The 113,530-nt window shown below is 73.4% G+C and carries 102 protein-coding genes, 1 pseudogene and 1 riboswitch (2 of these 104 running past the window's edge); of the genes and pseudogenes, 36 read left to right on the top strand and 67 right to left on the bottom strand.

Features of this window, described 5'->3' with window-relative positions:
- Positions 1-301, bottom strand: partial view of a GNAT family N-acetyltransferase gene (locus ACY0MR_RS27015; protein ID WP_388802393.1) — the 5' portion only. Its footprint begins 221 nt before the window's first position; only the first 301 of its 522 coding nucleotides appear in the window; its start codon is at positions 299-301; its stop codon lies off the left edge, out of view.
- Between the two features lie 158 nt (positions 302-459).
- Here ACY0MR_RS27015 and ACY0MR_RS27010 point away from each other — a divergent pair, with 158 nt between their 5' ends.
- Positions 460-1,962: an ankyrin repeat domain-containing protein gene (locus ACY0MR_RS27010; RefSeq protein ID WP_473555853.1), complete on the top strand. Its 1,503-nt coding sequence runs from the start codon at positions 460-462 to the stop codon at positions 1,960-1,962.
- A 16-nt stretch (positions 1,963-1,978) separates the two neighbouring features.
- Here ACY0MR_RS27010 and ACY0MR_RS27005 read toward each other — a convergent pair whose 3' ends face one another.
- From ACY0MR_RS27005 to ACY0MR_RS26975, 7 genes and pseudogenes are all read right to left on the bottom strand, one after another.
- Positions 1,979-2,407 carry a guanyl-specific ribonuclease gene (locus ACY0MR_RS27005; RefSeq protein ID WP_473555851.1) on the bottom strand — a complete coding sequence of 143 codons (429 nt, stop codon included), beginning with the start codon at positions 2,405-2,407 and terminating at the stop codon, positions 1,979-1,981.
- A 326-nt stretch (positions 2,408-2,733) separates the two neighbouring features.
- The gene (locus ACY0MR_RS27000; RefSeq protein ID WP_392863007.1) at positions 2,734-4,437 is read right to left on the bottom strand and encodes a DEAD/DEAH box helicase; all 1,704 of its coding nucleotides are present in this window, start codon (positions 4,435-4,437) and stop codon (positions 2,734-2,736) included.
- Positions 4,438-4,735: 298 nt separating this feature from the next.
- Positions 4,736-5,365, bottom strand: coding sequence for a TetR/AcrR family transcriptional regulator (locus ACY0MR_RS26995; RefSeq protein WP_361863374.1), 630 nt, complete (start codon positions 5,363-5,365; stop codon positions 4,736-4,738).
- 79 nt (positions 5,366-5,444) lie between these two features.
- A pseudogene (locus ACY0MR_RS26990) lies at positions 5,445-5,861 on the bottom strand (VOC family protein); the annotation flags it as partial.
- Positions 5,862-6,137: 276 nt separating this feature from the next.
- On the bottom strand, positions 6,138-7,598 hold the full coding sequence (locus ACY0MR_RS26985) for a glutamate synthase subunit beta (protein WP_361859516.1): 1,461 nt from the start codon (positions 7,596-7,598) through the stop codon (positions 6,138-6,140).
- Positions 7,591-12,156 carry a glutamate synthase large subunit gene (gene gltB, locus ACY0MR_RS26980; RefSeq protein ID WP_404079911.1) on the bottom strand — a complete coding sequence of 1,522 codons (4,566 nt, stop codon included), beginning with the start codon at positions 12,154-12,156 and terminating at the stop codon, positions 7,591-7,593. The genes ACY0MR_RS26985 and gltB overlap by 8 nt, the downstream gene beginning before the upstream one ends.
- A 631-nt stretch (positions 12,157-12,787) precedes the next feature.
- Entirely contained in the window at positions 12,788-13,516 is a 729-nt protein-coding gene (locus tag ACY0MR_RS26975; RefSeq protein ID WP_361859522.1) for a VIT1/CCC1 transporter family protein, read from the bottom strand.
- 254 nt (positions 13,517-13,770) lie between these two features.
- On the opposite strand from ACY0MR_RS26975, the gene ACY0MR_RS26970 reads away from it, so the two are divergent.
- The 7 genes from ACY0MR_RS26970 to ACY0MR_RS26940 are packed head-to-tail and all read left to right on the top strand — an operon-like array spanning position 13,771 to position 21,950.
- Positions 13,771-14,766: an ADP-ribosylglycohydrolase family protein gene (locus tag ACY0MR_RS26970; RefSeq protein WP_361859525.1), complete on the top strand. Its 996-nt coding sequence runs from the start codon at positions 13,771-13,773 to the stop codon at positions 14,764-14,766.
- Complete coding sequence (locus tag ACY0MR_RS26965) at positions 14,766-16,256, top strand: ADP-ribosylglycohydrolase family protein (protein ID WP_404079913.1); 1,491 nt, start codon at positions 14,766-14,768, stop codon at positions 16,254-16,256. The genes ACY0MR_RS26970 and ACY0MR_RS26965 overlap by 1 nt, the downstream gene beginning before the upstream one ends.
- Complete coding sequence (locus ACY0MR_RS26960) at positions 16,213-17,391, top strand: ADP-ribosylglycohydrolase family protein (RefSeq protein WP_361863442.1); 1,179 nt, start codon at positions 16,213-16,215, stop codon at positions 17,389-17,391. Before ACY0MR_RS26965 ends, ACY0MR_RS26960 begins: the two co-directional genes overlap by 44 nt.
- On the top strand, positions 17,388-18,926 hold the full coding sequence (locus tag ACY0MR_RS26955) for an ADP-ribosylglycohydrolase family protein (protein ID WP_473555845.1): 1,539 nt from the start codon (positions 17,388-17,390) through the stop codon (positions 18,924-18,926). The genes ACY0MR_RS26960 and ACY0MR_RS26955 overlap by 4 nt, the downstream gene beginning before the upstream one ends.
- Entirely contained in the window at positions 18,923-19,861 is a 939-nt protein-coding gene (gene rbsK / locus ACY0MR_RS26950) for a ribokinase (protein WP_361862721.1), read from the top strand. The genes ACY0MR_RS26955 and rbsK overlap by 4 nt, the downstream gene beginning before the upstream one ends.
- Complete coding sequence (locus ACY0MR_RS26945; RefSeq protein ID WP_473555842.1) at positions 19,858-21,099, top strand: CaiB/BaiF CoA transferase family protein; 1,242 nt, start codon at positions 19,858-19,860, stop codon at positions 21,097-21,099. The genes rbsK and ACY0MR_RS26945 overlap by 4 nt, the downstream gene beginning before the upstream one ends.
- Positions 21,096-21,950 (top strand): HpcH/HpaI aldolase/citrate lyase family protein, encoded by an 855-nt coding sequence (locus ACY0MR_RS26940; protein WP_388802365.1) that lies wholly within the window; start codon positions 21,096-21,098, stop codon positions 21,948-21,950. Before ACY0MR_RS26945 ends, ACY0MR_RS26940 begins: the two co-directional genes overlap by 4 nt.
- Positions 21,951-22,023: 73 nt before the next feature.
- On the opposite strand, the gene lgt is transcribed toward ACY0MR_RS26940, so the two are convergent.
- The 11 genes from lgt to hisI form a co-directional block, all read right to left on the bottom strand.
- Positions 22,024-23,019 carry a prolipoprotein diacylglyceryl transferase gene (gene lgt, locus ACY0MR_RS26935; protein ID WP_473555840.1) on the bottom strand — a complete coding sequence of 332 codons (996 nt, stop codon included), beginning with the start codon at positions 23,017-23,019 and terminating at the stop codon, positions 22,024-22,026.
- 88 nt (positions 23,020-23,107) lie between these two features.
- Entirely contained in the window at positions 23,108-23,965 is an 858-nt protein-coding gene (locus ACY0MR_RS26930; protein WP_473555838.1) for a DsbA family protein, read from the bottom strand.
- A gap of 63 nt (positions 23,966-24,028) precedes the next feature.
- The gene (gene trpA, locus ACY0MR_RS26925) at positions 24,029-24,859 is read right to left on the bottom strand and encodes a tryptophan synthase subunit alpha (RefSeq protein ID WP_388802355.1); all 831 of its coding nucleotides are present in this window, start codon (positions 24,857-24,859) and stop codon (positions 24,029-24,031) included.
- On the bottom strand, positions 24,856-26,145 hold the full coding sequence (trpB, locus tag ACY0MR_RS26920) for a tryptophan synthase subunit beta (protein ID WP_388802352.1): 1,290 nt from the start codon (positions 26,143-26,145) through the stop codon (positions 24,856-24,858). Before trpB ends, trpA begins: the two co-directional genes overlap by 4 nt.
- Positions 26,146-26,695: 550 nt before the next feature.
- Positions 26,696-26,971 carry a tryptophan biosynthesis modulator TrpM gene (gene trpM / locus ACY0MR_RS26915; RefSeq protein WP_398472095.1) on the bottom strand — a complete coding sequence of 92 codons (276 nt, stop codon included), beginning with the start codon at positions 26,969-26,971 and terminating at the stop codon, positions 26,696-26,698.
- 7 nt (positions 26,972-26,978) lie between these two features.
- Positions 26,979-27,788, bottom strand: a complete 810-nt coding sequence (gene trpC / locus ACY0MR_RS26910; RefSeq protein ID WP_361863584.1) for an indole-3-glycerol phosphate synthase TrpC — start codon at positions 27,786-27,788, stop codon at positions 26,979-26,981.
- A 155-nt stretch (positions 27,789-27,943) separates the two neighbouring features.
- The gene (locus ACY0MR_RS26905) at positions 27,944-28,585 is read right to left on the bottom strand and encodes a DUF2752 domain-containing protein (protein WP_392863022.1); all 642 of its coding nucleotides are present in this window, start codon (positions 28,583-28,585) and stop codon (positions 27,944-27,946) included.
- 77 nt (positions 28,586-28,662) lie between these two features.
- The gene (locus tag ACY0MR_RS26900) at positions 28,663-28,917 is read right to left on the bottom strand and encodes an HGxxPAAW family protein (protein WP_388802346.1); all 255 of its coding nucleotides are present in this window, start codon (positions 28,915-28,917) and stop codon (positions 28,663-28,665) included.
- A 276-nt stretch (positions 28,918-29,193) separates the two neighbouring features.
- The gene (locus ACY0MR_RS26895) at positions 29,194-29,844 is read right to left on the bottom strand and encodes a TIGR02234 family membrane protein (protein WP_404079926.1); all 651 of its coding nucleotides are present in this window, start codon (positions 29,842-29,844) and stop codon (positions 29,194-29,196) included.
- A gap of 14 nt (positions 29,845-29,858) precedes the next feature.
- A complete protein-coding gene (locus ACY0MR_RS26890) occupies positions 29,859-31,349 on the bottom strand; it encodes an anthranilate synthase component I (protein ID WP_361852765.1) in 1,491 nt (496 codons plus the stop codon).
- Between the two features lie 11 nt (positions 31,350-31,360).
- Entirely contained in the window at positions 31,361-31,735 is a 375-nt protein-coding gene (gene hisI / locus ACY0MR_RS26885; protein ID WP_388802340.1) for a phosphoribosyl-AMP cyclohydrolase, read from the bottom strand.
- A gap of 84 nt (positions 31,736-31,819) precedes the next feature.
- On the opposite strand from hisI, the gene ACY0MR_RS26880 reads away from it, so the two are divergent.
- Positions 31,820-32,455, top strand: coding sequence for a TIGR03085 family metal-binding protein (locus tag ACY0MR_RS26880; RefSeq protein ID WP_361852770.1), 636 nt, complete (start codon positions 31,820-31,822; stop codon positions 32,453-32,455).
- Between the two features lie 4 nt (positions 32,456-32,459).
- Here the strand turns inward: ACY0MR_RS26880 and ACY0MR_RS26875 are convergent, their stop codons facing one another.
- The 10 genes from ACY0MR_RS26875 to hisD all read right to left on the bottom strand — a co-directional run bounded on the left by ACY0MR_RS26875 (position 32,460) and on the right by hisD (position 40,197).
- Positions 32,460-33,719, bottom strand: a complete 1,260-nt coding sequence (locus ACY0MR_RS26875) for an MFS transporter (RefSeq protein WP_473555832.1) — start codon at positions 33,717-33,719, stop codon at positions 32,460-32,462.
- Positions 33,716-34,303 carry an ArsR/SmtB family transcription factor gene (locus ACY0MR_RS26870; protein WP_388802333.1) on the bottom strand — a complete coding sequence of 196 codons (588 nt, stop codon included), beginning with the start codon at positions 34,301-34,303 and terminating at the stop codon, positions 33,716-33,718. Before ACY0MR_RS26870 ends, ACY0MR_RS26875 begins: the two co-directional genes overlap by 4 nt.
- Before the next feature lie 144 nt (positions 34,304-34,447).
- A complete protein-coding gene (hisF, locus tag ACY0MR_RS26865) occupies positions 34,448-35,203 on the bottom strand; it encodes an imidazole glycerol phosphate synthase subunit HisF (protein WP_473555830.1) in 756 nt (251 codons plus the stop codon).
- Positions 35,200-35,613 carry a RidA family protein gene (locus ACY0MR_RS26860; RefSeq protein WP_388802326.1) on the bottom strand — a complete coding sequence of 138 codons (414 nt, stop codon included), beginning with the start codon at positions 35,611-35,613 and terminating at the stop codon, positions 35,200-35,202. Before ACY0MR_RS26860 ends, hisF begins: the two co-directional genes overlap by 4 nt.
- A complete protein-coding gene (gene priA / locus ACY0MR_RS26855) occupies positions 35,610-36,341 on the bottom strand; it encodes a bifunctional 1-(5-phosphoribosyl)-5-((5-phosphoribosylamino)methylideneamino)imidazole-4-carboxamide isomerase/phosphoribosylanthranilate isomerase PriA (protein WP_361852779.1) in 732 nt (243 codons plus the stop codon). Before priA ends, ACY0MR_RS26860 begins: the two co-directional genes overlap by 4 nt.
- A 2-nt stretch (positions 36,342-36,343) precedes the next feature.
- Complete coding sequence (hisH, locus tag ACY0MR_RS26850; RefSeq protein ID WP_388802323.1) at positions 36,344-36,991, bottom strand: imidazole glycerol phosphate synthase subunit HisH; 648 nt, start codon at positions 36,989-36,991, stop codon at positions 36,344-36,346.
- Positions 36,988-37,152, bottom strand: a complete 165-nt coding sequence (locus ACY0MR_RS26845) for a hypothetical protein (RefSeq protein WP_187283980.1) — start codon at positions 37,150-37,152, stop codon at positions 36,988-36,990. The genes hisH and ACY0MR_RS26845 overlap by 4 nt, the downstream gene beginning before the upstream one ends.
- Before the next feature lie 2 nt (positions 37,153-37,154).
- Positions 37,155-37,748 carry an imidazoleglycerol-phosphate dehydratase HisB gene (hisB, locus tag ACY0MR_RS26840; RefSeq protein ID WP_015032911.1) on the bottom strand — a complete coding sequence of 198 codons (594 nt, stop codon included), beginning with the start codon at positions 37,746-37,748 and terminating at the stop codon, positions 37,155-37,157.
- Positions 37,745-38,857: a histidinol-phosphate transaminase gene (locus ACY0MR_RS26835; protein WP_388802319.1), complete on the bottom strand. Its 1,113-nt coding sequence runs from the start codon at positions 38,855-38,857 to the stop codon at positions 37,745-37,747. The genes hisB and ACY0MR_RS26835 overlap by 4 nt, the downstream gene beginning before the upstream one ends.
- Positions 38,854-40,197 carry a histidinol dehydrogenase gene (gene hisD / locus ACY0MR_RS26830; protein WP_388802316.1) on the bottom strand — a complete coding sequence of 448 codons (1,344 nt, stop codon included), beginning with the start codon at positions 40,195-40,197 and terminating at the stop codon, positions 38,854-38,856. Before hisD ends, ACY0MR_RS26835 begins: the two co-directional genes overlap by 4 nt.
- Before the next feature lie 214 nt (positions 40,198-40,411).
- On the opposite strand from hisD, the gene ACY0MR_RS26825 reads away from it, so the two are divergent.
- The 4 genes from ACY0MR_RS26825 to ybaK all read left to right on the top strand — a co-directional run bounded on the left by ACY0MR_RS26825 (position 40,412) and on the right by ybaK (position 44,544).
- Positions 40,412-42,016, top strand: coding sequence for an oxidoreductase (locus tag ACY0MR_RS26825; protein ID WP_388802313.1), 1,605 nt, complete (start codon positions 40,412-40,414; stop codon positions 42,014-42,016).
- A gap of 215 nt (positions 42,017-42,231) precedes the next feature.
- Positions 42,232-43,284 (top strand): hypothetical protein, encoded by a 1,053-nt coding sequence (locus ACY0MR_RS26820; protein WP_388802310.1) that lies wholly within the window; start codon positions 42,232-42,234, stop codon positions 43,282-43,284.
- A gap of 10 nt (positions 43,285-43,294) precedes the next feature.
- The gene (locus tag ACY0MR_RS26815) at positions 43,295-44,032 is read left to right on the top strand and encodes an LON peptidase substrate-binding domain-containing protein (RefSeq protein WP_473555824.1); all 738 of its coding nucleotides are present in this window, start codon (positions 43,295-43,297) and stop codon (positions 44,030-44,032) included.
- 14 nt (positions 44,033-44,046) lie between these two features.
- A complete protein-coding gene (gene ybaK, locus ACY0MR_RS26810) occupies positions 44,047-44,544 on the top strand; it encodes a Cys-tRNA(Pro) deacylase (RefSeq protein ID WP_361852801.1) in 498 nt (165 codons plus the stop codon).
- A gap of 72 nt (positions 44,545-44,616) precedes the next feature.
- On the opposite strand, the gene ACY0MR_RS26805 is transcribed toward ybaK, so the two are convergent.
- The 4 genes from ACY0MR_RS26805 to ACY0MR_RS26790 all read right to left on the bottom strand — a co-directional run bounded on the left by ACY0MR_RS26805 (position 44,617) and on the right by ACY0MR_RS26790 (position 48,559).
- Complete coding sequence (locus ACY0MR_RS26805; RefSeq protein ID WP_388802306.1) at positions 44,617-45,258, bottom strand: DUF2567 domain-containing protein; 642 nt, start codon at positions 45,256-45,258, stop codon at positions 44,617-44,619.
- Between the two features lie 34 nt (positions 45,259-45,292).
- Positions 45,293-46,126, bottom strand: coding sequence for an ABC transporter permease (locus ACY0MR_RS26800; protein ID WP_388802303.1), 834 nt, complete (start codon positions 46,124-46,126; stop codon positions 45,293-45,295).
- 103 nt (positions 46,127-46,229) lie between these two features.
- Positions 46,230-47,201, bottom strand: a complete 972-nt coding sequence (locus ACY0MR_RS26795) for an ABC transporter ATP-binding protein (protein WP_388802806.1) — start codon at positions 47,199-47,201, stop codon at positions 46,230-46,232.
- Between the two features lie 20 nt (positions 47,202-47,221).
- Positions 47,222-48,559: an NYN domain-containing protein gene (locus tag ACY0MR_RS26790; protein WP_388802299.1), complete on the bottom strand. Its 1,338-nt coding sequence runs from the start codon at positions 48,557-48,559 to the stop codon at positions 47,222-47,224.
- Positions 48,560-48,774: 215 nt separating this feature from the next.
- Between ACY0MR_RS26790 and ACY0MR_RS26785 the strand changes: the two genes are divergently transcribed.
- A complete protein-coding gene (locus tag ACY0MR_RS26785) occupies positions 48,775-48,948 on the top strand; it encodes a hypothetical protein (RefSeq protein ID WP_167346844.1) in 174 nt (57 codons plus the stop codon).
- Between the two features lie 78 nt (positions 48,949-49,026).
- Here the strand turns inward: ACY0MR_RS26785 and dnaE are convergent, their stop codons facing one another.
- A complete protein-coding gene (gene dnaE / locus ACY0MR_RS26780) occupies positions 49,027-52,566 on the bottom strand; it encodes a DNA polymerase III subunit alpha (protein WP_361852809.1) in 3,540 nt (1,179 codons plus the stop codon).
- A 190-nt stretch (positions 52,567-52,756) separates the two neighbouring features.
- Here dnaE and ACY0MR_RS26775 point away from each other — a divergent pair, with 190 nt between their 5' ends.
- The 5 genes from ACY0MR_RS26775 (at position 52,757) to ACY0MR_RS26755 (ending at position 58,859) form a co-directional block, all read left to right on the top strand.
- Positions 52,757-54,106 (top strand): DUF2252 domain-containing protein, encoded by a 1,350-nt coding sequence (locus tag ACY0MR_RS26775; RefSeq protein ID WP_473555819.1) that lies wholly within the window; start codon positions 52,757-52,759, stop codon positions 54,104-54,106.
- Between the two features lie 60 nt (positions 54,107-54,166).
- Positions 54,167-54,853: a hypothetical protein gene (locus ACY0MR_RS26770; RefSeq protein ID WP_473561894.1), complete on the top strand. Its 687-nt coding sequence runs from the start codon at positions 54,167-54,169 to the stop codon at positions 54,851-54,853.
- A 61-nt stretch (positions 54,854-54,914) separates the two neighbouring features.
- Positions 54,915-55,730, top strand: a complete 816-nt coding sequence (locus tag ACY0MR_RS26765; protein WP_361859918.1) for a DsbA family protein — start codon at positions 54,915-54,917, stop codon at positions 55,728-55,730.
- A 168-nt stretch (positions 55,731-55,898) separates the two neighbouring features.
- The gene (locus tag ACY0MR_RS26760; protein WP_473555817.1) at positions 55,899-57,548 is read left to right on the top strand and encodes an alkaline phosphatase D family protein; all 1,650 of its coding nucleotides are present in this window, start codon (positions 55,899-55,901) and stop codon (positions 57,546-57,548) included.
- A gap of 348 nt (positions 57,549-57,896) precedes the next feature.
- Positions 57,897-58,859, top strand: a complete 963-nt coding sequence (locus ACY0MR_RS26755; protein WP_473555814.1) for a zinc metalloprotease — start codon at positions 57,897-57,899, stop codon at positions 58,857-58,859.
- A 66-nt stretch (positions 58,860-58,925) separates the two neighbouring features.
- On the opposite strand, the gene ACY0MR_RS26750 is transcribed toward ACY0MR_RS26755, so the two are convergent.
- The 6 genes from ACY0MR_RS26750 to ACY0MR_RS26725 form a co-directional block, all read right to left on the bottom strand.
- Entirely contained in the window at positions 58,926-59,495 is a 570-nt protein-coding gene (locus tag ACY0MR_RS26750) for a dienelactone hydrolase family protein (protein ID WP_361859925.1), read from the bottom strand.
- 111 nt (positions 59,496-59,606) lie between these two features.
- Positions 59,607-61,193 carry a Na+/H+ antiporter gene (locus ACY0MR_RS26745; RefSeq protein WP_361859927.1) on the bottom strand — a complete coding sequence of 529 codons (1,587 nt, stop codon included), beginning with the start codon at positions 61,191-61,193 and terminating at the stop codon, positions 59,607-59,609.
- Positions 61,194-61,305: 112 nt separating this feature from the next.
- Complete coding sequence (locus ACY0MR_RS26740) at positions 61,306-61,773, bottom strand: GNAT family N-acetyltransferase (protein ID WP_388802277.1); 468 nt, start codon at positions 61,771-61,773, stop codon at positions 61,306-61,308.
- Positions 61,770-62,711, bottom strand: a complete 942-nt coding sequence (locus ACY0MR_RS26735) for an RluA family pseudouridine synthase (protein ID WP_361859937.1) — start codon at positions 62,709-62,711, stop codon at positions 61,770-61,772. The genes ACY0MR_RS26740 and ACY0MR_RS26735 overlap by 4 nt, the downstream gene beginning before the upstream one ends.
- 51 nt (positions 62,712-62,762) lie before the next feature.
- On the bottom strand, positions 62,763-63,380 hold the full coding sequence (gene lspA / locus ACY0MR_RS26730) for a signal peptidase II (RefSeq protein WP_473555811.1): 618 nt from the start codon (positions 63,378-63,380) through the stop codon (positions 62,763-62,765).
- A 291-nt stretch (positions 63,381-63,671) separates the two neighbouring features.
- Positions 63,672-64,463 (bottom strand): TraR/DksA family transcriptional regulator, encoded by a 792-nt coding sequence (locus tag ACY0MR_RS26725; RefSeq protein WP_473555808.1) that lies wholly within the window; start codon positions 64,461-64,463, stop codon positions 63,672-63,674.
- Positions 64,464-65,004: 541 nt separating this feature from the next.
- Here ACY0MR_RS26725 and ileS point away from each other — a divergent pair.
- Entirely contained in the window at positions 65,005-68,148 is a 3,144-nt protein-coding gene (gene ileS, locus ACY0MR_RS26720) for an isoleucine--tRNA ligase (RefSeq protein WP_388802268.1), read from the top strand.
- A gap of 271 nt (positions 68,149-68,419) precedes the next feature.
- Here the strand turns inward: ileS and ACY0MR_RS26715 are convergent, their stop codons facing one another.
- The 16 genes from ACY0MR_RS26715 to rsmH form a co-directional block, all read right to left on the bottom strand.
- Positions 68,420-69,529 carry a DivIVA domain-containing protein gene (locus tag ACY0MR_RS26715; RefSeq protein WP_361853925.1) on the bottom strand — a complete coding sequence of 370 codons (1,110 nt, stop codon included), beginning with the start codon at positions 69,527-69,529 and terminating at the stop codon, positions 68,420-68,422.
- Between the two features lie 55 nt (positions 69,530-69,584).
- Entirely contained in the window at positions 69,585-69,875 is a 291-nt protein-coding gene (locus ACY0MR_RS26710) for a YggT family protein (protein WP_148004504.1), read from the bottom strand.
- A gap of 81 nt (positions 69,876-69,956) precedes the next feature.
- Positions 69,957-70,580, bottom strand: coding sequence for a cell division protein SepF (locus ACY0MR_RS26705; protein WP_030314526.1), 624 nt, complete (start codon positions 70,578-70,580; stop codon positions 69,957-69,959).
- A 139-nt stretch (positions 70,581-70,719) separates the two neighbouring features.
- On the bottom strand, positions 70,720-71,439 hold the full coding sequence (locus ACY0MR_RS26700; protein ID WP_473555804.1) for a YggS family pyridoxal phosphate-dependent enzyme: 720 nt from the start codon (positions 71,437-71,439) through the stop codon (positions 70,720-70,722).
- Positions 71,440-71,447: 8 nt separating this feature from the next.
- Entirely contained in the window at positions 71,448-72,176 is a 729-nt protein-coding gene (gene pgeF / locus ACY0MR_RS26695) for a peptidoglycan editing factor PgeF (protein ID WP_361853932.1), read from the bottom strand.
- Positions 72,173-73,390, bottom strand: a complete 1,218-nt coding sequence (gene ftsZ, locus ACY0MR_RS26690; RefSeq protein ID WP_388802257.1) for a cell division protein FtsZ — start codon at positions 73,388-73,390, stop codon at positions 72,173-72,175. Before ftsZ ends, pgeF begins: the two co-directional genes overlap by 4 nt.
- Positions 73,391-73,668: 278 nt before the next feature.
- Complete coding sequence (locus ACY0MR_RS26685; protein ID WP_404079950.1) at positions 73,669-74,484, bottom strand: cell division protein FtsQ/DivIB; 816 nt, start codon at positions 74,482-74,484, stop codon at positions 73,669-73,671.
- A gap of 28 nt (positions 74,485-74,512) precedes the next feature.
- On the bottom strand, positions 74,513-75,607 hold the full coding sequence (murG, locus tag ACY0MR_RS26680; protein WP_030314515.1) for an undecaprenyldiphospho-muramoylpentapeptide beta-N-acetylglucosaminyltransferase: 1,095 nt from the start codon (positions 75,605-75,607) through the stop codon (positions 74,513-74,515).
- A gap of 6 nt (positions 75,608-75,613) precedes the next feature.
- A complete protein-coding gene (gene ftsW, locus ACY0MR_RS26675) occupies positions 75,614-76,954 on the bottom strand; it encodes a putative lipid II flippase FtsW (protein WP_361853940.1) in 1,341 nt (446 codons plus the stop codon).
- Between the two features lie 55 nt (positions 76,955-77,009).
- Complete coding sequence (gene murD, locus ACY0MR_RS26670; RefSeq protein ID WP_388802250.1) at positions 77,010-78,449, bottom strand: UDP-N-acetylmuramoyl-L-alanine--D-glutamate ligase; 1,440 nt, start codon at positions 78,447-78,449, stop codon at positions 77,010-77,012.
- On the bottom strand, positions 78,431-79,501 hold the full coding sequence (mraY, locus tag ACY0MR_RS26665; protein WP_361853946.1) for a phospho-N-acetylmuramoyl-pentapeptide-transferase: 1,071 nt from the start codon (positions 79,499-79,501) through the stop codon (positions 78,431-78,433). Before mraY ends, murD begins: the two co-directional genes overlap by 19 nt.
- Positions 79,498-80,922: a UDP-N-acetylmuramoyl-tripeptide--D-alanyl-D-alanine ligase gene (locus ACY0MR_RS26660; RefSeq protein ID WP_361853949.1), complete on the bottom strand. Its 1,425-nt coding sequence runs from the start codon at positions 80,920-80,922 to the stop codon at positions 79,498-79,500. Before ACY0MR_RS26660 ends, mraY begins: the two co-directional genes overlap by 4 nt.
- A gap of 4 nt (positions 80,923-80,926) precedes the next feature.
- Complete coding sequence (locus ACY0MR_RS26655) at positions 80,927-82,615, bottom strand: UDP-N-acetylmuramoyl-L-alanyl-D-glutamate--2,6-diaminopimelate ligase (protein ID WP_388802243.1); 1,689 nt, start codon at positions 82,613-82,615, stop codon at positions 80,927-80,929.
- A gap of 16 nt (positions 82,616-82,631) precedes the next feature.
- Entirely contained in the window at positions 82,632-84,614 is a 1,983-nt protein-coding gene (locus tag ACY0MR_RS26650) for a peptidoglycan D,D-transpeptidase FtsI family protein (RefSeq protein ID WP_388802803.1), read from the bottom strand.
- Between the two features lie 8 nt (positions 84,615-84,622).
- Positions 84,623-85,156 carry a cell division protein FtsL gene (ftsL, locus tag ACY0MR_RS26645; protein ID WP_388802240.1) on the bottom strand — a complete coding sequence of 178 codons (534 nt, stop codon included), beginning with the start codon at positions 85,154-85,156 and terminating at the stop codon, positions 84,623-84,625.
- Positions 85,153-86,109, bottom strand: a complete 957-nt coding sequence (gene rsmH, locus ACY0MR_RS26640) for a 16S rRNA (cytosine(1402)-N(4))-methyltransferase RsmH (RefSeq protein WP_361860821.1) — start codon at positions 86,107-86,109, stop codon at positions 85,153-85,155. Before rsmH ends, ftsL begins: the two co-directional genes overlap by 4 nt.
- A 327-nt stretch (positions 86,110-86,436) precedes the next feature.
- Between rsmH and ACY0MR_RS26635 the strand changes: the two genes are divergently transcribed.
- The 4 genes from ACY0MR_RS26635 to ACY0MR_RS26620 all read left to right on the top strand — a co-directional run bounded on the left by ACY0MR_RS26635 (position 86,437) and on the right by ACY0MR_RS26620 (position 91,931).
- A complete protein-coding gene (locus tag ACY0MR_RS26635) occupies positions 86,437-87,000 on the top strand; it encodes a beta-class carbonic anhydrase (RefSeq protein WP_361860819.1) in 564 nt (187 codons plus the stop codon).
- Positions 87,001-87,145: 145 nt separating this feature from the next.
- On the top strand, positions 87,146-88,162 hold the full coding sequence (locus ACY0MR_RS26630) for an AAA family ATPase (protein ID WP_404079955.1): 1,017 nt from the start codon (positions 87,146-87,148) through the stop codon (positions 88,160-88,162).
- Positions 88,162-89,514 carry a DUF58 domain-containing protein gene (locus ACY0MR_RS26625; RefSeq protein ID WP_392863067.1) on the top strand — a complete coding sequence of 451 codons (1,353 nt, stop codon included), beginning with the start codon at positions 88,162-88,164 and terminating at the stop codon, positions 89,512-89,514. Before ACY0MR_RS26630 ends, ACY0MR_RS26625 begins: the two co-directional genes overlap by 1 nt.
- Positions 89,511-91,931, top strand: coding sequence for a transglutaminase TgpA family protein (locus tag ACY0MR_RS26620; RefSeq protein WP_473555797.1), 2,421 nt, complete (start codon positions 89,511-89,513; stop codon positions 91,929-91,931). Before ACY0MR_RS26625 ends, ACY0MR_RS26620 begins: the two co-directional genes overlap by 4 nt.
- 163 nt (positions 91,932-92,094) lie before the next feature.
- Here ACY0MR_RS26620 and ACY0MR_RS26615 read toward each other — a convergent pair whose 3' ends face one another.
- The 3 genes from ACY0MR_RS26615 to ACY0MR_RS26605 form a co-directional block, all read right to left on the bottom strand.
- A complete protein-coding gene (locus tag ACY0MR_RS26615) occupies positions 92,095-92,505 on the bottom strand; it encodes a DUF3040 domain-containing protein (RefSeq protein ID WP_361852971.1) in 411 nt (136 codons plus the stop codon).
- A 272-nt stretch (positions 92,506-92,777) separates the two neighbouring features.
- Positions 92,778-93,566 (bottom strand): class I SAM-dependent methyltransferase, encoded by a 789-nt coding sequence (locus ACY0MR_RS26610; protein WP_473555794.1) that lies wholly within the window; start codon positions 93,564-93,566, stop codon positions 92,778-92,780.
- A 140-nt stretch (positions 93,567-93,706) separates the two neighbouring features.
- The gene (locus tag ACY0MR_RS26605) at positions 93,707-94,225 is read right to left on the bottom strand and encodes an SAV_6107 family HEPN domain-containing protein (RefSeq protein WP_388802224.1); all 519 of its coding nucleotides are present in this window, start codon (positions 94,223-94,225) and stop codon (positions 93,707-93,709) included.
- 163 nt (positions 94,226-94,388) lie between these two features.
- Here ACY0MR_RS26605 and ACY0MR_RS26600 point away from each other — a divergent pair, with 163 nt between their 5' ends.
- From ACY0MR_RS26600 to ACY0MR_RS26580, 5 genes are all read left to right on the top strand, one after another.
- Positions 94,389-95,450, top strand: coding sequence for an ATP-binding cassette domain-containing protein (locus tag ACY0MR_RS26600; protein ID WP_473555791.1), 1,062 nt, complete (start codon positions 94,389-94,391; stop codon positions 95,448-95,450).
- A complete protein-coding gene (locus tag ACY0MR_RS26595) occupies positions 95,422-97,518 on the top strand; it encodes a YhgE/Pip family protein (protein ID WP_388802218.1) in 2,097 nt (698 codons plus the stop codon). The genes ACY0MR_RS26600 and ACY0MR_RS26595 overlap by 29 nt, the downstream gene beginning before the upstream one ends.
- A gap of 43 nt (positions 97,519-97,561) precedes the next feature.
- A complete protein-coding gene (locus ACY0MR_RS26590; protein ID WP_209494331.1) occupies positions 97,562-98,170 on the top strand; it encodes a TetR/AcrR family transcriptional regulator in 609 nt (202 codons plus the stop codon).
- A gap of 353 nt (positions 98,171-98,523) precedes the next feature.
- Complete coding sequence (locus ACY0MR_RS26585) at positions 98,524-99,171, top strand: DUF4126 domain-containing protein (protein WP_361863671.1); 648 nt, start codon at positions 98,524-98,526, stop codon at positions 99,169-99,171.
- Positions 99,172-99,212: 41 nt separating this feature from the next.
- Positions 99,213-100,655 carry a phytoene desaturase family protein gene (locus ACY0MR_RS26580; RefSeq protein WP_403316255.1) on the top strand — a complete coding sequence of 481 codons (1,443 nt, stop codon included), beginning with the start codon at positions 99,213-99,215 and terminating at the stop codon, positions 100,653-100,655.
- Between the two features lie 42 nt (positions 100,656-100,697).
- On the opposite strand, the gene ACY0MR_RS26575 is transcribed toward ACY0MR_RS26580, so the two are convergent.
- From ACY0MR_RS26575 to ACY0MR_RS26555, 5 genes are all read right to left on the bottom strand, one after another.
- Positions 100,698-101,534, bottom strand: a complete 837-nt coding sequence (locus ACY0MR_RS26575) for a hypothetical protein (RefSeq protein ID WP_404079967.1) — start codon at positions 101,532-101,534, stop codon at positions 100,698-100,700.
- Positions 101,535-101,588: 54 nt separating this feature from the next.
- The gene (metF, locus tag ACY0MR_RS26570) at positions 101,589-102,503 is read right to left on the bottom strand and encodes a methylenetetrahydrofolate reductase [NAD(P)H] (RefSeq protein ID WP_361863146.1); all 915 of its coding nucleotides are present in this window, start codon (positions 102,501-102,503) and stop codon (positions 101,589-101,591) included.
- Between the two features lie 118 nt (positions 102,504-102,621).
- On the bottom strand, positions 102,622-103,275 hold the full coding sequence (gene thiE, locus ACY0MR_RS26565) for a thiamine phosphate synthase (protein WP_473555787.1): 654 nt from the start codon (positions 103,273-103,275) through the stop codon (positions 102,622-102,624).
- Between the two features lie 170 nt (positions 103,276-103,445).
- The gene (locus tag ACY0MR_RS26560) at positions 103,446-103,811 is read right to left on the bottom strand and encodes an Rv2175c family DNA-binding protein (RefSeq protein WP_015032969.1); all 366 of its coding nucleotides are present in this window, start codon (positions 103,809-103,811) and stop codon (positions 103,446-103,448) included.
- Between the two features lie 98 nt (positions 103,812-103,909).
- The gene (locus ACY0MR_RS26555) at positions 103,910-105,094 is read right to left on the bottom strand and encodes an NAD(P)/FAD-dependent oxidoreductase (protein ID WP_473561892.1); all 1,185 of its coding nucleotides are present in this window, start codon (positions 105,092-105,094) and stop codon (positions 103,910-103,912) included.
- A 133-nt stretch (positions 105,095-105,227) separates the two neighbouring features.
- Positions 105,228-105,341: riboswitch (TPP riboswitch) on the top strand.
- Between ACY0MR_RS26555 and thiO the strand changes: the two genes are divergently transcribed.
- The 6 genes from thiO (at position 105,339) to ACY0MR_RS26525 (ending at position 111,237) form a co-directional block, all read left to right on the top strand.
- A complete protein-coding gene (thiO, locus tag ACY0MR_RS26550; RefSeq protein ID WP_473555784.1) occupies positions 105,339-106,679 on the top strand; it encodes a glycine oxidase ThiO in 1,341 nt (446 codons plus the stop codon). Its footprint overlaps the riboswitch before it by 3 nt.
- Positions 106,676-106,876 carry a sulfur carrier protein ThiS gene (gene thiS, locus ACY0MR_RS26545; RefSeq protein ID WP_361847827.1) on the top strand — a complete coding sequence of 67 codons (201 nt, stop codon included), beginning with the start codon at positions 106,676-106,678 and terminating at the stop codon, positions 106,874-106,876. The genes thiO and thiS overlap by 4 nt, the downstream gene beginning before the upstream one ends.
- 5 nt (positions 106,877-106,881) lie before the next feature.
- Positions 106,882-107,676, top strand: a complete 795-nt coding sequence (locus ACY0MR_RS26540) for a thiazole synthase (protein WP_361847830.1) — start codon at positions 106,882-106,884, stop codon at positions 107,674-107,676.
- Positions 107,677-107,783: 107 nt separating this feature from the next.
- Positions 107,784-109,700: a Stk1 family PASTA domain-containing Ser/Thr kinase gene (gene pknB / locus ACY0MR_RS26535; protein WP_473555781.1), complete on the top strand. Its 1,917-nt coding sequence runs from the start codon at positions 107,784-107,786 to the stop codon at positions 109,698-109,700.
- A gap of 6 nt (positions 109,701-109,706) precedes the next feature.
- A complete protein-coding gene (locus tag ACY0MR_RS26530; protein WP_473555778.1) occupies positions 109,707-110,558 on the top strand; it encodes a deoxyribonuclease IV in 852 nt (283 codons plus the stop codon).
- Between the two features lie 82 nt (positions 110,559-110,640).
- Positions 110,641-111,237 carry a DUF4396 domain-containing protein gene (locus ACY0MR_RS26525; RefSeq protein WP_473555777.1) on the top strand — a complete coding sequence of 199 codons (597 nt, stop codon included), beginning with the start codon at positions 110,641-110,643 and terminating at the stop codon, positions 111,235-111,237.
- Between the two features lie 33 nt (positions 111,238-111,270).
- Here ACY0MR_RS26525 and ACY0MR_RS26520 read toward each other — a convergent pair whose 3' ends face one another.
- Positions 111,271-111,915, bottom strand: coding sequence for a sulfite oxidase-like oxidoreductase (locus tag ACY0MR_RS26520; protein ID WP_361847842.1), 645 nt, complete (start codon positions 111,913-111,915; stop codon positions 111,271-111,273).
- Positions 111,916-112,092: 177 nt separating this feature from the next.
- Here ACY0MR_RS26520 and bfr point away from each other — a divergent pair, with 177 nt between their 5' ends.
- Entirely contained in the window at positions 112,093-112,569 is a 477-nt protein-coding gene (gene bfr / locus ACY0MR_RS26515) for a bacterioferritin (protein WP_200426417.1), read from the top strand.
- 45 nt (positions 112,570-112,614) lie between these two features.
- Here bfr and ACY0MR_RS26510 read toward each other — a convergent pair whose 3' ends face one another.
- On the bottom strand, positions 112,615-112,854 hold the full coding sequence (locus ACY0MR_RS26510; protein WP_361847846.1) for a (2Fe-2S)-binding protein: 240 nt from the start codon (positions 112,852-112,854) through the stop codon (positions 112,615-112,617).
- Between the two features lie 132 nt (positions 112,855-112,986).
- Positions 112,987-113,530 carry the end of a class II 3-deoxy-7-phosphoheptulonate synthase gene (locus ACY0MR_RS26505; RefSeq protein WP_473555774.1) on the bottom strand. The gene runs 809 nt beyond the window's last position, so 544 of the gene's 1,353 nt are visible here — the last part of the coding sequence; the start codon falls outside the window, past its right edge — the gene reads right to left on this strand; its stop codon occupies positions 112,987-112,989.

Here is a 113,530-nt window from a genome sequence, read left to right as displayed (position 1 = left end):
CCTCCTCCTCGGCGGCGCGCAGGAGCCGGCTCCCCCACCCGTCCTTCCGGCTGTCCTCGCGGACCCACAGCATGTCGATCCCGAACAGGCCGCTCCAGGTCCAGCCCGTGAGTCCGCCGATGAGCGCGCCGTCCTCGTCGACGGCCTTCACGGAGAGCTCGCCCTGGTCCTCCGGCGTGGTGTTCGTGGCCGCGAAGTTGAAGGCGTCGAGGCCCTGTTCGAGGGCCTTGGCGAGTGCGGCGTCCCCGTCGCCGACGCTGAGCGTCGCGCGGTCCTGACCGTGATCGTGATCGTGCGTCATGCGGTCCGATTCTGGCACAGGCGTACGAGCACGGCGGCGCGGTCCTAAGCGGGCACGACGCGCGGAGGGGAGCCCCCGCGGGGCCGGGCGGGGGCACGGGCGGGCGGCGGGCCGGAAACGATTTGCGCCAGGAGTGGACGGCGGGTCAGGGTCGGGCCATGAGCACGCTGTTCGACGCCATCCGCCACGGGGACGAGGACGGGACCGTACGGGCCCTGCGGGACGGGGCCGACCCCGAGGGCAGGCAGGACGGGGAGTCCGCCCTGTACCGGGCGGCCCTCGGCAACGAGGCCGGAATCGTACGGGTGCTGCTGGCCGCGGGGGCGGATCCCGGGCGGGGCAGCGGCGAGGAGGACGGCGACCTGCCGCTGTGCGGGGCGGCCGTCGGCGGGCACACCGAGGTGGTGCGCGCCCTGCTCTCGGCTGGTGCCGCGCCCGACCAGGAGGAGGCGTACGGCTTCACCGCCCTCGCCTGGGCCCTGCGGCTCGGGCACGCCGACACCACCCGTGTGCTGCTGGAGTACGGGGCCGACCCCGACCGGCGCGGGCCCGACGGGGTCCTGCCGCTGGTGGCCGCCGCCCGGCGCGGCTCCACCGGCTGCGTACGGGCCCTCCTCGACCACGGGGCGGACGCCCGGGAGGCCGCGCTGCGCGAGGCCCGGCGCTGGATCGGCGTCGACATGGCGGCCGAGCTGCGGCGCGGACTCGTCGCGGGGAACGAGGGCGGCGAGACGTACGAGGCGGTCGTGCGCCGGGTCCGCGAGGACGGCGGGGTGACGGTGGTCGTCGAGCTGCTGCGCGAGGACGGGGCGCCCGGCAGCGGCAACGACCGGCAGACCGGGCACGCGGCGATCGCCACGCTCGTCGAGGCCTCCCTGGGGCTCCGCACCCCGCACGAGGAGCTCGCGGCGCGGGCGCTGCGCTGCGGCGATCCGGAGCTGGACGACTGGACGACCGCGGTGGCCGAACTCGGCGGCCGGGCCGACGAGGAGACGTTCGCGGCGGCGGCCGCGTGGTGCGCCTACCGCGACCCGCTGCGCCGGGCGCTCGGCGCGGCGGTGCTCGGTGCGCTGCCCGGCTTCGCGCCGAGCGCGGTCCCGGTGCTGCGCCGGCTCGCGGCGGAGCTGACGGGCGCGGCGGGTGCCGCGGGGCGCCCGCGGGTGCCGTCCCCGCGCGAGCCGGTCCTGTCGGTGGTGTCGGCCCTCGGGGTGTGCGCCGACCCGGCCGCCGTGCCCGAACTCCTCGCCGTGGCGGGCCATCCCGACGCTGCCGTCCGGCGGGCGGTCGCGGGGGCCCTCGCGGGGATCGTGCCCGCCGGGCACCCGGAGGCGCTCGGGGTGCTGCTGGGGCTGAGCCGGGACGGGGACCCGCGGGTGCGGGACTGGGCGACGCTCGCGCTGGCCGAGCTGCCCGACGACACCCCCCTCGTACGGGAGGGGCTCGCCGAGCGGCTCGGCGACACCGATCCGGAGACGGCGGCGGAGGCCGCGCGCGGGCTGGCGATCCGCCAGGACCCGCGCGCCGTGGACGCGCTGGCCTCCGCCCTGGCGGACGGCGACCCGGAGGGCGCGGCGCGGGAGACGGCGCTCGCCGCCCTGGAGCACGTCCACGACCCGCGGGTCAGGACCCGTCTGGAGTGGACGTCCCCGCGCCGCGGCTGACCCGCGCGGGCGTGCCTCAGCAGTCGTGGTCGACCAGGTCGAAGGACGCGTAGTGGTCGGACGTGTAGTAGTCCTCCCGGATCGCGTCGCCGGTGACGATCCGGCGGGCGCCGCGGGTGGGGGAACCCGGCGTCTCGACCGTGTACTCGTGGTAGTAGCCGGTCGTGCGGGACGGCAGGACGCCCTCCCGGTTCTGGAAGACGGAGCCGTCCTGGCTGTACGGGAACGGACCGCCCTCCTCGATCAGCCGGAGGGTCGTGTGCGCCTCGGCCGGGAGGGCGGAGGAGCAGATCTCCCCGACGGCCGCGGGAGCCGCGAACGAGGTCGCGACGAGGGCGGGCGCGGGGGCCGGGGCGACGGCGGTGGCCGGGGCGCCGAGGAGGAGGGAGGAGAGGAGGGCGGCGGCCGCGCCGCCGGCGAGGGTGAATCGAGGGGGGATTCGCATGGCTGAGATCTTGACGCGCGTAGAACCGGCCGGGAAGGCCGATTCCCTTCAATTCGCCGGATGTTGACGCCTCGGTCGCGAACGTGGGGATCCCGTGTGCGCGGGAGTGCGCGGGGGCCGGAGGGGGAACGGGCCCCGGCCCGGGGCGGCGGCTCGGGCGTGCCCCTCCGCGCCCGCTGCGACGCGCCGACGGGGCGGGAGGGCGACGGAGAAGGGCCGGGCTCCCGGAGGAGCCCGGCCCTGGACCGTGCCGCTCCGGGAGGTGCGGGCGGAGTTCCCGGCACCTCCCCGGAGCAGCTGTGCTCCCCGTACGGGAGCGGGTTCCGCTACGCGTCGGACGGCCTCGGCCGGGAGCTCCGCGAACCGCCGCCGGCGCCGCGCGCGCGGCCGGTGCCCGCGGCCTGGCGCCCGCCGCGCCCGGCTCCGGCGCCCGCGGCGGCACCGCGGCCGCCGCCCGTGCCGGAACCGGCGCCCCGGCCGCCGCCGGACGCGCGGCCCGAGGCGGCGGCGGAACCGGCGGTGCGGCCCGCGGAGCCCGACGTACGGCCCGCGGAGCCCGTGGCGCGGCCCGAGGCCGTGCCCGCGGCGGCCGTCCCGCCGGCCGGGGCGGGACGGCGCCGTCGGCCACCGGAGCGGCCCGTGCCGGTCCCGGAGCCGGCCGGCTTGCGCGGCGGGGTCGGCTGCGGGGTCTCGATGACGACGGGGACGCCCGAGGGCTCCCGCGCGCCGGTCAGCTCGGCGAGCTGCTCGTCGCTGGACTTGATCTGCGCCGTGCGGGGACTGATGCCCGCGTGCGACATCAGCCGTCCCATGTCGCGCTTCTGCTCGGGCAGCACCAGGGTGAAGACGCTGCCGGACTCGCCGGCGCGGGCGGTGCGGCCGCCGCGGTGCAGGTAGTCCTTGTGGTCCATCGGCGGATCGACGTTGACGACCATGTCGAGGTCGTCGACGTGGATGCCGCGCGCTGCCACGTTCGTGGCGACGAGGGTGGTGACCTGGCCGCTCTTGAACTGGTCCAGGGTCCGGTTGCGCTGCGGCTGCGAACGGCCGCCGTGCAGGCCGGAGGCCCGTACGCCGTTCGCGAGGAGCCGCTTGACCAGCCGGTCCACCGACCGCTTGGTGTCCAGGAAGAGGATCGTGCGGCCGTCGCGGGCCGCGATCTTCAGCGTGACGGCCTTCTTGTCGGTCTCGTCCATCACGTACAGGACGTGGTGCTCCATCGTCGTGACCGCGCCGGCCGACGGGTCGACGGAGTGGACGACCGGGTCGTCGAGGAACATCTTGACCAGCCGGTCGACGTTCCGGTCGAGGGTGGCCGAGAACAGCAGGCGCTGCCCGCCCGGCTCGACCTGCTTCAGCAGCTTGGTGACCTGGGGCAGGAAGCCCATGTCGGCCATCTGGTCGGCCTCGTCGAGGACGGTGACGGCAACCTGGTCGAGGCGGCAGTCCCCGCGGTCGATGAGGTCGTGGAGGCGGCCGGGGGTGGCGATGAGGATCTCGGCGCCGCGCCGCAGCGCGGACGACTGCCGGCTGATCGACATGCCGCCGACGACGGTGGTGATACGGAGCCGCAGCGCCCCGGCGTACGGGGTGAGCGCGTCGGTCACCTGCTGCGCGAGCTCGCGCGTGGGCACCAGGACGAGCGCGAGCGGCGCGCCCGGCTCGGCGCGGCGGCCGGCCGTACGGGCCAGGATCGCGAGTCCGAAGGCGAGGGTCTTGCCGGAGCCGGTGCGGCCCCGGCCGAGCACGTCGCGGCCGGCCAGCGAGTTCGGGAGGGTCGCGGCCTGGATCGGGAACGGCTCCGTGACGCCCTGCTCACCCAGGGTCCGCAGCAGGCCCTCGGGCATGTCGAGGTCGGCGAAGGCGGCCACCGCGGGCAGTGCGGGCGTCACCGTCTCCGGCGGCGTGAACTCGCTGGGCGGCGGGGGCGCGGACGGCCGGCGGCCTCCGCGGGAGCCCTTCGGCTGTGACGTGGACTTCGCCTGGGCGGTGCGGGGGCTGCGCTTGTGGGGGCGTTCGGAGCGGGTCATGCGTGCCTTTCTGGCCGGTGCTCGCGGCACAGCGGGGGCCCGCACCTGCGCGGTGCGGGCCCCGGCTGCTCTACCCGGAACACGCGATACGGGCCCCGGCTGTTTCTCCGGGAACGCGTGGAACGCACCCCGGACGTCTCTACCGGAACAATAGTGCGCTCCGGAACCTTCCCGCCCCTCCCGACCGATGCCCGGACGGATCAGACCTGCCCAGCGGGGTGCGACGTGGGCGACCTCACAGCGGGCGGGCGGCCGCGGCGGGCCTCCGGCGGGTGCCCGAGCCCGGCGGCGTGCGCCGTCAGCGGCGTACGGCGATGCCGTCCAGGACCATGGACAGGTACTGGCGGGCGATCTCCTCGGGGCTGTGCTGCCCGCCGGGCCGGTACCAGGACGCGGCGACCCAGACGGTGTCGCGGACGAACCGGTAGGTCAGGCGGACGTCCAGGTCGGCCCGGAACACGCCGTCGGCGACCCCGCGCTCCAGGGTGCCGAGCCAGGCCTTCTCGAAGCGGCGCTGCGAGTCGGTCAGGTAGTGGAAGCGGGGCTGGTCGGTGAGGTGCCGGGACTCCTTCTGGTAGATGGCGACGGCGGCGCGGTGCCGGTCGATCTCGCGGAAGGACTCGGTGACGAGGGCCTCGATGGTCTCGCGGGGGCCGAGCCGGGCGTCGAGGACGGCGTCGTAGCCCTGCCAGAGTTCGTCGAGGAAGGTGGAGAGGATCTCGTCGAGCATCGACTCCTTGGAGTCGAAGTGGTAGTAGAGGCTGCCGGCGAGCATGCCGGCGGCGTCCGCGATCTTGCGGACGGTGGTGGCGTTGTACCCCTGGGCGGCGAACACCTCGGCCGCCGTGTCGAGGAGTTCACGGCGCCGCTCGGGGCCGCCGCTCACCGTGGTCTTCTTCTTGCTGGGGCTCTGGGGAGTGTTCGGCACGCGTCCATTCTGGCGCCACGGACGCCGGCCGCGGACGGCGACCGCCCCCGCCGTCACGGCGCGGGGCGGGGCGCCCTCAGGCGGAGGCGACGGTCGAGGCCGTGGGGGTGACGGTCGAGGCGGAGGCGGCCCGCTCGGCCGCGCTGCGCTCGACGCAGAACTCGTTGCCCTCCGGGTCGCCCAGGGTCGCCCAGCCCGTGCCGTCCGGGTTCCGGCGGTCGTCGAGGAGGGTCGCGCCGAGACCGAGGAGCCGCTCGACCTCCTCGTCACGGGTGCGGTCCTGCGGCTGGAGGTCGAGGTGGATCCGGTTCTTGACGCCCTTGGCCTCGGGCACCTGGATGAAGAGCAGCCCGGCCCCGGGCGTCTCGACGAGCGCCTCCTCGTCGCCCGGACTGTCCTCGTCGGAGACCTTGGAGTCCAGGACCTTCGCCCAGAAGGTGGCGAGGGCGTAGGCGTCGGCGCAGTCGATGGTCACGTGGCGTACCAGGGAAGTCATGCGCGTCATGATGGCCCACGGCCCCGACGGCGGGCCATCGGATTCCCAGCCGCCCGACCCGGCGTGGCGGGTTCGCCCCGGCGGGACGACGCCCCGCCACCGTGGCGGCTCCCCCGCCTCCCGGAGGATCTGGCTGAAAGACGTCCCCGCCCGGCGCGGCCCGCGTCCGGACGCGCCACGGCGCCCGCCCAGTCGTCCGGTCGGGGACATTCGGGGGGCGCCGTGCTCAGTTCCGCACGTCGTTGTACGGGACGTTCTCGGGGTGATCCGGTCGGATCAGACCATCAGCGAACGGTCCGTCGGACGGATCGGGGCCGGCAGGGAGCTGGCTCCGGTCAGGTAGCGGTCCACGCCCCGGGCGGCCGAGCGGCCCTCGGCGATGGCCCAGACGATGAGCGACTGACCGCGGCCGGCGTCGCCGGCGACGTACACGCCATCGACGTTGGTGGCGAAGTCCGCGTCTCGGGCGATGTTACCCCGTGCGTCGAGGTCCAGACCGAACTGGGCGACCAGGCCGTTCTCCACGTCCGTGCCGGTGAAGCCCATCGCGAGCGTGACCAGCTGGGCGGGAATCGTGCGCTCCGTGCCCGGCTTCTGCGTCAGCTTGCCGTCGACGAACTCGACCTCGATGAGGTGGAGGGACTGGACGTTGCCGTCCTCGTCGCCCTCGAAGTGGGTGGTGGAGACGGAGTAGACCCGCTCGCCGCCCTCCTCGTGCGCGGAGGTGACCTTGTACAGCATGGGGAAGGTCGGCCAGGGCTGCCCGGCGTTCCGCTCCTCGCCCGGCCTGGGCATGATCTCCAGCTGCGTGACCGAGGCCGCGCCCTGGCGGTGGGCCGTGCCGACGCAGTCGGCACCGGTGTCGCCGCCGCCGATGACGACGACGTGCTTGCCCTCGGCGGTGATCGGCGGGGACACGAAGTCGCCCTCGACCACCTTGTTGGCCAGCGGCAGGTACTCCATGGCCTGGTGGATGCCGTTCAGCTCCCGGCCCGGGACGGGCAGGTCGCGGGCGGTGGTGGCGCCGGCGGCGATGACCACGGCGTCGAACCGCTTGCGCAGGTCCGTCGAGGTCAGGTCGCGCCCGATCTCGATGCCGGTGCGGAACTTGGTGCCCTCCGCGCGCATCTGCTCGATGCGGCGGTTGATGTGCCGCTTCTCCATCTTGAACTCGGGGATGCCGTAGCGCAGCAGGCCGCCGATGCGGTCGGCGCGCTCGTACACGACCACGGTGTGGCCGGCCCGGGTCAGCTGCTGGGCGGCGGCGAGACCCGCCGGGCCCGAGCCGATGACGGCGGCGGTCTTGCCGGACAGGCGCTCGGGCACCTGCGGCGTGACGTCGTTGGCGTCCCACGCCTTGTCGATGATGGAGACTTCGACGTTCTTGATGGTCACGGCCGGCTGGTTGATGCCGAGCACGCAGGCCGACTCGCACGGAGCCGGGCACAGGCGGCCGGTGAACTCCGGGAAGTTGTTGGTGGCGTGCAGCCGCTCCGACGCCGCCGCCCAGTCCTCGCGGTAGGCGTAGTCGTTCCACTCGGGGATCAGGTTCCCGAGGGGGCAGCCGTTGTGGCAGAACGGGATGCCGCAGTCCATGCAGCGGCCGGCCTGCTTGCTGATGATCGGCAGCAGGGAGCCGGGGACGTAGACCTCGTTCCAGTCCCTGACGCGCTCGCCCACGGGGCGGGTCTGCGCGACCTCGCGACCGGTGGTCAGGAAGCCCTTGGGGTCAGCCATGGGTCGCCGCCTCCATCATCTTCTCGGTGGTCTCGGCCTCGGAGAGACCGGCGAGCTCAGCGGCGTCCTTGGCGGCGAGCACTGCCTTGTACGTGGTGGGGATGATCTTGCTGAACCGGTCCGCGTTCACGGTCCAGTCGGCGAGGAGCTTCTCGGCGACGGTGGAGCCGGTCTCCTCGTGGTGACGGCGCACGACGTCGTGCAGCCACGCCTTGTCGGTGTCCGACAGGCTCTCGATCGCGCCCAGGTTGCCGGAGTTGACGTTGTCCCGGTCCAGGTCGACGACGTAGGCGACACCGCCCGACATGCCGGCCGCGAAGTTGCGTCCGGTCTCGCCGAGGACGACCGCCGTGCCACCGGTCATGTACTCGCAGCCGTGGTCGCCCACGCCCTCCGAGACGACCAGGGCGCCGGAGTTGCGGACGCAGAAGCGCTCGCCGGTGCGGCCGCGGAGGAACAGCTCGCCGCCGGTGGCGCCGTAGCCGATCGTGTTGCCCGCGATCGTGGAGTACTCCGCCAGGTGGTCGGCGCCCCGGTCGGGGCGGACGATCACGCGGCCGCCGGAGAGGCCCTTGCCGACGTAGTCGTTGGCGTCGCCCTCCAGGCGGAGGGTGACACCGCTCGGCAGGAACGCGCCGAACGACTGGCCCGCGGAGCCGGTGAAGGTGATGTCGACGGTGTCGGCCGGGAGGCCGGCGCCGCCGAAGCGCTTCGTGACCTGGTGGCCGAGCATGGTGCCGACCGTGCGGTTGATGTTGCGGATGGCGACCTGGGCGCGGACCGGCTGGGCCTCCTCGGCGGAGGCGGCGTTCAGGGCCTCGGCGGCGAGCTGGATCAGCTCGTTGTCGAGGGCCTTCTCCAGGCCGTGGTCCTGCTCGATCCGGGCGTGGCGGACCGCGCCCTCGGGCAGCTCCGGCACGTAGAAGAGCGGCTCCAGGTCCAGGCCCTGCGCCTTCCAGTGGGTGACGGCGCGGCTGGTGTCGAGCAGCTCGGCGTGGCCGACGGCCTCCTCGATGCTGCGGAAGCCCAGCTCGGCGAGGAGCTCGCGGACCTCCTCGGCGATGAACTCGAAGAAGTTGACGACGAACTCGGGCTTGCCGGAGAAGCGGTCGCGCAGGACCGGGTTCTGGGTGGCGATGCCGACCGGGCAGGTGTCCAGGTGGCAGACGCGCATCATGACGCAGCCGGAGACGACGAGCGGCGCGGTCGCGAAACCGAACTCCTCGGCGCCGAGCAGCGCGGCGATGACGACGTCGCGGCCGGTCTTGAGCTGGCCGTCGGTCTGGACGACGATCCGGTCGCGCAGGCCGTTGAGCAGCAGCGTCTGCTGGGTCTCGGCGAGGCCGAGCTCCCAGGGGCCGCCCGCGTGCTTGAGCGAGGTGAGCGGCGAGGCGCCCGTGCCGCCGTCGTGGCCGGAGATGAGGACGACGTCCGCGTGGGCCTTGGAGACACCGGCGGCGACCGTGCCGACGCCGACCTCGGAGACCAGCTTCACGTGGATGCGGGCGACCGGGTTGGCGTTCTTGAGGTCGTGGATCAGCTGGGCCAGATCCTCGATGGAGTAGATGTCGTGGTGCGGCGGCGGCGAGATGAGGCCGACGCCGGGCGTCGAGTGACGCGTCTTGGCGACCCACGGGTAGACCTTGTGGCCGGGCAGCTGGCCGCCCTCGCCGGGCTTGGCGCCCTGGGCCATCTTGATCTGGATGTCGTCGGCGTTGACCAGGTACTCGCTGGTGACGCCGAAGCGGCCGGAGGCGACCTGCTTGATCGCGGAGCGGCGCACCGGGTCGTACAGGCGGTCCGGGTCCTCGCCGCCCTCACCGGTGTTGGACTTGGCGCCCAGCCGGTTCATGGCGACGGCGAGGGTCTCGTGGGCCTCGCGGGAGATCGAGCCGTACGACATGGCGCCGGTGGAGAAGCGCTTGACGATCTCGGAGACGGGCTCGACCTCGTCCACCGGGACGGCGGGGCGGTCGGAGGAGAGGCCGAACAGGCCGCGGAGCGTCATGAGGCGCTCGGACTGCTCGTTCACCCGGTCCGTGTACTGCTTGAAGATGTCGTACCGCTTGGTGCGCGTGGCGTGCTGCAGGCGGAAGACGGTCTCCGGGTCGAACAGGTGCGGCTCGCCCTCGCGGCGCCACTGGTACTCACCGCCGATCTCCAGGGCACGGTGGGCCGAGGCGACGCCGGAGACGGGGTACGCCTTGGCGTGGCGGGCGGCGACCTCCTTGGCGACGACGTCGAGGCCGGCGCCGCCGATCTTGGTGGCCGTGCCGTTGAAGTACGTGGCGACGAAGGCCTCGTCGAGGCCGACGGCCTCGAAGACCTGGGCGCCGCGGTAGGAGGCGACGGTGGAGATGCCCATCTTGGACATGACCTTGAGGACGCCCTTGCCGAGGGCGTAGATCAGGTTCCGGATGGCCTGCTCGGCCTCCAGGCCCTCGATGAAGGTGCCGGCGCGGACGAGGTCCTCGACGGACTCCATGGCGAGGTACGGGTTGACCGCGGCGGCGCCGTAGCCGATGAGCAGGGCGACGTGGTGGACCTCGCGGACGTCGCCGGCCTCGACCAGCAGGCCCACCTTGGTGCGCTGCTTGGTGCGGATGAGGTGGTGGTGGACGGCCGCGGTGAGCAGCAGCGAGGGGATCGGCGCGTGCTCGGCGTCGGAGTGCCGGTCGGAGAGCACGATGAGGCGGGCGCCGCCCTCGATGGCGGTGTCGGCCTCGGCGCAGATGGCGTCGAGGCGGGCGGCGAGGGCGTCGCCGCCGCCGGAGACGCGGTAGAGGCCGGAGAGGGTCGCGGCCTTCATGCCGGGCATGTCGCCGTCGGCGTTGATGTGGATGAGCTTGGCCAGCTCGTCGTTGTCGATCACCGGGAAGGGCAGGGTGACGCTGCGACACGTGGAGGCGGTGGGCTCCAGCAGGTTGCTGCCGGGGCCGAGCGAGGAGCGGAGCGAGGTCACGAGCTCTTCGCGGATGGCGTCCAGCGGCGGGTTGGTGACCTGCGCGAACAGCTGGGTGAAGTAGTCGAAGAGCAGCCGCGGCCGGGCGGACAGGGCCGCGATCGGCGAGTCGGTGCCCATGGAGCCGAGGGGCTCGCCGGCGGTGCGGGCCATCGGGGCGAGGATGACGCGGAGTTCTTCCTCGGTGTAGCCGAAGGTCTGCTGGCGGCGGGTGACCGAGGCGTGGGTGTGCACGATGTGCTCGCGCTCGGGGAGGTCGGAGAGCTCGATCTCCCCGGTCTCCAGCCACTCCTCGTAGGGGTTCTCGGCGGCGAGGGCGGCCTTGATCTCGTCGTCCTCGACGATGCGGTGCTCGGCGGTGTCGACGAGGAACATCTTGCCGGGCTGGAGGCGGCCCTTGCGGACGACCCTGGCGGGGTCGATGTCGAGGACGCCGACCTCGGAGGAGAGGACGACGAGGCCCTCGTCGGTGACCCAGTAGCGGCCGGGGCGGAGACCGTTGCGGTCGAGGACCGCGCCGACCTGGACGCCGTCGGTGAAGGTGACGCAGGCCGGGCCGTCCCAGGGCTCCATCATCGTGGAGTGGTACTGGTAGAAGGCGCGGCGGGCCGGGTCCATCGTCTCGTGGTTCTCCCACGCCTCCGGGACCATCATCAGGACCGCGTGGGGCAGGGAGCGGCCGCCGAGGTGGAGCAGCTCCAGGACCTCGTCGAAGGAGGCGGAGTCGGAGGCGTCCGGGGTGCAGATCGGGAAGATCCGGTCCAGCGGGCCCTCACCGAAGGCGGTGGACTCCAGCTGGGCCTCGCGGGCGGTCATCCAGTTCCGGTTGCCCTTGACGGTGTTGATCTCACCGTTGTGGGCGACGAAGCGGTACGGGTGGGCCAGCGGCCAGCTCGGGAAGGTGTTGGTGGAGAACCGGGAGTGGACCAGGGCCACGGCGGTGGCGCAGCGGCGGTCCGAGAGGTCCGGGAAGAAGGGTTCCAGCTGGCCGGTGGTCAGCATGCCCTTGTAGACGAGGGTGCGGGCGGAGAGCGACGGGAAGTACGTCGCCGCCTCGCGCTCGGCGCGCTTGCGCAGGACGAAGGCCTTGCGGTCGAGCGCGATGCCGGTGGCCTCGGCGGCCGCGTCGGCGACGAAGAGCTGGCGGAAGACCGGCATGGTGGAGCGGGCGGAGGCGCCGAGCAGCTCGGGGGCGACGGGGACCTCGCGCCAGCCGAGGACGTTCAGGCCCTCTTCGGCGGCGATCGTCTCGATCTTCGCGGCGGTGTCCTCGGTGCCGTCCTCGGGGAGGAAGGCGATGCCGACGGCGTACGCGCCGGTCTCGGGGAGCGGGAAGCCGGCGACCTCGCGGAGGAAGGCGTCCGGGACCTGGAGCAGGATGCCGGCGCCGTCACCGGAGTCGGGCTCGGAGCCGGTGGCGCCGCGGTGCTCGAGGTTGCGCAGTACGGTCAGCGCCTGCTCGACCAGTGCGTGGCTGGCTACACCGGTGAGGGTGGCCACGAACCCGACACCGCAGGCGTCGTGTTCGTTACGGGGGTCGTACATCCCCTGCGGAGCAGGGCGACCGTCCATGGGCGACCAGGCGTCGGAACGCATCGGCTCTCCCGTCGTCGTCGTGGCTGGGGGCACCTCCCAGACCACGTCTGGGGGAGCTGCTGCCGAGGGACGACGTTGGCCCTCCGCGGAAATTTCGTGCAGGTTACATGATGGCTGGCTTCTCGCGAAGTGGATAGCGCATTCCAACATGCGGACACCACCGGTACGGAGCGGTGGTGTCGGATCACCTGTGGTCTGCGAGGTCAGAGGCCTGTCTCGCGGGGACGGACCGGGACGGTCCGGAGGATCTCCGGGTCGTCGGCGACCCGTCACTGTGTGGGCTTCGTTGCCCAGCGACGCTCATGCCTCATTCCCGTTGGTCACGGGTTCGAAACCGCCGAGTAACCGGCTACATATGTGGCGTCCTGCATAGTGTCTCATCGCCGTGGCGCATCGGGCCAGGGATATACGTCACAGCCGATTCGCCCGGCATCTCCCGCTTTGACGCACCGAAAAGGCCGAGAGGTCCCTTTCGGGCCCTCTCGGCCTGTTTCCGGAGTGCGGAATCCGTACCCCCGCACGGGGAGCGCGGACACCCCGTGCGGGGTGCGCGGCGCCGCTTCCCGGCGTCCGTTCCCGGCCACGCGGGCCGGAAGGCCGCGGTGCGACCCGCGGCCCTCCTCGGGGCCTCCTACAGGGCGGCCCCGAGGAGCATGCCGAGACCGTAGGTGACGGCCGCCGCCGCTCCACCGAGGAAGAGCTGGCGCAGTCCGCTGAAGAGCCAGCCGCGGGCGGTCACCCGGGCTACGAGCGCACCGCAGGCGAAGAGTCCGAGGAGCGCGAGCAGCACGGCCGGCCAGAGCGCGGTCGCCCCGAGCAGGTAGGGCAGCACGGGCAGCAGCGCGCCGAGCGCGAAGGAGCCGAAGGAGGAGACCGCGGCCACCGTCGGCGACGGCAGGTCGTCCGGGTCGATGCCGAGCTCCTCGCGGGCGTGGATCTCCAGCGCCTGCTCGGGGTCCTTCGACAGCTGCATCGCGACCTCGCGGGCGAGTGCCGGCTCGACGCCCCGGGAGACGTAGAGCGCGGCGAGCTCCTCCATCTCGTCGACGGGGTGCTTGCGCAACTGGCGACGTTCGACCTCCAGTTCCGCCTGGACGAGCTCGCGCTGCGAGGCGACGGAGGTGTACTCGCCGGCCGCCATGGAGAAGGCGCCGGCCGCGAGACCGGCGAGGCCGGTGATGACGACCGTCTGGGAGGAGACCGCGCCGCCCGCGACACCGGTCATGAGGGCGAGGTTCGAGACGAGTCCGTCCATCGCGCCGAACACCGCCGGACGCAGCCAACCGCCGTTCACGTCACGGTGCGTGTGGTTGTCGCGGTGGGCCTCGTGCAGTGGCGCCTGCGCTTCGATGATGGACATGACTCTCCCCTCGTTCCGGCGGGCCGGGCTGCTCCCGCCGCTCCCAACACCCTCGAAAATACGCGCGATGTAAGGGGCTCGCCAGCAAGGCAGGCCGTACTTACTAAGGGGTGCCTTGCTGCGTGAACCGGGTTCTGGCGTGGTGTCAGGCGGGTGACAGAGACGTTTCTTCGTCGCGTTCGCGGCCCTCCGTGGCACAGATCCAGGCATCGGGGCGCCCGTCGTGCGCCCCCATCGAGGAAGGGGCCACGGACATGGTGACCACCACGGCATGCGATACGCGCGAACGGGCGAGGGGGGCGCTCCTCGGCCTCGCCGTCGGCGACGCGCTCGGCGCGCCCGCCGAGAACATGCGCCCTTCCGAGATCCGCCGCCGCTGGGGCCGGATCGAGGGCTTCGTGACGGACCGTCCGGCGGGCACGGACGACACCGAGTACGCCATCTTCTCCGCGCTGCTGCTCGCCCGGCACGGCTCGGCCCTCACCGTCCAGCACGTCGAGCGGGCCTGGCACCACTGGATCGCCGACCTCGACGAGGGCCCGTTCCGCGGCGCGGGCTTCTCGGAGCGGGGCACCCTGGAGAACCTCCGCAGGGGCCTGGCCGCCCCGATCTCCGCACAGCACCGGCACGCCTGGAGCGACGGCCTCGCCATGCGGGCGGCACCCTTCGGGGTCTTCGCGGCGGGCAGGCCCGCCGAGGCGGCCCGGCTGGTCGCGATCGACGGCAGCGTCAGCCACGACGGCGAGGGCATCTACGGCGGCCAGGCGGTCGCGGCGGGGGTCGCGGCGGCGATGGCGGGAGCCGGAGTCACCTCGGTGATCGCGGCGGCCCTCTCGGCGGTGCCGATGGACTCGTGGACGGCGCGGTCGATGCGGCGCGCGGTGGTCGCCGCCCAGCGCGTCCAGCCGGATCCGCTCACCCGCGAGCGCCAGGTCCGCTCGGCGGTCGTCATCGGCGGCTACCCGTGGACGGACCTGGCGCCGGAGGCGGTGGGACTGGCGTTCGGCGCCTTCGCCGCGGCCCGCGGGGACTTCCGTACGGCGGTCCTGACGGCCGTCAACATGGGCCGCGACGCCGACACCACGGCGGCGGTCGCGGGCGCGCTGGCCGGAGCGGCCGGCGGACTGCGGTCGATCCCCGAGGAGTGGGCCTCGGCCATCACCCCCGTCACGGGCAGCTGCCTGCCCTCGATGCGCGGCTACCACGTCCTGGACGTGGCCGACCTTCTGACCCCGGAGGGGGAATCCTGATGAGCGACGACGCGACGACGACCACGGCCGCGGCGACCTCGGGCGGCACGCCCGCCGCCGTGGGCCTCGCCCCCACCGCCGCGGGCGACGCCCCCGCCGCCGCGGACCATCGTTCCGCGGGGCTGCGGGGGCACCCCCGGACGGAGCCCGGGAGAGGGTGGGCCCGGCGCCCGTCGCCGGACACCGGTCCCCCGCTCGGCGCCCACCAGGAGCTGACGGCGCCCCCGCTGCCCGACGCCGGGGCGCCGGACCCCGCCCCGCCCCACGGCACGGGTTCCCGGGGCGGCACTCTCGAGACCGGACGGCCCGAGACGCCCCCCAGGCCGCCGCGCGAGGCCGTGGAGGGCCTCCTCCTCGGCCTCGCGGCGGGCGACGCCGCCGGATGGCCCGCCGCCCGGCACCGGGCCGCCCGCATGCCGGAGTGGACCCGTCGCCTCACCCGCGAGCTCGACACCTTCGCCGAGCAGAACGCCACGACCACGCTTCCCGTCCCCATCGCCCTCAACCAGCCCCCCGAGCCCCTCCGGCTCGGCCCGTCCGACGACGCCGAATGGGCGGTCTTCACCGCGGAGGCCATCCTCGCCGCCGGAGGCCCGCCCTTCACCGCGCTCCCGGGGGAGCGCCGTCTGCGCGCCGCGGTCGACCTCGCCTGGAACGACCTGGCCGGCCAGGTCGCCGCCGCGGCGGCACGGGCCCCCGAGGTCGAGTCCGCGGTGCTCCCGCTCCGCGCCCGGATCTCCGTCCGCGCGGGCCTCGGCAACCTCGCGACGGGGCTCCGCCCGCCGGCCACCGGCCACGACAACCCGCACTTCTTCGACGACGCGGCCTGCGTCCGGGCCGCCGTCCTGGCCGTCGTCCACCCCGGCGACCCCCGCGCGGCGGCCGAACTCGCCGAGTTCGACGCCCGGTACACGCAGGACGGCGACGGCGTCCACGGCGCCCGCGCGACGGCGGCCGCCGTCGCGGCGGCCCTCGGCGGAGCGACGGTCGACGAAGCCGTCGAGGCGGCCCTCGACGAACTGCCGCCCGTCACCGAGATCGGCCGCAACGCCCGGTACGCGGTGCAGCTCGCCCGGACCGCCGGCTCGGCCTTCGAACTGGTCCCGCTCCTCGAGCACCAGATCGTGGACCACGTCTACAGCTACGGCATCGCCGCGGCCGAGACCGTCCCGGTGGCGCTCGCCCTCGCCACCGCCGCCCGGGGCGCGATGACGGCCGCGGTGCCGGCCGCCGCCTGCCTGTCCCGGGTGGCCGACTCCGCGCCGGCCCTGGCCGGAGCGCTCACCGGGGCGCTGGGCGGGGGCCGTTCGGTGCCGACGACCTGGCGCGAGGCGTGCCGGACCCTCGCGGGCTGCGCGCTGCCCCGGCTCGCGGGAACGGACCTGGTCGAACTCGCCGGACTGCTCGCAGCCACGGAACGACCCGTCCCGGGTGGACAATCCCGGCATGACACCCACAACGCCCCTCGTGCCGACGCCCGCACTGGATGACCGGATCACCGGCGGTCTCCTCGGAGCCGCCGTCGGCGACGCCCTCGGCGGCCCCGTCGAGGGCTACACCCCCGAGCAGATCACGGAGCGCCACGGCGGTCGTGTCGCCGGGATCGTCGGCCCGTGGAACGGCGAGGCGTGGCGCACCGCCCGCCCCATCGCCCCGTACCACAAGGGCGACGGACACGTCACCGACGACACCTTGATGACCCACGCCCTGATCCGCGTGTACGAGCGGGTCCGCGACCACCTGGACGCGTACGCCGTCGCGGACCACCTCGTCCCCGAACTGATGGGCGCCCCCGTCTGGATCCCGGAGCTGGAGGCGGAGGCCCTCCCCCTCCAGCGGATCTTCCTCGCCGAGAAGTGGCTGGTGGCCCGACTCCACTACGGGCACGTGGACCCGCGCGAGGCGGGCAGCGGCAACATCGTCAACTGCGGTGCCGCGATGTACATGGCGCCGGTCGGACTCGTCAACGCCGCCCACCCGGAGGCCGCCTACGCCGAGGCCCTCGACATCGCGGGCGCGCACCAGTCCTCGTACGGCCGCGAGGCGGCGGGGGTGTTCGCGGCCGCCGTGGCGGCGGCCTGCGTCCCGGGCGCGACGCCGGCGTCGGTGGTCGACACGGCCCTGTCGCTGGCGAAGGACGGGACGCGGGCGGCCATCGAGGCGGTGGCGGAAGTCGCCGAAGGCCACCGGGACTTCGAGTCGGCGCTCGTCCCGCTCCGCCGGGCGGTGGCCCCCTTCGACTCGGTGGGCCCCGACTACCGCGCCCCGTCCCTCGGCGCCCGCCGCCCCTCCCGCCTCCACGCGATCGAGGAACTCCCGATCGCCCTCGGCATGCTCCTGGTCGGGGAGGGCGACTTCCGCCGGACCGTCCTGGGCTCCGTCAACTACGGCCGCGACTGCGACTCGATCGCCACCATGGCGGGCGCGATCGTGGGCGCCCTGCACGGGGAGCAGGCGGTGCCGGCGGACTGGGCGAAGCGGGTGGCGGAGGCGAGCCGCCTGGACCTGCACGCCCCGGCGCGGGCGCTGACCGAGGTGGCCCGGGAGATCTTCGCCCGGGACGGGGAGCGGCGCCGCGCCCACGAGCGGGCGTTCGCGATGCTGACGGGCGCGGCCGAGCGGTGAACCTCCGCCTGACCTGGGTCCAGCCGGAGGACCTGCTGGGCCACGAACTCCGCCAGGCGGCGGAGGACGGCCGGGACGCGCGCGCCGTCGCCGCCCGCTGGACGGAGGCGGGCGGACCGCCCGCCCCGGAGTCGGCCGGCGCCTCCGGGACGTCCCGCCCCGGCCTCCGCGCCCTGGCGGAGGAGCTGATGGACGCGCTGGCCGCCCTCCCCTCCCCCCTGTCCGCCGCCGAGCCGACCTCCCTCCCCGGAATCCGCGCCCTGACCGCCCCCCGCAGCACCTCTTTCCCGGCCCACCCGACCGGCCGGACCCCCGCCCCCGCGGACGCGGACGAGGCCACCCCCCGCACCACCCCTCCCCGGGCCCACCCGACCGGCCGGACCCCCACCGCCGCGGACGCGGACGAGGCCACCCCCCGCACCACCCCTCCCCCGGCCCACCCGACCGGCCGGACCCCCACCGCCGCGGACGGGGACACCGCCCTCCGCGACCGCCTCCACGCCGCCTGGCTCGGCCGTGCCGCCGGCTGCCTCCTCGGCAAGCCCGTCGAGAAGCTCCCCCTCCACGCCGTCCGCGCCCTCGCCCGCGCCACCGGCAACTGGCCCCTCTCCACCTGGTACACCGCCCGCGGCGTCCCGCCCGACCTGCTCGCCGCCCACCCCTGGAACCGCCGCTCCGCCCCCACCTCGCTCGCCGAGAACATCGACGGGATGCCGGAGGACGACGACCTCAACTACCCGCTCCTCAACCTGCTGCTGCTCCGGCGCCACGGCCGCGGCTTCACCACCGCCGACGTCGCCCGCCTCTGGCTCGACGAACTCCCCGCCGGCCGCACCTTCACGGCCGAGCGGGTGGCCTACCGCAACCTCCTCGACGGGATCGAACCTCCGCTGACCGCCCTGCGCCGCAATCCGTTCCGCGAGTGGATCGGCGCCCAGATCCGGGCCGACGTCCACGGCTGGACCAGGCCCGGCGACCCGGCCGCCGCCGCCGAGCAGGCCTACCGGGACGCGGCCCTCACCCACACCGCCAACGGCGTCTACGGCGCCATGTTCGTCGCCGCCACCCTCGCCACCGCCGCCACCGGCACCGCCGACGTGCACCGCTCGCTCGCCGGGGGCCTCGCCGTGATCCCCCCGCGCTCCCGCCTCGCCCGCGCGGTCCGCCGCGGGATCGCCCTCGCCCGCGACACCCGCGACTTCGACGCCGTCGTCGACCGCCTGCACACCGAACTCGGCGGGTACCACTGGGTGCATGCCGTCCCGAACGCCGCTCTGCTCGCCGCGGCCCTCACCCACGCCGACGGCGACTTCACCCGCTCCATCGGCGCGGCGGTCTCCGGCGGCTGGGACACCGACTCCAACGGCGCCACCGCCGGTTCGGTCGCCGGGCTGCTCGCCGGCCACCCCGACCGGCTCCCCGAGCACTGGACCGCCCCCCTCAAGAACCGGCTCGCGACCTCCGTCCCGTCCTTCGACGGCATCGGTTTCGACACCCTGGCCGAACTGACCCACCTGGAGGCAGTACGCCCATGACCAGCATCGTCGTACTCGGCAGCACCAACATGGACCTCGTCGCCTACGTCCCGAGGGCCCCGGCCCTCGGCGAGACCGTCACCGGCCGCTCCTTCCGCACGATCCCCGGCGGCAAGGGCGCCAACCAGGCCGTCGCCGCCGCCCGCGCCGGAGCCGAGGTGTCGATGATCGGCGCGGTCGGCGCCGACGACTTCGGCCCCCGGCTGCGGGCCGCCCTCGAACACTGCTCGGTCGACACCGACCTCCTGCGCACCGCCGAGGGCGCCTCCGGCACCGCGCACATCGTCGTCGACGACGAGGGAGGCAACGCGATCGTCGTCATCCCCGGGGCGAACGGCACCGTCACCTCGCTCGACCACGGCGACGAGGCCCTCATCGGCACCGCCGACGCCCTGCTCCTCCAGCTCGAACTCCCCCTCTCCGTCGTCGTGGAGGGCGCCGCCACCGCCCGCCGCCTGGGCGTCCGCACCGTCCTCACCCCCGCCCCCGCCCAGCCCCTCCCGCCCGAACTGCTCGCCTCCGTCGACCTGCTGGTGCCCAACGAGCACGAGGCGGCGGCGCTCACCGGCCTCGACGACCCCCGCGAGGCCGCGCTCGCCCTGCTCCGCGACGTCCCCGAGGTCGTCGTCACCCTCGGAGCCGCCGGCAGCCTGTACGCCGTCCGCGGCGCCGACCCGGTCGCGGTGCCCGCGCCCCGCGTCCGGGCCGTGGACACCACCGCCGCCGGCGACACCTTCGTCGGCGCCCTGGTCGTCGCGCTCGCCGAGGGCCGCCCGGCCCCCGAGGCGCTCGCCTGGGCGGGGACCGCGGCCGCGCTCTCCGTCCAGCGCGAGGGCGCGTCGACGTCGATGCCCTACCGCACCGAGATCGACGCCGCCTTCGGCTCCTCCGCCGAGGAGACGGGCACGACCGGAAAGGAGTCCGACCCCGTATGAACCCCGCACCGCACGCCCCGGCCGCCCCGCACCCGCCCGACGCCACGGCACCCCGGCCGCCCCTCCACGGCCTGCGCGTCCTGGACCTCGCGACCCTCTTCGCCGGCCCGCTCGCCGCGACGATGCTCGGCGACTTCGGCGCCGACGTCGTCAAGGTCGAGCACCCCCGCAAGCCCGACCCGTCCCGCGGTCACGGCCCCGCCAAGGACGGCGTCGGCCTCTGGTGGAAGGTCCTCGGCCGCAACAAGCGGGCGATCACCCTCGATCTCGGCTCCCCCGGCGGCCGCGACACCCTCCTCGCGCTCGCCGCGGACGCCGACGTGATCGTGGAGAACTTCCGCCCCGGCACCCTGGAACGCTGGGGCCTCGGCTGGGAGGAGCTGTCCACCGTCAACCCGCGCCTGGTCCTCGCCCGGGTCACCGGCTTCGGCCAGTTCGGCCCGTACGCCCACCGCCCCGGCTTCGGCACCCTCGCCGAGGCGATGAGCGGCTTCGCCGCCCTCACCGGCGAGCCGGACGGCCCGCCGACCCTGCCCCCGTTCGGCCTGGCCGACTCGATCGCCGCCCTGGCCACGGCGCTCGCGGTGATGACCGCGCTCACCGCGAGGACCGCGACCGGGCGCGGCCAGGTCGTCGACATGGCGATCATCGAACCGATGCTCGCCGTCGTCGGTCCCCATCCCCTCTGGTACGACCAGCTCGGCTACGTCCAGCCCCGCACGGGCAACCGCTCCCGCAACAACGCCCCCCGCAACACCTACCGCACCGCCGACGGCTCCTGGGTCGCCGTCTCCACCTCCGCCCAGTCGATCGCCGAGCGCGTCATGACCCTGGTCGGCCGCCCGGAGCTGATCGACGAGCCGTGGTTCGCCGACGGCACCGGGCGCGCCGCGCACGCGGACGTCCTGGACGAGGCGGTGGGCTCGTGGATCGCCCGCCGGACCCGGGAGGAGGCGATGAACGCGTTCGAGAAGGCGGAGGCGGCGATCGCCCCGGTCTACGACGTCCGGGACGTCGTGGACGATCCCCAGTACCGGGCCCTCGGCACCGTCACCGAGGTGCCGGATCCCGAGCTCGGTCCGATCAGGATGCAGAACGTCCTCTTCCGGCTCTCCGAGACGCCCGGTGCCATCCGCTGGGCCGGCCGCCCCCACGGGGCCGACACCGCCGACGTCCTCTCCGAACTCGGCCTCAGCCCCGCCGAGATCGACAGCCTCCGCGAGCAGGGAGCGGTATGAACAGCACGAGCGAGACCCCGCCCCGACCGGGCGGCACGCCCCGCAACCGGCCCGGCACGCCCGCCCTCACCTGGCTGTACGCCCCCGGCGACCGCCCCGACGTGGTCCGCAAGGCCCTGGTCTCCGGCGCCGACGTGGTCATCGTCGACCTGGAGGACGCGGTCGCCCCGCACCGCAAGGCGTACGCCCTGGAGGCGACGGCCGAACTGCTCGCGGACCCGCTGCCCGTCCCGGTGCACGTCCGCGTGCACACCCCGCGGGACATCCCCACCCTCGCCCTCCTCCCCGGGCTGCACGGTCTCCGCGTCCCCAAGGTGACCCACGCCGCCGACATCCTCCGGCTGGTCGATCTCGCGCCGGGCCTCCCGCTGTACCCGCTCCTGGAGAACGCCCTGGCCGTGGAGCACGCGTACGCCATCGCCACCGCGCACCCCGCCGTCCGCGGCATCGCGCTCGGCGAGGCCGACCTCCGCGCCGACCTGGGCGTACGGGAGGACCGCGGCCTGGACTGGTCGCGCGGCCGGGTGGTGGTCGCGGCCCGCGCGGCCGCCCTGCCGCCGCCGGCCCAGTCCGTGCACCCCGACGTCGGCGACCTGGAGGCGCTGGCGGCGGGCTGCGCCCGGGGCCGGGCCATGGGCTTCTTCGGCCGGGCGGCCATCCATCCGCGCCAGCTCCCGGTCATCGAGCGCGCCTACCTCCCGACCCCCGAGGAGGTGGACGCGGCGCGGGAGGTGGTGGAGGCCGCCGGGCCCGAGCCGGGTGCCCTGGCCCTCCCGGACGGCCGCTTCGTGGACGCGGCGGTGGTGGCGGGCGCCCACCGGGTCCTCGCCCTCGCGGCCCGGACCGCCTGACGTCGGCCGGGCATGCGAAAGGGCCGCCGGGACCTCGGGGTCCCGGCGGCCCTTCGACCGGCTGAGGGGCTGGTCAGCCCTTGGCGGCCGACCCGGCGCCGTTGTCGGCGTCGTGCGCCGCGTCCCCGTCGGAGACGTCGGCGTCCTTCCTGTCGTCCGGGAGGCCGTCCGTGACGGCGTCCTCGGCGTCGGCCTCGGCGACGTCCGCGTCCTCGCCGTCGGCCTTCAGGGCGGCCTTGTCGGCGGCCTCCTTCGCGGCCTTGGGCTCCACGATCTCCTCACGGCCGGGGCGGACCCGGGCCGAGACCACCATGTAGACCACGGCGAGCAGGAAGACGCCGATGGCGGTCCAGACGTTCAGCCGGAGGCCGAGGATGTGGTGGGCCTCGTCGACGCGCATGTACTCGATCCAGGCACGGCCCACGCAGTACGCGGCGACGTACAGCGCGAAGGCACGGCCGTGGCCGAGCTTGAAGCGGCGGTCGGCCCAGATGACGAGGAAGGCGACGCCGACGCACCAGAGCGACTCGTACAGGAAGGTCGGGTGGTACAGCCCGGCCTCGCGGTTCGCGCTCTCGGTGATCTTCAGGGCCCAGGGCAGGTCGGTCGGCTTGCCGTACAGCTCCTGGTTGAACCAGTTGCCCCAGCGGCCGATGGCCTGGGCGAAGGCGATTCCGGGGGCGATGGCGTCGGCGTAGGCCGGGAGCGGGATGCCCCGGCGGCGGCAGCCGATCCAGGCGCCCACCGCGCCGAGCGCGATGGCGCCCCAGATGCCGAGGCCGCCCTCCCAGATCTTGAAGGCGTCGACCCAGTTCTCACCCTCGCTGAAGTACAGCTGGTAGTCGGTGATCACGTGGTACAGGCGTCCGCCGACGAGGCCGAAGGGCACCGCCCAGACGGCGATGTCGGCCACGGTGCCGGCGGTGCCGCCCCGGGCGATCCAGCGCTTGTTGCCGTACCAGACGGCGACGAAGACACCGATGATGATGCAGAAGGCATAGCCGCGCAGCGGGATCGGTCCGAGGTTGATCACGCCGGTCGACGGGCTGGGAATGTAGGCAAGGTCCATGGCAGGACCGACGCTACCCTGCCGGGCGGGCGGGACGGCAGCCCGCCCGGCAACGTATGGGTAACTAACCCGGTCCCGGGGCGGTGGCTCAGCCCGCCGAGGGGGAGCCCGGGGAGGGCGCCGGGGCACTCGTCGGGGCGGCCGTGCCGGGCTTCTTGCCCTTGTTGGCCTCGGCGACCCACTTCTTCAGGTTGTCCGGGGAGATCTGCTCGCTCCCCTTCTGCGGGAAGACCGATTCTCCGTTGAGCAGGACGGACGGCGTGCCGCCGAAGCCGCCGTTCCGGAAGGCCTCGTTCGACTTGGCCACCCAGGTGTCGTGCGTGCCGTCGTTCACACAGCTGCGGAAGGCGGGCGTGTCGAGGCCCGGCACCTTGGCCGCCAGCTCGATGAGCTTGGCGTTGTCCCCGAAGGCGTCGTCGGTCTCCTGCGGCTGGTTGATGTAGAGCGTGTCGTGGTACGCGGTGAACTTCCCCGCGTCCTGGGCGCACGCGGCGGCGTTCGCCGCGCGCAGGGAGCCGCTGCCGCCCATGTTCCCGTCGATCAGGGTGGCGAGGTGGTACTCGGTCCTGATCGCGCCGGCGGCCTCCAGCTCGTGGATGGTGTCCCGGAACGCGTTCTCGAACTGGGCGCACGCCGGGCAGCGGAAGTCCTCCCAGATCGCGAGCGTCGAGGGGGCGTCCGACTTTCCGGTGGGGACGGCGGGCTTGCCGTCCTCGTCGGTCGCCCCCGCCGGCACGACCACCCGGCCCGCGTTGTCGGACGCGCTGTCCTTGTCGCCGCCCGCGGCGATCACCCCGACGACCGCGGCGAGTCCGAGGACACCGACCACCGCCGCCGAGACGATCAGGACCCGCCGCTGCTTCTCGCGGGTCTTCTCGCGCTCGCGCTGCTGCTGCAGGCGCTCCCGCGCACTCCGATTACCGTCACCGCTGTTCTTCTGGCTCACGCCTCGGAAACGAACCGGGGAGGCACGTGCATGCCTCCCCGGTCGCAGATCCACCCGGACGGGTTACGGAACGCGCCGGACGCCCTCGGCGAGTTCGGCCGCCAGTTCCCTTACCGCGGCGAGTCCCGCCTGCTCGTCGCCGTCGGCGTCGAGGATCCGCTTCACGAACGCGGAGCCGACGATGACGCCGTCGGCGAAGGCCGCGACCTCCTTGGCCTGGACGGCGTTGGAGACGCCGAGGCCGACGCAGACCGGGAGCTCGCGGCCGGGCTCGGTGGTGGCGCGGGTGCGGCGGACCAGGTCGGCCGCCTGCTCGCCGACCGACTCGCGGGTGCCGGTGACGCCCATGAGGGAGGCCGCGTAGACGAAGCCGGAGCCGGCCGCCGTGATGGTGGCGAGGCGCTCGTCCCTGCTGCTGGGGGCGACGACGAAGACGGTGGCCAGACCGTGCTTCTCGGCGTTCGCACGCCACACCGCGGACTCCTGGACCGGCAGGTCGGGCAGGATGCAGCCGGCGCCGCCGGCCGCGGCGAGCTCCTCGGTGAAGCGCTCGACGCCGTACCGGTCGATCGGGTTCCAGTACGTCATGACGAGAACGGGCTTGCCGGTGGCCTCGTGGGCCTCGCGGACCGTCCGCATGACGTCGGCGATCTTGACCCCGCCGCGCAGGGCGATGTCGTCGGCGGTCTGGATGACCGGCCCGTCGAGCACCGGGTCGCTGTGCGGGAGGCCGACCTCGACCACGTCGGCGCCGCCGTCGAAGACGGCCCGGATCGCGGCGATGCCGCCGTCGACGGTCGGGAAGCCGGCCGGGAGGTACGCGATGAGCGCGGCCCGGTCCTCGGCCTTCGCCTTGGCGAGGGTGTCGCTCAGCAGCTGGATGTTCCCACTCACTTCGCGTCTCCCTCGATCTCCGCGGTGTCGTCGGCCCCGGCGTCGGCGGCGACCTCGGTGTCGGCCTCGTACAGGCCGAAGTAACGGGCGGCGGTGTCCATGTCCTTGTCGCCGCGTCCCGAGAGGTTGACCAGGATCAGGCCGTCCGGGCCCAGCTCCCTGCCGACCTCCAGGGCCCCGGCGAGGGCGTGCGCCGACTCGATCGCCGGGATGATGCCCTCGGTGCGGGAGAGCAGCCGCAGCGCCTGCATGGCGGCGTCGTCGGTGACGGCGCGGTACTCGCCGCGTCCGCTGTCCTTGAGGTAGGCGTGCTCCGGGCCGATGCCCGGGTAGTCGAGACCGGCCGAGATCGAGTAGGGCTCGGTGATCTGGCCCTCCTCGTCCTGGAGGACGTACGACCGCGAGCCGTGCAGGATGCCCGGCTCGCCGGCGGTGAGGGTGGCCGCGTGCTCGCCGGTCTCGACGCCGTGTCCGGCCGGCTCGCAGCCGATCAGGCGGACGCCCGCGTCGGGGACGAAGGCGTGGAAGAGGCCGATGGCGTTGGAGCCGCCGCCGACGCAGGCGACCGCCGCGTCGGGGAGGCGGCCGGTGCGCTCCTGGATCTGGCGGCGGGCCTCGACGCCGATGACCCGGTGGAAGTCGCGGACCATGGCGGGGAAGGGGTGCGGGCCGGCCACGGTGCCGAACAGGTAGTGCGTCCGGTCCACGTTGGCGACCCAGTCGCGGAACGCCTCGTTGATGGCGTCCTTGAGGGTGCGGCTGCCGGACTTCACGGCGACGACCTCGGCGCCGAGCATCCGCATCCGGGCCACGTTGAGGGCCTGGCGCTGGGTGTCGATCTCGCCCATGTAGATGGTGCAGTCGAGGCCGAAGAGGGCGCAGGCGGTGGCGGTGGCCACGCCGTGCTGGCCGGCGCCGGTCTCGGCGATGACGCGGGTCTTGCCCATGCGCTTGGTGAGCAGGGCCTGCCCGAGCACGTTGTTGATCTTGTGCGAGCCGGTGTGGTTCAGGTCCTCGCGCTTGAGGAAGATCCGGGCGCCGCCGGCGTGCTCGGCGAACCGGGGCACCTCGGTGAGGGCGCTCGGGCGGCCCGTGTAGTGGACCATCAGGTCGTTGAGCTCGCGGGCGAACTCCGGGTCGGACTTGGCCTTGTCGTACTCGACGGCGACCTCGTCGACGGCGGCCACGAGGGCCTCCGGAATGAACTTGCCGCCGTAGGCGCCGAAGTAGCCCTCGGGGCTGGGGACCTGGCCCTCCAGGTCCGGGATGAAGAACTCGCTGGACATGCGGATGCTCCTCGCGGGGCGGGTGCCCCGTGCTGTGTACGTGCGGTCGATGGTCACGGTATGCGCACACCCCACTCCCGTCCGCCGACGCCGGGCTCCCGCCCGCGCCGGTCCGCCACCTGGGCCACCGGCGGCCCGCCCGGGCCTGCGGCCGCCCGTCCCCCGTTGTGGGCATCTGTTCCGCTTGGGGGTCCCCCCTGGACGAAGTCCTTGGGGGAGGAACGGGTGGGCACAACGGAACGGCGCCCGTTGCCGGGCCTAGGCTTCCCGCGCCCTGACCCGCACCCCGTGCGCGCCGCACGACTGGGTGCGGGTTCAGGCGCGAGGGGCGGGGGCGCCGCCAAGGGCGCCGTCCCGTGTGCCCACCCGTTCTCCCCCAAGGACTTCGTCCAGGGGGGACCCCCAAGCGGGACGATTGCCCACACGGGGGGGGGATGGGGTGGGAGGGGAACGGCGACTGCCGGCAGCGGGTGCGGTGCCGGGCGACGGCGGGGCCACCCGGGTGGCGTCCCGGAGGGCGCCGACGGCCGAGGGCCTGGGGGCGGTTGCGTCAGTTCGTGGAAGTGCGCGCGAGGCGCGGGCGCCATCGCATGCCGTTGACCTGGCCCGGCTCGGAGCCGATGACATACCGGACGCGGCGGCCGTGGACACGGCGGGCGGGCGCGCGGCAGCCGCGCGGACGGCAGCCCCGGGCCAGCGGGGCGTGCTTGGAGACGGGCGCGGCGGCGGTACGGAGCCGGCCGCGGCGGCCCGAGGCGTCCGCGGGCACGCCGGGGCCGCCCGGGGCGGAGCCCAGGGCGGTCGGCGTGGCGCGGACGGGGGTCATGACCGGGTCAGCTCCGGCCGTGCCGGAGGGCCGGGTGGGCTCCGGCGGCGACCAGGTCGGCGACGGCGGCCTTGGGGTCGCGGCCGGTGACGAGGGACTCGCCGACCAGGACCGCGTCGGCGCCGGCGTTGGCGTAGGCGATCAGGTCGTGCGGACCCCGGACGCCGGACTCGGCGATCTTGACGATGTGCGCGGGGATCTCGGGGGCGACGCGCTCGAAGGTGGAGCGGTCGACCTTGAGGGTCTTCAGGTTGCGGGCGTTGACGCCGATGATCCGGGCGCCCGCCTCGACGGCGCGCTCGACCTCGTCCTCGTCGTGCACCTCGACCAGCGGGGTCAGCCCGATGGACTCGGCGCGCTCGATGAGGGAGACCAGCGCCTCCTGCTCCAGGGCGGCGACGATGAGGAGCGCGAGATCCGCTCCGTACGCGCGTGCTTCCCAGAGCTGGTACGCGGTGACGATGAAGTCCTTGCGCAGGACCGGGATGTCGACCCGGGCGCGGACGGCCTCCAGGTCCGCGAGCGAGCCGCCGAAGCGGCGCTGTTCGGTGAGGACCGAGATGACGGCCGCGCCGCCCGCCTCGTAGTCGGCGGCGAGTCCGGCCGGGTCGGCGATCGCGGCGAGCGCGCCCTTGGACGGGCTGGAGCGCTTGACCTCGCAGATCACCTTGACGCCGTCGCCGCGCAGTGCGGCGACGCCGTCCTTGGCCTGCGGCGCCTTGGCGGCGCGCTCCTTGAGCTCGTCGAGGGTGACCCGCGCCTGCCGCTCTGCGAGGTCGGCGCGTACGCCTTCGATGATCTCGTCGAGCACACTCACGCGAGGGGCCCCCTTCCGGGACGGTGATGGTGTTGAGGAACCAGGTTCAGCCACATCGATCCTATCCGCAGGACGGCCCCGGACTCGCATCGGCCGGAGCGGCGTCCCATCTGCTGGGACTCCCGGAGGGCTTCCCGTGGCGCCGCGGCAGGCCCTCAGGGGGCCAGCGCGGAGCCGAAGGGAAGGTTCCGGACCAGGGTGAAGAGGGCGAGGACGGCCCCGATCCCCCACCACAGGACGGGGGAGACCGAGAGGCGCATGGGCACCCCGCGGACGGCGCGAATCAGCCAGACGGCCATGAGGACGGCGAAGAGTCCGTAGCCGACGACGGCGAGGGCGTTGGCGCCGAGGGCGGCCGGGAGGTCGCCGTGGACGAAGGCGTGGGCGCTGCGCAGACCGCCGCAGCCGGGGCAGTAGACGCCGGTGAAGCGGAGCAGGGGGCAGACGGGGTAGTGGCCGGGTTCGTTGGGGTCGACGGTCCCGACGTACGCGAAGGCGGCGGCGACGCCGGCGAGCGCGGCGAGCGGCGGGAGCAGCCGCCGTACGGGCGAGCGGGGCGGCGGCGGGGGCACGGGCGGCCCCGGGGGCCACGCGGGCGCGTGCGGGGCCGTCACGGGCCCGGCGCCCGGCCACGCGGGCGTGTGCGGCGGGGCGGGGTGCCCCTCCGCCGGGGGTGGGGGCGGCGGCGCGGGCCGCGCGGCGGCCTCCTGCCCGGCCGGTGCGCCCGGGGGCGCAGGTTCACCCGGTCGGGTGCCGGATGCGTCGGTGACGGCGCCGGTCGTCGGCTGCGGGTCCATCCGGTGATTCTCGCCCCGGACGCGCGGGAGCGCAGCCCGGCACGGCCGGGCTGCGCTCTCGGGTGTGTCGCGGTGCGTCAGGCGCGGGCCCGCGCGGTCACGGTCGCGGCCTCACGGGCGGCGGCGACGTCCGCCGTCTCCTTCGGCATGCCGAGGCCCGCGGCCTTCATCGCGCCGCCGACGATGCCGCCGAGCACGACGACGCCCACGCCCGCCCAGAAACCGGGCTGGTTGGCGGCCACCATGAAGACGCCGGCGATGCAGAAGCCGATGAAGGAGATGATGACACCGGTCCAGGCGGCCGGGGTGTGTCCGTGGGCGCTGCCCGCCATGAGTTGCTCCTCGTTGCAGTTGCTCGATGGTGAGGTCTCGCGTGCGCGGACTCTCGGCCCTCATTGTCCCGCACGCGGGCCCGCGAGGGTGACTCGGGGGTGCCGGGACGATCACGCGTCGCGGCCGGCGGCCGCGGGAGGGCGGCGGCGGGCACCGCGGCCGGAGGGCCGGGGGCCGCGGACCGCCCCGTCCGGACCCGGGCCGCAGCGCCGCGGGATGCGGGTCCGGGCCTCGGGGAGCACGGGGGCCGCCCCGGGGTGTCGGGCCCGGTCGGGTCAGGACCCGTGCGTGGGGTCCTCGCCCCGGTCCAGGGCCTTCCACAGGTCCTCGGGCCGGTCCTGGTCTGCGGCGGGGGCCTTGCGGGCGGCCCGGGGGGCGCCCGCGCGCTCGTAGCGGCCGCCCATCGCGGGCCAGCTCTTGCCGAAGCGCAGCGCGAGGAGGCCGGCGATCAGGATGAGGACGGCGCCCGCGGCGGTCACGTACGGCCAGACGGTGTGGCTGAGCCCGGCCACGGCGGCGCCGGTGTCGCCGCTGAGGCGGGCGGCCTCGGCGTCCAGGGCGGCGCTGTCGGAGGCCCCGAGGACCGCGGCGAGCGCGGCGCCCGCGCCGCTGAGCGTGAGCAGCGCGGCGACCAGGGTCCGGCCGGTGCGGCGGACGGCGAAGACGGCGAAGAGAGCGGCGAGGCCGACGATCGCGAGGGCGGTCGGCACACCGGTGACGGTGCCGCCGTCGGCCTCGACGGCGACGTCGCCGCCGATGACGGAGGCGGTGCCCTCCGCCCAGATCTGGCCCGCGGAGAGCAGGACGACGGTGGCGCCCAGGGCACCGAGGAAGAGGGCCGCGGCCAGGCTGCGGCGGCCGCCGCCGGGGACGGCCGCTCGGGCGGCCCGGGGCTGGGGTACGGGTACGGCACTCACGTACCCCACTATCCCCTACGCGGTCAGGCGCCGTTCATCCGGTTGGCGGTGTGGACGGCGCGCAGGACGGCCGCGGCCTTGTTCCGGCACTCGTTGTCCTCGGCCACCGGGTCGGAGTCGGCCACCACACCCGCTCCGGCCTGCACATACGCGGTTCCGTCGCGGAGCAGGGCGGTGCGGATGGCGATGGCGGTGTCCGCGTCGCCGGCGAAATCGAGATAACCGACACACCCGCCGTACAGCCCGCGCCGGGAGGGCTCGAGCTCCTCGATGATCTGCATCGCCCGGGGCTTGGGCGCGCCGGAGAGCGTGCCGGCCGGGAAGCAGGCGGTGAGGACGTCGAACGCGGTCCTCCCCTCGGCGACCCGGCCGGTCACGGTGGAGACGATGTGCATGACGTGCGAGTAGCGCTCGACGGACATGAAGTCGACGACCTCGACGGAGCCGGGGGCGCAGACGCGGCCGAGGTCGTTGCGGCCGAGGTCGACCAGCATGAGGTGCTCGGCGCGCTCCTTGGGGTCGGCGAGGAGCTCCTCCGCGAGGTCGTGGTCCTCCTGCGGAGTGGCGCCGCGGTGCCGGGTGCCGGCGATGGGGTGGAGCAGCGCGTGCCCGTCCTCCACCTTGACGAGGGCCTCGGGGCTGGAGCCGACGACGTCGAAGCCGTTCTCGAAGCGGAAGAGGTACATGTACGGGGACGGGTTGGTGGCCCGCAGGACCCGGTAGACGTCGAGCGCGGAGGCCGAGCAGGGGGTCTCGAAGCGCTGCGAGGGCACGACCTGGAAGGCCTCGCCGGCCCGGATGCGCTCCTTGACGTCCTCGACGGCGTCCTGGTAGGCGGGGCCGCCCCAGAGCGCGGAGAACTCGGGGAGCGCGGAGGCGGGCAGCGCGGTGGGGGCGGTGGCGACCGGGCGGGCCAGGTCGGCTTCCATCGCGTCGAGGCGGGCGACGGCGTCGGCGTACGCCTCGTCGACGCCGGTCTCCAGGTCGTTGTGGTTGATCGCGTTGGCGATCAGCAGGACCGAGCCGTCCCAGTGGTCGAGGACCGCGAGGTCGCTGGTGAGGAGCATGGTGAGCTCGGGGAGCCGGAGGTCGTCGCGGCCGTGCTCGCCGATCTTCTCCAGGCGGCGGACGATGTCGTAGCCGAGGTAGCCGACCATGCCGCCGGTGAAGGGCGGCATGGCGGACGCCAGGTCGCGCGGGGTGTGGAGGGTCTCGACGGTGGCGCGCAGGGCCTTGAGCGGGTCGCCGTCGGTGGGGACGCCGACGGGTGGGGTGCCCAGCCAGTGGGCCTCGCCGTCCTTCACGGTCAGGGTGGCGTCGCTGCGGACGCCGATGAACGAGTAGCGGGACCAGCTCCGGCCGTTCTCCGCGGATTCGAGGAGGAAGGTGCCGGGTCGTTCGGCGGCGAGCTTGCGGTAGAGCCCGACCGGGGTGTCGCCGTCCGCGAGCAGCCGGCGGCTGACGGGGATGACGCGGCGGTCGGCCGCCAGCTTGCGGAAGGTGTCGAGATCCATGGCGCCAGACCCTACTCGGACGCGGGGTCCGCGTCGGACGCGGATACGGGGAGCACGTCGGCGTCGAAGCAGGTCCGGGCGCCGGTGTGGCAGGCGGCGCCGACCTGGTCGACCTTGACGAGGACGGTGTCGGCGTCGCAGTCGAGGGCGACGGACTTGACGTGCTGGACGTGCCCGGAGGTGTCGCCCTTGACCCAGTACTCCTGGCGGCTGCGGGACCAGTAGGTGCAGCGGCCGGTGGTGAGGGTGCGGTGCAGGGCCTCGTCGTCCATCCAGCCGAGCATCAGCACCTCGCCGGTGTCGTACTGCTGGGCGATGGCGGGGACGAGCCCGTCGGGGCTGCGCTTGAGCCGGGCGGAGACGGCCGGGTCGAGATTGCTGCTCATGGCGCCATTGTGCCGCGCTCCGGGGTGGTGCCCGGCGGGGCGTCCACTGGGCGGACCGGTGGCGCCCGCCGTAGGCTGGCGCACATGTCGACCCATGCCAAACGTGAACGGCTTCTGCTCGCCGACCTGTTGGAGGCGGCGGGTCCCGATGCGCCGACGCTCTGCGAGGGCTGGCGGACCCGGGACCTCGCGGCCCATGTGGTGGTGCGGGAGCGGCGCCCGGACGCGGCGGCCGGCTCGCTCGTACCGGCGCTGAAGGACCGGCAGGACCGGGTGCAGGCGGAGTTCGCCGACAGGCCGTACGAGGAGCTGATCCGGCTGATCCGGACCGGGCCGCCGCGGTTCTCGCCGTTCACGATCAAGCAGGTGGACGAGGGGGCGAACGTCGTCGAGTTCTACGTCCACGCGGAGGACGTGCGCCGCGCCCAGCCCGACTGGTCGGCGCGCGAGCTGGACCCGGTCTTCGCCGACGCCCTCTGGTCCAGGCTGGAGCGCACCGCCCGGCTGCTGGGCCGGAAGGTGCCGGTGGGGCTGGTGCTGCGCCGGCCGAACGGCCAGACGACGGTGGCGCACCGGGGCACCCCGGTGGTGACGGTCTCCGGGGAGCCGGGCGAGCTGACCATGTACCTGTTCGGCCGCCAGGACACGGCCAAGGTGGATCTGGACGGCGAGCCGGAGGCGATCGAGCGGCTGCGGGAGACGAAGCAGCTGGGGCTCTGAGCGGTCAGCGGGGCAGTTCGGCCCGCCGGACGGCGGTGACCGCGAGGGCGCAGAGCCCGGAGAGGGCGCAGATCGACGCGCTCGCGACGTACACCGTCCCGATGCCCCACAGCTCGATCGCCGCGCCGGTGAGCGGGAAGCTGAGCGGCGCGAGGCCGAGGCTCATGAGGCTGGAGACGGCGGTGACGCGGCCGAGGTAGGCGGGGTCGCACTCGGTCTGGAGGAGGGCGTTGCACAGCGCCCCGGAGAGTCCGGCGAGCAGGCCGACGGCCAGGGCCACGGCGACCGCCGCGGCCAGGTGGGAGGCGAAGGCGAGGGCGCCGACGGCGATGGCGCCCAGCGTCATGGTCCAGCCGCTGACGGCTCCCGCGCGGGGTACGCGCCCCCACACGGTCAGGAGCAGCGAGGCGGCGCCCGCGCCCGTGCCGAAGCCGGCGAGGATCCAGCCGATGCCCGAGGCGCCCCAGCCCCGCTGGTCGGACAGGACGGCGAGGCCGACGTTGAAGGGCCCGACGAAGCCGAGGTCGCTGAGGAGTACGACGATCATCAGCGGGCCCAGGACGCGGTGCCCCCGCAGGTAGCGCAGTCCGTCGGCGAGGTCGCGCAGGGCGGTGCCGTCGCGGGCCTCGCCGGGGGTGGGCAGTGGCCGGAGGCGGAGCGCGCAGAGCAGGGGTATCGAGAGGGCGAAGAGCAGTCCCGCGACTCCGAAGGCGGTGGCCGGGCCGCCGAGGGCGACGGCGAGGCCGCCGAGCGGACCGCCGAGGACGGCGCCGAGGCGGGAGGAGAGGCCTCGCATGCCCTGGACGCGGGCGAGCTGGTCGCGTCCGGTGATGCGCGGCGGCAGGGCTCCGACGGCGGGCAGGAAGAGGGCGTCGACGACGCCGAAGACCAGGGCGACGGCGGCGAGCGCCCAGAGGCCGGGCGCGGCGAGGAGCAGCACCGCTGCGAGGCCGAGGACGACCACGCAGCGGACGGTGTCGGAGGCGATGACGACCCGGCGCGGGCCGATGCGGTCGGCGATCACGCCCCCGAAGAGCATGAGCAGGGCGCGGGGCACGGCCGAGACGGCCAGCACGAGCCCGGCCTGGGCAGGCGTGCCGGCGCTGACGGCGGTCCAGGAGAGGGCGAGATAGTAGACGCTGTCGCCGAGGGTGGAGGCGGTGTAGGCGCCGAGCCAGCGCAGGACCTGGGGGTTCCGGTGGGCGGGCCGCTCGACGGCAGCGGGTGCCGGGGCGGGGGCGGTGGCGGTGTCGGTGGCGTTCATGCGCGGTAGGGGAAGCCGTTGAGGTGGATGGCGACGTTCTCGCGGCCCTCGTTCTCGCCGGCGGCCTCGGCGGCGCGGGCCTGCTGGTCGTACTTGCGGAGGACGGCCTCCAGCTCGGCGCCGAGGGCGGCCAGCTCGTCGGCGGTGAGGCGGGGCAGCCACTCGGCGCTGAGGGAGGCGGAGCGCCAGGCGCCGGACCAGGTCTGCCGCTCGTCGAGGAAGCGGGCGTACATCCGGGTGCGCTGCGCGTCGACGGTACGGCCGAAGGCGATGCTCGCGGCCGCCAGCTCGGGGGCGTCGCGGAGGTCCTCGTCGTGGATGCTGAAGCCGTAGGAGCTCGGCTGCCACCAGCGCTCCCGGCCGTCCGCCGACCGGGCCTCGGCCTCTTCGATGAGCCCGTGCTCGGCCAGTTTGCGCAGGTGGTAGCTGACCAGCGAGACCGCCTCGTCGACCTGGTCGGCGAGCTGGGAAGCGGTGGCGGCACGCGCCACGAAGAGGGCGCGGTAGAGGCGCATCCGCAGCGGGTGCGAGATGGCCTTGAGGGTGCCGAGATCGGTGATCCGTCGGTTCTCCGGGGAGGTCATGTGCACGACTGTAGATGCGAAGGAAAAGTTGCACAACAGAAATTGCGCAACTGGTCCTGCGTATCCAAACAGCACGAAGGGCCCCCGAGGGGGCCCTTCGTGACAGCGCGTCAGACCGGAGCGGACCGGATGGGAGCGGACCGGTCAGCGGACCGGGTGGCCGGCCGCCCGCAGTTCGTCCTTGACCTGCGAGATCCGCAGGTCCCCGAAGTGGAAGACGGAGGCCGCGAGCACCGCGTCCGCGCCCGCCGCCACCGCCGGCGGGAAGTCGGCCAGCCGGCCCGCTCCCCCGCTGGCGATCACCGGCACGCTCACGTGCTTGCGCACGGCGGCGATCATCTCGGTGTCGTAGCCGTCCTTGGTCCCGTCCGCGTCCATCGAGTTGAGCAGGATCTCGCCCGCCCCCAGCTCGGCGGCCCGGTGCGCCCACTCGACGGCGTCGATGCCGGTGCCCCGGCGGCCGCCGTGCGTCGTCACCTCGAAGGAGCCGGAGGGGGTCCGGCGGGCGTCGACCGAGAGGACGAGCACCTGGCGGCCGAAGCGCTCCGCGATCTCCTGGATGAGTTCGGGGCGCGCGATCGCGGCGGTGTTGACGCCGACCTTGTCGGCGCCGGCCCGCAGCAGCTTGTCGACGTCATCGGCCGTGCGGACGCCGCCGCCGACCGTGAGCGGGATGAAGACCTGCTCGGCGGTGCGGCGCACCACGTCGTAGGTGGTCTCCCGGTTGCCCGAGGAGGCGGTGATGTCGAGGAAGGTCAGCTCGTCGGCGCCCTCGGCGTCGTACAGCTTGGCCATCTCGACGGGGTCGCCGGCGTCCCGCAGGTTCTGGAAGTTGACGCCCTTGACGACCCGGCCGTTGTCCACGTCCAGGCAGGGGATCACGCGTACGGCGAGGCTCATGCCGCACCACCCGGCCGCGCCTCCGGGCGGAAGGCCTCGACCTCGACCTCGACGACCAGGCTCGGGTCGACGAAGCCGGACACGATGATCATCGACGCGGCCGGGCGGACGGCGTCGAACAGCTCCTTGTGGGCGCGGCCGACCTCCTCCACGTCCCGGGCGTGGGTGATGTACATCCGGGTGCGGACGACGTCCGCCGGGCCCAGGCCCAGCTGCTCCAGGGCGGCGAAGGCCACGTGGAAGGAGTTCACCGTCTGGTCGTACGGGCCTCCGCCGGCGATCTGGCCGCCCACCACGGACGTGCAGCCGGCGACGAGGACCAGGCCGTTCGGCAGTTCGACCGCGCGGGAGTAGCCGAACTGCTCCTCCCAGGGGGCCCCGGTGACGACCTTCTTCACGCCGTCGGTCATACGGCCGCCACCGCCTCCAGGGCCTCTTCGAGGGTGAAGGCCTTGGCGTACAGCGCCTTGCCGACGATCGCGCCCTCGACGCCGAGCGGCACCAGGCCGGACAGGGCCCGCAGGTCGTCCAGGGACGACACGCCGCCGGAGGCGACGACGGGCTTGTCGGTGGCGGCGCAGACGTTCTTCAGGAGCTCCAGGTTGGGGCCCTGGAGGGTGCCGTCCTTGGCGATGTCGGTGACGACGTAGCGCGAGCAGCCCTCGGAGTCGAGGCGGGCGAGCGTCTCGTAGAGGTCGCCGCCGTCGCGGGTCCAGCCGCGGCCGCGCAGGGTCGTGCCGCGGACGTCGAGGCCGACGGCGATCTTGTCGCCGTGCTCGGCGATGACCTTGGCGACCCACTCGGGGGTCTCCAGGGCGGCGGTGCCGAGGTTGACGCGGGTGCAGCCGGTGGCGAGGGCGGCGGCCAGCGAGGCGTCGTCGCGGATGCCGCCGGAGAGCTCGACCTTGATGTCCATGGCCTGAGCGACCTCGGCGATCAGCTGCCGGTTGTCGCCGGTGCCGAAGGCGGCGTCGAGGTCGACGAGGTGGAGCCACTCGGCGCCGGAGTTCTGCCAGGCGAGGGCCGCCTCGAGCGGGGAGCCGTAGGAGGTCTCGGTGCCGGACTCGCCGTGCACGAGGCGGACCGCCTGGCCGTCGCGGACGTCGACGGCGGGGAGGAGTTCAAGCTTCTGAGCCATGATCAGAGGGTCTCGATCCAATTGGTGAGGAGCTGGGCTCCGGCGTCGCCGGACTTCTCGGGGTGGAACTGGGTGGCCCACAGGGCGCCGTTCTCGACGGCCGCCACGAAGGGCTCGCCGTGGGTGGCCCAGGTGACCTTGGGGGCGCGGATGTTCTTGTTGCCGACCTCCAGGGTCCACTCGCGCACCGCGTAGGAGTGCACGAAGTAGAACCGGGAGTCGGCGCCGAGGCCGGCGAACATCTCGCTGCCCTCGGGCGCGTCGACCGTGTTCCAGCCCATGTGGGGGACGACGGGGGCGTTCAACGCCTCGACCGTACCGGGCCACTCGTCGAGGCCCTCGCTCTCCACGCCGTGCTCGGAGCCGTGCGCGAAGAGGATCTGCATGCCGACGCAGATGCCCATGACCGGGCGTCCGCCGGAGAGCCGGCGGCCGATGATCCAGTCGCCGCGGGCCTCCTTGAGCCCGCGCATGCAGGCGGAGAAGGCGCCGACGCCGGGGACGAGGAGGCCGTCGGCGTTCATCGCGGTCTCGTAGTCGCGGGTGATCTCGACCTCGGCGCCGACCCGGGCGAGGGCGCGCTCGGCCGAGCGCACGTTGCCGAAGCCGTAGTCGAAGACGACGACCTTCCTGGGGGTGCTCGCGGTCATGCCCACACGTCCAGCCGCAGCACACCGGCGGCGAGGCACATCGCGGCGCCGATCGCGACGAGCGCGACGAGGCCCTTGGGCATCTCCTGCTTGACGAAGGAGTAGATGCCGCCGAGCAGGAACAGCCCGACGACGATGAGGATGGTGGAGAGGCCGTTCACGGTCAGAGCGCGCCCTTCGTGGAGGGGAGGATTCCGGCGGCGCGCGGGTCGCGCTCGGAGGCGTAGCGGAGGGCGCGGGCGAAGGCCTTGAACTGGCACTCCACGATGTGGTGCGCGTTGCGCCCGTAGGGCACGTGGATGTGCAGGGCGATCTGGGCCTGGGCGACGAAGGACTCGAAGATGTGCCGGGTCATCGTCGTGTCGTACGAGCCGATCATCGGCGCCATGTTCTCGGGCTCGGTGTGCACGAGGTACGGGCGGCCGGAGAGGTCGACGGTCACCTGGGCGAGCGACTCGTCCAGCGGGACGGTGCAGTTGCCGAAGCGGTAGATGCCGACCTTGTCGCCGAGGGCCTGCTTGAAGGCGGCGCCCAGGGCGAGGGCGGTGTCCTCGATGGTGTGGTGCGAGTCGATGTGCAGGTCGCCGTCGGTCTTGACCGTCAGGTCGAAGAGGCCGTGGCGGCCGAGCTGGTCGAGCATGTGGTCGTAGAAGCCGACCCCGGTCGACACGTCGACCTTGCCGGTTCCGTCGAGGTCGATCTCGACGACGACGGAGGTCTCCTTGGTGGTGCGCTCTACGCGGCCTACGCGGCTCATCGCTCCTGCTCCTTCATCAATTCACGAACCGCGTCGAGGAACGCGTCGTTCTCTTCGGGGGTGCCGGCGGTGACCCGCAGCCATCCCGGTACGCCGTTGTCCCGGACCAGGACGCCCCGGTCGAGGATCCGCCGCCAGGCCCCGTGCGTGTCGGGGAACTTCCCGAACTGCACGAAGTTGGCGTCCGAGTCGGTGACCTCGTAGCCGATGGCGCGCAGCTCGGTGACGAGCCGGTCGCGCTCGGCCTTGAGCTGCTCGACGTACCCGAGGAGGGTGTCGGTGTGCTCCAGGGCGGCGAGCGCGGTCGCCTGGGTGACGGCCGAGAGGTGGTACGGGAGCCGGACCAGCTGCACGGCGTCGACGACGGCCGGGTGGGCGGCGAGGTAGCCGAGCCGCAGTCCGGCGGCGCCGAAGGCCTTGGACATGGTCCGGGAGACCACCAGGTTCGGGCGGCCCTCGATGAGGGGAAGCAGCGAGTCCCGGTGGCTGAACTCCACGTACGCCTCGTCCACGACGACCACGGAGGGCTTGGCCGCCTGGGCCGCCTCGTACAGGGCGAGGACGGTCTCGGCGGCGACGGCGGTGCCGGTGGGGTTGTTGGGCGAGGTGATGAACACGACGTCGGGCCGGTGCTCGGCGATCGCCGCGGCGGCGGCCTCGACGTCGACGGTGAAGTCCTCGTTGCGCGGGCCGGAGATCCAGCCGGTGCCGGTGCCGCGGGCGATCAGCGCGTGCATCGAGTACGAGGGCTCGAAGCCGATCGCGGTGCGGCCGGGACCGCCGAAGGTCTGCAGCAGCTGCTGGAGGACCTCGTTGGACCCGTTGGCCGCCCAGACGTTCTCCAGGGCGACCGGGTGCTTGCCGGTCCGGGTGAGGTAGCGGGCCAGCTCGGTGCGGAGCTCGACCGCGTCCCGGTCGGGGTAGCGGTTGAGGCCGCGGGCGGCCTCGGCGACGCGCTCCGCGATGCGGGCCACGAGGGGCTCGGGCAGCGGGTACGGGTTCTCGTTGGTGTTCAGCTGGACGGGCACGTCGAGCTGGGGAGCGCCGTACGGGGACTTGCCCCGGAGCTCGTCCCGGACGGGGAGGTCGTCGATCCGGATCTCGGTCACTTCTGGGGGACCTTCCATCCGAACCGCGCCTTGACCGCCGCGCCGTGGGCGGGCAGGTCCTCGGCCTCGGCGAGGGTGACCACGTGGTGGGCCACGTCGGCGAGCGCGTCGCGCGTGTAGTCCACGATGTGCACCCCGCGCAGGAAGGACTGCACGGAGAGGCCCGAGGAGTGGCAGGCGCAGCCGCCGGTGGGCAGGACGTGGTTGGAGCCCGCGCAGTAGTCGCCGAGGGAGACGGGCGCCCAGGGGCCGACGAAGATCGCGCCGGCGTTGCGGACGCGGTCGGCGACGGCCGCGGCGTCGCGGGTCTGGATCTCCAGGTGCTCGGCGCCGTACGCGTCGACGACCTTGAGGCCGTCGGCCAGGTCGCGGACGAGGACGATCGCGGACTGGCGCCCCGCCAGCGCAGGGGCGATCCGGTCGTCGACGTGCTTGGAGGCGGCGACCTGGGTCTTCAGCTCGGCCTCGGTGGCGGCGGCCAGCTCCTCCGAGTCGGTGACCAGGACGGAGGCGGCCATCGGGTCGTGCTCGGCCTGGCTGATCAGGTCGGCGGCGACGTGCACGGGGTCGGCGGTGGAGTCCGCGAGGATCGCGATCTCCGTCGGGCCGGCCTCCGCGTCGATGCCGATGCGGCCCTTGAGGAGGCGCTTGGCGGCGGCCACGTAGATGTTGCCGGGGCCGGTGACCAGGTTGACGGGGGCGCAGCCGGGGTCTCCGTCGGCGCTGCCGGTGGTTCCGTACGCGAACATGGCGACGGCCTGGGCGCCGCCCGCGGCGTACACCTCGTCGACGCCCAGGAGGGCGCAGGCGGCGAGGATCGTCGGGTGCGGGAGGCCGCCGAACTCCTTCTGCGGGGGCGAGGCGACGGCCAGGCCCTCGACGCCGGCCTCCTGGGCCGGGACGACGTTCATGACGACGGAGGACGGGTAGACCGCGCGGCCGCCGGGGACGTAGAGGCCGACGCGCTCGACCGGGATCCACTTCTCGGTGACCGTGCCGCCGGGGACGACCTGGGTGGTGTGGGTGGTGCGGCGCTGCTCGCGGTGGACGAGGCGGGCGCGCCGGATGGACTCCTCCAGGGCGGCGCGGACGGGCGGGTCGAGCTCGTCGAGGGCGCGGGCGATCGCCTCGGCGGGGACGCGCAGGCCCGGGACGCGGACGCCGTCGAATTTCTCCCCGTAGTCGATCACCGCGGCCGCGCCATGATGCCTGACGTCCTCGCAGATCGGCCGCACCGTCTCCAGGGCGGCTTCCACGTCGAACTCGGCACGGGGCAGCAGGTCGCGCAGGGCGGAACCCTCGGGGAGGGCCTCGCCGCGCAGATCGATTCGAGAGATCACGGGTCAATTCTCGCAGACGGCCCACAGCGCCGGACGCCCGTATCAATGGCTGATACGGGCCACACTGGCGTCTTGTCGCCACTCCTGACCGTTAGCGTTCAGCCCGTCACTCAGCGGGAAGAACGGCTGTACGAATCCACGGGACCCCGGTTACGCAGCGGGACACGTGTCGCGGAATCGTGCGAGCGGAGCGTGGAAAGCGAGGGGGGCGGCGTTGACCGAGCCGCACGAGGACGGGATGCCGGACGGTCTCACAGGCCCGGAGCGGGCGGTGTGGCGGGCGTTCGTCGTCGGCAGGACGTGTGATCTGACGGAAGGGATCGCGGAGCGGGACGACCCCTTCGGGGGGCGGGAGTGGGGGGAGGAGCGGAGCGTCCGCGCCGACGTGGTGGCGCTGCTGCTGCTCGCCGGACCGCCGGCCCGGTCCGGCCGGGTGGCCGCGCTGAAGCTGCGGGGGGTGCGGATCACCGGCGTGCTGAACCTGGCCGGCGGGACGATAGGTCCGTACGTGGAGCTGCACGGCTGCCGGTTCGACGGCGAGGTGGTGCTGCCGGAGGCCCGTTTCGGCACGCTGCGGCTGGTCGAGTGCGCGCTGCCGCGGCTGGAGGCGGCCCGGCTGCACACCGAGGGGGACCTGCACCTGCCGCGCTGCCGGGTGCGCCGGGGCATCCGGCTCACCGACGCACAGATCGGCACGGACCTGCTGGTCAACCAGATCCAGGTGTGGCCGGACCGGCGCGGCCGGGCCATCACCGCGGACGGGATGGTGGTCGCCCAGGACCTCCAGGCCGAGCTGATCGAGACGTACGGGGAGGTGAGTCTGCGGGGCGCGAAGATCGGCGTGTCGCTGAGCCTGCGGGGCAGCGTGCTGCGCGGCGCGCTGGGCCGCCGTGCGCTCAACGCCCCGCAGCTGACGGTGGAGCGCTCGCTCTATCTGAACGCGGCCTGGGTGTACGAGGAGCAGGACACCGCGGGGCAGAGCACGGCCACCCCGCCGTACGGGGTGACCCCGGCCCAGGGCGCGCACCGCAGGCCGGTCGAGTTCCACGGCGGGGTGCGCCTCGACGACGGCCGCTTCGGGGACGCGGTGGACCTGCACCACGCCCGGTTCCTGCTGAGCGGGGCGCGCCGCGAGGAGGTGTCGCTGCGCCGGATCGTCACCCCCGAGCTCCGCTTCAACGGCGAGCGGCCGGAGGAGGGCCGCGTCGTGCTCAACGGCGCGAAGGTCGTCACCCTCATCGACCTGTCGACCAGCTGGCCAGGGCCCGGCGGACTCGCGATGGGCGGCTTCGCCTACGAGAACCTCGTGCCGTACGGGCACTTCCCGCTGGCCCGGCGCCTGGAGTGGGTGGCGGCCGCGACCCCGGAGTACGCCCCCGAGCCCTACGAACGCCTGGCGACGGTGCTGCGCGCCAGCGGGGAGGACGCCGACGCCCGCGAGGTGCTGCTGGCCAAGCAGCGGCGCAGACGGGAGACCCTGCCGGTGGCGGGGAAGCTCTGGGGCCACCTCCAGGACTGGACCGTGGCCTACGGCTACCGGCCGGGGCGGGCGGCGCTGTGGATGGCGGTCCTGTGGGCGGCCGGCACGGTCGCCTTCTCCCACTACAGGCCGATCCCGCTGAAGGCGGAGGAGGCCCCCGAGTGGAACGGTCCGCTGTACGCGCTGGACCTGCTGCTCCCGGTGATCAATCTCGGCCAGGACGGCTACTGGCGCCTGGAGGGGATCTGGCAGTGGGCGGCGGCGGTGCTGATCCTGCTGGGCTGGATCCTGGCGACGACGGTGGCGGCGGGCGCGACCCGGCTCCTGAGCAGGGGGTGAGGCGGGCCGCGGGGGACCGGGCCGGGCCGTCGCGGGAGCGGCCGCCGCGCCTCCGTTCGGGGAGGATCCGGGGAGGCGGGGCGGCCGCCGGGCCGCCCGGGAGGCGGAGCGGCGGAGGATCGGTGTGGTCCGGGCGTGAGGGCGCGAAGGTTTGGTGAGCGGGCCGTGAGACCGGCTGCCGAGGGGGCGGTGGGCGGGAGACAATACGTCACACCATGTCCTTTCTCCGTGCCCTGATCGGCGCCGCGCGTTCGGCCCGGCACACCCCGCGGCTCGCCGCCGGGTCCGTGCCGGACGACGACGTGCTGCTCGACGCCCCGGACGAGCGGCTCGGCCCCGCCCTGGTCGCCGCCGCGCTGGCCGATCCGGAGCCCGCGGCGAAGCTGCTCGCCACCACCCGGGACTGCGGCGAGTGGGAGGACCGCGACCGGTACGTCACCCGGCTCGCCGCCTTCGCGTACCACCGGGACGACTGGCTGACCCACTGGCTCTCCGTCGCGCCCCGCGACCCCGACGCCCTGCTCGTCACCGCGCAGCTCTCCGTCCGCCGGGCCTGGGAGTCGCCCGCCCGGGCCGAGCGGCTGCGCGAGCTGGGTCCGCTGATCCGGACGATGGCCGAGGAGGCGCCGCACGACCCGGTGCCGTGGCGCCTCGCCCTGGACCACGCGCGCGGGGCGCACGCCCGCCCCGCGGTCTTCGAGTCCCTCTGGGAGCAGGCGGTGCGCCGCTCGCCGCACCACTACGGCTGCCACGTCGCGGCGCTCAAGTACCTGTCCGCACAGTGGTACGGCTCGCACCGCGCCGCCTTCGACTTCGCCGAGCAGGCCGCCGACGACGCCGCGGCCGACTCGCTCGTCCGCGCGCTGCCGGTCCGGGCCGCCTACGACCGGCTCCGGGTGCCGCCGGACCGGGAGCCCGCCGTGCCCGAGGCGCGGATCGACCGGGCCGCCGACCGGGCGCTGGCCCTGTCGGAGGTCTTCCCGACCGGCGACCCGTGGCCCGCCGAGGTCCGCAACCTGCTGGCGTACGTGCTGGTGGAGCGGGCGCGGTGGGAGGACGCGCGGGCGGAGTTCGGCCGGATCGGGGCCCACGCGACCTCCTTCCCGTGGGGGTCCGGGCCGGGTGGCGGGCGGGGTGCCGGGGGTGAGGACCCGCTGCGCCGGTTCCTCGCCGCGCGGGACACGGTGAGGACCGAACTGGCCCGTCGTACGCCCCTCTGGGACACCGGACGGGGACGGGCACGACGGGGCGGGCCCGGCGGCCACTAGGCTGACCGCTGTGACCACCGCTCGCCTGCCTCTCTTCCCGCTCAACGCGGTGCTGTTCCCGGGCCTCGTGCTGCCGCTGAACGTCTTCGAGGAGCGTTATCGCGCCATGATGCGCGAGCTGCTCGCGATCGACGACTCGGAGCCGCGCCGCTTCGCCGTCGTCGCCATCCGCGACGGCCGCGAGGTCGCCCCGACGGCCCCCGGCATGCCGGACCAGACGGCGCTGCCGGAGAAGGGTCCGGCGGCCGGCTTCGGCCCCGACCCCATCCAGGCCTTCCACCGGGTCGGCTGCGTCGCGGACGCCGTGCAGATCCGGGAGCGAGCCGACGGCAGCTTCGAGGTGACGGCCACCGGCACCACCCGGGTGAAGCTGCTCTCCGTCGACGCGAGCGGGCCGTTCCTGGTCGCCGAGGTCGAGGAGCTGCCCGAGGAGCAGGGCGAGGAGGCCGGCAACCTCTCCGAGGGGGTGCTGCGGGCCTTCCGCAGCTACCAGAAGCGGCTGGCCGGGGCCCGGGAGCGGTCCCTGACGACGAGCGAGCTGCCGGACGATCCGTCGGTGGTGTCGTACCTGGTCGCGGCGGCCGCGGTGCTCGACACGCCGTCGAAGCAGCGGCTGCTCCAGGCCCCGGACACGGCGACCCGGCTGCGCGAGGAGCTGACGCTGCTGCGCGCGGAGACGGCGGTCATCCGCCATCTGCCCTCGCTGCCGGTGGTGGACCTGACGCAGGCCCCGACCTACCCGAACTGAGGAAGAGCGCGCGCGTGGCGAAGAAGCAGAGGAAGAACAGCGGCGGCACGCCGGCGACGGTGGCCCTGACGGCCGCCGGCACCCCGTTCACGCTGCACGCCTACGAGCACGACCCGGCCTCCCCCTCGTACGGCGAGGAGGCGGCCGAGGCGCTCGGCGTCTCTCCGGACCGGGTCTTCAAGACCCTGGTGGCGGACGTCGACGGCGAGCTGACGGTCGCGGTGGTCCCGGTCGCGGGACAGCTCGACCTGAAGGCCCTGGCCTCGGCGGTCGGGGGCAAGCGCGCGGCGATGGCCGATCCGGCGGCGGCCGAGCGCACCACGGGCTATGTGCGGGGCGGGATCTCCCCGCTGGGTCAGCGCAAGCGGCTGCGCACGGTCCTCGACGCCTCGGCCTCGGACCACGCGTCCATCTGCATCTCGGCGGGCCGGCGCGGCCTGGAGGTGGAGCTCTCCCCCGCCGATCTGGCCGCGCTCACCTCGGCGGTCGTGGCCCCGATCGGCCGCGCCTGAGGGTCGGACGGCGGGGGCGCCGGGCGTACGGGCCCGCGGTGGCCCGGCCCGCGCGGCACGCCGTTCGGGTCGTCAGCTCCGGCCGGGTCCCCGGGTGTACGCCGTGGGCTGGTCCCACGGCTCGGGCTCCGCGTCGCGCGGGCCGAAGGCGGCCGTCAGCGCCAGGTGCACGATCATCGCGGCGAGCGGCCAGGCGAGCATCGCGGCGGCGCCCAGGTTCAGTTCCAGCGGCGCCTCGAAGGTGACGTTCGGGCCGACCGCCTTCGCGTGGGCGACCACGTCGCTCGTCGGACCGAAGTAGCTGCCGAGGCCCCAGGCGAGCAGGGAGCCCAGAACGCCGCCGAGCGCGAGGCCGAGCACCAGCGGGACCCCGCCCCGGCGGCGCAGCAGGAAGACGACGAGCGCGGCGACCGCGCCGAAGGCCAGGGCCAGCAGGACGAACGTTCCGTCGGCGCCGATGGCCGTCTCGCCCTCCGAGTTCCGGAGGTAGACGCCCTTGCCGTCCGAGATGAGCAGCACCCGCGGGGCCAGGTTCAGCCACAGCACTCCGAGCACCGCTCCGGCGATCGCCGAGACGAGGGTCACCAGGACGCCCTGCAGGACCTCGGCGGCCGTGATCCGGTCGCCGGCCGGGCCGGCCGGCGGCGGGGGCGGCGGGGGCCAGTCGGGGTCGTGCGACGAGGGCTGGTGAGGCGGAGTCAGGGGTGCGGTCACCCCGCCATCGTGCCAGGTGTGCCGGTGGCCCGCCTCAGCGGACGGCGGCCCGGCGGTACGCCCAGGTGGCCACGGCCAGCGAGACCACGCCGACGACCCCGCACACGGCCAGGTCGAGGGCGACGGCCGCCCAGTCGGGACCGGGCTCGAAGGTGCGGGCCATGGCCTCCACACCGTACGTCGACGGGAGCAGGTCCCGGGCCCAGCCGATGGGCTGCGGCAACCGCTCCGCCGGGAGGACGCCGAGGAGCAGCGCCGCGGACATGCCGAGCTGGCCGAGGAGGGTGGCCAGCTCCTGGCGGGGCGCGAGGAGTCCGAGGGCCGCGCCGAGGCCGGCCAGCGCGGCGCCGGCGAGCGGGACGACGGCGGCGAGGATCCAGAGGTGACCGAGCGGCAGTCCGAAGAGCAGGGAGCCCGCGACGGCGGTGACGGCGGTCCCGGGCACGGTGAAGGAGGCGTACGCTCCCGCGGCGCCCAGCACGACGGCGGCGGGCGGCACGGGCAGCGTGGCGTAGTGGTCGAGGCCGCCGGTGGCGCGCAGCTGCCCGAAGTACTGGGCGAGCAGGTTCAGCGCGACGAACGCGACCACGAGGACGGTGGAGCCGGCCACGACGGCACGCGCCTCGGATCCCCCGTCGACGACCCCGCGCATCAGGACCATGATCCCGATGGACTGGAAGGTGGCGACGAAGAGCAGCGGGATGCGGGCGACCCGGGCCCGGGAGAGCTGCGCGCGGTAGACGGCGGCCAGGGCGGGCAGCAGCCGGGCGCGCGGGGCGAGGGGCGCGGCGGCCTCGTCCTCGGCGGGGGCGCGGGTCCGGGCGGAGGGCGCGCCGGTCGGCAGCGTCTCGGCGGGCACGGTGCTCACTGCGTACAGCTCCTGGGGGTGACGTGCGGTCCGTGCGGTCCGTGGGGGGCGCGGGTCGCGTGCGCTTCCCCGGTCGGGCGGGGCGGGTGCGGTGCGGTGCGGGTCACGCCTTCACCAGTCCCTCGGTCGCGCCGCCCAGCGCCAGGTAGACGTCCTCCAGGCTGGGCGTGGCGAGGGTGAAGTCGTCGAGCGCGGTGAACGCGGCGCCGCCGGTGACGGTGGCCACCGCGGCCCGGGCCTCGTCGGGGGCGAGGCGGAGCATCCAGCGCCGGCCCGTCTCCTGCGCCAGCTCGCGCAGCGAGGCGACCTCGGGCAGGTGGAGCGGGGCGGACTCGCGCCAGACCAGCTCGACGCGGACCTCGCCCGCGACCCGCTCCTTGAGTCCGGCGGGCGTGTCGCAGGCGATGACCCGGCCGCGGTCGAGGACGGCGACCCGGTCGAGGACGGTCTCGGCCTCGATGACGTTGTGGGTGACGAGCAGCACCGTGGTGCCGTGCTCGGCGCGGCGCCGGTCGACGGCGGCCCAGACGGCCCGGCGGGCGACCGGGTCCATGCCGGTGGTGGGCTCGTCGAGGACGAGGACCGGGCGCTCGCCGACGAGCGCGGCGGCGACGCAGGCGAGACGGCGCTGGCCGCCGGAGAGCCTCCGGAGCGGCCGGGAGGCCAGCGGGCCGAGGCCGAGCTCCTCCAGGACGGCGTCGCGCTCGGCGCGCGCCTCCCGGACGCCGAGGCCGCGCAGCCGCCCGGTGGTCTCGGCGGCGAGGGCGACGGTCAGCTCGTCGAGGGCGGTGGACTCCTGCCCGAGGTACGCGAGGAGGCGGGAGGCCCGCTCGGGGTGGCGCACGAGGTCGTGGCCGAGGAGCCGGACGCTGCCGGAGTCGGGGCGCATGAGCCCGGTGAGCTGGCGGACCAGGGTCGACTTGCCCGCGCCGTTGGGGCCGAGCAGCCCGAAGATCTCGCCGCCGCGCACGTCGAGACTGATCCCGTCGGTGGCCCGCACCTCGGGTGTCGCGGGCGCTCCGCGCCGACCGCGCGTGGCGGGGTACGTCTTGACCAGATCCCGCACCGCGCACACCGTACTCACGGGGGAAGAGCCTACGGGGTCGCCGGGCCTGCTCCGGGCGCGGGGGCGTGTTCCGCGGCGGCCCGGACGTCGATCTCGCGCCAGAATCCGGCCCGGATCGCGTAGCGGTCGTGTTCGTCGATCTGGTCGTCCTTGTGGGCGAGGAGCCCGAATCGGGCCGCGTAGCGGAGGAGTTCGCCGTCGATGCGGTGCGGGATGCGCGGGTAGAGGGTGGAGAGCTTCTGGACGTGGCTCTGCTCGGGAAGTCGTTCCATCCACCGCCGGGCGAACACCTGCCCGACCTCGAAGGGGTCCCCGCCGACGGTGGTGATGTCCTCCTCGCGGTCCGCCCAGCGCTGCTCGGCGCTGGTGAGGGCGGCGAGGGTGGGCAGGGAGGCGGTCTCGGCGGGTTCGCCGAGGGGTGCGGCGGGGCGCTCGACCCAGCCCCGGTCGGAGGACCAGCGGAGGGCGCTGGCCGCCTGGGCCACCGGGGCTCCCGGGGAGGCGGGGGCGCGCAGTCCCGCCAGGTCCTTGGGGGTGGGGACGCCCTTGCCGGCCGGCGGGGCGGGGACGCCGGGTCCGTGGCCGCGGTCGTCCTCGCGGAGGTGCCCGTTGCCGCCCGCGCGGCCCTCGCCGTGGTGGGGGTGGCCGTTGCCGTGGGCGGCCGGGGCCTCGCCGGCGGCGCCGGCCGCGGCGGCGGCCTCGGCGGCCCGTTCGGCGGAGGCGGCGAGGGCCGCCTCGGGCAGCGGGGCGGAGAGGATGGCGGCGATCTCGGGGCGCGGGGCGGGCGGGGGCGCGCAGATGCCGGTGAGGTCCTTGGCGCGGACCGCCCGGGTGATCCAGGCCCGGTCGAGGACCCGCCGCTCGTCGGCCTCGGCGACGAGGTCCTCGGACTGGTTGTAGTCGCCGTCGGCGGCCTGGACGGCCCAGAGGTGGACGGCGACGCCGTGCTCCTTGGCCGACATCAGTCCGGGGAGCAGGTCGCCGTCGCCGGTGACGAGCACGATGTCCGAGCAGGCCCGGTTGCGGGCGAGCTCGGTGAGCTCGGTGTGCATCGCCGCGTCGACGCCCTTCTGGGCCCAGCGCCCGTCGCTCCGGGTCAGGGCGCCCAGCCGGACGGTGACCCGGGGCATCACGCGCAGCCTCCGGTGCTCGGGCTGGGGCACCCGGTCGGGCGCGCCGTCGAACCAGTAGATCCGCAGCAGGGGCAGCGCGGTCTCGGCCTCGGCGCGCTGGCGCAGCTGCTGGATGAGTCCGGCGTGGTCGACGGTGATCCGGGAGCGGGCCGGTTCCCCGGCGAGAAGACTGGCGGCGGCTCCCAGCAGGTAGCCGGCATCCACCAGGACGACGCAGCGGTCCACGTGTTCCACCCTCTTTCGGGAACCTCGGGATCGGAAGTTGCTTCGGATCTCCTTCGAGTCTGCCCGAAGGGCGGGGGCTCAACGGCCGGAACTGGATCATCGGCGTGGCGGAAGTCACGCTCCCCGGAGCCTGACGCTCGGTAATGATCCAAAATGCGGCGGTTCGTCCCCTATGTGAGTCTGACAGCGGCCCTGGTCCCTAGGTCCCTTTGAGGAGGCATCCCATGGCCAAGAACCGCAACCAGAACCGCAGTCAGAAGCAGCAGTCGCCGGCCGAGCGCGGCGCCCAGCAGGCGCAGCAGTCGGCGATGGAGTCCGAGGCCTCGCAGCGGGCGTCGCAGGTGCTGCCGAGCGACGTCGCCCGCAAGGGCCGCCAGAAGCGCTTCGGCCACAACTGACGGCCTTCGCGTACGGCAAAGGGGCGCGCCCGTGACGACGGGCGCGCCCCTTGCGCGTGTCCGGGAGTCCCCGCGCGGTCAGCCGGCCAGGCAGGACGGGCCGAGCAGGACCTTCAGGTCGCCGAAGAGGGCCGGGTCGGCCTGGACCCGGTGCCGGTCGAGCCGGAGCACGGTCGTGGTCCGGGGGCCCTGGAGCTTGATCCGCACCTCGGTGTTGCCCTTGTGGTGGCGCAGGATCTCGCCGAGCCGGGTGACCATCGGCGGGGTCACCTTGACGGTGGGGATGGTGAGGATCACCGGCGCGTTGGTCCCGGCGTTCGACACGTCGGGGACCATCAGCTCCATGGCGACGAGCCGGGGCACGTCCTCCCGCTTGTCGAGGCGGCCCTTCACGAAGACGACCGTGTCCTCGACGAGCTGGGTGGACACCAGCTGGTAGGTGGCCGGGAAGAACATGCACTCGATCGAGCCGGCCAGGTCCTCGACGGTGGCGATGGCCCAGGCGTTGCCCTGCTTGGTCATCTTCCGCTGGAGGCCGGAGATGATGCCGCCGATGGTGACGACCGCGCCGTCGGCGTGCTCGCCGCCGGTGAGCTGGGAGATCGCCGCGTCCGTCTTGTCGGACAGGATGTGCTCGATGCCGAAGAGCGGGTGGTCGGAGACGTACAGGCCGAGCATCTCGCGCTCCTGGGCGAGCAGGTAGGACTTCTCCCACTCGACGTCGGAGAACTCGACGTCCAGGCCGAAGCCGGGTTCGTCGCTCGTCTCCTCGCCCATCCCGCCGAAGAGGTCGAACTGCCCCTCGGCCTCCTTGCGCTTGACCGCGACCACGTTGTCGATCATCGGCTCGTGGTGGGCGACCATGCCCTTGCGGGTGTGGCCCATCTCGTCGAAGGCTCCGGCCTTGATCAGCGACTCGATGGTCCGCTTGTTGCAGACGACGGCCTCGACCTTGTCGAGGAAGTCGGGGAAGGAGGAGTACTTCCCCTTCGCCTTGCGCGACCTGATGATCGACTCGACGACGTTGGTGCCGACGTTCCGCACGGCGGAGAGGCCGAAGAGGATCACGTCGTCGCCCTGGGCGGCGAAGTTCGACTCGGACTCGTTCACGTTCGGCGGGAGCACCTTGATGCCCATGCGGCGGCACTCGTTGAGGTAGACGGCGGACTTGTCCTTGTCGTCCTTGACCGAGGTGAGCAGACCCGCCATGTACTCGGCGGGGTAGTTCGCCTTGAGGTAGGCGGTCCAGTAGGAGACCAGGCCGTACGCGGCCGAGTGCGCCTTGTTGAAGGCGTAGCCGGCGAAGGGGACCAGGACGTCCCAGAGCGCCTGGATCGCCTCGTCGCTGAAGTCGTTCTTGCGGGCGCCCGCCTGGAAGATCGTGAAGTTCTTCGCCAGCTCCTCGGGCTTCTTCTTGCCCATGACGCGGCGCAGGATGTCGGCCTCGCCCAGCGAGTAGCCGGCGATGATCTGGGCGGCCTTCTGCACCTGCTCCTGGTAGACGATCAGGCCGTAGGTGACCGCGAGCACCTCTTCGAGCGGCTTCTCCAGCTCGGGGTGGATCGGGGTGATCTCCTGCTGCTTGTTCTTGCGCAGGGCGTAGTTCGTGTGCGAGTTCATGCCCATCGGGCCCGGCCGGTACAGGGCGGACACGGCGGAGATGTCTTCGAAGTTGTCGGGCTTCATCAGCCGCAGCAGCGAGCGCATGGGGCCGCCGTCGAACTGGAAGACGCCGAGGGTGTCGCCCCGGCAGAGCAGTTCGTACGTCTTGGGGTCGTCGAGCGGCAGGGCCAGCAGGTCCAGGTCGATGCCCTTGTTGGCCTTCACCATCTTGACGGCGTCGTCCATGATCGTGAGGTTCCTGAGGCCCAGGAAGTCCATCTTGATCAGGCCGAGCGACTCGCACTGGGGGTAGTCCCACTGCGTGATGGTCACGCCGTCGGTGTGGCGCACCCAGATCGGCGCGTGGTCGACGATGGGCTCGCTGGACATGATCACGCCGGCCGCGTGCACACCCATCTGCCGGACCAGGCCCTCGACGCCCCGCGCGGTGTCGATGACCTTCTTGACGTCGGGCTCGTTCTCGTACATCGCGCGGATCTCGCCGGCCTCGCTGTACCGCGGGTGCGAGGGGTCGGTGATGCCGTTGAGGTCGATGCCCTTGCCGAGGACGTCGGCGGGCATGGCCTTGGTGAGCCGGTCGCCCATGGCGTAGGGGTAGCCGAGGACGCGCGCGGAGTCCTTGATGGCGTTCTTCGCCTTGATCTTGCCGTAGGTGCCGATCATGGCGACCTTGTCGGAGCCGTACTTCTCCGTCACGTACCGGATGACCTCGACGCGCCGGCGCTCGTCGAAGTCGATGTCGACATCGGGCATCGAGATGCGCTCGGGGTTGAGGAAGCGCTCGAAGATCAGGCCGTGCGGGATCGGGTCGAGGTCGGTGATGCCCATGGCGTACGCGACGATGGAACCGGCGGCGGAGCCTCGGCCGGGGCCCACCGCGATGCCCTGCGCCTTCGCCCACATGATGAAGTCGGCGACCACGAGGAAGTAGCCGGGGAAGCCCATCGAGATGATCGTGTCCATCTCGTACTCGACCTGCTTCAGGCGGTCGTCCGGGATGCCGCCGGGGAACCGGCGGTGCATGCCCCGCATGGTCTCCTCGCGGAACCAGGAGACCTCGGTGAACCCCTCCGGGATCTCGAACTTCGGCATGAGGTTCTTCTCGACGAACATGCCGTCGGTGTTGATCTGCTCCGCGACCAGGAGGGTGTTGCGGCAGCCCTCCTGCCAGGCGTCCGAGGAGTCGATGGCGTACATCTCGTCCGTGGTCTTCAGGTAGTAGCCGGTGCCGTCGAAGCGGAAGCGGTCCGGGTCGGAGAGGTTCTTGCCGGTCTGGATGCAGAGCAGGGCGTCGTGCGCGGTCGACTCGTGCGCGTACGTGTAGTGCGAGTCGTTGGTGACCAGCGGCGGGATGCCGAGCTTCTTGCCGATCTCCAGGAGCCCGTCGCGGACCCGGCGCTCGATCTCGATGCCGTGGTCCATGAGCTCCAGGAAGTACCGGTCCTTGCCGAAGATGTCCTGGTACTCGGAGGCGGACTTCAGGGCCTCGTCGAACTGGCCGAGGCGGAGCCGGGTCTGGAGCTCTCCGGAGGGGCAGCCGGTGGAGGCGATGAGCCCCTCCGACCACTGGGAGATGGTCTCCTTGTCCATCCGGGGCCACTTCTGCAGCCAGCCCTCTGCGTAGGCGTCGGAGGAGAGCTTGAAGAGGTTGTGGAGCCCGGTGGAGTTCGCCGCCCAGATCGTCTTGTGGGTGTAGCCGCCGGAACCCGAGACGTCGTCCCGCTTCTGGTGCGGCTGCCCCCACTGGATCTTCCGCTTGTTCCGCCGGGACTCGGGGGCGACGTAGGCCTCGATGCCGATGATCGGCGTCACCCCGGCCTTCTTCGCCGAGTGGAAGAAGTCGTACGCCCCGTGCAGGTTGCCGTGGTCGGACATCGCGATGTGGGTCATGCCCATCTCGTTGCACGCGTTGAACATGTCCTTCAGCCGCGCGGCACCGTCCAGCAGCGAGTACTGGGTGTGGACGTGGAGGTGCGTGAAGGGCGGCTTGGTCACGGCGGGAGGCCTCCGGAGAACGGGAGTCGACAGGCTGCGGGCAGTCTGGGGGGACAGCGTGGAAGTCTACGTCTCCGGAGTGACAGTCGGCGGGCACTCGCGGCTAGGGTCGCGCGTTGAGAGACACGGAACGCCCGTCCCAATTGTCGTGAACATTCTTCCAGCACGTCCGGTACCAGGAGGCACCTCGATGTCGGTCCCCCAGCCCACCGCCGCGGAGCGCGGTGAGCACATCCTCGCCGTCTTCGACACCGCCTTCGGCGAGCTCCTCGCCGCCGACCCCGCCGCCTTCCGCGTGAAGTTCCGGAAGATGGCGGGCTCCGCCTTCGCCTTCTACCGGGGCACCGCCTGCCTGTTCTACGCGGACCTGGCGCGGGAGGACGCCGGCGGCGAGGGAGGGCACATACAGAGCGGCCCGTACCTGGACGAGCGGACCGGCCGGGTGTGGATCCACGGCGATCTGCACGCCGAGAACTTCGGCACGTACATGGACGCCAACGGCCGGCTGATCTTCAACGTCAACGACTTCGACGAGGCGTACGTCGGCCCCTTCACCTGGGACCTCAAGCGGCTCGCGGCCTCGCTCGCCCTCATCGGCTACGCGAAGGCGCTGAGCGACGAGCAGATCACCCACCTGGTGCGGGTCTGCGCGGCGTCCTACCGGGAGCGGATCCACGCCCTCGCCACCGGCACGAAGACCGACGACCTGCCCCCGTTCACCCTGGACACGGCCGAGGGCGCGCTGCTCGACGCGCTGCGCGACGCCCGTGCCATGACCCGCTTCGGGCTCCTCGACTCGATGACGGAGATCCGCGACTTCGAGCGCCGCTTCTCGGCCGGCGGCGGTGCGATCGAGCTGGACGCGGCCGCCCGGTACAAGGTCCTCGCGGCCTTCGACGGCTACCTGGAGACCCTCCCGGAGGCCAGCCTGGCCCGTCCCGACTCCTACCGGGTCAAGGACGTGGTGGGGCGGCGCGGGATCGGCATCGGCTCGGCGGGCCTCCCCTCGTACAACATCCTGCTGGAGGGGAACAGCGACGCCCTGGAGAACGACGTCGTGATCTACCTCAAGCAGGCGCAGACCCCGGCCGTCTCCCGCCATGTGACGGACGCGGCGGTGCGGGAGTACTTCCAGCACGAGGGCCACCGCACGGTGATCTCGCAGCGGGCGCTCCAGGCGCACGCCGACCCGTGGCTCGGCTGGACGGAGCTGGACGGCGCCGGGCAGCTCGTCGCGGAGGTCTCGCCCTACGCGGTGGACCTCGACTGGTCGGACATCGACGACCCCCAGGACATCGCGGCCACGGTCGCCGACCTGGGCCGGGCGACGGCGACGATGCACGCGGCGGCGGACGACTCCAGCGGTCACTCGCTGGTGCCGTTCTCCACGGAGCGGGCCATCGACGCGGCGATCGCCGCCGACGAGGAGGGCTTCGCGGAGCTCCTGGTGGACTTCGCCCACAGCTACGGGGCCCGCGCGCGGACCGACCACCAGATCTTCGTCGACCTCTTCCGCAACGGCCGGATCCCCGGGCTGTAGCCCCGTTCACAGGCCGGCTTTAGGGGCCCCTTACGGACCGGCATGACACACTCCACGACGATGGACATGGCAGGGACGCAGCTGAGGGCGCTGCGGGCGGCGTTCTTCACGGCACTGGTCGTGACGCTGTCCGTGGCGTCCCACGTGCTGCTCTCGCGCGTGCCGCTGCCGCTCGGGACGGTCGTCCCGGTCGCGGTCGGCGTCTTCGCCGTGGCGTACGCCCTGGCCGGCCGCGAGCGGGGCCTCGGCCCGATCGCCGGGCTCCTCGTCCCGCTGGAACTGGCGGCCGACACGCTCTTCACCAGCGGTCAGGCCGTCTGTTACGGCGCCGCCGGCGGTCCGGTCGCCGGATCGCTGCGCGCGGTGGGCGTGGAGGTGTTCTGCGGCGGCGCCGTCGGCTCCCCGCTGCCCGGAGTCGCGACCCCCGAGAGCGGCACGGCCGCCGCGCTCCTCGACTCGCCCGACCCGGCGGTGCCCTGGCTGCTGCTCCTGGCCCACATGGGCGTGGGGCTCTTCGCGGCCGTCTGGCTGCGGGGCGGGGAGCGGGCGCTCGCCCGCCTGGTGGGCGCGGTGGCGGCCCTCGCGTTCCGCCCGCTGCTCGTGGTGGCGGCGCTCTTCCGCACCGGTGGCCCGGCGCCGCGGCGCTCCGGGCGGCCCGCGGGGCGGCCCCGGCCCTCCCGCACCCGGCTCCTGACCCACTCGGTGGGACGGCGGGGACCCCCGTGCCCGCGCTTCGCCCTCGTCTGAGCGAAGCGCACCCCGGCACGCGGTACCCCTTTCCCTCCTCACCGTCACGGAGACCACGATCATGAGTGCACGCAACAACCAGGCCAACAAGGCCGCCGCCCGCGAGCGTCTGCGCGTCGAGCGCGAGCGCCAGGCGAAGAAGGACCGGACCCGCCGGCAGCTCGTCGTCGGCGTCTCGGCCGTGGCCGTGCTGGCCGCCGCCGGCGGCATCGGCTACGCGGTGGTCCAGTCGAACAAGCCCTCGGCGTGGGAGTCGGCGGCCAAGGCGACCAGCGTGACCGCCCCGAAGAACACCTCGGGGACGAACGGCACGACCGTCGTCGTCGGCAAGCCGTCCGCGAAGAAGACCCTGGAGCTGTACGAGGACTCGCGCTGCCCGGTCTGCGCGACCTTCGAGCAGTCCGTGGGCTCCACGGTCGAGAAGGACGTCGAGGCCGGCAAGTACAAGATCAAGTACGTCGGCGCGACCTTCATCGACAACGCGGCCACGGGCGAGGGCTCGAAGAACGCCCTCTCGGCGCTGGGCGCGGCCCTCGACGTGAGCCCGGAGGCCTTCCTGTCGTACAAGTCGGCGCTCTACTCGGCGAAGTTCCACCCCGAGGAGAACGACGACAAGTTCGCCAAGGACTCCTACCTCCTGGAGGTGGCGGACTCGGTGCCGGCGCTCAAGGGCAACGCCGCCTTCAAGAAGAACGTCGAGGACGGCACGTTCGACGCCTGGGCGATGAAGATGTCGAAGGCCTTCGACGACAGCGGGGTGACGGGCACGCCGACGCTGAAGATGGACGGCAAGACCGTGACGGTGGCGGGCTCCGACAACCCGCCGATGACCGCCACCGAGTTCGACACGGCGATCGACGCGGCCCTCAAGGGCTGACCCGGACCGCCGCCGGCCCCCTCCTCGCCCTCCGACCCGCGCCCCGCGCGGCGGGTCGGGGGGCGAGGCCGTTCCGGCGGGTCCGGATGCGACCCGGGGGCGACCATCCGGCGAACATTCCCTCAAGTCCCTCCGCACTCCCCATACTCACCAGTAATCTGACTGGCCGTGACCAGTCGTTTCATATCCTCCGCCCCCACGCGGCGCACGGTCGTCAAGGCCGCCGCCGTCACCGCCGTCGCCGTGCCCGCCGTCCTCGGCGCGGCCACCTCGGCCCACGCGGCCCCCGGGGCACCCGCGTTCCTCCACGGCGTCGCCTCCGGCGACCCGCTGCCCGACGGCGTCCTGCTCTGGACGCGCGTCACCCCCGTCCCCGAAGCGGTGCCCGGCTCCGGCCTGGGCCCCGACGTCCCGGTCGCCTGGGAGGTCGCCGAGGACCGCGGCTTCACCCGGATCGCGGCCTCCGGCACGACCACGGCGAGCGCCGGCTCCGACCACACGGTGAAGGCGGACGTCCGCGGCCTGCGCCCGGCCACCTCCTACTGGTTCCGCTTCACCGCCGGCTCCGCCGTCTCCCCCGCCGCCCGCACCCGCACCACACCGGCCGCCGACGCCGCGGCGCCCGGCGTCCGGTTCGGCGTGGTCTCCTGCGCCAACTGGGAGTCCGGCCACTTCTCCGCGTACCGCCACCTCGCCGCCCGCGCCGACCTGGACGCGGTCCTGCACCTCGGCGACTACGTGTACGAGTACGGCAGCGGGACGTACCCGGACGCGAAGTACACCGTCCGGCGGCACGAGCCGCGCCACGAGATCACCACGCTGGCCGACTACCGCACCCGGCACGGCCACTACAAGACGGACACCGACCTGCAGGCGCTGCACGCGGCGCACCCGGTCGTGGCCATCTGGGACGACCACGAGTTCGCCAACGACGCCTGGGAGGGCGGGGCCGAGAACCACACGCCCGGCGCCGAGGGCGACTGGGCGGCCCGGGTCGCCGCCGCCAAGCAGGCCTACTTCGAGTGGATGCCGGTCCGCGCCTCGACCGAGGGCACGGTCTTCCGGCGGCTGCGCTTCGGCAGGCTGGCCGATCTGCACCTCCTCGACCTGCGCTCGTTCCGCTCCGCCCCGGCGAAGGCCGGCAGCGGTTCGGTCGACGACCCGGAGCGCTCCCTCACCGGCCGCGCGCAGCTCGACTGGCTGAAGTCCGGGCTCGCCTCCTCCGACGCGGCCTGGCAGCTGGTCGGCACCTCGGTGATGATCTCGCCGGTCGCCTTCGGCGCGCTGCCCGCCCATCTCCTGGAGCCGATCGCCGAGCTGATGGGCCTGCCGAAGGAGGGACTCGCGGTCAACGTCGACCAGTGGGACGGCTACACGGACGACCGCCGGGAGCTCCTCGGCCACCTCACCTCGCGCGGCATCCGCAACACCGTCTTCCTGACCGGCGACATCCACATGGCCTGGGCCAACGACGTTCCGGTGAAGGCGGCGACGTATCCCCTCTCGGCGTCCGCCGCGACCGAGTTCGTGGTCACCTCGGTGACCTCGGACAACCTGGACGACATCCTGCACGTCGCCCCGGGGACGCTGTCGGTGGTGGCGGCCGGCGCGGTCAGGGCCGCCAACCGGCACGTGAAGTGGGTGGACATGGACCACCACGGCTACGGCGTGCTCGACGTGACCGCCGAGCGCTCGCAGATGGACTACTACACGGTCTCCGACAAGGCGGACCCGCGCGCGACGACGGCCTGGGCGCGCTCGTACCGGACGCGGAGCGGAACGCAGCGCGTCGAGCGGGTGTACCAGCCGGTCCTCTGAGGTCACCCTGGCGACTTTCTAGCGATGCTTTTCGGCCATGATCCCTTTCGTTAACGGGAGATCACATCGCTACGGCGGGTGGCTGGTTTTGGAGATCGAATCCGGACACACCACCCGCCTCCCTCCCCTCCGCCGTTACGTCGAGGTCTCGAACTCCGGAACCGGCACAAGAATTTCTTCCCGATGCCCCGAATTGCCCACCGAATGATTGGGCTTGATCACTCCTCAACGAGGCCTGACATGGACGCGTAATCTCCCCGGCGTGGCGGAGGAAGTTCCTCCCCCCACCCCCCACGAGGAGTCACCATGCGTGCTCTTGTCCGCATATCCCCGCGTATGTCGCGCCGGATGCTGGGTACCGCCGTCATGGCCGGAACCCTGGCCATCGCTCCGCTCTCCGCCCCGGTCGCGAGCGGCACCACCGCCACGCTGGCCGGCGCGTCCGCCGAGGAGTGCGCCGACGACGCCGGCGCCCTGTCCGGCGCCCGCAAGGCGCGCGGCGCCGACGGCCACGCCGCCGAGCCGAACGAGGTCACGGCCGCCAAGGCCGCGGCCATGGACGCCGACTTCAAGAAGAAGCTGACCGCGGCCCGCTCCGAGGCCCGCCTCAGCGGCGCCGCCGGCAGAGCCGCGGCCGTGGTGAACATCCCCGTCTACTTCCACGTCATCCACTCCGGTACGACGGGCAAGCTCTCCACCACGGCGATCACCAACCAGATGAACGTCCTGAACGCGGCCTACGCGGGCCAGGGCACCGGCAACGTGAACTCCAACTTCCAGTTCACCCTCGCCGGCACCGACTACACGGACAACGCGTCCTGGTACAACCTGTCCTCCGGCTCCACCGCCGAGAAGCAGATGAAGCAGACCCTCCGCAAGGGCGGCGCGGGCGCGCTGAACTTCTACACCGCCAACCTGGGCGGCGGCCTCCTCGGCTGGGCGACCTTCCCGTCCTCGTACGCCTCGCAGCCGTCCATGGACGGTGTCGTCGTCCTCGACGCCTCGCTCCCGGGCGGCTCCGCGGCCAACTACAACCAGGGCGACACCGCCACCCACGAGGTCGGCCACTGGATGGGCCTCTACCACACCTTCCAGGGCGGCTGCAGCGGCAGCGGCGACGGCGTGGCCGACACCCCGGCCGAGAAGAGCCCCGCCTACGAGTGCCCGACCGGTCGTGACACCTGCACCAACAAGGCCGGTGTGGACCCGATCCACAACTTCATGGACTACACCTACGACGCCTGCATGTACCAGTTCACCGCGGGCCAGGTGACCCGGATGAACGACTACTGGACGGCGTACCGCGCCTGATCCGGTCCCGCACGAACGCGGCCCCCGGGGGAACTCCCCCGGGGGCCGCGCCCGTTCACCGCGGTCCTACAGGCTGTCCAGGAACGCCAGCGCCACCGACCACGTCCGGTCGGCCGACTCCTCGTCCCAGTCGGGCAGTTCCGGGTCCGTGTACACGTGCCCGGCGCCCGGGTAGCGGTAGATCTCCACGTCGGCGCCCGCCCTGCGCATCTGCAGGTACCAGGACGACAGCCAGTCGTGCGTCTCGAACGGGTCGGGATCGGCCACGTGCAGCTGCACGGGCAGTTCGTCCACCGCGGCCGACTCCGCGAGGTCCGAGGTGCCGTGGAGGAGCAGCAGCCCGCGCGCCTTCTCGTCGCCGAGCGCCAGGGTCTGCGCGATCGAGGCGCCCAGGGAGAGACCCATGTAGACCAGGCCGCGCTCGGAGTACGGGGCGGCGGCCAGGACCGCGCGCTTCAGCAGCTCGTCCTTGCCGATCTCGTCCCGGAGCAGCACGCCCTCCTCCACGGTCCCGACCGTCCGGCCCCCGTAGAGGTCCGGGGTCCAGACCCGGTGCCCGGCGGCGCGCAGCCGCTCGGCCGCGGCCTCGACGGAAGGGGTCAGCCCGTAGGCCGAGTGGAAGAGCATGATGTCCATGCCTCCCATCCTGCCACCCGCTCCGCGGCCCCCCGGCCGCACCACGGCCCGGCGCCGGCCGGCTCCGCCGGCGGGCCGCGCACCAGAGGCGGCCCCCGGCGAGGCTCCGCCTCAGCGCAGGCTGCGCACGTCCAGCTGCCGCAGCACCCGGTCCACCACCTCCGGGTCGGCGCCCGGCTCGCTGCGGGCCGAGAGCACCTCGTGCCGGGCCGCGGACATCAGCTCCCGCTGGATCCGCTGCACGGCCTTGAAGCGCTCCGTCCGCTCGACGAAGGCGGCCCGCCGCTCCTCGTCGACCATGTCCGGGCTGATCCGCGCCCCGATGTCGTAGGCCCCGCGCAGCAGCCGCTCCTGGACCTCCTCGGGCAGCTCCTCGACCTCCTCGATCTCCTTGAGCCGGCGCTTCGCGGCCTTCGCGGCCCGGATGGCGAGATCCCGCTCCAGGACGCGCTCGGCGTCGGCGTCCGCCCGGACGCCGAGCCGCTTCACCAGCCAGGGCAGGGTGAGCCCCTGGACCACGAGTGTGGCGATGATCACGCAGAAGGCGATGAAGACGATCTCGTCGCGGCCGGGGAAGGGAGCGCCGTCCTCGGTGCGCAGCGGAATGGCGAGCGCCAGTGCCACCGAGGCCACTCCCCGCATCCCCGCCCACCACATGACGATGGTCTCGCGCCAGCTGGTCGGGATCTCCTCGTCGACGTCCCGGCGGGTGTGCAGCCGCTTCGCCAGCCAGGTCGCCGGCAGCAGCCACAGCAGCCGGACGCCCACGACCACCCCGACGACGACGGCGCCCCAGCCGAGCATCTGCCGGCCGCGCCCCTCGGCCACCCCGAAGACGTGCACGAGTTCGAGGCCGATGAGGCCGAAGGCGATGCCCGTGACGAGGGTGTCGACGACCTGCCAGAAGGTCTGCCCGGCGAGCCGGCCCATCACGTCGTCGGCGTCGGCCGCGTGCTCCGCGAGGAAGAGCGCGGTGACGAGCACGGCGAGGACGCCGGAGCCGTGCAGCTCCTCGGCGAGCACGTAGCTCACGAAGGGCACGAGGAGGGTGAGCCCGGTCTGGAGCGTGGCGTCGCCGAGCAGCCCGATCAGCTTGTTGGCGAGCCAGCCGAGGCCCAGGCCGACGACCACGGCGACCACCGCGGAGAGGGCGAACTCGCCCAGGGCGTCGGGCCAGGAGAACGAGCCGCTGACGACGGCGGCGATCGCCACGTGGTAGAGCACGATCGCGGTGACGTCGTTGAAGAGCCCCTCGCCCTCCAGGATCGATACCAGACGCCGCGGCAGTCCCAGCGAGCCCGCCACGGCGGTCGCCGCGACCGGGTCGGGCGGGGCGACGAGGGCGCCGAGCGCGATCGCCGCGGCCAGCGGAAGCCCGGGCACCAGCATGTGCGCGACGGCGCCGACGGCGGCCGTGGTGACGAAGACGAGGGCGACGGCGAGCAGGAAGATCGGCCGCCGGTTGGCCGCGAACTGGCGCCAGGAGGTCCGCTGCACCGAGGCGTAGAGCAGCGGCGGCAGCACCAGCGGGAGGATGAACTCCGGCGGGACCTCGACGTTCGGCACGAACGGCAGGACCGCGAGCCCGATCCCGATGAGGGTCATCAGGACGGGCGCGGGCAGTCCGAGCCGCTCACCGAGCGGGACCGTGAGGAGCGCGCCGAGCAGCAGCAAGAACAACAGGGCCAATTGATCCACGGACACACCCTGTCACGTATGTCCGTTTTCACGGCGACTGCCCCCGTGGTCGTCCCGACAGAGCCCGGAAGACGGACACGGCGCCGGCCCGCCCCCCGGTCGCGCCTCCGGCCTACAGGACCCTTCGCATGGCCCGGTGCGGCATGTCCGCGTCCGGGAACTCGGGGCCGTACGCCGCGTAGCCGAGCCGCTCGTAGAAGCCGAGCGCATGGGTCTGCGCGTGCAGGTCGACCGCGGTCAGCCCGCGCTCGCGCGCCGCCTCCTCGATGCCCCGCACGAGCGCCGCGCCGACGCCCAGGCCGCGCGCGGCCTCGGACACCGCGAGCCGGCCCAGCGAGCCCACCGAGGCGTCGGCACCGGTCTTGCCGACCGCGTCCGCGCCGTGCAGCAGCCGGCCGGTGCCCAGCGGCAGCCCGTCCTCGCGCACCGCGAGCACGTGCACCGCGGTCGCGTCGTACGTGTCGTACTCCAGCTCCTGCGGCACGCCCTGCTCCACCACGAAGACCTCGCGGCGGACCGCGAAGCAGGCCTCCCGGTCCTCGGCGGCGAGCGCCACGCGGACGCTGTACGCGGCGCTCACCGGCTCTCCGCCGCGATGCGGTCCAGGGCCCGCTGGAGGTCCTCGGGGTACGTGCTGGCGAACTCGACCCACGAGCCGTCGCCCGGGTGCTCGAAGCCCAGCCGGACGGCGTGCAGCCACTGCCGGGTCAGACCGAGGCGCTTGGCGATCGTCGGGTCGGCGCCGTAGGTGAGGTCACCGACGCAGGGGTGGCGGTGGGCGGACATGTGCACCCGGATCTGGTGGGTGCGGCCCGTCTCCAGCTTGATGTCGAGCAGCGAGGCCGAGCGGTACGCCTCGATCAGGTCGTAGTGCGTCACGGACGGCTTGCCGTCGGCGGTCACGGCCCACTTGTAGTCGTGGTTCGGGTGCCGGCCGATGGGGGCGTCGATGGTGCCGCTCATCGGGTCCGGGTGGCCCTGGACCAGCGCGTGGTAGCGCTTGTCGACCGTGCGCTCCTTGAACTGGCGCTTGAGCGAGGTGTACGCGTACTCCGACTTGGCGACCACCATCAGACCCGAGGTGCCGACGTCGAGGCGGTGCACGATGCCCTGGCGCTCGGCGGCGCCCGAGGTGGAGATGCGGTACCCGGCGGCGGCGAGGCCGCCGATGACCGTGGTGCCGGTCCAGCCGGGGCTGGGGTGCGCGGCCACGCCGATCGGCTTCATGATCACGACGATGTCGTCGTCGTCGTGGACGATCTCCATGCCCTCGACGGGCTCGGCGACGATCTGCACGGGCGCGGCCGCCCCCGGCATCTCGACCTCGAGCCACGCCCCGCCGCTCACCCGCTCGGACTTGCCGACGACGGAGCCGTCGACCTGGACCTTCCCTTCGGCGGCCAGCTCGGCCGCCTTCGTGCGGGAGAACCCGAACATGCGGGCGATGGCGGCGTCGACGCGCTCGCCCTCCAGGCCATCGGGAACGGGCAGCGTGCGGATCTCGGGACTCGTGCTCACCCGTCGAGTATGCCTTGCCCCGGGGTGCTCGGGTCGCGCCCCGGGGTCCGCTCAGTCCTTGTGGACGGTGCCGTCGGGGTCGAGGCCCCGGAACGACAGGATCACGATGAGGATGCCGCCGCAGACGATCGCCGAGTCGGCGAGGTTGAAGACGGCGAAGTGGGCCGGGGCGATGAAGTCGACGACCGCGCCCTCGAAGACGCCCGGGGAGCGGAAGATCCGGTCCGTGAGGTTGCCCAGCGCCCCGCCGAGGAGCAGGCCGAGCGCGATGGCCCAGGGCAGGCTGTAGAGCTTGCGCGCCAGCCGGATGATCACGACGATCACGGCGGCGGCGATGCAGGTGAAGATGATCGTGAAGGCCTCGCCCATGCCGAAGGCGGCACCCGGGTTCCGGATGGCGTCGAAGCGCAGCCAGTCGCCGATCACCCGGATCGGCTCGCGGCCCTCCAGCTCGGCGACCACCAGCATCTTGCTGCCCAGGTCGAGCAGGTAGGCGAGGACGGCGACGACGAACAGCGCGAGGATCCGGCGCCTGCCCCTCGGGCGCTCGGGGGCGGCCGACCCGTCCTCGGGCTCGGCCGTGCCGTCGGCCGGCGTCGCCTCGGAGGCGGCCGGCTCCTCGGCCCCTGCTGAATCCGGCGTACCGATGATGCGCTCCGCCTCTGCCACGTGAGTGAGTCCCTCGACCTCGATGCCTGACCGTGCACCGAGGGTACGGCACAGGCGTACGAGACCGGCAGCCGAGATCACCGGCCGCGCGGCGCCGCTCCGGCCCTCCCGCGGGCCGGGACGGGGGCTCCGCGCGGCCGGCCCCGGGCGCGCCGCACCCACCCCGGGCCGGCCACGCCCATGAACACGCCGGCCGCGTCGGGGAGGGCTGCCGCACCCGGGACGGAGCAGCGGCACCCGAGAGGGGTCCGGCCGCACCCCAGGAAGGGGCCGGCGGCACCCGGGAGGGTGTCAGCCGCGCCGCTCCTGGCGCTGCTTGTCCTCCACGCACAGCGTGGCGCGCGGGAAGGCCTGCATCCTCGCCTTGCCGATCGGCTTCCCGCACACCTCGCAGAGGCCGTACGTGCCCGCGTCGAGCCGTTCCAGGGCGTGCTCGGTCTGCTCCAGCATCTCCCGGGCGTTGGCGGCCAGGGCGAGCTCGTGCTCGCGGGTGATGTTCTTGGTGCCGGTGTCGGCCTGGTCGTCCCCGGCGCCGTCGCCGGAGTCCCGCATGAGTCCGGTGAGCTCCTCCTGGGAGTGCGCGAGCTCGCTGCGGAGGCGGAGCACCTCGGACTGGAGCTCGTTGCGGGCCTCGGCGACCTCCGCCGGGGTCCAGGGGTCCTCCCCGGGACGCACCGCGAGCTCGCCGGTCCGGGCGGGAGGCACGGCGGCCTCGTCCCCGGCGGTCGTGACGCCAACCGCGGTCTTCTTCGCTGCCACCGTCCTGGCTCCTGTCTGCTTCTTCGCGGCGGGCGCCTTCGCGGCCGCCTTCTTCGCCGCGGCCTTCTTGGCGGGCGTCTTCCTGGCGGCGGCCTTCGGGGCGGCCGTCTCCTCGGCGGCCGCGTCCGCCCCTGCGCTCTTCTCCGCGGCGGTCTTCCGGGCGGCGGCCTTCTTCGCGGTGGTCCTCTTCGCGGTGGTGCTCCTCGCGACCGTCGGCGGCTCCGCGACCGTCGTCTTCTTCCCGGCCACGTCCTTGGCGCCCTCCGCCGAACCGGTGGAACCGGCGGCCGAGGGCTTCTTCGCGGCGGTCTTCTTCGCCACCATGTCGCGGCCCCTTCACATTTTGTGATCTTGCTCGCGAATCGTGCTGGGACGATAAATCGGCCCAAGGCCCGCGGCAACGGGGCACGCCGCCGTTCCCACCCGCCCCCGCTTCCCTCGGGGCGGGCCTGCCTCCGTTGTGCCCAGCTCGCCGCCGGGTTATCCGTCCCGCCCCTCCCCCACATGGCCGCACGCCAAGTCCGGACCGCCCCGTATGGCCATTCGGGTCACGGGAAAACCGGTCGGCCGCCCCACCCCGGGGCCCGTACACTGGTCCTGGCGACAGGCTTGGATGGGGACGAGTAGCGTCGTACGCAGCCATGAGCGACCCGGGGACGGTGAGAGCCCGGGGGCGAGCCCGATGTGAAGCATCACCCCGGAGCCGTCGGAAGAAAGCCGCGGGACACCCGCGGTGACTAGACCCGGCGTCGCGACCCCAATGAGGGGGCTCAGGGCCGCGTGCCCCGGGCCAAGGAGGGTGGTACCGCGGGAGCAGCGCTCTCGTCCCTCCGACGGAACGACGACATTCCGCCGGAGGAACTCGATGACACCGCCGCAGTACCGCCAGGTGCCCGCCCAGGTCGACCTGCCCGCGATGGAGCACGCCGTGCTCGATTTCTGGCACGACAACAAGGTCTTCGCCAAGACCCTCGAACAGTCCGAGGGACGCCCCGAGTGGGTCTTCTACGAGGGCCCGCCGACCGCCAACGGCATGCCGGGCGCGCACCACATCGAGGCCCGGGTCTTCAAGGACGTCTTCCCCCGCTTCCGGACGATGCGCGGCTACCACGTGGCCCGCAAGGCCGGCTGGGACTGCCACGGCCTCCCGGTGGAGCTCGCCGTCGAGAAGGAGCTCGGCTTCTCCGGCAAGAAGGACATCGAGGACTACGGCATCGCCGCGTTCAACGACAAGTGCCGCGAGTCCGTGACCCGGCACACCGACGCGTTCGCCGAGCTCACGACCCGCATGGGCTACTGGGTCGACCTGGACGACGCGTACCGCACGATGGACCCCTCGTACATCGAGTCGGTCTGGTGGTCGCTGAAGCAGATCTTCGACAAGGACCTCCTCGTCCAGGACCACCGGGTCGCGCCCTGGTGCCCCCGCTGCGGCACCGGCCTCTCCGACCACGAGCTGGCCCAGGGCTACGAGACGGTCGTCGACCCCTCGGTCTACGTCCGCTTCCCGCTGACCTCCGGCCCGCTGGCCGGCAAGGCGGCCCTCCTGGTCTGGACGACGACCCCCTGGACCCTGGTGTCCAACACCGCGGTCGCCGCCCACCCCGAGGTCACCTACGTCGTCGCCACCGACGGCGACGAGCGGGTCGTCGTCGCCCAGCCGCTGGTCGAGAAGGCCCTCGGCGAGGGCTGGGTCACCACGGGCGAGTCCTTCACGGGCGCCGAGATGGAGCGCTGGACCTACCGGCGCCCCTTCGAGCTGATCGACTTCCCGGCCGAGGCCCACTACGTCGTCAACGCCGAGTACGTGACGACCGAGGACGGCACGGGTCTGGTCCACCAGTCCCCCGCCTTCGGCGAGGACGACCTCAAGGTCTGCAAGGCGTACGGCCTGCCGGTCGTGAACCCGGTCCGCCCCGACGGCACCTTCGAGGAGGACGTGCCGCTGGTCGGCGGCGTCTTCTTCAAGAAGGCCGACGAGGCCCTCACCGCCGACCTGGACGCGCGCGGCCTGCTCTTCAAGCACATCGCGTACGAGCACAGCTACCCGCACTGCTGGCGCTGCCACACGGCTCTGCTGTACTACGCGCAGCCGTCCTGGTACATCCGTACGACCGCGGTCAAGGACCGCATGCTCGCGGAGAACGAGCGGACGAACTGGTTCCCCGACTCGGTCAAGCACGGCCGCTTCGGCGACTGGCTGACGAACAACGTCGACTGGGCGCTCTCCCGGAACCGCTACTGGGGCACCCCGCTGCCGATCTGGCGCTGCGAGGAGGGCCACCTGACGTGCGTGGGCTCCCGCGCCGAGCTGACCGAGCTGACGGGCACCGACCAGTCGCAGCTCGACCCGCACCGCCCGTACATCGACGCGGTGACGTTCGGCTGCCCCGCCGACGGCTGCTCGCTGGAGGCCACGCGCGTCCCCGAGGTCATCGACGCCTGGTACGACTCGGGCTCGATGCCGTTCGCGCAGTACGGCTACCCGTACGAGAACAAGGAGCTCTTCGAGTCCCGCTACCCGGCGCAGTTCATCTCCGAGGCGATCGACCAGACCCGCGGCTGGTTCTACACGCTGATGGCCGTCGGCACCCTCGTCTTCGACAAGTCGTCCTACGAGAACGTGGTCTGCCTGGGCCACATCCTCGCCGAGGACGGCCGCAAGATGTCCAAGCACCTGGGGAACATCCTCCAGCCGATCCCGCTGATGGACCAGCACGGCGCCGACGCCGTCCGCTGGTTCATGGCGGCCGGCGGCTCGCCGTGGGCGGCCCGCCGGGTGGGCCACGGCACGATCCAGGAGGTCGTCCGCAAGACCCTCCTGACGTACTGGAACACGGTGGCCTTCCAGGCGCTGTACGCCCGCACCTCGGGCTGGGCGCCGAGCGCGGCGGACCCGGCCCCGGCCGACCGCACGGTCCTCGACCGGTGGCTGCTCTCCGAGCTGAACACGCTGGTCGCCGAGACGACCGAGGCGATGGAGTCGTACGACACCCAGCGCACCGGCAAGCTCATCTCCGCCTTCGTGGACGACCTCTCCAACTGGTACGTGCGCCGCTCCCGCCGCCGCTTCTGGCAGGGCGACAAGGCGGCCCTCCGCACCCTCCACGACGTGGTGGAGACCGTCACCCGGCTGATGGCCCCGCTGACCCCGTTCATCACCGAGCGGGTCTGGCAGGACCTCGTGGTGCCGGTGTCGCCGGACGCCCCGGAGTCGGTGCACCTGGCGACGTGGCCGGAGGCGGACACGGCGCAGATCGACCGGACGCTCTCCGAGCAGATGCTGCTCGTCCGGCGCCTGGTCGAGCTGGGCCGGGCGACGCGCGCCGAGTCGGGCGTGAAGACCCGCCAGCCGCTCTCCCGGGCCCTGGTGGCGGCGACGGGCTTCTCGGCCCTCTCCACGGACCTCCAGGCCCAGATCACGGAGGAGCTGAACGTCAGCTCCCTGGCCTCCCTCTCGGACGTCGGCGGCTCGCTCGTCGACACGACGGCCAAGGCCAACTTCCGGGCCCTGGGCAAGCGGTTCGGCAAGGGCGTCCAGGACGTGGCCAAGGCCGTGGCGGCGGCGGACGCGGCGGCGCTCTCGCTGGCCCTCCGCTCGGGCGAGGCGACCCTCTCGGTGAACGGCGAGGAGATCACCGTCACCCCCGAGGAGGTCATCATCACGGAGACCCCCCGCGAGGGCTGGTCGGTGGCCTCGGACGCGGGCGCGACGGTCGCCCTGGACCTGGAGATCACCCCGGAGCTCCGCAAGGCGGGCCTGGCGCGTGACGCGATCCGGCTGATCCAGGAGGCGCGCAAGAACAGCGGGCTCGACGTGGCGGACCGCATCGCGCTGCGCTGGACCGCGACGTCCCCGGAGACCGCGGAGGCCCTGGCGGCCCACGCGGGCCTGATCGCGGACGAGGTCCTGGCCACGGACCACGCGGAGGGCGAGGCGGACGCGACGTACGGCCCCGCCTTCACGGACGAGCCCCTCGGCCTCACGTTCCACCTGCGCAAGGCCTGACCCGCTCCCAGGAAGGGCCCGGCTCCCCGACGGACGCCGGGCCCTTCCCCCTACCCCGGGCGCGGCCCCTCCCCGGGGCGCAACGAACGACACCCGACCCACCCTCGCGGTGGGCGATCGTCCCGCGGGGGCGGTGGGGGGCGGCAGCCCTGAGGGGCTCGGGCAGGAGGCGCCCGGCGCCGCCGCACGGCAAAGGGCCGGGCCCCGGTTTCCCGGGGCCCGGCCCTTCAGCCTGCCGACGGCTACGCGCTCATCGCGCGACGACCCGCCGTCAGTTGTCGTCCTCGTCGATCAGGAAGCCACGCATCGGCGCCGGCGCCTGCTGCATCGGCTGCGGAGCCTGCGGACGGACCGGAGCCATCGGCTGGGTCATCGCCGGCGACATCTGCTGCTGGCCGCCGTAGGACGGGGCACCGCCCATGGACGGACCCCCACCCATCGCGCCGTTGCCGCCGTAGGACGGCGCGCCGGCGCCGGCCGAGGCCATCGACGGGGCCGGCGGCAGCGAGGCCGTGGCCGGGGTGCGCGGCGGGGCGAGCGAGTCGTCGGCCTGGGTCTCCAGCTGACGCAGCTGCGACTCCAGGTACGACTTCAGACGCGTGCGGTACTCGCGCTCGAAGCCGCGCAGGTCCTCGACCTTGCGCTCCAGCGTGGCGCGGGCGGACTCCAGGGAGCCCATCGCGACGCGGTGCTTCTCCTGCGCGTCCCGCTCAAGAGCGTCCGCCTTGGCGCGGGCGTCCCGCTCCAGGCCCTCGGCGCGCGAACGCGCCTCGCCGACGATCTTGTTGGCCTCGGAGCGGGCCTCGGCGATCGCCTGGTCGGCGGTCTGCTGGGCCAGCGAGAGGACACGCGCGGCGCTGTCGCCACCGGGGCCCTGCTGCGGCTGCTGCATCTGCGGCGGCATCTGCTGCTGCATCTGCTGCTGCTGCGGGTGACCCATGGGGCCGCCCTGCATCGGGCCGGGACCCATCGGGCCGCCCTGCATCGGACCACCCTGCATGGGGCCGCCCTGCATCGGACCACCCTGCATCGGGCCGGCGGGAAGCTGCGGGGCACCGGACGGAAGCTGCGGCGGGCCCATCTGCGGCGGCTGCTGCTGGACCGGCGGTCCGGATATGGCGGCGGGCACCGGCGCGCCGGGACCGACGGGACGATCCTGCTGCTCCGGGGGCTTGCGCATGCCCTGCTGCTGCTGGTTCTGCGCGGCGGCACGCGTCGCGGCGGCCAGCTTGGCGCGCAGGTCCTCGTTCTCGCGGAGCAGGCGGGTCAGCTCGGCCTCGACCTCGTCGAGGAAGGCATCGACCTCGTCCTCGTCATAGCCTTCTCGGAGGCGGACGGTCGTGAACTGCTTGTTCCGCACGTCCTCGGGGGTCAGCGGCATCTCTTCTTCACCTCTACGTAGTCGTCGGCAGTCGGCAAGACCGTATCGTCCACATTCACCTCGCGAAGTTGCTCACGATGGAGATCAGGATGTAGACGATGATCATCAGAACGAAGAAGGACAGGTCGAGTGCCACGCCCCCGAGACGCAGCGGCGGGATGAGTCGCCGCAGAAGCTTGAGCGGTGGATCGGTGACAGTGTAGGTGGCCTCAAGGACGACCACCATCGCCTTGCCGGGTTGCCATGAACGGGCGAACTGGAAGACGTAGTCCATGACAAGTCGGACGATGAGGAGGACGAGGAAGCACATCAGCACGATGTAGACCACCTGTAGTGCGACGCCCATCCCGCGTTTCCCTCTCCCCTGACTTACGTGCTCTCACTTGTTCCGGCCGCGTCGCGACCGGTCCGTCCGGTTCTCGTGTTCTCAGCTCTGGTTGAAGAATCCGCCCTCTGCGATCCGGGCCTTGTCCTCCGCCGTGACATCGACGTTAGCAGGCGACAACAGGAACACCTTCTGCGTCACGCGCTCAATGCTGCCATGGAGCCCGAAGACGAGTCCGGCGGCAAAGTCGACAAGTCGCTTCGCGTCCGTGTCGTCCATCTCCGTGAGGTTCATGATCACCGGAGTGCCCTCACGGAAGTGTTCCCCGATGGTACGGGCCTCGTTGTAGGTCCGGGGGTGCAGCGTGGTGATGCGGTAGGGCTCCCGCTCGGACACGACCTTGGGCATGATCACGGGTGCGTTCTTCTCCATGCTGGGGCGTTCGGGTGTGATGGATGCCACGGGGGCGATTCGAGCCGGACGTCCGCTTTCGGCGAGTACGGGGACAGAATGGGACATCGGCTCACGGGGGGCCGGGGGCTGTACCACCCGTACCGGTTCCTCGCGCTCCACCTGTCGCGGGGGCGCGATGTGGCGCCGGTCGCGCTCGGGCTCCGGCTCCAGCTCGGGTTCGAAGTCGTCGTCGGGGTCGAAGCCCCGGCCGTCGTACCCATCGTCCTCCACGAGGCCGAGGTAGACCGCCATCTTGCGCATCGCGCCGGCCATTCTCTGAGTCCTCCGCTCTGTGGTGGATCGCCGTGCTGGCCCATGTCGCAGCGTCACCGAGTGCCCGCGATCCACGGGTCGTCCCGCTGTTCCGCGGAATGACCATATTTTCTGCTGTGGTCCGACTTGCTTCGCGACGTTACCCGAGCTTCGGGCGGACTCCGAGTACCGCCGTACCGACGCGTACGTGTGTCGCCCCGGCAGCGACGGCCTCCTCGAGGTCCGCACTCATCCCTGCTGACACCATGTTCGCAGCCGGACGGGTCGCGCGCAGGGCAGTCGACAAATCCATCAGCCGGTCGAAGGCGGCGCGTTGCCGCCCCGCGTACGGACCGGCGAGCGGCGCCACGGTCATGAGGCCGTCGAGCCGCAGGCCCGGGGCGGCGTCCACGGCGGCCGCCAACTCCTCGATCCCGTCGGGCGCGACACCCCCGCGGTCGCCCCGTGCTCCTGACTCGGCGTCGAGCGCGACCTGGAGGAGGCAGCCGAGCTCCCGGCCCTCCTTCTCCGCGGCCGCGGAGAGCGAGGAGACGAGCTTCGAACGGTCGACGGACTGCACCACATCGGCATAACCCACCACCGATCGGACCTTGTTGGTCTGCAACTGACCCACGAAGTGCCAGGTCAGGTCGAGATCGGCACAGGCCGCCGCCTTCGGGGCGGCGTCCTGGTCCCGGTTCTCGGCGACGTGCCGGACGCCCAGTCCGTGGAGGATTCTCACGTCGCTCGCGGGATAGGTCTTGGTGACCACGATGAGCGTCACCTCCTCCCGCGGGCGCCCGACCGCGGCGCAGGCGGCTGCGATGCGCGCCTCCACCCGGGCCAGGTTCTCGGCGAGTTCCGACGTGCGGTCCGTCATGTCTCTTCTCAGTCCAACCAGACATATCCCGCGAGTCGCCCCGTGGTGCGATCGCGGCGGTACGAGTAGTGGTCACCGGACTCCCGGGTGCAGACCGCACTGGCCTGCCGGTCGGCGACCCCGAGGCGTTCGAGCTGGGCGAGGACTCCGGCGGTGACGTCGACGGCCGGCGTGCCCCAGCTCGTCTCGGCCCAGGCGGCGGGCTCGGTCCCGGCGACCTCGGTCCGCATGGCCTCCGGCACCTCGTAGCAGCGCCCGCAGACGGCGGGGCCGGTGCGGGCGACGATACGGGCGGGCTCGGCGCCGAGTTCGATCATGGCCGCGACCGCGGCGGGCACGACGCCCGCCACCATCCCGGGCCGCCCGGCGTGGGCGGCGGCCGCCACTCCGGCGACCGGGTCGGCCAGGAGGACGGGAACGCAGTCCGCGGTGAGGACGGCGAGGGCGAGTCCGCGCCGCGAGGTGACCAGGCCGTCGACCGACGGGATCCCGTCGGTGCCCCACGGTCCCCGCACCTCGGCGACGTCCGCGCCGTGCACCTGGTTCATCCAGACGACCGCCGCGGGGTCGAGCCCGAGGGCGCCGGCCGCGAGCGCCCGGTTGGTGCGCACCGCCTCGGCGCTGTCCCCCACCGCTCCGCCGAGGTTGAGCTCCTCGTACGGAACGGCGCTCACCCCGCCCCACCGGTCGGTGAAGGCGAAGTGCGCGCCGTTCGCGTCGAAGCGCTGTCCTATCACTTCAGGAAGTCCGGGACGTCCAGCTCCTCGGCCTGGCTGTCCGCGTACGGGCGGGCCGGCGGGACGACCGGAGGGGCGGGCGACAGCGGGGTCTCGCCGACCGCGGGCGCGGGCTCGGCCGGAGCCTGGACCGGGGGCTCCTCGCGCGGGGCGACCGTGCCGAGGCCGCCCAGCGGGCGGGGGGTCTCGACGTGGCGGGGCGCCGGGGCCGGCTCCTCGCGCTTGGCGGAGACCGAGCCGATGATGTTGTCCCGGCGGGCCGGCGGCTGGCCGCCGTCGAAGCCGGCCGCGATGACGGTGACCCGGACCTCGTCGCCGAGGGCGTCGTCGATGACGGCGCCGAAGATGATGTTGGCCTCCGGGTGGGCCGCCTCGCTGACCAGCTGCGCGGCCTCGTTGATCTCGAAGAGACCGAGGTCGCTGCCGCCGGAGATGGAGAGCAGCACGCCGCGGGCGCCGTCGATGGAGGCCTCCAGGAGCGGCGAGGAGATCGCCATCTCCGCCGCCGCCACCGCGCGGTCGTCGCCGCGGGCGGAGCCGATGCCCATGAGCGCCGAACCGGCCTCGGACATGACCGACTTGACGTCGGCGAAGTCGAGGTTGATCAGGCCCGGGGTGGTGATGAGGTCGGTGATGCCCTGCACACCGCTCAGCAGCACCTGGTCGGCCGACTTGAAGGCGTCGAGCACGGAGACCTGGCGGTCCGAGATCGAGAGCAGCCGGTCGTTCGGGATGACGATGAGGGTGTCGACCTCTTCGCGGAGCTCGGCGATGCCGTCCTCCGCCTGGTTCGCGCGGCGCCGGCCCTCGAAGGTGAACGGCCTGGTGACCACGCCGATCGTCAGGGCGCCGAGCGAGCGCGCGATGTTGGCGACGACGGGTGCGCCGCCGGTGCCGGTGCCGCCGCCTTCTCCGGCGGTGACGAAGACCATGTCGGCCCCCTTGAGGACCTCCTCGATCTCCTCACGGTGGTCCTCTGCCGCCTTGCGACCGACGGCCGGGTTCGCCCCGGCCCCGAGGCCGCGGGTGAGTTCACGGCCGACGTCGAGCTTGACGTCGGCGTCGCTCATCAACAGCGCTTGCGCGTCGGTGTTGATCGCGATGAACTCGACGCCCTTGAGACCGACCTCGATCATTCGGTTGATGGCATTGACACCACCGCCGCCGACACCGATGACCTTGATGACTGCGAGGTAGTTCTGCGGTGCTGCCACGTCGAAGGCCTCTCGCCTCGAGTTACGTGTCGTCGCTGCGCGGTTGGTCGCGCCGCTCCGACGGATGCCGATTGGGACGGTCCGAAACGCCGACCCAAACCCTAACGTTGAAGTTTAGGGTTACCAGTGTCTCTGTTCGCTGGACTCTTCCGAACAGGACACTAAGTCGACAAGTGGCGCACGTTCAACGAACACGCCGAACCTCCCGTTTTTCTTTTCACCCTATGTGATCACCCGTAGCGCTGGCCAACCAGGGTGCTGGCCAGGGGTGATACCCGTCAACTCCTGGACGAGGCGGGCGCCGTGGGAGCACTTACATCGAAGTGCCCCGCTTTGGGAGTGGCCTTCAGGAGCGCGGTGAGGACGCGGGCCTTGACGGGCCCGTGCTCGCCGCTGCCCCAGAAGACGGTGCGCCCCCTGGTCAGCTCCAGAGTGACGGAGTCGTACGAGGTGACGCGCACGACACGAGTGTCCCGGGCGATTTCCGCCGGGAGTTCACCCCGGACGCGCACCGCCTCGCGGAGCAGCCGGTCCGCGCCGAAGCGGCGCAGGCTCGGCGAGGCCGCGCTGTCGAGGACGAGCCGGGGGATGCCGCGGGGCGCGGTGTCCACGGTGGCGAACCGCATTCCGGTTGCGTCCACTTCGACGAACCTCCCGCCCTTCTCGATCAGGAGAACGGGCTTCCGTTCCGTCACCTTCAGCCCGATTCCGTGCGGCCAGGACCGGACGACGTCCACCGACTCGATCCGCGGGAAACCCCTGCGCAGGCGCGCTTCGATGGCCTCGGTGTCCACGGTGACGAGCGGGGCGCCCATCGGGACGGCCGCGGCGGCCTCGATCTCCCGCGGGGTCAGGACCGAGGTTCCGGAAGTCTTCACACGTTCCACACGGAACCAGTTCGAGCCGTAGAGCGCCCAGAGACCGCCGGCCGCGAGCAGCAGGACCGCGAGGGCGAGGAGGAGCACCCGGGCGCCGGGTGCCCGGAACCTGCGGTTCCGGGCACCCTCGCGGGACGGACCGTCCGACGAGCCCCTCGACGACCTCTTCGACTCGCTCGCGCCGTTCTTCTCCGCGGTCGTCGGTCCGGCTGCCACGGTGCGTCTCCTGCCCTCAGCCGCCGCGCTACGCCTGTCGGCGCGCGGCGATCGCCTCGTACACCATGCCGACGAGCAGGTCGTCGGCGTCCCGGCGGCCGAACTCGGCGGCGGCGCGGGACATCTCGTACAACCGGTGCGGATCGGCCAGTACGGGCAGGACGTTGCCCTGCACCCACTGCGGCGACAGCTCCGCGTCGTCGACGAGGAGTCCGCCGCCGGCCTTGACCACCGGCTGGGCGTTGAGCCGCTGTTCGCCGTTGCCGATCGGCAGCGGTACGTACGCGGCGGGCAGCCCGACGGCGGAGAGCTCGGCGACGGTCATGGCGCCCGCGCGGCAGAGCATCATGTCGGCCGCGGCGTACGCGAGATCCATCCGGTCCACGTACGGTACCGGCACGTAGGGCGGCATTCCGGGCATGTTGTCGACGCGCGGCATTTCGTTCTTCGGGCCGACCGCGTGCAGGATCTGGATGCCGGAGCGCTGGAGCACCGGGGCGATCTGCTGGATCACCTCGTTGAGCCGCCGGGCGCCCTGGGAGCCGCCCGAGACGAGGAGCGTCGGCAGGTTGGGGTCCAGCCCGAACGCGGCGCGCGCCTCGGGGCGCACCCGCGCCCGGTCGAGGGTCGCGATGGTGTGCCGCAGCGGAATGCCGATGTAGCGGGCGTTGCGGAGCTTGCTGTCCGGGGTGGCGACGGCGACCCCGGCCGCGTACCGCGAACCGATCTTGTTGGCCAGGCCGGGCCGGGCGTTGGCCTCGTGGACCACGATCGGCACCCCGAGGCGCTTGGCCGCCAGATAGCCCGGCAGCGCCACGTAGCCGCCGAAGCCGACCACGCAGTCCGCCTTGGTGCGCTCCAGGATCTGCTCGGCCGCCTTGATGGTGCCGCGCAGCCGCCCGGGAACGGTGATCAGCTCGGGGGTGGGCTTGCGGGGCAGCGGTACGGCCGGGATGAGGGCCAACTCGTAGCCCCGCTCGGGCACGAGCCGGGTCTCCAGACCCTTCTCCGTGCCGAGCGCCGTGATTCCCACGCTGGGGTCCTGCCTCCGCAGGGCGTCCGCGAGGGCCAGCGCGGGCTCGATGTGGCCGGCGGTCCCCCCGCCGGCGAGTACGACATGCACCGAAATTCACCGCTCTCCGGACGGGCGCTTCTTGACGCGCCGTCGCATCGACTTCCATCTCACCCCGACCCGCTTGCCCCATCCGGGGCGGCGCATGGCCAGGGCCGCTTTCGCGGCGGGTTCCTGTCGCGCGAAGGCGATGAGGAGCCCGACGGCGAACATGGTCGGCAGCAGGGCCGACCCACCGTAGGAGAACAACGGGAGCGGGACACCGGCGATCGGCAGCAGACCGAGCACCGCACCGATGTTGATCACGGCCTGCGCCGTGATCCAGGTGGTCACGCCTCCCGCGGCGAACCTCACGAAGGGGTCCTCCGTGCCTCCGGCCACGCGGATACCCGCATAGCCTAGAGCCGCGAACAGGGCGAGTACCGACAGCGTCCCCGCGAGACCCAGTTCCTCACCGGTGACCGCGAAGATGAAGTCGGTGTGCGCCTCGGGCAGTTGGCCCCATTTCTCGACGCTCGCACCGAGTCCGGAACCGAACCATCCACCCGACGCCAGAGCATAGATTCCGTGCGCCGCCTGCAGGCAGGGGGCCCCCTCGCCGCCGGGGTCGGAGGCGCCGATGCACTGGAACCGGTCCATGCGGTGCGGGCTCGTCCTGATGAGCAGCGCCCCGAGGGCGCCGGCCACCACGAGCACCCCGACGAAGAGCCGGGTGGGGGCTCCGGCGGTCCACAGCAGCCCGAAGAGGATCGCGGTGAGGATGATCGCGGTGCCCATGTCGCCGCCGAGCATGATGAGCCCCAGCAGCATGAACGCGCCGGGGACCAGCGGCACCAGCATGTGCTTCCACTGCGTCAGCAGCCGCATGTCGTTCTTGCGGGCGAGCAGGTCGGCGCCCCAGAGGATCAGCCCGAGCTTGCCGAACTCGCTGGGCTGGAGCATGAAGGGGCCGCCGAGCGAGATCCAGTTCTGGTTGCCTCCGACGGAGTGCCCTATCCCCGGGATCTGCACGAGCACCATCAGGAAGACCGCGCCGACCAGGATGGGGTAGGCGAGGGCCCGGTGGAGCTTCACCGGCATGCGGGAGGCGATCAGGAGCAGTCCGGTGCCCAGGAGGGCGGCGAAGAACTGCTTCCGGAAGAAGTAGGACGGCACGAGCTCGTAGCGGAGTGCCGTGATCATCGAGGCGGAGTAGACCATCACGAGGCCGAGCGCGGTGATGAGCATGCCCGCGCCGATGATCACGTAGTAGGCCGTCAGAGGCCGGTCCCAGGCCCTCCGCGCCCGCTCGTGGAGCCGTCGCAGCCCCCCGCCGCGGGGGCGCGCCGGGGATGCCGCGGCCCGCCCCCCGCCGCGTACGGCGGAGGGCCCGCGTGTCCCTGCGATCTTGCTCGGCATGGTCGCTGCCCCCTCCGGTCGTGCCCGGTCCCGCCGGACCCTGCCACGGGTCGGGTCAGGCGTCCCCGGTGGCGGCGAGGGCGCGTACCGCGTCCGCGAAGGCCTCGCCGCGCTTGTTGTAGTTGGTGAACATGTCCATCGAGGCACAGGCCGGGGCGAGGAGCACCGTGTCCCCCGCGCGGGCGAGCCGGGTCGCCTCGCGGACCGCCTCGGACATCGCCCCAGTGTCGGTCCGGTCGAGGTCCACCACCGGTACCTCCGGGGCGTGTCGCGCCAGGGCTTCGCGGATCAGGGCGCGGTCGGCGCCGATCAGCACGGCGCCGCGGAGGCTCTTGGCCGACTTCTGGACGAGCTCGTCGAACGTCGCGCCCTTGGCGAGGCCGCCGGCGATCCAGACGATCGGGTCGTAGGCGGCCAACGAGGCCTCGGCGGCGTGGGTGTTGGTGGCCTTGGAGTCGTCGACGTACGCGATCCCCCCGACCTCCTCCACCAGTTCGATGCGGTGCGGGTCGGGCCGGAAGGCCTTCAGGCCGTCCCGTACGGCCTTGGCGTCGACGCCGAAGGCGCGGGCCAGGGCCGCGGCGGCCAGGGCGTTGGCGATGTTGTGCGGGGCCGGCGGCTGGACGTCGGCGACCTCGGCGAGCTCCTGGGCGTTCTTCTGCCGGTTCTCGACGAAGGCCCGGTCGACGAGGATTCCCTCGACGACGCCGAGTTCGGACGGCCCGGGGGTGCCGAGGGTGAAGCCGATGGCGCGGCAGCCCTCCTCGACGTCGGCCTCGCGGACCAGGTCCTCGGTCGCCTTGTCGGCGACGTTGTAGACGCAGGCGACCTGGTTGCCCTCGTAGATCCGGCCCTTGTCGGCGGCGTACGCCTCCATCGAGCCGTGCCAGTCGAGGTGGTCGGGCGCCAGGTTGAGCACGGCGCCCGAGTGGACGCGGACGGACGGCGCCCAGTGGAGCTGGTAGCTGGAGAGTTCGACGGCGAGCACGTCGTACTGCTCGTCGCCGAGGACGGCGTCGAGGAGCGAGACGCCGATGTTGCCGACGGCTGCGGTCCGCAGGCCGGCCGCCTCCAGGATCGAGGCGAGCATCCGCACGGTCGTGGTCTTGCCGTTGGTGCCGGTGACCGCGAGCCAGGGGGCCGCTCCGGGGCCGCGGAGGCGCCAGGCGAGCTCGACGTCGCCCCAGATCTCCACGCCCGCCTCGGCGGCCGCGGCGAAGAGGGGCTTGTCGGGCCGCCAGCCCGGGGTGGTGACGATCAGCTCGGTGCCGGACGGCAGGGTGGCCCCGTCGCCGAGGCGGACGGTGATGCCCTCCGCCCCGAGTTCCGCGGCCTGGGCCCGCGAGCGCTCGTCGTCGCCGTCGTTGACGACGGTCACGAGCGCGCCGAGGCCGTGCAGGACCCGGGCGGCCGGGATGCCGGAGACGCCGAGTCCCGCGACGGTGACCTTCTTGCCGTGCCAGTCGAGCTGTTCCGTCACTTGTCCGCTGCCCATCCCGCGTAGAAGAGGCCCAGGCCCACGATCACGCACATGCCCTGGATGATCCAGAACCGGACGACGACCAGGACTTCGGACCAGCCCTTGAGTTCGAAGTGGTGCTGGAGTGGCGCCATCCGGAAGACGCGCTTGCCGGTCATCTTGAACGAGCCGACCTGGATGACCACGGACATCGTGATCAGGACGAACAGGCCGCCGAGCAGGGCCAGCAGGAGCTCCGTACGGGAGCAGATGGCGAGACCGGCGAGGGCGCCGCCGAGGGCGAGCGAGCCGGTGTCGCCCATGAAGATCTTGGCGGGCGAGGTGTTCCACCAGAGGAAGCCGAAGCAGGCTCCCATGAGCGCGGAGGCGACGACGGCGAGGTCGAGCGGGTCGCGCACCTCGAAGCAGGCGTTGGGGTTGGTGAGGGTCATGGCGTTCGCACAGGACTCCTGGAACTGCCAGAGCCCGATGAAGGTGTACGCGCCGAAGACCATCACCGAGGCGCCGGTGGCCAGGCCGTCCAGACCGTCCGTCAGGTTCACGCCGTTGGACATGGCCAGGATCATGAAGAGCGCCCAGACCACGAACAGCACCGGGCCGATGGTCCAGCCGAAGTCCGTGATGAAGGAGAGCTTCTCGGAGGCGGGGGTGAGCCCGCGCGAGTCGGAGAACTGGAGCGCGAGCACCGCGAAGGCGATGCCCACGATCAGCTGTCCGGCCATCTTCGCCTTGGCCCGCAGACCGAGCGACCGCTGCTTGACGATCTTGATGTAGTCGTCGAGGAAGCCGACGAGGCCCATGCCGGCCATCAGGAACAGCACGAGGACGCCCGAGTACGTCGGGTCCTCGCCGGTGATGACCTTGGCGAGGGCGTACGCGATGAGCGTGGCCAGGATGAAGGAGATGCCGCCCATGGTGGGCGTGCCCTTCTTCCCGGCGTGGCCGCGGGGGCCGTCGTCGCGGATGAACTGCCCGTATCCCTTGCGGGCGAGCAGCTTGATCAGCAGCGGGGTGCCGATCAGGGTCAGGAAGAGCCCGATGGCCCCCGCGAAGAGGATCTGCCTCATCGGACGGCGACCTCGCCCTCGGTGTCGAGGAGCGCCAGGGCGACCTGTTCGAGGCCGACCGACCTGGACGCCTTCACGAGGACGACATCCCCCGGACGCAGCTCACTGCGCAATAGATCGACAGCCGCCTGCGCGTCGGACACGTGCACCGACTCCTCACCCCACGAACCCTCGTTATATGCGCCCAGTTGCAGCCAGGACGCTTCCCTGTCCCCGACCGCGACGAGCTTGCTGACGTTGAGCCGGACGGCGAGCCGTCCGACCGCGTCGTGCTCGACGAGCGATGCGTCACCGAGCTCGGCCATCTTGCCGAGCACCGCCCACGTACGAGCCCCTCGGGCCTGTGCGGCCCTGCCCATGGCCGCGAGCGCGCGCAGGGCGGCTCGCATGGACTCGGGGTTCGCGTTGTAGGCGTCGTTGACGATCGTCACGCCGTCCGGACGCTCGGTGACCTCCATGCGCCAGCGCGACAGGGTGCCGGCCTCGGAGAGCGCGGTGGCGATCTCCTCGACAGGCATGCCCAGCTCGTGCGCGACGGCGGCCGCTGCGAGCGCGTTCGACACGTGGTGCTCACCGTACAGGCGCAAGGTCACGTCGCTGCACCCGGTGGGTGTGTGAAGCCTGAAAGAAGGCTGTCCGGACGCTGTGAGGTGGACGTTCTCGGCACGTACGGCCGCTTCGTCCGCTTCGCCGAAGAGGGTCACCCGGGCCTTGGTGCGGCTCGCCATCGCGCGGACGAGGGGGTCGTCGGCGTTGAGGACCGCCACTCCCCCCTCGGCCTCGGTGGGGAGCGACTCGACCATCTCGCCCTTCGCCAGGGCGATCTGCTCCCGGCCGCCGAACTCGCCGATGTGGGCGGAGCCCACGTTGAGGACGAGGCCGATGCGGGGCGGGGTGAGGGTGGTGAGGTAGCGGATGTGGCCGATGCCGCGGGCGCCCATCTCCAGGACCAGGTGCCGGGTCTCGTCGGTCGCGGTGAGCGCCGTGAGGGGCAGGCCGATCTCGTTGTTGAGCGATCCGGGGGTCCACACGGTGGGCGCGTGCCGTTCGAGGACCTGGGCGATCAGGTCCTTGGTGGAGGTCTTGCCCGCCGATCCGGTGAGGGCGACGACGTCGGTGCCGAGGCGTTCGACGACGGCGCGGGCGAGGGCCCCGAGGGCGGTCTGGACGTCGTCCACGACGATCGCGGGCACGCCGACGGGGCGGGCGGCGAGCACGGCCGTGGCACCCGCCGCGACGGCGCGTTCCGCGTAGTCGTGTCCGTCGACGTGCTCACCGGCGAAGGCCGCGAAGAGGCTGCCGGCCCGCACCTCGCGGGAGTCGATGACGACGGGCCCGGTGATCCGGGCGTCCGGATCCGGTATGTCGTGCGCCTGCCCGCCGACGATTTCGGCGATCTCGGCGAGGGAGAGGGCGATCACTGCTTCATCCCTGACTGTTCTGGTGGCTTGCTGTTCCGCTCGGCGCGGAACCCCGGGTGTGCGAGCGGTCGGCGATGGCCTCGCGCAGGACCTGGCGGTCGTCGAAGGGGCGTACGACCCCGGCGATCTCCTGGCCCTGCTCGTGGCCCTTGCCCGCGACGAGGACGGTGTCGCCCGGCTGTGCGCGGGCGACGGCGGCAGCGACGGCCGCGGCGCGGTCGGCGAGGACGAGCACGTCGCCGCGGTCCTCCGCGGGCACCTCGGCGGCGCCCGCGAGCATGGCGGCGAGGATCTTGAGCGGATCCTCGGAGCGGGGGTTGTCGGAGGTCAGGACGGCGGTGTCGGCGAGACGGGCGGCGGCGGCGCCCATCGGGCCGCGCTTGGTGGTGTCCCGGTCTCCGCCGCAGCCGATGACCACGTGCAGCCGGCCCTCGGTGACCTCGCGCAGGGAGCGCAGGACCGATTCGACGGCGTCCGTCTTGTGCGCGTAGTCGACGACGGCGAGGTACGGCTGGCCCGCGTCCACCCGCTCCAGCCGGCCCGGTACGCCGGGGACGGCGGCGACGCCCTCGGCGGCCCGCTTGGGGTCGATGCCGGCGGCGGCGAGGGTGGCGATGGCGGCCAGGGTGTTGGCGACGTTGAACGGTCCGGGCAGCGGGGCCGTGGCCGAGATCCGCTCCCCCGCGGGTCCGACGGCGGTGAACGTCGAGTCGTGCGAGCCGAGGACGAGGTCCTCGGCGCGCCAGTCGGCGCCGGCGCGGCCCTCGGCGGAGAAGGTGACGACCGGGACGGTCGCCTCGTCGACGAGCCTGCGGCCGTAGGCGTCGTCGAGGTTGACCACGCCCAGGCGGCTGCGCGCGGGCGTGAACAGCCCGGCCTTCGCCTGGAAGTAGTCCTCCATGTCGGAGTGGAACTCCATGTGCTCCGGGCTGAGGTTGTTGAAGACGGCGACGTCGAAGACGCAGCCGTCGACCCGGCCGAGCACGAGGGCGTGGCTGGAGACCTCCATGGCGACCGCGTCGACGCCGCGCTCGCGCATGACCGCGAAGAGCGCCTGCAGGTCGGTGGCCTCCGGGGTGGTGCGCTCCGACTTGATGCGCTCGTCGCCGATCCGCATCTCGACGGTGCCGACGAGCCCGGTGTGGTGACCGGAGCCGCGCAGTCCGCCCTCGACGAGGTAGGCGGTGGTGGTCTTGCCGGAGGTGCCGGTGATGCCGATCTGGAGGAGGTCGGCGCCGGGCCGTCCGTAGATCTCGGCGGCGAGTTCGCCCATCCGGCCCCGCGGGTCGTCGACGACCAGCACCGGCAGGCCGGTGGCGGCGGCGCGCTCGGCGCCCGTCGGGTCGGTGAGGATCGCGGCGGCGCCGAGTCCGGCGGCCTGGGCGACGTAGTCCGCGCCGTGGGCGCGGGCGCCGGGCAGGGCCGCGTAGACGTCGCCCGGCCGCACGGCACGGGAGTCGTGGGTGATCCCGGAGATCTCGGCGGTTCCGGGGGCGTCGACCCCCAGCTGCGCGGCCAGGTCGCCCAGGGGTGTCGGGCGGGCCTGCTCCGGCCGGGGCGGGGCGGTTCGGTACTGATCAGCGTGTGGCACGGCGGTGAGCGTACCGGGCGCACCCTGCGGGGGGCCAAAAGAGCCCGGGGCCTCGCCGGAGTTCGATTTCCGGTTCCCGGAATGGGGGGTGATCGTTGTCACTGGTGCTCCCGGAGTGTCACGGGGTGGGTTCGAAGGTGACCGGCAGTCGGGCGGGGTCGCTGCCCGTGGGGGCGACCCGGAGGGTCTTGAGGGCGAACTCCATGACCTTCTTGTAGATGGGGCCGCAGATCTGGCCGCCGAAGTAGCTGCCCTTGGTGGGGTTCTGGATAGCGCAGTAGACGGTGACCTGGGGGGCGTCGGCGGGGGCGAAGCCCGCGAAGGAGGCGGTGTAGCCCTTGTAGCGGCCGAGTTCGGGGTCGACGCGGTTGGCGGTGCCGGTCTTGCCGGCGACGCGGTAGCCGGGGATGGCGGCCCGGGTGCCGGTGCCCTCCCGGTCGTCGACGACGGACTCCAGCATCTGGGCCAGGGTCTTGGCGGTCCGCTCGCTGACGACGCGGGTCTCCCCGGGCTTGTCCGCCGGGGTGAAGCGCCCGTCGGGTCCCTTGGTGCCGCGGACCAGGGTGGGCTCGACGCGCACGCCTCCGTTGGCGATGGTCGAGTACACGGAGGCGGCCTGCATGGCGTTCACGGAGAGGCCCTGGCCGAAGGGGATCGTGTACTGCTGCGAGGTGGACCAGTCCTGCGGCTTGGCCAGGATGCCGGCGGTCTCGCCGGGGTAGTCCAGGCCGGTGGGGCTGCCGATGCCGAACCTGCGCAGGTAGGTGTGGAGGACCTTGTTCGACTCGGCCTGGGTGGCGCCGAGCTGGCCGGTGGCCAGGATGGTGCCGATGTTGCTGGACTTGGCGAGGACGCCGTTGAGCGTCAGGTACCAGGTGGGGTGGTCGATGTCGTCCTTGAAGAGCCGGTCGCCGCGGTGGAGCCGGTTGGGGACGGTGACGTGGGTGCCGGGGGCCGCCTTGCCCTCCTCCAGGACGGCGGCCATGGACATGACCTTGCTGGTGGAGCCGGGCTCGTAGGCGTCCTGGAGGGCCGCGTTGCCCATGGCGGCGGCGTTGGCGGCGGAGAGGTCGTTGGGGTCGAAGCCGGGGGCGTTGGCCATGGCGAGGACCTCGCCGGTCTTCGTGTCCTGCACGACGACGTAGCCCCGGTCGGCCTTGGACTTCGCCACCTGCTCGGTGATGGCCTGCTGGGCGGCCCACTGGATGTCCCGGTCGATCGTCAGCTCGATGTCGGAGCCGGGGACGGCGGGAGTGCCCTGGGAGCCCGCGGTGGGCACCTGGCGGCCGCCGGACTGGGTGAAGCGGATCTTGCCGTCCTTGCCGGCGAGTTCGGGGTCCAGCATGGACTCCACGCCCCCGGCGCCCCTGCCCTCGGCGTTGACGTACCCCAGTATCCCGGCGGCGAGCTCGCCGTTCGGGTACACGCGCTTCGTGCTGGGCTCGCTGAGGATGCCGCCGAGGAGGTTGACGCCGGTGCCGCCGGCGGAGGGCTGGGCCTTCTGGCCGTAGACGCGCCGCAGGTCCTTGATCTGGTTCCAGACCTGCGGGGTCTGCTTGCGGGCCAGGAGGGTGTACCGGGACTTGGGGGTGCGGAGCTTCTTCGCGATCTCCGCGGGCTCCTTGCCCAGGAGCGGGGCGAGGAGCGCGGCGGCCTGCTCGGGGGCGTCGGGGACCTTGGCGACCTCGGGCGTGAAGAGCTGGGGGTCGGCGGTGATGTCGTACGCGTCGACGCTGGCGGCGAGCGCGATGCCGTTGCGGTCGGTGATCTCGCCCCGCTCGGCGGAGAGCGTGTACTCCTGGAAGCGGTACTTGTCGGCCTTGGCCGCGTACGCGCTGGCGTCGACGGCCTGGACCTGGAGCAGCCGCACCACGAACGCCGTCATGACCAGCGTCAGGCCGAGCGAGACCAGTCGCAGCCGGGGCCGGGGGCTGCCCAGCCGGATGGTCCGCGGCCGGCGGGCCGGCGGCCGGGGCGCCGTCCGCTTCGCGGCGGGGCGCGGGGCGGGCCGGGAGGTGCGGGCCCCGGCGGAGGCGGGCCGGGGGCGCGCGGGCCGGGCGGGTCCGGGGACGCGGCGGCGCGGGGGCTCCTTGGGGGGCACTGTGCGGGTCACCTGCCGGAGGTCGTCGGGGTGGGTGGCGCTGCGGGCGCGCCCGCGGGCGCGGACTGCGCGGGGGTGGCCGCCGGCACCGTCCGCGCCGGGTCGGGACCGGCCGGGTTCACGGCGGCGGGGGCCTGGGTCGGCTTGCGGACCGGTGTCGGGGTGGGCTTGGGCGCGGCGGCCCGCGAGGGCTCGCCGAGCACCTTGCCGTCCGGGCCCAGGAAGGCGGGGCTGCCGCCGGGGACCATGCCGAGCTCGCGGGCCCGCCGCTCCAGGGCGTCGGGCGCGGCGTAGTCGTCGACGTCGCGCTGGAGCGCCTGCTCCTCGTCGGTGAGCTCGGTGGTCCGGTCCTTGAGCTCGTTGAGCTGGAAGGACCCCTGGTTGAGGGCGGAGTTCAGCAGGAGCAGGCTGATCAGGCCGCCGCCGAGGAGGACGACGACCAGCAGGACGAAGGGGGTGCGGGCGGCCGAGCTCGGCCCCGACGGCATGAGCCGTCCGAGCCGCGCGGCCCGTCCTTTGAGCGGCCCCTTCGCCGTGCTCACAGGACGTCTTCCCGGATCCGCTCGGCGCCCCGGAGCCGGGCCGGGGCGGCGCGCCGGTTCTCGGCGACCTCCTCCTCGGTGGGCAGCTCGGCGCCGCGGGTGAGGAGCTTCAGTCGGGGCTGGTACTTCTCGGGGACGACCGGCAGGCCGGGCGGTGCGGTGGTGGCCGCGCCGGCCGCGAAGACCTGCTTGACGATCCGGTCCTCCAGCGACTGGTAGGAGAGGACGACGACCCGGCCGCCGACGCCGATCGCCTTCACGGCCGCCGGGACGGCCTTCTCGACGCTGTCGAGCTCGCGGTTGACCTCGATGCGCAGGGCCTGGAAGGTGCGCTTGGCCGGGTTGCCGCCGGTGCGCTTGGCGGCCTGCGGCAGGGAGTCGCGGATGAGGTCGACGAGCCGGGCGCTGTTGCCGAACGGCTCCTTCTCGCGCTCGCGGACGATCGCCGAGACGATCCGCTTGGCCTGCTTCTCCTCGCCGTAGGCGCGGAGGATGCGGACGAGTTCGCCGGGCGCGTAGGTGTTGAGGACCTCGGCGGCGCTGATGCCGGTCGTCTGGTCCATGCGCATGTCGAGCGGGGCGTCCTGCGCGTAGGCGAAGCCCCGGTCGGCCTCGTCCAGCTGCATGGAGGAGACGCCCAGGTCGAAGAGGACGCCGTCGACGGAGGGGAGGCCGAGCCGGTCGAGGACCTCGGGCAGCTCGTCGTACACGGCGTGCACGAGGGTGGCGCGGTCCCCGTACGGGGCGAGCCGCTCGCCGGAGAGCCGCAGGGCCTCCTTGTCCCGGTCGAGGGCGACGAGCCGCACCTCGGGGAACTGCTGCAGGAGTGCCTCGCTGTGGCCGCCGAGTCCCAGGGTGCAGTCGACGACGACCGCGCCGGGGCGCCGCAGGGCGGGGGCCAACATGTCCAGGCACCGCTGGAGCATGACCGGGACGTGTCGGTCGTTGCTCAATGCGCCCTCTCAGATCCGGCGCGGAGGTACGGGCGAGCGGGTAAGGAGGCCGAGCCGTAGGTACCGCCGCACACACGGGGGGAGAAACCGCGGAAGTCGCTCGTTGTCTCCGTGAACTCCGCGTCACTTTAGTCCACGGGACCCGCCGGTCAATCAACCGGCTGGCGCGTCGCACGGCACCGGGGAGCCGGCGGACGTCCCGGACGGCTCGCCCGTCCGGGGCCGGGTCTCCCGGGCCTGTGGACTGGCTCACAGCGGTACCCGATGGGGCCCTTTGTCCGTTCTCACCGCGGGAGCGGGCGGCCGGTGCCCCTTACCGTCGGTGCCATGTCGACCTCCGCGCACCCCTCCGCCGGCGCCCCGGCCGCCGGCCCCACCGTCACCGACCGGCTCGTCGCGGCCAACGAGCGGTACGCCGCGTCGTTCGGCGATCCCGGGAGGGACGCGCGTCCCGCGCTGGGCGTCGCCGTCGTCGCCTGCATGGACGCCCGCCTCGACCTGCACGCGGCGCTGGGCCTCGAACTCGGCGACTGCCACACCGTCCGCAACGCGGGCGGGGTCGTCACGGACGACGTGATCCGGTCGCTCACCATCAGCCAGCGGGCCCTCGGCACCCGCAGTGTGGTGCTGATCCACCACACCGGCTGCGGCCTGGAGTCCCTCACCGAGGAGTTCCGGCACGAGCTGGAGATGGAGGTCGGCCAGCGCCCGGCCTGGGCCGTCGAGGCCTTCCGCGACGTCGACCAGGACGTACGCCAGTCCATGCGGCGGGTGCGGACCTCCCCGTTCCTCCTCCACACCGACGACGTCCGCGGCTTCGTCTTCGACGTGACCACCGGCCTCCTGCGGGAGATCGACCCCGCTCCCGGCCCGGCCGCCGACCCGGCGTAAACACCCAAAGACCGGCATTTCCCTCGCACTTGTCCGCACGCAAGTGACACGACCCGGCCATGCGAACAAGAATGCTCGGGTACGACACCCTCCGCAGATCCCACGGGGGCAGGTGTCCGTGTTCCGGAAGGCCGAGGAGGGCCGGGTGACCACCTATGACGATCGAGCGAGCCTCACTGATCTGACCACCACCGCGGAGCGGGTGCGCAGATCGGTGGAGGGTGTGATCGAGGGCAAGCCCGAGGTCGTACGGCTTTCGCTGACCGTGCTGCTCGCCGAGGGGCACCTCCTCATCGAGGACGTCCCCGGCGTCGGCAAGACGATGCTCGCCAAGACGCTGGCGCGGTCCATCGACTGCTCGGTGCGCCGCATCCAGTTCACCCCCGACCTGCTGCCCTCGGACGTCACGGGCGTGTCGATCTTCGACCAGCAGCGCCGCGAGTTCGAGTTCAAGCCGGGCGCGATCTTCGCGCAGATCGTGATCGGCGACGAGATCAACCGCGCCTCGCCGAAGACCCAGTCCGCGCTCCTGGAGTCGATGGAGGAGCGCCAGGTCACCGTCGACGGGCAGACCTACGAGCTGCCCAGCCCGTTCATGGTGGTCGCGACGCAGAACCCGGTCGAGATGGAGGGCACCTACCCGCTGCCCGAGGCACAGCGCGACCGCTTCATGGCCAAGGTCTCCATCGGCTACCCGAGCGCCGAGGCCGAGCTCCAGATGCTCGACGTGCACGGCTCGGTCTCCCCGCTGGACGACCTCCAGCCGGTCGCCCACGCCCACGACATCCTCAAGCTGATCGAAGCGGTCCGCGCGGTCCACGTCGCCGACGCCGTGCGCCGGTACGCGGTCGACATCGTCGCCGCCACCCGCACCCACACCGACCTGCGGCTCGGCGCCTCGCCGCGCGCCACGCTGCACCTGCTGCGGGCCGCGAAGGCCTCCGCCGCGCTCAGCGGCCGCGAGTACGTCCTGCCCGACGACCTCCAGGCCCTCGCCGCGCCCGTCCTCGCCCACCGCCTGCTGCCGACGGCGCAGGCCCAGCTGAACCGCCGCACCGCCGAGCAGGTCGTCCAGGACATCCTGCAGCGCACCCCCGTCCCGGCCGCGGCCCCGCCCGCCGGACCGCACTACGGCCAGCAGCCCGGCGCCCGGCGGCTGTGATGACCACCGCTGCCGCGCCGGACGGTCAGCGGGGCGACGAGGACGACCGGGGCGGTCTGCGGGCCGCCCTCGGCGGCCTCACCACCCGGGGCCGCTCCTTCCTCGCCGCCGGAGTGGCGGCCGCCGCCTGCGCGTACGTCCTCGGCCAGGCCGACCTGCTGCGCGTCGGGCTGCTGCTCGCCACGCTGCCGCTGATCTGCGTCCTCGTGCTGCACCGCACCCGCTACCGGGTCGCGGCCTCCCGCCGGCTGACGCCGCAGCGGGTGGAGGCGGGCTCCGAGGCCCGGGTCCAGCTGCGGATGGAGAACGTCTCGAAGCTCCCCACCGGGCTGCTGATGCTCCAGGACCACGTGCCGTACATGCTGGGCCCCCGCCCGCGCTTCGTCCTCGACCGGGTCGAGGCCGGCGGCCGGCGCGAGGTGTCCTACCGGGTCCGCTCCGACCTGCGCGGCCGCTTCCCGCTGGGGCCGCTCCAGCTGCGGCTCAACGACCCCTTCGGGATGTGCGAGCTGACCCGTTCCTTCAGCGCGTACGACACCCTCACCGTCATCCCGAGGACCGAGGCGCTGCCCCCGGTGAAGCTCGTCGGCGAGGCCTCGGGGTACGGCGACGGTCATCAGCGCTCGCTCGCCCTCGCCGGCGACGACGACATCATCCCGCGCGCCTACCGGCACGGCGACGACCTGCGCCGGGTGCACTGGCGCTCCACCGCGCGCTACGGCGAGCTGATGGTCCGTCGCGAGGAGCAGCCGCAGCGGGCCCGCTGCACCGTCCTCCTCGACACCCGCCGGATCGCCTACCAGGGTTCCGGACCCGACTCGGCGTTCGAGTGGGCGGTCTCCGGCGCCGCCTCCGCCCTCGTCCACATGCTGGAGCGCGGCTACGCGGTCCGGCTCGTCACCGACACGGGCACCTCGGTGGCCGGCGAGGGTTCCGAGGGCTTCGCCGGAGCGGCCGACTCCGCCGAGTCCGCCGGTCTGATGCTGGACACCCTCGCGGTCGTCGACCACTCCGAGGGCGGCGGCCTGTCCCGCGCCTCCGACCTGCTGCGCGGCGGCGACGAGGGACTGCTCGTCGCCTTCGTCGGCGACCTCGACGAGGAGCAGGCGGCCCTCACCGCCCGGATGCGCCACCGCGCGGGCGCGGCCGTCGCCTTCGTCCTGGACTCCGGGACGTGGCTGACCGGCGGCGCCGTCGCCGGGGCCGTCGAGGACCGGGTGCGGAAGCTGCGCGAGGCGGGCTGGACGGCGCTGGTCGTCCCGCCCGGGGCCAAGCTGGCGGACCTGTGGCAGCAGGCGGCCGGCGTCCGCGCCGAGTCCGCCGCGGCCGACACCTACGGAGGATGGTCATGAGCGGGCGCGCACGGCTGACCCTGGCCGCCTGGGCGGCCACCCTGATGGCGGCCGGGGCGCTGCTGCCGCTGGTCAAGCCGGCCACCTGGATCTTCACGGCCGCGTTCGTCCTCGCCCTGGTGAGCGGGGTGGGCACGCTGGCCCGGCGGGCGCCGCTGGCCCGCCCGCTGACGCTGCTCGCGCAACTCGTCGTCGCGCTCCTGGCGCTGACCGCGATCTTCGCCCGCGAACAGGCGGTCCTGCTGTTCCTGCCGGGGCCGCAGGCCCTCACGCACGCCGCCGACCTGTTCGCGGCGGGCGCCGACGACGTCGGCCGGTACGCGATCCCCGCGCCGGACACCGAGGGCATCCGGCTCATGCTGGTCGGCGGCGTGGTCGCCATCGGCCTGATGGTCGACACCCTCGCGGTCACCTTCCGGAAGGCGGCCCCCGCCGGGCTCCCCCTGCTCGCCCTGTACTCGGTGGCCGCCGGTCTCTCCGGCGGCGGGGCCGGCTGGCTCTGGTTCCTCCTCGCGGCCTCCGGCTATCTGCTGCTCCTCCTCGCCGAGGGCCGCGACCGGCTCTCGCAGTGGGGCCGGGTCTTCGGCGGCGCCCAGCGCTCCGGCCGGCCCGGTTCCGCCGTCGCCGCCGGCGGCCCCACCTTCGCCCCGGCCCGCACCGGGCGCCGGATCGGCGCCGTGGCCATGGGCGTCGCCCTGGTCGTCCCCTTCGCGCTGCCCGGTTTCACCGGCGGCCTCATCGGCGGCGGCGCCGGCGAGGGCACCGGCGGCGAGGGCCGGGGCGGCACCATCTCGGCCGTGAACCCGCTGGTCTCCCTCCAGGACAACCTGCGCCAGCAGGAGGACCGGGAGGTGCTGCGCTACCGGACCAACGCCCGCGACACCTCCGGCCTGTATCTGCGGCTCGTCGCGCTCGACCAGTTCGACGGCACCTCGTGGAAGTCCTCGGTCCGCCCGATCGAGGCCGTCCCCCGGCAGCTCCCCTGGCCGGAGGGGCTCTCCCGGAGCGTCCGGATCACCGAGGTCACCAGCAACTTCGTGGCCTCCGAGGGGTACGAGCAGAAGTGGCTGCCGATGCCGTACCCGGCGGGCCGCGTCGACATCGACGGCCGCTGGCGGTACGAGCCGGCCGGCCGGATGCTCGTCGGCGACGACAAGCAGACCACCCGCGGCGCCCGCTACACCGTGTCCAGCCTGGAGGTCCAGCCGACGTCCGAGCAGCTGGCCGCCGCCGGGGACGCCCCGGAGCGGCTGCGCCGCGAGTACACCCGGGTCCCGGCCTCGCTGCCCGCCGACGTGAAGGCGACCGCGCTCAGGATCACCTCCGGCGCGCGGAACGACTACGAGCAGGCGGTGAGGCTCCAGGACTGGTTCGCCCGGGACGGCGGCTTCCGCTACGACGTGGACGTCGAGTCCGGCACCGGTGTGCAGGCGATCTCCCGCTTCCTGAAGGACAAGGAGGGCTTCTGCGTCCACTTCTCCTTCTCGATGGCGGCGATGGCCCGCTCCCTGGGCATCCCGGCACGCGTGGCCGTGGGCTTCATGCCGGGAACGACGCAGACCGACGGCTCGGTCTCGGTCGGCATCCGGGACGCGCACGCGTGGCCCGAGCTGTACTTCGAGGGTGCGGGCTGGACGCGGTTCGAGCCGACCCCCTCCCGGGGCTCCACCCCCTCGTACACGCAGGAGAGCACGCCCTCGGGTACGGCCACCGGCCCCGCCCAGCCGCAGCAGAGCGCCTCGGCGCAGCCGTCCGCAGCGCCGAGCGCCTCGGAGAGCTGCACGCCGCAGGAGCGCCGGCTCGGCGACTGCGGTCCGGAGGAGGCCGTGGCGGGCGCGGAGTCGTCCGGCGGGGGCCCGGACCCCCTGGCGGTGGCGCTGACCGTCGTCGGCGTCCTGGCGGTCCTCACCGTCCCCCTGCTGCCGCTGCTGTGGCGGCGGCGGGTACGGGCCCGCCGGCTCGCCCCCGCCGGGGCGGGCGGGGCGCGCGGCCCCGGGGAGACGGCGGCGCGGACCCTCGCGGTCTGGGAGGAGATCGTCGACACGGCCTGGGACCACGGGGTCGAGCCGGACGAGTCGCAGACGCCGCGGCGGACGGCCGCCCGGATCGTCGACCGGGGCGGACTGCCCGACGAGGCGGCGGAGGCGGTGCACCGGGTGGCGGGGGCGGTGGAGGAGGCGCTGTACGCGCCGGACCCGCGGCCGGTGTCCGGGCTCGCGGAGGAGGCGGCCCGGATCCGGGCCGGCTTCCACGCGGCGGCGGACCGCAGGAACCGGCTGCTCGCCCTGCTGGCGCCGCGGTCCGCGGCGCGGGTGCGGTGGGCCGCGGCGGCGTGGTGGTCGGAGACGACGACGAGATGGTCGGCGCGACGCGCAACCCTCCGAACCCGCCTCCGCCACCCCCGCACGTCGCCCTGACGTCGTGGTGCGGCCCGCGGTACCCGCGGGCCGCACCACACACGGCGCTCGCCTCCCCACCCGGAGCCCGGCGGCACGACGAAGCCCCGCGGGTTCCGTGGTGTACGGAATCCTCGGGGCTCGTCTCAAGGCTCGTTGCGCGGGGCCTCCGCTCGGGGGGCCGTCAGTGGCCGCCACCCTGCTGCTCGTCGCGGCGGCGCTGCCACCGCTCTTCCATCCGGTTCATCATGGAGCGTCGCTGCCGGGTCTGACGGCCACCGGCCGTCGTCCCACCCCTGGGGGCCTGCTGCTGCTCACCCGGCTTGGGCGCCTTGCGCCATCCGGTGACCGCCAGGACCGCGCAGCCCAGCATGACGAGGAATCCCACCACGCTGATCCAGATCTGCTGTGCGACCATTCCGGCCATGAGGAGCGCGATACCCACCAGGAAGCCGGCGACTGCCTGGTAGACCCGTCGCCGGGTGTACGTACGCAGTCCGCTTCCCTCGAGCGCTGTCGCGAACTTGGGGTCTTCGGCGTACAGCGCTCGCTCCATCTGCTCGAGCATTCGCTGCTCGTGCTCCGAGAGCGGCACGGAGTCCTCCTAGTCGTCGGTCGCGGGGGCGACCGGTTTGCGGCCCTTTCAGGATAGGCAGGGAATCGCCCCCGTGAAACCCGCCCTCAATGCCGAATAGCCAATCCGGGCCGCCATGCGGATCGGTTGCTGAGGCGTTGATTCCCCAGGCCCTTCTCCGTCATGCCGGATGCTGTCCCCCGATCATACGGGGCAGAGCCGGTTATCGGGCGGGCTGTGGCGTACTCCATGGAGTGCCGCGCCCCGCACCGCCGAACGGGTGGCCGTCCAGCTCAGGCGCGCTTCTCGCCCAGTACGTGCAGCTGGGTGGCGATGGCGTGGAAGGAGGGCAGTTCGGCCGCCGCCGCCTCCAGCTTCAGCAGAGCCTCGGCGGCACCGGGCTCGGTGTCGACGAGGACGCCGGGGACGAGGTCGGCGAAGACCCGGACGCCGTGGACCGCGCCGACGTCGAGTCCGGCCTCGTCGGCCAGTTCGGCGAGCTGCTCGGCGGTGAAGCGGCGGGGTACGGGGTCGCCGGCGCCCCAGCGGCCCGCCGGGTCGGCGAGCGCGTGCCGGGCCTCGGTGAAGTGCCCGGCGAGGGCACGGGCCAAAACCGCGCCGCCGACGCCGGCGGCGAGCAGGCTGAGACTGCCGCCGGGCCGGAGCGCGGCGACCGCGTTCCGCACGCCTTCGGCGGGGTCGTCGACGTACTCCAGGACCCCGTGGCAGAGGACCGCGTCGTAGCCCTCGCGGCCGACCACGTCGAAGAGGCCGCGGACGTCGCCCTGGACGCCGGTGACCAGGTCGGCGACCCCGGCCTCGGCTGCCCGGCGCTCCAGCGCGAAGAGCGCGTTGGGGCTGGGGTCGACCACGGTGACCCGGTGGCCGAGGCGGGCGACCGGCACGGCGAAGTTCCCCGAGCCGCCGCCGGTGTCGAGGACGTCGAGGCCGTCCTTCCCGACGGCCTCGACCCGGCGGTCGAGGGCGTCCTTGAGGACGTCCCAGACGACGGCGGTACGCAGGGAGGCACGCGACGGGCGCGAGGTCGCCTCTCGACCGAAGACAGGGGAAGGGTCCGGCACGGCTGTTGACTCCTCGGTGACGGGTACGGACTCCCCCACCCTATGGCCTGGGGGGTGGCTTGCCGATCACGCCGCGGAGCCGGCCCGACCGGCGGTGCCGGCCCGGGGACCGCGAGGGGCTCCCGGGACCGGCGGCCGGGTCAGCCGTCCGCCTCGTCCGCGCCCGGCTGGCGGGGCAGCACCGGCCGGAGGGCGAGCAGTCGCTCGACCAGGCGCAGGAAGGTCGCGGCGTCCCTGAGCAGGTCGTCGGCCTCGCGCCGGGTCGCCGCGCCGGCGATGCCGGCCTCGGCGCGGGCCCTGCGCTCGGCTCCGGAGGCGAAGAGGGCGCTCCACTCGGTCAGCTCGGGCGCCAGCTCGGCCAGGACCTCCCAGGCGCTCCGTATCGGCTGTCGGCGGCGGGTCCCGACCTCGGGCATGGCGCGGGCGGCGAGCACGGCGGCGGCGGCGCGCAGGGCGGCCAGGTGGGCCGCGGCGTACCGCTCGTGGGGTCGGTCGAGCGTGGCGGCCTCGGCGATGCCGGCCCGGGCCTTGGCGAGGAGGTCGACGGCGGCCGGCGGGGCGGCGGAGGCGCGCGGGACGGGGTGGATGTCGGACGCGGGTCCCGTCTGCGCGGGGGTGGGGCGTCGGCGGGGCGCGGCTGCTGCGGAAGGGCTTGCCATGACGAGTCCTCCTGTCGTCGCGTGACGGCTTCGTGGCCGTATGTGTCCATCGTGCCCGCCCCCACTGACATTCACTCTGACCTGGCGTTTTGCCTGAGTACCCCTCAGGGGGTAGCTTTTGAACTGACCAGTCAGTTCAAAAGGGGAATCGGGGGGTGGGCCCGTGGGAGCGGAAGCGGAAGCCGAGGAGCGGCCGCACGGCGCCGCCGTCGTCGCGGACGGCTTCGGGCTGAAGGGGCCGCGCGGCTGGGCGTTCCGGGAGGTGTCCTTCCGGGCGGAGCCGGGAGCGCTGGTGGCGATCGAGGGCCCCTCGGGCTCGGGCCGCACCTGCCTGCTGCTCGCGCTCACCGGCCGGATGAAGGCCAAGGAGGGCACCGCGGAGGTGGGCGGCCTGCCGCTGCCCCGGAAGATGGCCGCGGTGCGCCGGATCAGCGCCCTCGGGCACGTCCCCGGCGTCAGCGAGCTCGACCCCGCCTTCACGGTGGCCGAGCACCTGGGCGAGCGGGCCCTGCTCCAGCGGCGCTTCGACGGCTCCGTCCGCACGTTCCTGCGCCGCCCGTCCGAGCGGCGCGCGGCGGCCCGGGCCCGGATCGACGAGGCCGTGGCGGCCTCGGGTCTCGACCTGGCCGCCCTGCCGAAGGGCGACCGGACCTCCGTACGCGATCTGGAGCGCCTGGAGGCCCTTCGGCTCTCGATCGCCCTGGCGCTCATGGGCCGGCCGCGACTGCTCGCCGTGGACGACGCGGACCTGAAGCTCTCGGACGCCGACCGCGCCGAGGCCTGGGCGCTGCTGCGCTCGGTGGCCGACTCCGGGACCACCGTCCTGGCGGTGTGCAGCGAGGCCCCCGAGGACGCCCTGCGGATCACCACGCTCGCCACCGACGCCACCGACGCCGCCGGAGCGGCGGCCGACAGCGGGGACGCGGGTACGCCCGCCGGCGCCGATGACGCGGACACCGGGCCCGAGCCCGAGGCGAAGGCGAAGACGCGGCCGAAGACGGAGACGAAGCCGCAGCCGAAGGCCGCCCTCCTGACGAAGGCCGCGGCGGACTCCGGGGCCGGGGCCGCGGACGACGCCCCCGCCGACGGCACCGGCGCACCCGCCGCCCCGTCCGCGGACACCGCGCCCGCCGCCGGACGCACCGAAGGCGCCACCGACGGCGCCACCGAAGACACGACCGAGGAGGGGACGGCCGATGCGCTCGCCGAAACTGGCCGCGCTTGAGCTGAAGCGCTTCGGCAGGGGAAAGCTGCCGCGCGCCGCGCTCGTCGCGATCCTGCTGCTGCCCCTGCTGTACGGCGCCCTGTACCTGTACTCGTTCTGGGACCCGTACGGCAGGCTCGACAAGATCCCCGTCGCCCTCGTCAACGAGGACCGCGGGGCCACCGCCGACGGCAAGAAGATCAACGCCGGTGACGACATCACCCGGGGGCTGCTGGACAGCAGCACCTTCGCCTGGCACCGGGTCAGCGACGCCGAGGCGCGCAAGGGCGTGGAGGACGGCACGTACTACCTGTCCCTGACCATGCCCGGCGACTTCAGCTCGCGCATCGCCTCCAGCTCGGGCGACTCCCCCGAGACCGGCGCCCTGCGGGTGCGGACGAACGACGCCAACAACTACATCGTCGGCCAGATATCCCGGACGGTGTTCTCCGAGGTCCGCACCGCCGCCTCCACCAAGTCCTCCCGGACCTTCCTCGACAAGATCTTCATCTCCTTCTCCGACATCCACGACGCCACCGCGAAGGCGGCGAAGGGCGCGGGCGACCTCAAGCAGGGCGTGGACAAGGCGAAGAAGGGCTCGAAGGACCTGGCGAACGGCCTCAAGGACGCCAAGGACGGCAGCGGCGACCTGGCCGCCGGCATGAAAAAGCTGGACAAGGGCGCGAAGGACCTGGAGAGCGGCTCCCGCAAGGTGGCCGCCGGCACGCAGTCCCTCGCCGACAAGGTGAACGGCACCGCCGACAAGGTCCGCCCCTACCTGGCGAACAACGGCAAGTCGATCCGGGACACCGCCCGCCTCGTCTCGGACTCCGCCACCGCCGTCCGCCACAACCTCGACGACCTGGTGAAGCGCGCCCCGGTGATCCGCAGCGCGGCGCACCTGGCCGACGACGAGCTGGCCAAGGCCCACCAGGCGGAGTGCGTGGCGAAGCCCGAGGCCGCCGCAGCGTTCCCCACCGTCTGCGCCAAGCTCAAGGAGGCCTCGGTCACGGCCGGCGACGTCGCCACCATCGCGGACGACGTGCACGAGCTGACGAAGGGCAGCACGGGCGACCTCAAGACCCTCGACGCGCGGCTCGCGAAGCTCACGCGGCAGGCCGACGAGCTGGCCGCCCGCGCCCCGCACCTCGACCAGGACGTCTCGGACGCCATCCGGAAGATCAACGAGCTCAACACGGGCGCGAAGAAGGTCGCCGCGGGCGCGGAGAAGCTGCACACCGGCATCACCGGCGCCAAGGCCGGCTCCGTGAGCCTCGACACCGGCGTCGGGAAGCTGAAGAAGGGAGCGGGCGCCCTCGACGGCGGCCTGTTCAAGCTGGCCGACGGCTCGGGCACGCTCGCCTCCGGTCTGAAGGACGGGGTCGACCGGATCCCCGACTACGACGCGCAGGACCGCGACCGGCGCACCGAGGTCATGGCCGATCCCGTGCAGCTGGCCTCCCAGTCGCTGCACAAGGCGCCGAACTACGGCACCGGTTTCGCCCCGTACTTCATCCCGCTCTCCCTCTGGGTCGGCGCGATGGTCGCGTACATGATCATCCAGCCGCTGAACCGGCGCGCGCTGGCCGCCGGCGGCTCCGCCTGGCGGATCGCCCTCGCGGGCTGGCTCCCGGTGGCGGCGATCGGCGTCCTCCAGGTCGCGGCCCTCATGTCGGTCCTGCACTGGGGCCTCGGCCTGCAGATGGCCCGTGCCGCCGGGACGGTCGGCTTCCTCGCCCTGGTCACCTGCTGCTTCTCCGCGATCATCCAGTGGCTCAACGCCCGCTTCGGCGCGGCCGGCCGGATCCTGGTCCTCGCGGTGCTGATGCTCCAACTGACCTCGGCGGGCGGCACGTACCCCGTCCAGACCAGTCCGGGCTTCTTCAACGCCGTCCACCCGTTCCTGCCGATGACCTACGTGGTCGAGGCGCTGCGCCGGCTCATCACGGGCGGCGGCATCGGGCCCGTCTGGCAGGCCTGCGCGGTGCTCACCGCGTTCACCCTGGGCGCCCTGGCCCTGACCGCCGTGTCCGCCCGCCGGAAGCAGGTCTGGACGCTGGACCGGCTCCACCCCGAACTGACCCTGTGAGACCGGGCCGGTGAGACCCGCGACACCTGTGAGAATCGACCCCATGGACAGCAGCAGCACCCGACGCCAGGCCACCCGCGCGAAGCTCTACGAGGCGGCCGTCACCCTCATCGCGGAGCAGGGATTCTCCGCGACGACGGTGGACGAGATCGCCGAGCGGGCCGGCGTGGCCAAGGGCACGGTCTACTACAACTTCAAGAGCAAGACCGAGCTCTTCGAGGAGCTGCTGCGCCACGGGGTGTCGCTGCTGACGGCCTCGCTGCGGACGGCGGCCGAGGAGACCGCCGGGCGCGGCGGGAGCCGGATCGACGCGCTGGACGCGATGATCCGGGCCGGCCTCGTCTTCATCGACCGCTACCCGGCCTTCACCCAGCTGTACGTGGCCGAGCTCTGGCGCACCAACCGGGCCTGGAACTCGACGCTCCTGGTCGTCCGCCAGGAGGCCGTGGCGGTGGTCGAGGGGGTGCTGCGCGAGGCGGTCGCGGCCGGGGAGCTGAGCGACGAGATCGACGTCCAGCTGACGGCGGCGGCGCTGGTGGGGATGGTGCTGGTGGCCGCGCTCGACTGGCAGGCCTTCCAGAGCGAGCGTTCGCTCGACGACGTGCACGCGGCGCTGTCCCGGCTGCTGCACGGCCGGGTGGGCGGCCGCTGAGCGGTCCGCCGCCCGGCCCCGGGCCGCGCGCCCGGCCCGGCGGCACGGCCCCGCCCCACGAAAAACGGCCCCGCCCCACGAAACACGGCACACGGCGCGGCGAAGGCCGGCCGGTCGAGGCTCGATCCCCCCGAGCCCCGTCCGGCCGGCCTTCGCCGTACGTCCCCCGTGACACCCCCGTGCCCCGTTGCGGCAGGCACGCGGCCCCGGTTCCGCCGCCCCGTGTCGGCGGTCCCCGGGGCCGCGCCCCTTCCGTGGACTCCACTCTTCCGTCTCGGCGTCCGCCGCTCATCCGCGTACCTACTCATCTCGCGCCCTAGGTACGGATACTCAGACTGGTTACGATCGCGGGCGTGTCGGTACTCCCTCTGGTGTTCACCAGCGGCTGGGCGAGCGGGATCAACGCGTACGCGGTGGTCCTGCTGTTCGGCGTCTTCGGCGCGACCGGGCTCACCGACGAGGTGCCCGAGTCCTTGCAGCGCACGGATGTCCTCGTCGCGGCCGGCGTGCTCTTCCTGTGCGAGGCGGTGGCGGACAAGATCCCGTACGTCGACTCGATATGGGATTCCGTCCACACGGTGATCCGGCCGATCGCGGGCGCGGTGGTCGGCGCCCTGCTCGCCGGGCAGAACGGCTCGCTGCCGGAGCTCGCCGCGGGCGCGGTCGGCGGTACGACGGCGCTGCTGAGCCACTTCGTCAAGGCCGGGACGAGGATGGCGGTCAACACGTCGCCCGAGCCGTTCTCCAACGTCGCCCTGAGCCTGGCGGAGGACCTCGGCGTGGCGGCCGTCGTCACCTTCGCGATCTTCCACCCCGTGGCGGCGGCGAGCATCGCGGGCGCCCTGCTCCTCGGGGGCCTGGTGATACTGGTCTTCCTCGCCCAGCGGATCCGGCGCTTCCTGCGCCGCAGGTCCCAGCGGCGCGAGGAGAGACGTCTTGCCGACGCCGAGGCGCACGCCCGCGCCAGACCGCCGTCCGGGGACGGCTCGGAACACTTCTGAGCCCGTTCGGGTCCGTCCGGGGCGCCGGATAGGGTCGCCGCATGGCACGGATTGTGGTGATCGGCGCGGGTCTCGGCGCCATGGCGGCGGCGGCCCGGCTGGCCGTGGCGGGCCACCGGGTGACGGTGTACGAGCGGGCGGCGACGTACGGCGGGGCGGTCGGCCGCTACGCGCGCGACGGGTTCGCCTTCGACACGGGCCCGGGGCTGCTGCACCTGCCGGCCGTGTACCGGGACCTGTTCGTGAAGACCGGCAAGAAGCCGCTGGAGGCCTGCGTCACGCTGACGCAGGTCGACCCGGCGAGCCGTCACGTCTTCGCCGACGGCACCCGCGTGGACCTGCCGAACGCCTCCCGGGCCGGCACGGTCGCGGCCCTGGACGCCGCGCTCGGCGCGGGCGCGGGCGAGCGCTGGGGCGACTTCCTGGTGCGGGCCCGCGAGGCCTGGGACCGCACCCGCCGCCCGCTCCTGGAGGAGCCGCAGCCCGCCGACCCGGCGCCGCTGGCCCGCGAGCCCTACCCGGCGCCGAAGGCGGGCCTGCTGCGCCGCCCGACGACGACGCTCGCGCAGGTCGGGGCACGGGAGCTGCGGGACCCGCGGCTCGCCGCCCTGCTGGACGCGTACGCGTGGGCGTACGGCTTCGACCCGGCGACGGCCCCGGCCTCGGCCGCCGTCCTGCCGTACATGGAGCAGACCTTCGGCAGCTGGTACGTGGGCGGGGGCCTGCGGGCCCTCGCCGACGCGGTGTACGAGCGCTGCCTGGAGCGGCGTGTCGCGTTCGTCTTCGACACGCCCGTGGAGGAGGTCCTGGAGAAGGACGGCCGGGCGGCGGGCGTACGGCTCGCGGGCGGCGGGACCGTCGAGGCCGACCAGGTCGTCTCGGGCGTCCCGGTGCCCGCCCTCCGCCGCGACCGCGTCGTCGCCCGGATGTCCGGCGAAGCGCCGACGCGTCACCAGTCCGTCGGCACGAGCCGGGTGACGGTCTGTCTGGCGCTGCGCGGCGCCCGCGAGGCGGACGCGGTCCACCGCACCGTCGTCCACGGGACGGGCGGGCGGCCGGAGGTGACGGTGCTGCGCCCGGACGACCCGGCGCTGCGTCCGGACGCGGAGCACGAGGCGGTCACGGTCACGGCGACCGTGCCCACGTCCCCGGAGCGGGACGCGGCCGCGTGGGAGGCCTTCGCCGACCGGATGGTGGAGGCGGCCGGGCAGGCCGTCCCGGGCCTGCCGGAGCGGCTGCTGTGGCGGCACGTGCGCACTCCGGAGGACGTGCGGCACGACACGGGCGTGGCCGAGGTGCCGGGGCCCGCGCTGGCCGGCGCCGGCGGGCGGCTGCTCCCCGCGGGCACCCTGTCCCCGCTGCCGGGGCTCTGGCTCGCGGGCGGCTGGGCGCACCCGGGCGGCGGGCTCGCCCACGCGGGCATGTCGGGGGCGCTGGTCGCGGGCTTCGTCGTCGAGGGCGCGGACTTCCGCGGCTCCCGGTAGACGGCCGCGGGGCCCGGCGGACGCGCCGGGCCCCGCGGTCGTTCAGTAGCGGTACTGCTGCTGGTCGTCCGGGTGCGGTTCGTAGCCGTAGTGGCCCGGGCCCTGCGGCTGCTGCTGCGGCTGGGGGGCCTGGTCGGTGTCGCGCTGCTGCGGGACCCAGACCCCGCCGGGCGGGGTGTCGTAGGTGTACGAGGGGGCGTACGGGTCGCTGTAGTAGGAGCCGTACTGCTGGCCGTCCGTCCCGGGGCCGATGTACGGGTCGGAGTAGGCGGCGTACTGCTGCTGTCCGGCGCCCTGGCCGTAGTCGTAGGCGGGCTGCTGCTGCTCGTACGACGGCGCGTAGGGGTCGTACCCGGTCTGGTAGCCCGTCTCGTAGCCGGTGCCGGGGTCCGGGGCGGCGCCGTGGGACGCTTCCTGACCCCGGGTGTAGACGCCGTACTGGCCGGTGTCCTCGGGCATCGGCAGGGGCTCGTAGACGGCGGTGGCCTCCGCGGCGGGCGGGGCCTCGGCACCGTCGGGCCCGGGGTACGGGGCCTCGTCGGTCTCGTAGGAGAGCTCGGTGACCTCCAGGGTGGGCCCGGCCTGCGCGGGCGGGGCCGACCGGCGGCGGCGGCTCGCGCCGGGGTTGCCGCCGAGCGCCCAGCCGGTCGAGAAGCCGCGGCGGAAGGAGAGCGTCACATAGGTCTGGCCGACGGCGAACGCGACGGCTCCGGCGATGATGACCGCCACCATGGACGTGAGGACGCCGAGGACCACGCCGAGGAAGCCGCAGAAGGCGAGCACGCGCCAGCGCAGCCGCGCCTTGTACTGGAGCAGCACCTCCCCCAGCAGCCACAACGCGACCACGCCGAACGCGATGTAGAGGACCGTCCACCCCATGCCCCGCCGCCCCTCTCCACGGTCACCGCCGCGGAGAAGGGCGGGTACGACCGGTCACGACTGCTGGTGCAGTCCGAGATTCTCGTAGATCTCGATCGCGGTGGAGCTGTTCAGCGTGATGAAGTGCAGTCCGGGGACACCCTCGGAGAGCAGCCGCGCGCAGAACTCCGTCGCGAACTCGATACCGATGGAGCGTACAGCGGCGGCATCGTCCTTGACGGCGAGGATGCGCTCTTTCACATCCGCGGGGAAGTGGGCGTTGCTCAGCCGGGGCAGCCGGTCGAGGGTCTTCACGTTCACAACGGGCATGACTTCGGGGATGATCGGCGTCTCGCAGCCGGCCTTGACGACGCTGTCCCGCAGCCGCAGATAGTTCTCGGGGTCGAAGAACATCTGGGTGATCGCGTAGTCGGCGCCGGCGCGGCACTTGTCCACGAAGTGCCGGATGTCCGTGTCCCAGTCGAGGGAGCGGGGGTGCATCTCGGGGAAGGCGGCGACGCCGACGCAGAAGTCGCCCGACTCCTTGATCAGCCGGACCAGGTCGGCGGCGTACTTCACGCCCTCCGGGTGCTCGACCCAGTCGCCCAGCGGGTCGCCCGGCGGGTCGCCGCGGACGGCGAGCATGTTGCGGATGCCGGCGTCGGCGTACTGGCCGAGGACGTTGCGCAGCTCGGCGACGGAGTGGTCGACGGCGGTGAGGTGGGCGACCGGGGTGAGCGTGGAGTCGGAGGCGATCTTCTGGGTGGCCTTGACGGTGCCGCCGCGGGTGGAGCCGCCGGCGCCGTAGGTCACGGAGACGAAGCTGGGGCCGAGCGCCTCGACGCGGCGCATCGCGTTCCAGAGGACCTGCTCGCCCTTCTCGGTCCGGGGCGCGAAGAACTCGAAGGAGTACGACGTGCCGCCGGAGGCGAGGATCTCGCGGACCGTGCGGGCGCGGTCCGAACGGACGGATGCGGTACCAAGGGCCATACCGGCAGGTTAGACGGGCCACGGGGAGCCGTGTGAACGGCGTCCGCGAAGTGGACACCGTTTTGGACAGTCCGGAGGCCGGATCCCTGGACGAAGCTCCGGGCGGCGGAGCGGACCCCTACCGTCCCGCGCGCTCGCGGACCCGCTTGGCGAGGGCGGCCGTCGCGGCGGCCGGGTCGTCGGCCTCGGTGATCGCCCGGACGACGACGATCCGCCGCGCGCCCGCGTCCAGGACCTCGTCCAGGTTCGTCTCGTCGATGCCGCCGATGGCGAACCACGGCCGGTTCTGGGAGAGGCCGGCCGCGTACCGCACGAGGTCGAGGCCGGGCGCGTACCGGCCGGGCTTGGTGGGGGTGGGCCAGCAGGGCCCGGTGCAGAAGTAGTCCACGCCCGGTTCGACGGCGGCCGCGGCCGCCTCGGTCTCGGCGTGGCAGGAGCGGCCGATCAGCACCCGGTCGTCGAGGATCGCCCGGGCGGCGGGCACGGGGAGGTCTCCCTGGCCCAGGTGGAGCACGTCGGAGCCGATCGCGTGGGCGACGTCGGCCCGGTCGTTCACGGCGAGGAGCCTGCCGTGCCGGCGGGCCGCCTCGGCGAAGACGGCGAGGTGCTCCAGCTCCTCCCCCGCCTCCATGCCCTTGTCGCGGAGCTGCACGATGTCCACGCCGGAGGACAGCACGGCGTCGAGGAACTCGGGCAGGTCGCCCTGGCGGCGCCGGGCGTCGGTGCAGAGGTAGAGCCGGGCGTCGGCGAGCAGCTCACGAGCCGTGGGCATGGGTGGTTCCCCCCGTCGGTGTCACGGGGCGGCTCCCCGTGGGTGTCGCGGGGCGGTACCCCGGCGGTGCGGCGCGGTCGGTCCGCGCCGCCGGCACGGGTGCCGGCGGCGGTGCGGCCCGGAAGGCCGGCCGCCGTCGGCACCCGCTCATGGCGTCCTGCGGTGCGGCGTCAGATGGCGAGCGCCTGAGCGCGGCGCTTCACCTCCGTGCCGCGGTTCTCGTTGAGCGCCTGCGCGGGCGTGCCCGGCAGGCTCTCGTCGGGAGTGAAGAGCCACTCCAGCATCTCCTCGTCGGTGAAACCGTCGTCCCGCAGCACGGTCAGGAGCCCGACGAGGCCCTTGACGATCCTGTCGCCCTGGATGAAGGCGGCGGGCACCTGCAGGGCGTTGTTCTCTCCACGGCGCACGGCGATGAGCTGACCTTCCTTGATCAGCTGCCGCACGCGCGTCACCTCGACATCGAGCATCTCCGCGATGTCGGGCACATAGAGCCAGGCGGGGACGAGCGCATCGATCTTCACGTCAATCTCGGTCACAGGACAAGCCTGCCATCCCGGACTGACAGCCGGTAGTCGGGCCCCGCGCGACCGCCGCCTCCAGGGGGACGGCGGGGCCCGATCGGCAGGACGCCCCGCTACGCGACCGCCGCCTTGAGGGGGACGGCGGGGTCGGCGGCGCGGGCGGGGTCCACGGCGGTCCCGGCCTCGATGAGCTTGCGGCCCTGGGCCAGGTCGCGGGGGCGGCCCACGGCGAGCAGGGCCACCGGGACCCCGGCCCGGAGCCACAGCACGGACCAGGCCTGCTCGGCCGGGTCGCCGCGCCAGAGCAGCTCGTCCGCGTCGGCGTGGTGGCCGGCGAACTGGACGAAGCGGCCGAACTGCTCGGACCAGAAGTACGGGACGGGGTCGTAGGGGCCGGGATCCCCGCCGGCGTCCGCCCCGGCGATCGTCGCGGCGACGGAGCGGGGGCCCTGGAGGGCGTTGTCCCAGTGGTGGACGAGGAGGCGCCGCCCGTAGCGGGCGGAGGGGAAGGAGGCGCAGTCCCCGACCGCGTACACGTCGGGCAGGCTGGTGCGCAGCCGCTCGTCGGCGGTGACGGCGCCGTCGGGGTCGAGGGCGATCCCGGAGCCGGTGAGCCATCCGGTGGCGGGGCGGGCCCCGATGCCGACGACGACCGCGTCGGCGGGCAGCTCGCGGCCGTCGGCCAGGACGACCCGTCCGGGTGCGCCGGGTTCGACCGTGTGGACGCGGGCCTCGGTGAGGAGTTCGGCGCCGTTCTCGCCGTACCACTCGGCCATGGGGGCGGTGACCTCGGCGGGCAGCGCTCCGGCGAGGGGGCGGTCGGCGGCCTCGACGACGGTGACGGCGCAGCCGGCGGCGCGCGCGGCGGTGGCGAACTCGGCGCCGATCCATCCGGCGCCGACGACCACGACGTCGTGGCGGCGCTCCAGGACGGGTCCGAGCCGGACGGCGTCGTCGAGGGTGCGCAGCAGATGGACGCCGGGGACGCCGTCGGTGCCGGGCAGGGTGACCGGCTGGGCTCCGGTGGCGAGGACGAGGGCGTCGTACGCGACGGGTCCGGCCTCGGTGTCGATCTCGTGGTCGGCGGCGCGCAGCCCGGTGACGTCGAGGCCGAGGCGGAGCTCGATGCCGAGCTCGTCGAAGTCCACGTCGAAGGCGGAGTCCTCGGCCTTGCCGAGGAGGACGGCCTTGGAGAGCGGGGGCCGGTCGTAGGGCTGGTGGGGCTCGGCCCCGATGAGGGTCACGGGGCCGGTGAAGCCCCGTTCCCGCAGGGCGACGGCGGTCTGGACGCCCGCCATGCCGGCGCCGACGATCACGACGTGCTGCTGTGCCTGCTTCTGCTCGCTCACCCGACCACCTTACGCATCTGACGAATCGTCAGGAAGGGAGGGGTCTGCGCCCGGCCCGGGGCGGAAGCTAGTGTGTCGGGCGTAAAGCACTCGCGGGAGCCCGGACGCACCGGGCTGAGAGGGAGGCTGGGACGGCCTCCGACCGTACGAACCTGATCCGGGTCATGCCGGCGAAGGGAGGGGCTGGACGCCCATGCGTTCTTCCGAAGTCCACGCGCCAGAGGAGCACACGCCAGAGGCCTGCGCGGCCGCGGACCACGCGCCGGAAGCCGGGGCGCCGGACGCCGCAGGAGCCGCCGCCGGACCGTCCGACGCGCGGCCCGCCGCCGGACCGTCCGACGCGCGGCCCGCCGCCGGTCCGTCCGACGTCCGCGGGAGCGACGTCCTCGTGGTCGGGGGCGGCATCATCGGGCTGGTGACGGCCTGGCGGGCCGCCCTGCGCGGCCTGCGCACCGTCGTGGTCGACCCGGCCCCCGGCGGCGGCGCCGCCCACGTCGCGGCCGGGATGCTCGCCGCCGTCACCGAACTGCACTACGGCGAGGAGACCCTCCTCGGGCTCAACCTCGCCTCCGCCGCCCGTTACCCCGCGTTCGTCGCCGAACTGGAGGAGGCCACCGGCCACGACGTCGGCCACCGCGCCTGCGGCACCCTCGCCGTCGCCCTCGACGCCGACGACCGGGCCCATCTGCGCGAACTGCACGCCCTGCAGAGCCGCTGCGGACTCGCCTCGGAGTGGCTCAGCGGCCGCGAGTGCCGCCGGCTGGAACCGATGCTGGCCCCCGGGGTGCGCGGCGGGCTCCGGGTGGACGGCGACCACCAGGTCGATCCGCGCCGCCTCGCCGCCGCGCTCCTCGTCGCCTGCGAACGGGCCGGAGTGGTCTTCCACCGCACCCTCGCCGAGCGCCTGACGGTGCGACGGGACCGGGCGCGCGGTGTCGTGCTCGCCGGGGGCCGGGAGCTGACGGCCGAGCAGGTCGTGCTCGCCGCCGGCAGCCTGAGCGGCCGCCTCGCGGGCGTGCCCGACGAGGTGCTTCCGCCGGTGCGCCCGGTGAAGGGCCAGGTGCTGCGGCTGCGGGTGCCCGCGCCGTACGCCCCCTTCCTCTCCCGGACGGTCCGGGCCGTCGTCCGGGGCAGCCACGTCTACCTGGTGCCCCGCGAGAACGGCGAACTCGTCGTCGGCGCCACCAGCGAGGAACTCGGCTGGGACACCACGGTGACGGCGGGCGGGGTGTACGAGCTGCTGCGCGACGCCCACGAGCTGGTCCCCGGGCTCACGGAGCTGCCGCTGACCGAGACCCTGGCGGGCCTGCGCCCCGCGTCCCCCGACAACGCCCCGCTGCTCGGCCCCACCGCCCTGCCCGGGCTGCACCTGGCCACCGGCCACTACCGCAACGGGGTCCTGCTCACCCCCGTCACCGGCGACGTCATGGCCGAGGTGCTCACCACCGGCGCCCTCCCCGACGAGGCCCGCCCCTTCACCCCGCGCCGGTTCTCCGCCGCGCCCGCCCCCGTACGTCAGGAGCAGCCCGCATGAACGTGTCCGTGAACGGAGAGGCCCGCGTGCTCTCCGGCCCCGTCTCCCTCGGCGCCCTCGTGGCGACCCTCACCAAGGCCCCGTCCGGGGTCGCCGCCGCCCTCAACGAGACGGTGGTGCCGCGCGGGGCCTGGGAGACGACGCTCCTCGGCGAGGGCGACCGGGTCGAGATCCTCACCGCGGTCCAGGGGGGCTGAGCACGATGTCCGACGACCTGTTCACCCTGGGCGGTACGGAGTTCTCCTCGCGCCTCATCATGGGCACCGGCGGCGCGCCCAGCCTCGACGTCCTGGAACGCTCGCTGGTCGCCAGCGGCACGGAGCTGACGACGGTCGCGATGCGGCGCCTGGACCCGACCGTCCAGGGCTCGGTCCTCTCCGTCCTGGAGCGGCTCGGCATCCGGGTCCTGCCGAACACGGCGGGCTGCTACACGGCCGGCGAGGCCGTCCTCACGGCCCGGCTGGCCCGCGAGGCGCTCGGCACCGACTGGATCAAGCTGGAGGTCGTCGCCGACGAGCGGACCCTGCTGCCGGACGGCGAGGAGCTCCTCGCGGCGGCCGAGACGCTCGTCGACGACGGCTTCACCGTCCTCCCCTACACCAACGACGACCCGGTCCTCGCCCGGAAGCTGGAGGACGCGGGCTGCGCGGCGATCATGCCGCTCGGCTCCCCCATCGGCTCGGGCCTCGGCATCCGCAACCCGCACAACTTCCAGCTGATCGCGGAGCGCGCCGGCGTGCCGGTGATCCTCGACGCCGGGGCGGGCACCGCCTCCGACGCGGCGCTCGCGATGGAGCTGGGGTGCGCGGCGGTGATGCTGGCCTCCGCGGTGACCCGCGCGCAGGAGCCGGTCCTGATGGCCTCGGCGATGCGGCACGCCGTGGAGGCGGGTCGGCTCGCCCACCGGGCGGGGCGGATCCCCCGCCGGCACTTCGCGGAGGCGTCCTCCCCCCACGAGGGCCGCGCGGCGCTCGACCCGGAGCGCCCGGCCTTCTGACCCGCGGCCCGCACGGCGGGGGGCCCGGGGCGTGGGGCGTGTCACAGGTGGGCTGCAAGGGGGCCGGACACGCGGGCGGCCCCGTCGCGGCTCGTAGACTCGACGCCGTGGACACGACCCTTCAGGACCCCCTCGTCGGGCGGCTGCTCGACGGCCGCTACCGCGTCGACGCGCGCATCGCCGTCGGCGGGATGGCCACGGTCTACCGGGCCGTCGACACCCGCCTCGACCGCGTGCTCGCGCTCAAGGTGATGCACCCCGCCCTCGCCACCGACGCCGCGTTCGTCGAGCGCTTCATCCGCGAGGCCAAGTCCGTCGCCCGGCTGTCGCACCCCAACGTGGTGGGTGTGTTCGACCAGGGCGCCGAGGGCGCGTACGTCTACCTGGCGATGGAGTACGTCGCCGGCTGCACGCTCCGCGACGTCCTGCGCGAGCGCGGCGCCCTCCCGCCGCGGGCCGCCCTCGACATCCTGGAGCCGGTGCTCGCCGCGCTCGGCGCCGCGCACCGGGCCGGTTTCGTGCACCGGGACATGAAGCCGGAGAACGTCCTGATAGGGGACGACGGCCGGGTCAAGGTCGCCGACTTCGGCCTCGTACGGGCGGTGGGCTCGGCGACCGCCACCACCGGCTCGGTCCTCGGGACCGTCTCGTACCTGGCGCCGGAGCAGATCGAGCACGGCACCGCCGACACCCGCGCCGACGTGTACGCCTGCGGTGTCGTCCTGTACGAGATGCTGACCGGCGGCAAGCCGCACGGCGGCGACACGCCCGCCCAGGTGCTCTACCAGCACCTGAACACGGACGTGCCCGCCCCCTCGGCGGCCGTGCCGGGGCTGGCCGTGGAGCTGGACGGGCTGGTCGCCGCGGCCACCGCCCGCAACCCCGAGCTCCGCCCGTACGACGCCGTGGCCCTGCTCGGCCTGCTGCGGGAGGCCCGCGCCGGCCTCCGCGAGGAGCAGCTGGACGCCGTGCCGCCCCAGGCCCGGTCCGGGGCGCGGGACACCACGGACGACCGGACGAGCGTGATCGCCCGGGCGGTCCCGGCCGGCACCGGGGCCGACGCCCACCCGGTCCTCCACACGAACCGGCTGCCCGTCCACGAGTCGGCGCCCGTCCCGGGCGGCCGTCTGCGCCGCCCGCCGCGCGGCCCGCTGCTCCTCGTCCTGGGCGTGCTGCTGGCCCTCGGCCTCGGCACCGGGATCTGGTACATCAACTCGGGCCAGTTCACCCGGGTCCCCGCCGTGCTGGGCCAGACGGAGCCCGAGGCGACGAAGCGGCTCACCGACGCCGGGCTGGACGTCGGCACGACGAAGCGCGCGTTCAGCGACGTGTACGAGCGCGGCACCGTCATGGCCGCCGACCCGGCCCCCGGCGAGCGCCTCCGGGGCAACGGGACGGTCACGCTGACCCTGTCCCGCGGTCCCGAGCGCGTGAAGGTCCCCCACCTCAAGGACAAGCCGCTCGCCGAGGCCCGGCGGATCCTCGCCGACGAGGGCCTGGCCGCCGGAGTGGTCACCCGGACGTTCAGCGACTCCGTCGCCCGGGGCGCCGTGATCGGCTCCGACCCCGAGCCCGGCACCGAGCGGTCCCCCGACTCGGCCGTCGCCCTGGTGGTCAGCAAGGGCGCCCCGATCGACGTCCCCGACACCACCGGCGAGACCGTCGCCGACGCCACGGCCCTGCTCCGGGAGGAGGGGCTCACGGTGGTCGTCGCCCCCGAGCGGATCCACTCCCCGGAGGACGCCGGATCGGTCGCCGCCCAGTCGCTCGCCCCGGGCAGCCGGGCCGCCGAGGGCGACACCGTCACCCTCAGCGTCTCGAAGGGCCCCCGGCTCGTCGAGGTCCCGGACGTCGTCGGCGAGACGGTCGACGACGCCCGGGCGGCCCTGGAGGACGAGGGCTTCGAGGTCGAGGTCAAGAAGTCGTTCCCGTACCTCGGCAGCGAGGTCTCGGGCCAGTCCGTCGAGGGCGGCTCCACCGCGCCCGAGGGCTCCACCGTCACCCTCACGATCAAGGGACTGTAGACACTGATGCGCAACCCCGTCGGCGGCCACGTCCCGGTGGCCGGTGGCCTGGCCAAGGTCGGCCTCGGCTACGCCCGCGAACTCGGCGCCGAGACCGTGCAGGTCTTCGTGGCCAACCCCCGGGGCTGGGCCACCCCGCCCGGGAACCCCGCGGAGGACGAGCGGTTCCGCGCCGAGTGCGCCGCCGAGTCGATCTCGGCCTGGGTCCACGCCCCGTACCTGATCAACTTCGGCTCCCACACGGAGGCCACCGCGGAGAAGTCGGTCGCGTCGATGCGGCACTCGCTGCGGCGGGGCCGGGAGATCGGCGCGAGGGGCGTGGTGGTGCACACCGGCTCGGCGACCGGGGGCCGTCCGCGCCCGGTGGCGCTGGCGCAGGTCCGCGAGCTGCTGCTGCCGCTGCTCGACGAGCTGACGCACGACGACGACCCGGACCTGCTCCTGGAGTCGACGGCCGGCCAGGGATTCTCGCTCTGCTCGCGCGCGGAGGACTTCGGACCGTACTTCGACGCGCTCGACCGGCACCCGAAGCTGGGGATCTGCCTCGACACCTGCCACATCTTCGCGGCCGGCCACGACCTGACCGGGCCGCACGGCGCGGCGCAGACGCTCGACCAGCTGGTGGCGACGGTGGGCGAGGGACGGCTGAAACTCATCCACGCCAACGACTCCGAGGACGTCGTCGGCGCCCGGAAGGACCGGCACGCGAACATCGGGGTGGGCCACATCGGCGAGGACGCCTTCCGCAACCTCCTGCGCCATCCGGCGACGGAGGGCGTGCCCCTGATCATCGAGACGCCCGGCGGCACGGCGGGGCACCTCGCGGACGTGGAGCTGCTCAAGAAGTTGAGGGACTGAGCCGACCCACGTTGAGGAGTACCCCATGGGGGTATACGGTTCCCGTGAAGGAAGGAACCGCTACCCGAGCTGGGGGCACCCGATGCAGGACGACGCACACGCACGGCACGACCACGGCGGCCACGCCGGACGCGAGGGCCACCCGGGCCGGAGCGGTCACGCCGGTCACGCGGCCCACTCGGATCACGGGGGGCCGCACGGCGGACCGCACGAGGGGCACGGCGACCACCGCTCCCCCGGAGGGGCGTCCTGGTCCACCGCCGCGAAGGCCACGCTGCACTGCCTCACCGGCTGCGCCATCGGCGAGGTCCTCGGCATGGTCATCGGCACCGCGCTCGGCTGGGGGAACGTGGAGACGATGATCCTCGCGATCGTCCTGGCCTTCTTCTTCGGCTACGCGCTCACCCTGCGCGGCATCCTGTCCGCCGGCGTCGACTTCCGGACGGCCTTCAAGGTCGCGCTCGCCGCCGACACCCTGTCCATCGCGGTCATGGAGATCATCGACAACGGCGTCATCGCCCTGTGGCCCGGCGCCATGGACGCCCACCTCTCCGACCCGGTCTTCTGGCTGGTCCTCGCCATCGCGCTCGCGGCCGCCTTCGTGATCACCACACCCGTCAACAAGTGGATGATCGGCCGCGGCAAGGGGCACGCGGTGGTCCACCGGTACCACCACTGACAGCCGTCACCCCCGGGCGGGCGGCCCCGGGAGCTACAGCTCCGGGCCGTCCCCCGGCTCCTCCTGGTACGAGTACCGCTGCTCCGTCCAGGGGTCGCCGAGGTTGTGGTAGCCCCGCTCCTCCCAGAAGCCCCGCCGGTCGGCGGCCATGTACTCCACGCCGCGGACCCACTTGGGACCCTTCCAGGCGTACAGGTGCGGGACGACGAGGCGGAGCGGGAAGCCGTGCTCGGCGGTGAGCAGCTCCCCGTCCTTGTGGGTGGCGAAGATCGACCGGTCGTCGGCGAAGTCGGCGAGGCGCATGTTGGCGCTGTAGCCGTACTCGGCCCACACCATCACATGGGTGACCTGCGGCGCGGGCGGGGCGAGTTCGAGGACGGTGCGGGCCGGGACGCCGCCCCATTCGGCCCCGATCATGCTGAACTTCGTGACGCAGTGCAGATCGGCCTCGACCGAGGAGAACGGGAGGGCCGAGAACTCCTCGTGGTTCCAGCAGCGCTTGTCGCCGTCGGCGGTCGCGCCGAAGACGCGGAACTCCCAGCGGTCCGGCTTGAACTTGGGTACGGGCCCGTAGTGGGTGACCGGCCAGCCGCGCTGGAGGCGCTGGCCCGGCGGTAGGTCCGGTGAACGATCCGGCTGCCCCGCCTCCCGGTGTACTCCGCTCTCCGTCCGACCCATGTCATCCATGGTGACAGACGGCAAGGGGTGGTCATGACCAGGAGACCGCCCGCCCGGCCCGATCCGGGCAACTACCACTAAGCCTGCACTTACTGGACGCCCCCCATTCGGGGTGCGAGGATGCCGCCATCCTGCCCAGTGACGGCGTAGACACGCAACGTGGAAGGAGCCTCTGCAATGCAGGGCGACCCCGAGGTCCTCGAGTTCCTCAACGAGCAGCTGACCGGCGAGCTGACGGCCATCAACCAGTACTGGCTGCACTACCGCATCCAGGACAACAAGGGGTGGACGAAGCTCGCCAAGTACACCCGCGAAGAGTCCATCGATGAGATGAAGCACGCGGACAAGCTGACCGAGCGCATCCTGATGCTCGACGGCCTGCCCAACTACCAGCGGCTCTTCCACGTGCGGGTCGGTCAGACCGTCACGGAGATGTTCCAGGCGGACCGCCAGGTCGAGGTCGAGGCCATCGACCGCCTGAAGCGCGGGATCGAGGTCATGCGGGCCAAGGGGGACGTCACGTCCGCCAACCTGTTCGAGGAGATCCTGGCCGACGAGGAGCACCACATCGACTACCTGGACACGCAGCTGGAGCTGATCGAGTCCCTGGGCGAGGCGCTCTACATCTCGACGCTCATCGAGCAGCCGAGCTGACGTCCCGCGGCGGGACGGGCTGCACCCACCCCGGGAGGGCGGGCCCTAGGCGGCTTCCCCGAGCTCGGCGACGGGCTCCGTCACGAGCGCGGGCATCCCCTGGTCCAGCAGGTCGCGCCGCGGGCAGTTGCCGCGGCCGAGAATGGCCTGAATACGACGGACGCAGGAACCGCAGTCCGTGCCGGCCTTGCAGGCCGAGGCGATCTGGCGGGGCGTGCAGGCGCCCGCATCGGCATGCGCCTTGACCTGCTTCTCGGTGACTCCGAAGCAAGAGCAGACGTACATCGCGGTTCACCTCCCGCCGTGATCAATTAGGTTAACCTAACCTTACCCAACGCCGGGGGATCGTAAAAGCCCTGGCAACGACGATGGGGCGCGGATCACATGGATCCGCGCCCCATCGTCGTAGGAAGCTCCCTACTGATCGCGGTACATCTCCGCCACCAGGAAGGCCAGGTCGAGCGACTGGCTGCGGTTGAGGCGCGGGTCGCAGGCCGTCTCGTAGCGCTGGTGCAGGTCGTCGACGAAGATCTCGTCGCCGCCGCCCACGCACTCGGTGACGTCGTCACCGGTGAGCTCGACGTGGATGCCGCCCGGGTGGGTGCCCAGCGCCTTGTGGACCTCGAAGAAGCCCTTGACCTCGTCGAGCACGTCGTCGAAGCGGCGCGTCTTGTGGCCGGAGGCGGCCTCGAAGGTGTTGCCGTGCATCGGGTCGGTGACCCACGCGACGACCGCGCCGGAGGCGGTGACCTTCTCGACCAGCTCGGGGAGCTTGTCGCGGACCTTGTCGGCGCCCATGCGGACGATGAAGGTCAGCCGGCCCGCCTCGCGGTCGGGGTCGAGACGGTCGATGTACGTCAGCGCGTCGTCCACCGAGGTGGTCGGGCCCAGCTTGATGCCGATCGGGTTCGCGATCTGCGAGGCGAACTCGATGTGGGCGTGGTCGAGCTGGCGGGTGCGC

Source organism: Streptomyces sp. JN8 (assembly GCF_055808075.1).
The sequence above is the reverse complement of the archived record's forward strand: the minus strand, read 5'-3'. Positions and strand labels throughout refer to the sequence as shown.

Excerpts from the sequence above, each read along its gene's own strand:
- ACY0MR_RS27010 (WP_473555853.1), top strand. The coding sequence starts at position 460 with ATGAGCACGCTGTTCGACGCCATCCGCCACGGGGACGAGGACGGGACC.
- ACY0MR_RS27005 (WP_473555851.1), bottom strand. The coding sequence starts at position 2,407 with ATGCGAATCCCCCCTCGATTCACCCTCGCCGGCGGCGCGGCCGCCGCC.
- ACY0MR_RS27000 (WP_392863007.1), bottom strand. The coding sequence starts at position 4,437 with ATGACCCGCTCCGAACGCCCCCACAAGCGCAGCCCCCGCACCGCCCAG.
- ACY0MR_RS26985 (WP_361859516.1), bottom strand. The coding sequence starts at position 7,598 with ATGGCTGACCCCAAGGGCTTCCTGACCACCGGTCGCGAGGTCGCGCAG.
- gltB (WP_404079911.1), bottom strand. The coding sequence starts at position 12,156 with ATGCGTTCCGACGCCTGGTCGCCCATGGACGGTCGCCCTGCTCCGCAG.
- ACY0MR_RS26975 (WP_361859522.1), bottom strand. The coding sequence starts at position 13,516 with ATGTCCATCATCGAAGCGCAGGCGCCACTGCACGAGGCCCACCGCGAC.
- ACY0MR_RS26970 (WP_361859525.1), top strand. The coding sequence starts at position 13,771 with ATGGTGACCACCACGGCATGCGATACGCGCGAACGGGCGAGGGGGGCG.
- ACY0MR_RS26965 (WP_404079913.1), top strand. The coding sequence starts at position 14,766 with ATGAGCGACGACGCGACGACGACCACGGCCGCGGCGACCTCGGGCGGC.
- ACY0MR_RS26960 (WP_361863442.1), top strand. The coding sequence starts at position 16,213 with ATGACACCCACAACGCCCCTCGTGCCGACGCCCGCACTGGATGACCGG.
- rbsK (WP_361862721.1), top strand. The coding sequence starts at position 18,923 with ATGACCAGCATCGTCGTACTCGGCAGCACCAACATGGACCTCGTCGCC.
- ACY0MR_RS26945 (WP_473555842.1), top strand. The coding sequence starts at position 19,858 with ATGAACCCCGCACCGCACGCCCCGGCCGCCCCGCACCCGCCCGACGCC.
- ACY0MR_RS26940 (WP_388802365.1), top strand. The coding sequence starts at position 21,096 with ATGAACAGCACGAGCGAGACCCCGCCCCGACCGGGCGGCACGCCCCGC.
- lgt (WP_473555840.1), bottom strand. The coding sequence starts at position 23,019 with ATGGACCTTGCCTACATTCCCAGCCCGTCGACCGGCGTGATCAACCTC.
- trpB (WP_388802352.1), bottom strand. The coding sequence starts at position 26,145 with ATGTCCAGCGAGTTCTTCATCCCGGACCTGGAGGGCCAGGTCCCCAGC.
- trpM (WP_398472095.1), bottom strand. The coding sequence starts at position 26,971 with ATGACCCCCGTCCGCGCCACGCCGACCGCCCTGGGCTCCGCCCCGGGC.
- ACY0MR_RS26905 (WP_392863022.1), bottom strand. The coding sequence starts at position 28,585 with ATGGACCCGCAGCCGACGACCGGCGCCGTCACCGACGCATCCGGCACC.
- ACY0MR_RS26900 (WP_388802346.1), bottom strand. The coding sequence starts at position 28,917 with ATGGCGGGCAGCGCCCACGGACACACCCCGGCCGCCTGGACCGGTGTC.
- ACY0MR_RS26890 (WP_361852765.1), bottom strand. The coding sequence starts at position 31,349 with ATGGATCTCGACACCTTCCGCAAGCTGGCGGCCGACCGCCGCGTCATC.
- hisI (WP_388802340.1), bottom strand. The coding sequence starts at position 31,735 with ATGAGCAGCAATCTCGACCCGGCCGTCTCCGCCCGGCTCAAGCGCAGC.
- ACY0MR_RS26880 (WP_361852770.1), top strand. The coding sequence starts at position 31,820 with ATGTCGACCCATGCCAAACGTGAACGGCTTCTGCTCGCCGACCTGTTG.
- ACY0MR_RS26875 (WP_473555832.1), bottom strand. The coding sequence starts at position 33,719 with ATGAACGCCACCGACACCGCCACCGCCCCCGCCCCGGCACCCGCTGCC.
- ACY0MR_RS26870 (WP_388802333.1), bottom strand. The coding sequence starts at position 34,303 with ATGACCTCCCCGGAGAACCGACGGATCACCGATCTCGGCACCCTCAAG.
- hisF (WP_473555830.1), bottom strand. The coding sequence starts at position 35,203 with ATGAGCCTCGCCGTACGCGTGATCCCCTGCCTGGACGTGGACAACGGC.
- ACY0MR_RS26860 (WP_388802326.1), bottom strand. The coding sequence starts at position 35,613 with ATGACCGACGGCGTGAAGAAGGTCGTCACCGGGGCCCCCTGGGAGGAG.
- priA (WP_361852779.1), bottom strand. The coding sequence starts at position 36,341 with ATGGCTCAGAAGCTTGAACTCCTCCCCGCCGTCGACGTCCGCGACGGC.
- hisH (WP_388802323.1), bottom strand. The coding sequence starts at position 36,991 with ATGACCGCGAGCACCCCCAGGAAGGTCGTCGTCTTCGACTACGGCTTC.
- hisB (WP_015032911.1), bottom strand. The coding sequence starts at position 37,748 with ATGAGCCGCGTAGGCCGCGTAGAGCGCACCACCAAGGAGACCTCCGTC.
- ACY0MR_RS26820 (WP_388802310.1), top strand. The coding sequence starts at position 42,232 with ATGTCCTTTCTCCGTGCCCTGATCGGCGCCGCGCGTTCGGCCCGGCAC.
- ACY0MR_RS26785 (WP_167346844.1), top strand. The coding sequence starts at position 48,775 with ATGGCCAAGAACCGCAACCAGAACCGCAGTCAGAAGCAGCAGTCGCCG.
- ACY0MR_RS26775 (WP_473555819.1), top strand. The coding sequence starts at position 52,757 with ATGTCGGTCCCCCAGCCCACCGCCGCGGAGCGCGGTGAGCACATCCTC.
- ACY0MR_RS26770 (WP_473561894.1), top strand. The coding sequence starts at position 54,167 with ATGGACATGGCAGGGACGCAGCTGAGGGCGCTGCGGGCGGCGTTCTTC.
- ACY0MR_RS26765 (WP_361859918.1), top strand. The coding sequence starts at position 54,915 with ATGAGTGCACGCAACAACCAGGCCAACAAGGCCGCCGCCCGCGAGCGT.
- ACY0MR_RS26755 (WP_473555814.1), top strand. The coding sequence starts at position 57,897 with ATGCTGGGTACCGCCGTCATGGCCGGAACCCTGGCCATCGCTCCGCTC.
- ACY0MR_RS26750 (WP_361859925.1), bottom strand. The coding sequence starts at position 59,495 with ATGGACATCATGCTCTTCCACTCGGCCTACGGGCTGACCCCTTCCGTC.
- ACY0MR_RS26725 (WP_473555808.1), bottom strand. The coding sequence starts at position 64,463 with ATGGTGGCGAAGAAGACCGCCGCGAAGAAGCCCTCGGCCGCCGGTTCC.
- ileS (WP_388802268.1), top strand. The coding sequence starts at position 65,005 with ATGACACCGCCGCAGTACCGCCAGGTGCCCGCCCAGGTCGACCTGCCC.
- ACY0MR_RS26715 (WP_361853925.1), bottom strand. The coding sequence starts at position 69,529 with ATGCCGCTGACCCCCGAGGACGTGCGGAACAAGCAGTTCACGACCGTC.
- ACY0MR_RS26710 (WP_148004504.1), bottom strand. The coding sequence starts at position 69,875 with ATGGGCGTCGCACTACAGGTGGTCTACATCGTGCTGATGTGCTTCCTC.
- ACY0MR_RS26705 (WP_030314526.1), bottom strand. The coding sequence starts at position 70,580 with ATGGCCGGCGCGATGCGCAAGATGGCGGTCTACCTCGGCCTCGTGGAG.
- ACY0MR_RS26700 (WP_473555804.1), bottom strand. The coding sequence starts at position 71,439 with ATGACGGACCGCACGTCGGAACTCGCCGAGAACCTGGCCCGGGTGGAG.
- ftsW (WP_361853940.1), bottom strand. The coding sequence starts at position 76,954 with ATGCCGAGCAAGATCGCAGGGACACGCGGGCCCTCCGCCGTACGCGGC.
- murD (WP_388802250.1), bottom strand. The coding sequence starts at position 78,449 with ATGGGCAGCGGACAAGTGACGGAACAGCTCGACTGGCACGGCAAGAAG.
- mraY (WP_361853946.1), bottom strand. The coding sequence starts at position 79,501 with ATGAGGCAGATCCTCTTCGCGGGGGCCATCGGGCTCTTCCTGACCCTG.
- ACY0MR_RS26635 (WP_361860819.1), top strand. The coding sequence starts at position 86,437 with ATGTCGACCTCCGCGCACCCCTCCGCCGGCGCCCCGGCCGCCGGCCCC.
- ACY0MR_RS26625 (WP_392863067.1), top strand. The coding sequence starts at position 88,162 with ATGACCACCGCTGCCGCGCCGGACGGTCAGCGGGGCGACGAGGACGAC.
- ACY0MR_RS26620 (WP_473555797.1), top strand. The coding sequence starts at position 89,511 with ATGAGCGGGCGCGCACGGCTGACCCTGGCCGCCTGGGCGGCCACCCTG.
- ACY0MR_RS26605 (WP_388802224.1), bottom strand. The coding sequence starts at position 94,225 with ATGGCAAGCCCTTCCGCAGCAGCCGCGCCCCGCCGACGCCCCACCCCC.
- ACY0MR_RS26595 (WP_388802218.1), top strand. The coding sequence starts at position 95,422 with ATGCGCTCGCCGAAACTGGCCGCGCTTGAGCTGAAGCGCTTCGGCAGG.
- ACY0MR_RS26590 (WP_209494331.1), top strand. The coding sequence starts at position 97,562 with ATGGACAGCAGCAGCACCCGACGCCAGGCCACCCGCGCGAAGCTCTAC.
- ACY0MR_RS26580 (WP_403316255.1), top strand. The coding sequence starts at position 99,213 with ATGGCACGGATTGTGGTGATCGGCGCGGGTCTCGGCGCCATGGCGGCG.
- ACY0MR_RS26575 (WP_404079967.1), bottom strand. The coding sequence starts at position 101,534 with ATGGGGTGGACGGTCCTCTACATCGCGTTCGGCGTGGTCGCGTTGTGG.
- metF (WP_361863146.1), bottom strand. The coding sequence starts at position 102,503 with ATGGCCCTTGGTACCGCATCCGTCCGTTCGGACCGCGCCCGCACGGTC.
- thiE (WP_473555787.1), bottom strand. The coding sequence starts at position 103,275 with ATGCCCACGGCTCGTGAGCTGCTCGCCGACGCCCGGCTCTACCTCTGC.
- ACY0MR_RS26555 (WP_473561892.1), bottom strand. The coding sequence starts at position 105,094 with ATGGCGGGCGTCCAGACCGCCGTCGCCCTGCGGGAACGGGGCTTCACC.
- thiO (WP_473555784.1), top strand. The coding sequence starts at position 105,339 with ATGCGTTCTTCCGAAGTCCACGCGCCAGAGGAGCACACGCCAGAGGCC.
- thiS (WP_361847827.1), top strand. The coding sequence starts at position 106,676 with ATGAACGTGTCCGTGAACGGAGAGGCCCGCGTGCTCTCCGGCCCCGTC.
- ACY0MR_RS26540 (WP_361847830.1), top strand. The coding sequence starts at position 106,882 with ATGTCCGACGACCTGTTCACCCTGGGCGGTACGGAGTTCTCCTCGCGC.
- ACY0MR_RS26530 (WP_473555778.1), top strand. The coding sequence starts at position 109,707 with ATGCGCAACCCCGTCGGCGGCCACGTCCCGGTGGCCGGTGGCCTGGCC.
- ACY0MR_RS26525 (WP_473555777.1), top strand. The coding sequence starts at position 110,641 with ATGCAGGACGACGCACACGCACGGCACGACCACGGCGGCCACGCCGGA.
- ACY0MR_RS26520 (WP_361847842.1), bottom strand. The coding sequence starts at position 111,915 with ATGGGTCGGACGGAGAGCGGAGTACACCGGGAGGCGGGGCAGCCGGAT.
- bfr (WP_200426417.1), top strand. The coding sequence starts at position 112,093 with ATGCAGGGCGACCCCGAGGTCCTCGAGTTCCTCAACGAGCAGCTGACC.
- ACY0MR_RS26510 (WP_361847846.1), bottom strand. The coding sequence starts at position 112,854 with ATGTACGTCTGCTCTTGCTTCGGAGTCACCGAGAAGCAGGTCAAGGCG.